Source organism: Bacteroidia bacterium, assembly GCA_023228875.1.
Taxonomy (GTDB): Bacteria; Bacteroidota; Bacteroidia; order NS11-12g; family UBA955; genus JALOAG01.
This window is the reverse complement of record JALOAG010000005.1, coordinates 1-115,343: the sequence shown is the minus strand read 5'-3', so window position 1 is coordinate 115,343 and position 115,343 is coordinate 1. Positions and strand designations below refer to the sequence as shown.

Genomic DNA, 115,343 nt, shown 5'->3' with positions numbered 1-115,343 from the left:
CCTTTTATAGCAAAATCCCAGAAAAATGAGAGCAGCAGGTATTACTACCCACATCCATCTGTATTTATTAAACATTTTAAGAAGTAATTTCATTGGCTGCAAGTATAAAATATGTGTTGAAATAATTGAAAGTCAAACGCTGTTTTTTCTCAAATCTTGTACCAAAGCACAAAATAATCTGTTACAAAGACTTAATGCTCGCTAACGAGTTTAAGCATTTCTTCAACAATACTGCGGTCATTCCACAAGCGTGGTACTTTGTGTTGTCCTCCAAGCTTATTCTTACTACTAAGCCATTTATGAAATGTATCTGCGGGAACCACATTGATTTTAGGCATCTTTAACGCTAAATCTTTGTGGCGTTTCGCTTCATAATCGGTGTTCAATTCCTTTAATTTATTATCCAACTCAATAGTAAACTGCGTTAAATCCCGTGGCTGATTTTCAAATTCAATTAACCATTGATGACCTGCATTATTAGGATCGTCCAAATAAATAGGTGCTGCAGTATAGTCTTTTATAGTAGCGTTACACAATTTACACGCATGTTCTATTGCCCTATCTGCATTGTCTATCATTAATTCCTCTCCAAAAGCATTGATAAACAAACGTGTTCTTCCTGTAACATGGAATTTAAATGGTGCTACTGATGTAAACTTAATGGTGTCGCCCAATTGATAGCGCCACAAACCAGAATTATTAGAAATGATAACGGCATAATTAACTCCGGCTTGCACTTCCCATAATGGCAAAATCCTTGCGTTTTCTTTTCCAAATTCTTCCATAGGAATAAATTCAAAGAAAATTCCATAATGAACCATCAATGCTATTTCATTGACAGATAAATCCGTTTGAATTCCAAAAAATCCTTCTGATGCGTTATAGGTTTCAAGGTAACTAACCTGCTCAGAAGGAAAATATTCTTTAAATTGTTTCCTGTAGGGTGTAAAGCCTACACCACCGTGAATGTATAACTCCATATTGGGCCATACTTCCAACATATTCAATTTTCCGGTTCTCTTAAGCAATTTTTCAAATAAGACCAATGTCCATGTGGGCACTCCCGAAATACTGGTTACATTTTCTTGAACAGTATATTCAGCCATCTTTTCAGCTTTTTTCTCCCAATCATCCATCAATGCAATGGACAGACTTGGAGTTTTGAATAAATGCACCCAAATAGGCAAATGTTTTATCATCACTGCAGACAAATCTCCATAATTAGAGTATTCGTTTAGCGGATTAACGTTCTGACTTCCTCCTATTAGCAAGCCTTTGCCAGTAAACAAATTACTCTCTGGTTTATGCTTTAGATAAATTGAAATTACATCTCTTCCTGCTTCTAAATGGCAAGTTTCTATAGTTTCTCCACTTACAGGTATAAACTTGCTACGATTATTTGTAGTACCGGATGATTTTGCAAACCATTTGATCTCTGTACTCCACAACACATTCTGCTCACCTTTCATCATCCGTTCAATATAAGGATGTAAATCCTCATAAGTCGCAATAGGCACTTGCGTTGCAAAATCTTTATAATCCCTGATGGTTTCAAATTGATATTTCTTACCAAACTCGGTGTACTTTGCTCTTTCAAGCAACTCAACTAACGTCCTTTTCTGGATTGCAATAGAATTTTGAATTGAATCCTCTAAAGACTGTAGTCTGTTTTTAAAATACCAATTGATGAGTGAATTAAAAATTGCCATTTTTCCCTTTGCTAATCTGGGGGCAAGTTAAATTAAATTTCAGTACCGTATTATTGATTCAACAGAGATTTTTTATCACAAAAAGTTGATAAATAATCATAGAGAGGCTCTCAAAGATTATTTAAACAAGTGCAAGACTCTTTCTGCTGTCTGATTAGAAGAATCCAAAGTAGGATTAAACTCCGTTATATCTAAAGACTTAAATTCAGGATTTACAAACACAAAATCAAAAACAAATCTTGCCTCTTCAAGTGTCAACCCATTGACAACCGGAGTACCTGTGCCTTTTACCAAACTTGAATCAATCGAGTCCACATCAAAAGAACACATCAAACTATTACAATGATTGAGATATTCTTTTGCCTGTTTCATTACAGCCTCAATACCAATTTCTTTAATAGTATCAGGTGCAAAATATTTCACATTGAGTTTGTTAAACAATGCTTCTTCTTGCGATTCAAAATCTCTCAATCCTATTATTACCAAATTTCTTGGCAACAATTTAGGGTGGCTACCTAGTTGTCCAATATTTTTAAACCTGTCCCACCATGCTTTCAACTCTACCTCAACAGCATTCTTGACATTCTCAATGTTATCTGTTGCCATTAGTGCAGCCAAAGGCATTCCGTGCATATTTCCCGATGGAGTAGTGTAAGGAGAATGCATATCAGCATGTGCATCTACCCAAATCAGTCCCGAATTTTCAACCCCGTATATATCTGCAAAGCATGAGAAAGTTGCAATTGCATTACTGTGATCCCCAAGTACGTTGACACAAAATCTTCCTTCACGCATCTCTGAGTTCACAGTATGATAAGTCGCTACTAAATTATGATATACTTGTTCGATGTGTTTGGCATTGAAAAACGTTTTCCCTTCATTTAATTTGTTCTGAATTGGAGTAAATACATATTTTGCAAAAGGGTATATCTTCTGTTCATTGAAAAGATTAATCAACTCAACAACCCCTTGTGCGTTACCCAGCTTACCTGCTGCAATTTCAGAAGGACAAGCGATGATGCTGATTTTTTCTTGTTGTATCATACTCATGTATTATGAACGTGCGCAAAGGTAGATAAAAACCCATTCTTGATGAAATGGCTAATTGTTTACAAGTTGTTAAGTCAATCCCATGCACTGAAAATAGTTTTGCATCTTTAAATCAATCAACATGAAATTCTTTTTAGACACTGCAAACCTTGAACAAATCAAAGAAGCAAATGCACTCGGAATCCTTGACGGGGTTACAACCAATCCTTCACTGATGGCTAAAGAAGGTATAAAAGGAAATGCAAATGTTAAAAAACATTATAAAACAATTTGTGAAATTGTGGACGGAGACATTAGTGCAGAAGTGATTGCTACTGATTTTGATGGAATGATAAAAGAGGGTTTGGAGTTGGCAAAAATCCACAAGAACATAGTTGTTAAAATTCCAATGATTAAAGATGGTGTTAAGGCTATTAGTTATTTAACAAAAAAAGGTATTCGCACAAATTGTACACTTGTTTTCAGCGCAGGTCAAGCTATTTTAGCTGCCAAAGCAGGAGCAACTTATGTTTCACCTTTTATAGGAAGATTAGATGATATTAGTTTTGACGGCATGGAGCTAATACAGCAAATTGCACATATCTATGCAGTCCAAAGATTTGAAACCCAAATATTGGCTGCATCTATTCGCAATCCATTACATATTATTAAATCTGCAGAAGCCGGAGCAAATGTTGTTACTTGTCCGTTAAGTTCAATATTAGGATTACTTAATCACCCTTTAACAGACAGTGGCTTAGCCAAATTTTTAGAAGACCATAAAAAGGTAAACAAGTAGTTTATGTTCTACAAGGCTACTCACGTACTTGGTATGTCTTGTTTGTTGGGCGTAATCTTTTCTTGTAACAACAATTGCAAATACATTGAGACTGTTGAGATTCAGCAAGAAATGAAAGAATGGGCAGAATTTCTGCCGGGCTCATATTGGATTTATCAGGATTCTATTTCCGGTCAATTTGATACTGTGTCAATTTATGCACATAAATATTACATTAAAGAAACAATACCGGAAAAAAGCAAGTGTCCTACACGCAAACAAAGAGAGCTGAGATTAAATTACCCCGAAGACTCAATTTCAAACCCTAAGAATTATGAATTCTATGGGATTTATGAAGACAAAAACCCTGACGCTCTAACAGGGGAAATGACTTTCAGAAAAAAAGCCGAACGTACTTTATCTTCAACCTATTTATTATTTCCTATTCAGGTTGGAAATTCAAAAAAATACGGTTCGCGTTCTCTTTTTACCATTGAGAGCATTATTCCCTCAATGTTAATGGCTGACACCACATTTGACAGTGTTGTTTGCACACATGACAATTTTTGTTTTCCAGCAAACGGTGAAGCAAGATTCTACCATGTCAAAAATATAGGTGTAATAAAAAAAGTGTTTTATATGCAAGGCTCCTCTATTCCTTCCGCAATTTGGAACCTCAAAGAATGGACTGTAATCCAAAAAGAGTAACCTTTGAATTTATAGTTGTCTTTTAAAAACAATTTGCCCGTCAATAAAAGTCATCCAAGATGAATTTTTATGAAATTCTTTGAAATTTGCCAAGGGGTAATTTAATATTACAAACGTAGCAGTTTTACCAACTTCCAATGTTCCTGATTCCTTCTCGGTAAAACAACCATAGGCAGCCCAAGCAGTCATTGCAAGCATAGTTTTTTCTAATGAGATTGATTCTTTAGGCATAAAACCCTCCGCAGGTTCGTTATCCGAATTTTTGCGTGCAGTAGCAGCAAATATTGTTAAAAATGGATCATAATTTTCTATCGGAAAATCTGTACCAAAAAGAATCATACCGCGTGTATCAAGTAAAGATTTGTATAAATACGCCTCAGATAACATTCGCTGTCTGCCAAGTCTAATTTCTGCCCATCGCTGATCAGACGTAGCATGGGTTGGCTGAACCGAAGGAATCAATCCTGAAGAACGAAAATACTTTACATCACCCGGATGAACAACTTGTGCATGCTCTATGCGCCATCTATGGTCTTGAACTCCGCGCATGAGCGAATCTACCAATTGAAGTACTACCCTATTTGCAGAATCTCCTATGCAATGCGTATTCATTTGATAATTTAATTGTTTGGCAATCTCAAAATTTGACAATAATTCTTCATAAGAACTTACCATCAAACCATGATTATGTATATCGTCTGAATACGGTTCTATCAAACAAGCGCCCCTTGAACCAAGTGCACCATCAGCAATCATTTTAAAACTTCTAATGGTTAGACGACCATTGACATAATGCCCATGTTGCTTCGCAAACTCAATATTACCCTGTGTGGGAAAAAGCATTGCATAAATGTTTATTTTGAGTTTCTTTTGATTTGCAAGTTCAATAAAAAAATCACGCGCTTCATCATCAAGTCCGGCATCGTGAATGGTAGTTATCCCATGTGCCAGTAATAACTCTTGGACTTCATAAAATTTTTTTGCCAGTAGTGCTTTGTTGGGCTTAGGTAACTTCTTATTAACTTCATCCACAGCATTATCCAACAATATCCCTGTCAACTTTCCCTTCTTTTTTAGATACACGCCTCCTTTGATTTTTGAGTGATGGGTTATCCCAAGATAATCCATCATTGCTTTGTTAATCAACATTGCATGTCCATCAATTCGAGTCAACGCCACCGGAGTAGTAGGATACGATTCATTGAGCCTGTCATTATCAGGAAACTCTGTCTCCCCCCACAGTGTATGATCCCATCCACGTCCAATAATAATATCTCTTTGAGCTTTGGTTTGGTATTTTTCCAGTCGGGCAATTAATTCATAATATGATAGAGTTCCTCGCAAATCAACTGTCATTTCTTGTCTTGCTAAACTTAATAAATGAGCGTGACAGTCATGCAACCCGGGATAAATTTCTCTTTGCTTAGCATCTATAACTTGAGATGACGTATACTTTTTGAGTATATTAATGTTAGATCCAATGGCAACGATGCGTCCATTTTTAATTGCGAGGGCATCTACTGTATCTAAACTTTGATTCATTACATGAATATTTCCATTGTGAATGATCATATCTACCGGTTCTTTCTTTGCACAAGAAAGAAGCATAAACATTGCAAATATGTACAGTAGAAACTTCATCCTATTCAAAGTTCATTACGGCAAATAAATATGATTATATTTAATATTTCAAGGCTTGTAATTTTTTCGTCTAAAAAAACATTTATTCAACCTGCTAAATGCGTTTAGAAGTTTAATCACTAAAACATAACTTTGCACCCCTAAAATATTTCACAATGAAGACCTCATTCTTTAAATGGACTCTCCCATTATCACTGGTACTCATTACTACCACTATTTCTGTTGAATCATGTAAAGATAAGAAAATCAATATATTTTCATTAGACGATGATATTGAGTTAGGTAAACAAGTCTCAGAAGAAATAGCTGCCAGTCCACAAGATTACCCGTTATTAGATCCTAATAAATATTCTGACGCTTATGCTCATTTACAGAGAATTACCGATAATATTCTGAACAGCGGCAAAGTTCAATATAAAGACAAATTTGTTTGGGAAACCCATATTATCAATGACGACAGTACTCTTAATGCATTCTGCACTCCTGGCGGATATATTTATGTTTATACCGGATTAATCAAATACCTTGAGTCAGAGGATGAATTAGCAGGTGTAATGGGACATGAAATTGCCCATGCAGACAGAAGACATTCGACCACTGCTATGACCCGACAATATGGACTTCAATTATTGTTGGATATTGTATTTGGTCAAGACAAAGGCGCATTAGCTCGTGTTGCCGTTGGACTTAAAGAACTTGCCTATGGCAGAGATGCAGAGAGAGAAGCTGACAAATATTCTGTTATCTACCTCTATCCTACCGACTATGACGCTCTTGGTGCAGCACGTTTTTTTGAAAAACTGTTAGCCAATGGCAATTCCAGCGGACCACAATTTTTGAGTACACATCCCAACCCTGAGAATCGAGTAGAGGCTATTACAAAAGAGTGGGAAAGCATGGGCAGCAAAGAGGGACAAAGGTTTGTTGAACGTTATCAACAGTTCAAAAACTCATTACCATAATTTTTTTATTTCATTACTTAGTTTAACCCTTGATTTCATTACAAGATATAGGCTTCCATTTTGGAGGCAGGTATTTATACAAAGATGTAAATTGGCAAATATTTGAAGGACAGCGCATAGGTTTAGTCGGATTGAATGGAGCCGGCAAATCTACACTGCTGCGAATCATTGCCGGAGACTATACCCCATCAGAGGGAATTTTAAATAAAAGCAATGATTGCACTATTGGTTTTCTAAACCAAGATTTGCTTTCTTTAGAATATTCTCTATCAATTTACGAAGTTGCATTAGAGGCTTTTTCAGATGTTATTAAATTAGAAGAAGAACTACATGCACTCTACACAAAATTAGAAACCGATTCCAGCGAAGAAATCCTTACAAGGTTAGGGGATGTTCAACATAGATTTGAAAGCCTTAACGGATACAACATTAAACATAAAACAGAAGAAGTTTTAGAAGGTTTGGGATTTGCCACTAAAGATTTACAAAGACCTTTTAGTGAGTTTTCAGGAGGATGGAGAATGAGAGTATTGCTTGCTAAAATTCTACTGCGCCAACCCAGACTTTTGTTACTGGATGAGCCTACAAACCACTTGGATTTGCCTTCCATCATGTGGTTAGAAGAATATTTACAGAACTATAAAGGTGCGGTAATTGTTGTATCACACGACCGTTATTTCCTTGACAGAATGGTTAATCACATTGCAGAAATCTCTTATGGTAAATTCTATTTATACCCGGGTAATTATTCTTTCTATCTTTCATCCAAAGAAGAACGTGAAGACTTGCAACAAAGGCAATTTGAGAACCAACAACAATTTATTAAACAGCAAGAACGATTTATAGAAAGGTTCAAAGCCAAAGCATCAAAAGCTACTCAGGCTCAAAGCAGAATGAAATTGCTTGACAAATTAGAACGCATTGAAGCAATTGAAAATCCTGAGTCTAAAATCAATCTCGACTTTAAGGTTAAACAACATTCAGGAAAAGTATTAAAAAGATTCCATAACCTTTCCAAGTCTTATGGAGACAACATAATCCTCCAGAATGCCGAAGGGGCTATTAACCGAGGTGATAAAATTGCTTTGATAGGAGCGAATGGGAAAGGTAAAACTACGCTCTTACGAATCTTAGCAGGCGAAGAATCATATTCAGGGCAAGTTGAAACCGGACATAATGTTATCAAATCATTTTATGCGCAGCATCAATTGGAAGCACTGAATGTAAACAATGCTATATTACAAGAATTAGACAGTATGGGAACTGCAAAAACTGAAATGGAACTCCGAACTGTTTTAGGTTGTTTCCTATTTACCGGTGATGATGTTTTCAAAAAAATCAAAATCCTTTCAGGTGGAGAAAAAGCACGTGTGGCTTTATCCAAGTGTCTGATACAAGAAGCAAATTTCCTTCTACTGGACGAGCCGACCAACCACTTAGATATGCAATCAACCGATATATTGGTGCAGGCTTTGAATAACTATACAGGAACCGCTATTTTTGTTTCTCACGACAGGCATTTTATTACTCGGGTTGCAAATAAAATTTGGTGGATTGAAGATCACCAACTCAAAGAGTACTTAGGGTCTTATGCTGAATACAAATACTGGGAAGAGAATATTCGTGAGAAATCAAATACTCAAAACACAACAAAGACCGAAAACATTTCAAAGCCAAAAGAAAACATCAATACGGACAATACGGCAAAAGATTTGCTCAATGAAAAGAAAAAGTTAGAAAAAAAACTGGCTGAATTCGAATCAGAATTAGAAAGATTGAAATCAGAAAAAGCAAATATTGAAAAATGGCTTAGCACACCCGAGAACCTTATTCATGAAGGTGAAATGCTTGAAAAGTCAAATTACTATAAGAAATTAGAAGTAGAAATAAGCCAAGCTGCTCAGGAATATGAGAAGGTTTTTGAGACGTTACTAACATTTGAGTAATTTTGAAACAATGAATAGGAAAAATCTATACCTATTATTAGTGCCGTTTTTAATATTAAAATTGGCAAACACTCAGGCTGCAAAAGTTCCGTTGGAATACAAGAACAAAGTGTATGAAGAAGCCATTCAAACCGTGATTCTTCAACAAACAAATTCAGAAGAACGCATCCCGATTGTTAAACTCTCCTCACCTATGGGTGCGCTTACTCTTAGATTTGACGATTTAAGAAGTGATAATGACTTTTATCAATACAAATTCATTCATTGCAGCGCTAACTGGGAGCCTTCTGACATCCATTATTTCGATTACATTAATGGAAATCAATTTGGCAATATAGAATCCTTTTCGTTTTCTCAAAACACTTATATCAACTATATTCACTATTCTCTAACATTTCCAACACAAGAAATGCTCCCTAAAGTATCCGGTAATTATCTGCTGGTAGTGTTTAGAAATTATGATGAAAATGACATTATTCTTACACAACGATTCTTGGTATTGGATGAAATTTTCACAATCGATGCCAAAGTAGAACGTTCAAGTGATGTAGAGAATCGTCTTAAAAAACAACAAATCAATTTTACTGTTTCTTTTGACAACTATGAAATACCCAATCCTATGATTGATGTCAATGCGGTGATTTTGCAAAACACAAATTGGACTACTGCAATTTATGGATTGAAACCCAGATTTGTTAATGCCGGCAAATTGGACTACAATTATACTTCTGAAAATAATTTCTGGGGTGGCAATGAATTTCGCTATTTTGATATTCGCAGTATGCGCACCATGAGCCCGAGTGTCAGTCGTAAGTTTTTTGATGAATACAATAGACCTGTCGCACAACTCTTTAAAGAGAAAACACGAATTGCGACACCATATCTGCAATATATAGATTACAATGGAAAAGTTGTTTTAGATAATAAAGATGCAGGGACACGCGACCCTAATATTAGTTCTGATTACGTAAAAGTTGAGTTTTACTACATTAATCCAAGTGGCAAGCTTGATGAACCTATTTATATCTTTGGAGAATTAACCAATTGGGAAATGAAAGATGATTTCAAGATGGTTTATGATGAAGTACGTAACTTGTATTATTGCGAAGCAATGCTCAAACAAGGTTATTATTCCTATTGGTTTGTAACCCCGTCCAAAGAAAATAATAAATCAATCAATTTATCACTCACCGAGAATAATTTCTATCAAACCGAGAATGACTATAACATTCTTATTTACCATAAGAATCAGTTTTTAAGATATGACGAATTGATTGGCTATACCCGTTTGTCATCTGCCGGTGACCAGAAATAATTTGTTAAACCTTTAGTAAATTATTTATTATTCATACGTAACTTGGGGCGGAAATGATACCTTCGCACCAAATATTACACTATGAGTCATTACCCAGGCAAAGAAGCAAAGCGTGTAACCACCCACACCTTGCAAGAAATGAAGATGGCAGGCGAACCCATTTCTATGCTGACTGCTTATGATTATTCACTTGCTCGCATTGTTGACGAAGCAGGAATTGATGTAATTCTTGTAGGTGACTCTGCCTCTAATGTTATGGCGGGACACGAAACCACACTGCCCATTACTTTAGATCAAATGATTTACCATGCATCATCCGTTATTCGTGCGGTTAAACGCGCATTAGTGGTTGTGGATTTGCCTTTTGGTTCATATCAAGGTAATTCAAAAGAAGCATTAAATAGTGCTATCAGAATTATGAAAGAGTCTGGTGGACATGCAGTGAAAATAGAAGGAGGTGAAGAAATTACAGAGTCAATTAAACGTATTCTTACCGCAGGGATTCCTGTTATGGGACACTTAGGGCTGACACCTCAATCTATATACAAATTCGGTACATACGCTGTACGTGCAAAAGAAGAGGCGGAAGCAGCAAAACTCATGAGTGATGCAAAAGCATTGCAGGATGCTGGTTGCTTTGCCATTGTGTTAGAAAAAATACCTAATAAATTAGCAATCAAAGTAGCAAAATCCATTGAGATTCCTGTAATCGGGATTGGAGCAGGTGGTGGAATTGATGGACAAGTATTGGTACTCCATGATATGTTAGGAATAAACAAAGAATTCAGCCCTCGATTTCTGAGACGATATCTCAATCTGTTCGATACCATTACCGAGGCTATTCAACACTATATAAAAGACGTAAAAACCAAAGATTTCCCTAATAACAAAGAACAGTATTAAACTATTCTTACTCTCCTATTATCATCTCTGCTATATCCATAATCTAACAGATTGTAAGTGTTATAAAATGTTTGAATGACCAAAGTTCACTCTGTTTGCACAAACATTTTCATAATTGTGATGATAGGACATGTCCGAATATGTTCATTTTCTATCTTTGTGTTTGCAAATAAGCGATCTTAACCAATATTATTCACTCCATTTAACGCAAAAAATTATGAAACACAATCTAAAATCAATGTTGAACTTCTACTCTTTAAAACTGAACTACTTATTTTTCGTTTGCGGCTTCATCGCTCTGTGTTTGACTTCGTGTAGCAAAGAAGACTCTGTAGATGTCAATCAAGACAAAATCTGGACGGAATACAATGTATATTACAACCAGAATGATGACAAAACCCATGTTATTGCACGTTTCAGATTTGGCAATCCTACAGGAACATTATTAGAACTGGTGGACAGTACGGGGGCAAACGTTACTTTCAACGGACAAAAAATGCCTTATTCTCTAATCTGGAATGCACATCACTTAGAATTTGCCGGAAACATTACCACCGGTACTTTTGTTTATACAAACACAGATGGAAAAGTATTCACAAATACTATACCTACCGGAATTGATTCTATTGAATTCCCAAATGATTTTGACACCATTGTAAAATCCAAAGCAGAAACGTTTTCATGGGTTGGTTCGGCACTTTCTGCAAACCAAAGTGTAGGTATGTATATAGGAACTTATGCATGGGATAAAAGTGCGTTGTTTTACACAAATGCCACCGGTACTAGCACACTTGTAATGGGTGTACAAGCAAAAACAAATTTGCCTATCGGACCCGGTAATGTATATTTACAAAGACAAGTTGAAAACAAAACAATTGCAGGAACGTCAAAAGGCGGTGTTATTAGTTACACCTATCGACCTTTTGATAAGACAATTGAAATCACTGAATAAGTAGTAATATTTGCATTACGACTTGTACTTGAGTCCAATTTCACTACAATAAAATATTTCAAAACCTAATTGCATTTATAATCTCTTCGGCTCTAACGGGAACACCTTGGAAATGTCCTCCGGCTTTCCCGTGATAATAAACTCCTCTCATAGCTGCATCTAATGGAGTATATCCTTGTGCAAGAAAAGAACCAATCATTCCGCTTAACAAATCGCCCGAGCCCGCTGTTGCCAATGAAACACTGCCTGTAGTATTAAAAAGAACACGCCCATCAGGTACTGCAATGGCAGTATATGTTCCTTTAAGTATTACAATACTTTCTGTGGTTGCTGCTAAATCACGAAGTTTTTCCAATCTTTCTGATTCTGAACCCCATTCTCCTACAAGCCTCTTAAACTCCCCTGGATGAGGAGTTATGATACTCCCTAAAGGAATATTTTTAACTCCTTTATGCAATGCCAATAAATTCAAGGCATCCGCATCAATCACAAATGGTGTCTTAGCTGTCCTTAATAATTCAACCAAAAACTCATAAGTACGCTTCTCCTGCCCAATGCCCATTCCAATTGTTATTGCATTGTATTTAGTTATTTCCGGAAGACTCCCTTCTAAATAATACATTCCGCAATCGAGCACCATTGCTTCCATCAAATGACTATGTACACTTTGTGCTCCTTGTTCAGGCACAAGACATGTTACAAGCCCAACCCCACATTTAAATGCTGCTTTTGCGCTAATAACCGGTGCGCCATACATCCCTTTGCTTCCACCTACAACCAATAAATGCCCAAATGAGTTTTTAAAGGCAAATCGGTTTCTTGGATATATTTTCACATCTTCTTCGCTTATAACAAATTGATTGGTTGACTGTTGAAGTATAAAGCTTTTGTGAAGACCTATTTCAACTAATTCAAAGTCAATTTGATTCATTGGGTTGAATAATGAAGGACGTGGAATCTCCAAGACAAGAGTTTTGTTTGCATGAACAAAAGCGTCATATGGAGTTTCATTCTCTGAAAGCAATCCGGAGGGTACATCAATGCTATAAATTTCTGCTTTACTTTGATTAATCATCTGAATAAGCGTTAGGTAGTCTCCGGTTAACACCTTCTTTAACCCATTGCCAAATATTGCATCAGCTAAAATTTCATCTGCTTCAAGTTTGAGTTTCATTGGTGAATGAATGACAGAAATATTCACCTCCGTTTTTTGTTGCAAACGAATCAGATTAATAGAGAAATCTTCAGAATGTTTATTTCCAAAATCAACAATAGTTACCCTACAATGAACCATGCTGTGCCACAATTTGCGAGCCAACACAAGCCCATCACCTCCATTGTTGCCTGTTCCACAAATGACATGAATCTTCTTATTTTCTAAATATAAAAAATGGGATAAAAGTCTATCAACCGCTCTCTCCATCAAATCAACCGAAGCAATAGGCTCGTGCTCAATAGTATAGATATCTATTGCTTTGATTTGTTCAGAATTTAGAATGGGAATCATCGCTTGTTGGTTATTTCCAACACAAATTTACTTTGAAAAAAGGACTCAGGAAAACTTTTATAAAGATCGTGCAATTTTACTTTTAACCCTGAAACACCTTCATATTCCTTAATCTCATCGGACAAATCACCTCCTTTGAGCAACAAATATGTACCGTCTTTTAGTAATAAATGATGTGTCAACTTATGGAAATCAATCAATCGCATTACAGCACGCCCTGTAACAATTTCAAATTTTTGTTGCAGCGTTTCAACTCTGGCATTAATGCAAGTAACATTCGGCAAATCCAGCTTCTTAACCATATCGGAAGTTGCCCTGATTTTTTTTTGGATACTATCAGCCAACACAAAATTTGTTTTAGGGTAAATAATTGCCAATGGAATACCGGGCAAGCCTCCTCCCGTACCAACATCCAGCACATCAAAACCGGGTTTAATTTTCTCCAACACATGAACTCCCAATGAATGAAGGATATGTCGTTCTATTATATGTTCTGTGTCTTTTCGCGAAATGAGGTTGATTTTTTGGTTCCACTCAAGTAATAATTCAGTAAAAGCATGTAAGCGATTCAATTGATCATTACTCAGTGCAATATATTTTTCAAGCAAGTTCATGTAGTTTACCATTTAGGTTTCTTACTGAATAAATATACCAAGCCTCCAAAGATTGTATAAAACAAAAAAGCAATGTCTAACAAGGGCATTAAGTAAGCCAGCATATTATGTCCCAATTTTTTGAACGAAAGAGCAACAATAGGAGCTTGTAAGATCCACCTTCCAAGTATTATGGCAATTGGAATCCAAAGTTGAGAAGAGAAAAAACAAAGTCCAAGTACAGCAATCCAAAAAAAGAAATGTGAACCTGAGAACGAAGTGAGTTTGCGCTTTATGTCAGAATGGTAAAACCTTCCCACAAAGAGATGACGTTTCTTTTGAATATACCATTGTTTAAATGTGAGCTTAGGTTCGCTCAACATCCTAGATTCAGGCGATAACACAACCGCAACATTTGTTGACGTTGCTGCATCTCTTACAAACAAATCATCATCACCGGATGGAATATGGTGATGGCTTGCAAAGCCTTTGTGTTTGAAAAACAATTCGCGTTTATAGCTCAGATTCCTACCAACACCCATATAAGGTATTCCCTTTAATGCAAAAGACAAATAAAGCATGGCTGTTAGCGAAGTCTCAGCCCTAATTAATAAATTCAAAAGTCCTGCTTTATAGCGATAAGGAGAATACCCTAATACAATTTCAATTTTGGGATCGTTATAAGGCGATACCATTTTAGCAATCCAATGCTTACTCGTAGGTCTGCAATCACCATCTGTTAATAAGAGTATTTCATTTTTAGCTGCTTTAATACCCATCGTCAAAGGAAATTTCTTTCCTGCAATACGCTTTATATCTTCCTTAATTTCTACAACTCTCAAATGAGAATATTGCTCAGTGAAAAAGGCTAAAATTTCTTCTGTCCCATCCCAAGATGCATCATTCACAACAATTACTTCAAAATTTGGGTAATCTTGTTCCAATATGGCAGGAAGATTTATCTTAAGATTCTCTTTTTCATTCTTTACACAAATAATCAAAGACACCGCCTGTGAATTATGCATATTTCTTTTTGAAGATTGAAATTGAGTAAACTTCAGAAAATAAAGATAGTGTAAGGCTATTTGCCAACATGCAAAAAACAGTGCAAGTGATAAAAATATCAACTCAATCAGGTTGATATGATGACCAAAAACAGCAATGGTAAATTGAGTCGAAGTTATCATCTAAATCCTATACCTGTTCTTTGTTTAGGTTTATTATCAAGCGAGAACTCCGCTAAATCTTCCATTACTAATTGATGCAAAGTTTTTTCTGTTCTTTTGTTTTTAGGCATTTCTGCAAGACGCAAATGTTGATTACGGATAGCTTCTTCAATAATTTTTCTGACCTCTCTACCATTTCCGAAATACTTATCTTTGGTTTTATATACAAATGCAATATAATCCTTCAAATGTTTAGCAGCAGCTTCATTCGGCACTATATTATGTTCGGCAAGTTGATTTTCAGCAATTTCATATAACTCATCCGGTTTGAAATCTTCAAACATAAATACTCTGTCAAACCTTGATTTCAATCCTGGATTGGCTTCAAGAAATCTTTCCATGTTTTGTGTATAGCCGGCAGCAATAACAATAAATTGACCACGTTGGTCTTCCATGCGTTTGAGCAAGGTCTCAATCGCTTCTTTACCGTAATCCGAGGCCCCTCCTTCTGTCAAGGAATATGCTTCATCAATGAACAGCACACCTCCCATGGATTTATCTATTACTTCAGTTGTTTTTATTGCAGTCTGTCCTATGTAACCTCCTACCAAACTCTGTCTATCACATTCAACTAAATGTCCCCTTTCAAGAATACCAAGCGCCTTGTATATCTGTGCTAATATTCGTGCCACCGTAGTTTTACCTGTACCAGGATTACCGAGAAATACTGAATGTAATGAGAATGTTTCTCGGATATTTTTTCCTGACTCTTTGTAGAAACGCACTAATTTAACAAGCTCCTCAATACTCTTTTTCACCTCTTCCAATCCCATCATTGATTTTAACTTCGTTAAACTTTCTTTCAATAAATCTTCATCTATGGGAATATCTGCCGAAATGCCCTTTTGCACCTGAAATGCTTTTTCCACATCTTCCAATTCAATCATTGACAAATTTTCCTTGGTTAACTTATCCGGCTTGTCGGTTTTCATTATCCTTAACCCAAGATTCATTTTAAACTCATCTACTAAATAGTTTACCAATCTTGCATTGCCAAAGAATTTATCTCTCTTTCTGTATTCTTCAACCAAATATTTGTAAAGATCTTCTTTTGCTTTGACACTTAGCTCAACCCCCCTATTTGCACAAGCATATTCTGCAATTTGAATCAACTCTTGAGGCACATAATCAGGGAAGTCATAAATCATATTAAACCTTGATTTTAACCCCGGATTCGAAGTCAAGAATATATCCATTTCTGCCGGATAGCCTGCAACAATAATAGCTATATCACTGCTATCACTTAACTCTTTAAGCAAAATCTCAATAGCTTCTTTACCGAAATCCTTACTATCGTCATCTTTGCGTGCTAAAGAATATGCTTCATCTATGAACAAAATTCCATCTTTAGCTTTTTTAATTGCCTCCTTAGTCTTAGGAGCAGTTTGTCCAATAAATTCAGCCACTAAATCACCTCTATCCACTTCATGCACATGTCCTTTTTTCAACAACCCTAACTCTTTGTAAATTTTGCCTAACATTCTGGCAACCGTGGTTTTTCCTGTACCCGGATTTCCTTTAAATACAGCATGAAGGTTGATTTTTTCTTCGTCTTTAAATCCCTTCTCATGTCTTAGAGAAATAAACCTTAAGTAATTACTGTATTCTCTGATTTTAGTCTTGATGCTATCCAACCCAATCAACCCATCCATTTCCTTCATAATCTCTTCGAGACTCTGAGGGGCACCGTTTACTTTTGGCGCACTTTCCTTTTTTTCTTCATTTTCTTCAATTATAAACCCTGTTTGCTGAAATGGTACAAAGTCGTCAGGTGACGCTTCTATATAATCATCTCCAACTTCAAAGGGAATTGAGGCTACTAATTCATCCATAAAGACAATTTCCGCATAGTACCTACCTCGTCCCCAAGTGCCCAACAAATCAGAGCCCCAGCCTACTGTTGCACTAATTACTTCATCATCCGGTTTTACAAATAAAATTTTGGTAACAGTACCCTTTGTATATCCCGTGTTTGTTCTAAAATTAAAGGTTAATTCACACGCCCAATCAGAAGATTTTCTAACTAAATTATCTGCATTAAACTCAACCCAGATATATCGTGTAGAAAGCGCATTAAACACTACATAATACTTTCGGTCAGTGTTCTTCATGTTGGCATCCGGTCCTTCATATAATTTAACAGATGTTACATTGAAGTAAGGATTCAATCCATCTTTAACCACTCCCTGTTTTTCAATAAAAAAAGATTTAGTACCAATTAACACCCCATCAGACCAAACTTCCCATCTATAATTTCCGGATTTCCAATATGTGCCCGGTGTTTTCACCCCCCAGCCTTCTCTAACATACACAACAGGGTCGCGTTTGTCAACTGTTCTATCACAATTCAAATCACAGACTTCATTATCATTAGCATCCAAACATTTCAACTGGAGTTTAATGCTCCAGTCATCTACATCAAACTTTTTATTGAAAAACGAAAACTCGCAGTATATATAAGATGCTTCTTGTTCATCAAAAACAGAACGGTATTTCTTGGTATTATTTGCCAACCATTCGGTTGAACCATAAGTTTTAATATCTCTAAACTTAAAATCTACTTGCTTATCCATAGCGTTATGAGAGTTCAATATTACTATGAAATCAGAAATTAAAGAAACTTTAAAAGACGATTTTTTTAAAAGAAAATAATTCTATATTTGCAGCCCTCAAAGAGAAACGGGGAGGCGTTTTTTGGAGTTTGGTGAGGTGGGTGAGTGGCTTAAACCAACAGTTTGCTAAACTGTCGAACGGGAAACCGTTCCGGGGGTTCGAATCCCCCCCTCACCGCGGTAGAGTTCTTTTCAATAAAACATTCGGGGTATAGCGTAGTCCGGTTATCGCGCCTGCTTTGGGAGCAGGAGGTCGCAGGTTCGAATCCTGCTACCCCGACTTTTTATCCTCTGTAAATCCTTATTCTTTATTCTTAATTTCTCGTTCGGACTTTTAGCGCGTCCCGTGGAAAACGGGAAGGTCGCAGGTTCGAATCCTGCTACCACGACTTTTTCTTTTCATAGATTCAATTATGAAATAAATAAATGATTATTGCTCATTGAAAATCTCCACCACCCCAAACTGCAATCAAAATAAATAGCGTGCTTCTACCCTACCAACATGTACAGTCGGTGCAGTTTCATTCTTACGTCCTTCATACTGAAGGGTTATTTGAATATTTTTACCAATTCTACCTCCTACTAAGCATTGCCAGCTAAAGTTTTTGCCGTTTTGCAACCCTTGCAACATATCATAAGCAACCGGACTGGAACTCAATCCGTTGTAGTGAATTTGAACAAAACTGAACTTCCCATCAATTGTAGTCAGGTTTTTAAGAAAGGTTCTAAACTCTGCACCATATTCATTCCATTGTGCTTTTTCTCCACCCAATGTTAAATCGTTTGTTGCAGTATAATATTTATAAAATCCTCCTATCCTAAAAGATTTACCCGGCTGCCAAAAGATTTCGGGTTTTGTTTCAACATAGTTAAATAGGTAATTTCTTCCAATCGAATAATCACTTGAATAACCTCGTTCTCCTATCTCCCCCGTTGTAATTAATGACCAATCAGCTGTAAAATTGATACGCATATTAAGATTGTGTTTTGCTATGTTTCTTGAATCAAATCCTTGCACAAGAAATTGTTTGACTTTATTCTTTTGATAATTATAATCCAAACCAAACTTGGGGTTCGCACGGTTAAAGAACAACGTTCCTCGCATTGAAGAACTCAAACTAATCAATGCAGTATCTGCAATACTCATATCAATTGGATTGAGGAGAGTGAGTAGTCTATTATCCATTAATTTTCTATCAGCCCTATATGTTCCAAGCGCACTAAATCTTGAAATTGTCTTTTTGAGTCGGTTCCCGCTTTGCCATTGTAGGGGTGGAGTAATACGTAGGGTTTGATTAAATTCATTGGTATTGGAACGAATATACTCGCCTGTAGGTACAAGGACTTTGATAAAATTTGCTTGATCTTGAAATATCGCTGTTTCAAATTCATTTATTTCTTGAATCCCATTCTTATTGTAGTCATTCCAGACGTATGTTCCAAGCCCTTGACGAACTTCAACATATACGAACTCTCTCTTTTGCTCTTGTCCTGTTCCGATTTGATAATATGTGTTTGAAACAATGCTTTTGTGAAAGAGTCCAAACTGATATTCAATTCGTGAAAGTAATGTCCTATCAGGCAGATTACCTGTATGCACTGTGTCCAAATGTTCAATTGCGCGATAGGATAAGGTAAAATTCAAATTGTCTTTCCATTTTTTGCCTTCTTTTTCAATGCTTACACTCACATTATTTGAAGCAACAGACGGTTCTAGATTTTCACTTTTGGGGAGAAAATCTTTTCTTCGGTTGAAATTTATTTTACCGTTGAAAACACTATTTACATTGTGTTGCAACGTAACACCTGACTGAAAATAACGAAAACTTGTCATCGCCAATGCTGAGCTTGTGTCATCTTTGAACCGACTTTCTTCTGTTTCATATTCTGCGCTCAGAATTGTGCTACGCCCTATTTCCTTAGACAACGAACCTCTGGAATCAAATGCAATATTAGAAACAGAAAAAGGATTGTTCACAAGGTTCAGTTTCTGCGTAACAGTCTGCACAAAGGAAGTGCTTTGATTTATTTTAAAACCTCTATGTTGCCCCATAAAGTTGTAGCCTAACTGCTTACCTTCAAATGTTCCCATACGTTGATACATAGACGTATGATAGGCTACTGCAATTTTATCTCCAACACCTGCTTTTCCATTAAAATTAAAAACTCGTTCTTCCTGAGGAGTCCTGATAGAACTTGGGTTGGCATATTGTCTGCTCCACGAACGCTCAAACTCAACATCACGATATCTTTCAATAAAATTAAAGTTTTTATCAGCCCATTCAACTCCTAACCTGTTTTGCCAATACAAGGTATGTTTTGCGTTTAATCTAATACTATCATTTCTTTCTATTCTAATATTTCCTGCATATCCTGCATTGCTCGAGTTACCTAAACTTGAAAATGTATTTTGATCATTGTTGCTTGCAGACATTTCAACCGAAATGACTGTGTTACTGTCCGGTTGATAATCCACTCCGGCTGAAAACATTTGCATTCGTTGAGGTGCCACAAGTTGCACAACAGGTTCATAGTTCCCTTGAGGAATCCCTCCAATAGGCGCAACCCACTCAAACACCCTGCCGTTGGCAAGACTTACTGTTTGCCTATAATTTCCTATGCCTGGTTCTGTACGTGAAAAAGTTACTTGATAAAATATTGAATCACTTGCAGGGTCATCTGTATAGCGGTATATACTTGTACCAAGCGTATCAATCAATCGATACATAATTTTATCCGGCTGAAAGGTTCGGTATTTTCTAACATTAGGAATGTTCATCAGCGAACTGTTATTACCTGCTTCAGTAAGCACATCTTCTGCGCTGCGATTACTTGAAGAATCAAACAAATCCAATGATTGTTGGTACGGTTGACGTTTATTATCTTGTTCTGAAAAATAATTAGCTCTAAATGTAACTTTGTTTTTTTGAAAAATGTCAGAACCATGCAAAATTGAGCGACCGTAATTTCTATCCGCGTACTGAAATTCTACAACTATCCTACTATATTGAGTTATCAAGGTGCGAGGCATGAATGTTAACTCCCCTGAGTTGTAATCAATGACATAGTCGTTCTGCTGCCCACGTTGCATTTGTTTACCATCAACATACACAGATTCAGTTCCTGAGATAATTATGATGAACAGTTCATTGTTTATGCCTGAAAGTCTGTACGGACCTTGATTTCCTTCTTGTCCTTGAATTTCATTTCTGGCATACCGTCCACGAGAAATAGCAAATTCTGCAACTGTATAATTGCGACCTCCAAACAATGTGTCTAAATAGACAAACTGCAATCCTCTTGACTTTTTATTGAACTTCATAAAATAATCCTGCCTATTTCCTGACATCAAAAAATCACCAACCCTTAGCTTAGAGCTATCTTTTGAAAAACTGATATATACTTGGTCAAAATCTTGTAATTGTTGCGTATTTCCTTCCGGTTGAATAGGGTTATTTTGATCTGATATTGCCGCCTCAATCGTAATGTCATTTCCAAGTTTTCCATTGATTTGCAAATTCATATCAGAATTGACGGCTAAGTCTTGGGTGTTGCCCACTCCTACTCCCCTTGAAATATTTCCTTGTATATTCAGTCCGCTCTGTTTAAAAATATCTTCAAATTCCGCATTTTCATTCGCGTGATAAACAAAAGGGTTTTGCATAAACACCGGCTCTATGATACGCGGGTCTTTATGAAAAGTCTCAAAGGCAATTTTTGCGGGGTCAAACACCCGACCACTCAACACAACCTTTTGCCCAATAAAAACAGAATCAAATACCAAGCAACCCAATTCTGTCATAATACGATAGTCAAATTGTTTTCTTAGAATTACATCTCCATTTTTGATAATAACAGTACTAGGCACAAAACGAATTGAACTATCAATCCACACTGTATCAGTGTTAATAGTTAAATCAACAGTACGGTTAGAATAAAAATTAGGAATTTGTTGTGCAGTTGCATAAAAAGCCGAAACATTCAATATGTATAGTAATATAGCATATTGTTGTAGCCATTTATTTATAAAGCACTTTAGTTTCAATTTTCTGCAAGTGGCAAAGTAATATAAAACGTAGTTCCCTCGCCAGGAGTACTTTCAAAACTGATATTACCTCCTGCAAGTTCAATTATTTTTTTTGAGATAGCCAATCCCAATCCCATTCCTGAGGTTTTTGTACTAAAATTTGGGTGAAAAATCTTTTCTTTTAACTCCTCTTCAATTCCAACTCCATTATCAGCGAAGGAAATCAGCACTTCTTTTCCAACAATACTCAATGCAATCTTAAGACGGCTGATAGAGTCTTCTTGCTTTGCCTGATACGCATTCTTTATCAGGTTTGTAAACACCCTTTTAATTTGATCCTTATCTGCATGCACAATAGCCTTAGCATGCGTTCCTTCTGTACTGATTTCAAAATCTTCAGACTTTTCAAATAGTTCAACAGTGTCAAGCAACATTAAACATACATCAAATTTTTCGGGAATTGCCATCGGCATTTTAGCAAAAGACGAAAACTCCTCTGCCATCTTTGACATCAAATCAATTTGATTAATAAGCAATTCAGATACTTTTTTGATTTTTTCTTGTACATCGGGCGCTGTTTGAGAAACAGATCTCAACAAATGTTGAACGCTTAAACGCATTGGAGTGAGAGGGTTTTTAATTTCATGCGCTACTTGTTTAGCCATTTCACGCCAAGCACCTTCACGTTCAGTAGATGCTAATTTTTCAACGCTTTCTTCAAGTTGATTTAATACTTTGTTGTAAGTTTTGACCAATTGCCCAATCTCATCATTACTTTGCCAACTAATCTCCTCATTTTTCCCTCCAACTCTTAGTTTGCGCAAGCTCAATGCAATACCGGCAAGCGGTCTTGTGATAACCTTAGACAAAAAGATTGAAATCACCCCTGTGATTATAAAAAAGATTACAAATATGTTCAACATATTCACCAACAACGAAGTAAGTTCACGGTTGGTTTCTTGTTGTCTGGCAAAGAACGGCAAATGTATGTAACCCGCTAAACTCTGGTTATGATCAAAGAATGCTTGATAATATGAGCCATATTTATATCCATACAGTCTTTCGTTTTGGTTAAACGAATACAATTTATCATGAGCTAACCGCAGATAAGCAGACGGATTCATAAATTCATTGATAACTGCATTTTTATATAAATCAGGACTTGAGGACAACCAAAGTGTACCGTTCAAGTTAAACAGACTAATGTCTATATTGTAACTTTCCGATAAATCGATGAGAAACTCACGTTTAGGACCTGTTTTAATACCAAAATCCATTATACCTGACTTTTCCAACTCACCTGAGATACCTCGAATTTTTTCCAAAATCTGCCTTTGTTGCGTATCTTCATAATTTACCGTAATAAAATTTGCTACCATTACCGTTCCTGCAACGAAACTCAAAATCAATTCAACCATTAATGCAGTTTGAATTTTGCTTTGCAATAGCATATTCTTAAAAGCTGGAAAATAAAATTTATTCCTATGTCCGCTCAACAGTCTTTTTACATTCAACACAATGAGACGAATACTTAACCGCAAGCTTAAAAACAAAAACCATATTGTAAAAAAGGACAACATCAGCCCGGCAAAAACAGTAAATCGGTTTGCTGTACTTCGCAAAGGTGTAGCCAGGACCAATACTCTTTCAGGTTCGGGTTGATAGATGAAGAAACTAAATCCTTGTTGTTCTATAAAAGATTCTTGTGCCTTTGTGCGAAATCTAACGTTGTAACGCTCAAACGGAAACTCAGGACTAACACGATTGAGTTTATCATTAATATACAATGCATGAAAGTAATTGTAAGGAGAAGTAGGAATACCTGCCGACTTTCCGGCAAACTCCGATAATGCGCGTTGAGAACTTCTCACTTTTTGGCGTAATAAGATAAACACTGACTGAAAATCAGATGAATTAAAATCTCCGGTAATATGAGCTGAAATATAACCCGAAAAACCACTGCTCTCCTGAACTTTAAGAAAACTGTGGCTTAATCCATCTTCGCTTGTCTCCAAATACAGTTTATGATAACTATCAAAACTTTGTCGCTGCCTTGCAGTCCAATTAGCACTGTTACCCGAAAAGGATTCAATAAAAATATCAAAATCGCTCATGAAATCAATCAGATAATCGTATTTTAATATCTCTTCAAACTCTTCTCGATTGAATGCAGAGTCCTCATAAATACAACTCTCAAATACATTATTCCCTTCTAACTTATCTTCTGCCTCCAACAAACGTCTTTCTAATTCCAAATCACGTTCATGCAGCATTTTGTAAGCATATATTTTTCTATATTCATGTTCTTTTTTTTCTAACAACCCATTGATTAAATGAGAGTTAAGAAGAACAAATGCCAACATCACAAAGATTTTAGACCAATCATCTTGTGTTTGTGAATAGTTCACAATAAAATATATTGCACTCAATGCCAACAATATCCATCCAATCCATATAAACCAAGTTTGAACAGTGTTTATAGCAAAAATTGCCGCAATTGCCACAAAGACTAATTGCATTATCAAAGAAATTAAATAAACATACCTTGTATTCTTGTATGTTGTATTAATAAGCTCGCGAATACATATACAGAAAATAAAGAACAATGATAGATACAAGCCTATCAGCACAATACCTAAAAGCGTATAAACATTGAGTTCATCTATAACAGTTGGGTCTAAATTGATTTTTGAATCAATGATTAAATGCTGCATTTCATTCAGTTGCCAATAAATAAAAAAACCTATCAATGCATTGATGATTAACATTGCCGGCAACAACCCAATCCTTCCCTTCAGTAGTTTAGTTTTTCTAAAAAACAACAGTAAAAACACAATGATGAGAATATTCAGAAAACTTTCTCCATACGAACTCGATAAATATGAATGTGCAAAGAGCTCCGGTGAAAACAAAGGACTCTGCGACAAGAATTGAAGAAAAATCCCTTTCGCAAATGTTATGCGCAGTAATAATAAAAAACCAAAAACAAACAATGCGCTTATGCGATAATCTTTTGTAGATATTGTCTTTGAAAAGATAAACAGTCGAGCAACTAAAGCAAGCAATAGCAATAAAGCGGGAATATAAAACCACAAACACCAGTCATTCCCAATTTCAGGTGTCAATATTTTTACATAAAAATCGGGGGATGAACCTTGAATATTTATCGGAAAAAATGAAGAGTCAGTGGGTGTCGATTTTAGTATCAACTCATCTCCAACCTCCACAAAACGAACTGCCTTATTTTGTGGCATCCCATGCACAGCATTAGGAAAATGATGGGCTAATTTCAAAAGTGAATAGTGAGTCAGTCCTTCTTTATCCTTTTGTGCAAATACTCTATAAAATCCATCATTAAAATTCCTGTAACTTGAATAAATCGAATCATCTACCTTAAATGGTTTAAATGCAACTTTATCAGAACTCCAATAAACAGCACTGTCCCCGCTAAAGATAAACAATTGCAATGGATATAAACTCTTTTTAGGTCCATCGGCAGTTAACAGTTGAATCTGTGCTTCTTCATAATTTTTTATATAATTGGTAAATTGATTGACAATTCCCTGCTGATGCTTGGTTTGGTTTAGTGGAATATTCTCAACCCATACCCCTATCAGTGTCAGGAATAAAATGAGAATATGTAATCCAAATTTTTTCAATGCAGTAAACACAGTAGAGTGCGAAAGTAATTCATTTTGAAATGAGAGGAATTGCCATTTTTCACTGCTCTATGATAACAAATAAAAATTATCATATACAAACAATCGCAACTATCTGTCCTGCAAAGAAAGTGCGCTTAGGGAACCCATTAGAGAAAGATAAATTTTCGATCTTAAAAAGTGTATATCATTTGTTCAAGTTCACCAACCTCAAACGTAGTGCATTCCCAATAACTACAACATCCGACATTGCCATAAATAGAGCAGCCCAAGTCGGATTTAAAAAACCCATAGAAGCCACAGGAATTGCCACAATATTATAGGCTAAAGCCCAAAATAAGTTTTGTTTAATCCCTCCGAGTGTTATCCTAGAAATCTTATGCGCATCTTGAATTTTTTGCAACCCCTTATCCATGAGTATGAAATCAGCTTGCTGCTTACTTAAATCACTGCCATGCCCCATAACAACAGCAATGTCAGAAGCTGCAAGAGCAGGAGCGTCATTAATACCATCACCTGTCATAGCAGTAATACCTATTTTACGCCATTGCTCTAATTTATCCATCTTCTGTGCAGGCAAAACCTCTGCATACGTTTCATCAAACGGCAATCCTTTACTTGTTGTCTCAACTTTAGCTTTTGAATCACCACTTACCAAAAAGAGTTTCACCCCCATTGATTTGAAATAATCCAATATTGATTTGAGATTTGAAACCGGCTCGTCTTTTATGGAAAAATATGCAACTAATTTGTCGTTCTCCCACAAATACAAATCTGCCATAGGTAAATTATTATCATTGCTAAAGCGAGCGGAACCTAGTTTATAAACAACGCTATTTACACCTTTAGCAATCATCCCATATCCTTTTTTCTCTTCAATCTCATCAAACTTAAAATCAGCACTTTCCCAATCGCTGTGATTTTTGACAATGGACTTGGCAATAGGATGAGAAGAACGATGTTCTATATGCCACACAATGTTTTTATAATGAGCATCATTTCCTGCAGGAGCAACAAAATCCTCCACAAGAAAATCACCGGTTGTGATTGTTCCTGTTTTGTCTAATGCCAGCACTTTAACCGAAGCAAAGCGTTCGAGAGCTTGCCCTCCCTTAACCAAGATACCTTTGCGTGCAGCTAGTCCTAAACCAACAGAAACCGCAGTTGGAGTGGCTAATCCCATTGCACATGGACAAGAAACCACTAGTACTGCAATAGCTCTCATAATTGATTGCTCTAAGCTTATATCAAAAGCAAAGTAGTTCAACACAAAGGCTAATACAGCAATACTCACTACAACTTGTACAAAAACCCCACTGACTTTATCACCAAGTTTTTGGATTTGAGGTTTAGATGATTGTGCAGACCTAATCCAATGCGACATCTGCCCTGCCAGCGTTTGTTTACCGATTTTTTCAACAAGAAGCGTAAAATTCCCACTCACCAAAACACTGCCTGCATATACTTCATCTTGTGCATTTTTAAACACCGGTGCACTTTCGCCAGTAATGGCTGCTTCGCTAACTTCAATATCTCCTTCTAACACTCTGCCATCTGCCGGTACTTTCTCACCTTCATTTACGAGCAAAATATCTCCAATCTTTACATCATCGGTTATGATATGACTCACCGAAGTTTTACCACTGTCCTTATCCTTGTCAACCCTATTGACCATGACAGGGAGCAATGCGGCAGCCGAGTGCATTTGGATGGAAGTTTTAGCAAGTGCTCTTTCTTCAATATTATTCCCAAGCAGCACTAAGGTGATGATGGTTGCAGCAGTTTCAAAATAAAAATGACCACCAACGGCTCCATTCAAATAAATTAAAGCAAGACTATAGAGCGTTGCTGCAATAGTTCCCAAACTTACCAACACATCCATATTAGGATTGCGGTCTTTTATAGAATGGAAAGCGCTTTTGCCAAAGTAGTTAAACCCGATCACAAGTGAAGGCATGGCTACCAAAAACTGCACCCATCCGTTGTGAAATAAAGGGATATGAACCAACATATTCACCCAAAAAGGCAGGGTGAACAACAGACTAATAAGAAACTTGGTTTGTAAAGGACTTAGTTTTTTTTTTCGTCTTTGGGCTTAATATCTTCAAGAACTTTGTAACCTCTATCCTCAATTGCAGCCTTCACTTCGTCTAAGGTAACATCGTGAGAAAGATTAAACACTACTTCTTTATCAGCCAGGTATACTGCAACATTCTTTCCACCCTTACTCGTTACAGCACCTTCAACAGAACGCGCACAATTACTGCAAGTCATTCCGTCAACTTTTATTATCATTTGATGATCGCTCATACTTTTCTAAATTGAACTGCAAAGGTATTCAAACTTCTACAATCTATCCTATTATAGTCGATTTGAGTGATTTGTATCTTGATTAAACTCCTTTTCATCTCTTTCCTTAAACACAATAAATTAACCCTTCTATTACACAACTGACTGTCAATTGGTTACATCACATGAAATCATGGCATATTTTTATCAATTTATAGAATAAAAACACACAAATACCTGGTAAAACCATAGCTTCGCACGCTTTTTTTACTAATCATAAATGATTGCACAACTAAATACTTTTATATAAACTTAAAAACCAAACTATGTCATTAAAGAACATTTTATCAATTCTATTCCTCAGTCTATTGATTCACCCTATTTACTCTCAAAACAGTACTAAAGTCTATTCTTCCAGTGGGGACTATGTAGAAATTACGGTATTGGGAGTAGATTTGATTGTTACCCCTACAGGTGGAGACTGTACTTTTAACAGAGCAGAAATTGACTACAAAATTTCTTTTCACAATAGTTCAGGTACTACAATTTCACCCATAACTCTCTATACTTTACAAGGGACTATTCAATGTGATAATTCAATTATGTCTTTCAGCTTACCAAAAGGCGGTGGTTCTGGACAAACAAACACTTCAACCTCAGGGGGACATTCTTTTATCAACGGAAACTGTTCAGGATATAACGCTTCTTTTTGTACTCAAGTGAAAATTGCTATTAGTGGCGTAGGAATTCCTTACCAGACCGTAAGTTTTAATTATTCGCCTCTACCGGTTGAACTGATTGACTTTAGTGCCGAAATTATCAACAACCATGCATCCCTCACATGGACAACCGCCCAAGAAACAAATAACAGTCATTTTGAAGTTTTTAAGAAGATAGGAGATGAAGCGTGGAAACAAATTGGAACTGTTCAGGGACATGGCACTTCTTATGCTAATCATACTTATAATTTTAAAGACTTTTTAACAAGTACACTGACTTATTATTCAATCTACCAAGTGGATATGGATGGAAGTAGAAATCATATTGGTTATAAGACAATTGTATTTCATCAAAAACAAAATTTAAATAAGCCGGTTTTATATCCCAATCCATTCACAAATGAGTTTACTGTTACACTTCCTGAAACTTACAACAAATCAACAATGATACAAGTACTTAATATAGAGGGAAAGCTTCAAATGTCATATACATCAAAAGCAACTGAGAATGGTAAATTAACAATTGAAGGCTCTGAACTTGCGCCTGGTGTGTATTACATCAAAATAATATCAGGAGACAATGTATTTATTGGCAATCTAATAAAATCATAAAGCAGATCAGCGGGCGCTGCGGAATCGTTATCCAAGAGCGACATCCAACACCATCATCACTATAAAACCAACAATAAAACCAAGTGTTGCAACATCTGTATTGTTATTTTGCTGAGTTTCCGGTATAACCTCCTCAACAACAACGTATATCATTGCACCTGCGGCAAAAGAAAGCGCATAGGGCAAAACAGGTGTAAAAAAGGTAATAGCCCAAGCACCTAAGAAACCTGCAATTGGTTCTACGATAGCAGATGCTTGTCCGTAGAAGAAACTTTTTCTCCTGCTCATACCTAATCTTCGCAAAGGAAGCGCGACAGCAATGCCTTCGGGGAAATTTTGAATCCCAATACCTATTGCTAATATAACAGCTGCGGGTATTGTAGCTTCCGGTATTCCTGCAGCTACACCTCCAAAGAGTACTCCCACCGCCAACCCTTCCGGTATATTATGCATGGTTATTGCTAAAATTAACAAAGTTGTCCTTTGCCAAGGAGTTTTGACCCCTTCAGTGATTTTTGTGCTTATGTGTAGATGAGGTAATAATTTATCTAAAGAAAAAAGAAAAATTGCTCCGATTGAAAGACCAATTGCAGCAGGCAATACCTTTATAAAACCTTCTCCGGATGACATTTCAATTGCCGGAATTAACAAACTCCAACAACTTGCAGCAATCATCACACCACCTGTAAAGCCTAACATCCCATCCATCACTACTTTGTTCATGGTTTTAAAAAGAAAAACCATTGCAGCACCCAATGCAGTTAGAAACCAAGTGAACAAAGTGGCTAACAGCGCAGCCATAATTGGATCTATTGTTTCTAAATACTTAACTATTTGTTCAAACATAGGTTAGAAGAAGGGTCAAAATAACTCTATATTTCAATATGTTAGCCTAATTATTTTTCACTCATGAAGAAAATGTTCTAAACAATGTTCTTATTTGTCATAGTATTGCAGCAAATCTTTCACAATCATGTTTTTTCAAATCCCAACAGATGCTCCCAAGCCAGATGCTTTCGGACCGGTTGATTTTAGTAAATGGTATAACATCCTCTTTTATATTGGCGTCCCTATCCTCATGTTTATCATCTTTAGAATTTGGTTGAAAAACAAGGATAAAAGAAGTTAAGTATTTACGTCCTTAAAGAGTATGTACTAAGACTAAATTATTAATAAACTCATACCGTAACTGAAGTTGCATTGTTACTGCATCCTTTTCTACAAATCCAACCAGTTGATTCGGGCTCTTAAAGTGTACACTCATATTTTTCCTGAAATCAAGTTCCTTTCTTCCATACACTTTGTATAAAGATTCTTTTGCAGCCCAGATTAAAGTAAATTTTTGATCAACAGTTAAAATTCCATCCGGGATTATGTCATTATCTGATACAAACTTTGGAGCAAGTTTTACCGGCAAGTTGCAAACAGTTTCTATGTCAATTCCCGGCAATAGTTTATCATTAGCAAGCATGACAGCTACATGATTTTTCTTGTGTGAAAATGAAACTGAATCAGCACTATCCTCTAAAAAAGGTTTACCAAATGTATCATACACCACAGTATGGTGAATACTTCTTTTTGCTAAAACATTCAACAAATAGCTTGTTCCCAATTTTTCAAACTTACGGCTCTCTAACTTTTCATCAGGAACCTGATTTTCGTTGAGTTGTTCAAGAAAAAAAGAAATGGGTTCTTGGATATGCCATACGCCAACAACCGCCTTGTTTTTTATTTCAGATTGATAAATGAGTGGCATTCAGAAAGCATCATTAAAATACCGGATTCCCTTTTGAGATTGATGCACCAACATATTTTACATTCTGCAAGACTGTATCACGCATATTTTGCTCAAATCCAATTGCATATCTTCCAATTTTTTTAAGACATAAATCTTGGCTAATTGGCAGATTATATGACTTAGTGCTCCCTGAACCACTTCCCAACCATTTACCTTCAACTGAAGCCAAATCCAGTTCAATCCTATTTACCACATCTTTGCTGTCCGGATCGCGCAAGTGTACAAGCATGTATATATTTCGGTATTTATATTCCTCTGTGATTTGCAGGTTCAATCCCACATTATAGCAAATTGACGTATCTTCAATTACAAAAGGGAAAGACGGTATATTATCATAAGACCAACCTGACTCAGGCAGGTAGGACTTTTCATTGATTAAAGTCTTTGAATCGCAAGACGTTACAGCAACTGACAATAGGAATAATGCAATTATAATTCTCATGGAAGCAAAATTAACCTATAATTCTCTGCAAAATTCGTATTTAGCAAAATGAAATATTGCATAGAATTAGATTTTTGACAACAAACGACTAAAATATTTGTACTTCTGAAATTCGGTTTTGGCTTCTTGATGCAACACCTCTCTTTTACTATTTCCTTTTAGTTGCGATCCCATCTTTTTTAACTCAGCGATACAATTTTGCATAAGGTCAGCTAATTTATTTTTGACTGCATTTATTGCTTCTGCATTATCCTCCATTTTCGCATCAGCCACTTCTTCATTCAAATCTATGACTTCCATTAAAAAACCAGGGGGGAGTTCGGCTTTGCTTTCTTTATCATATAAACCGTATAAACTCAGATAATAAGCAACTCTTTTTTCAAATGTTTCTAATGTTTTGAAAGCATCGTTATTATATGAAGATATTTCAAGTGCCTCTTGTTGTTTTTCAGGATTTAAGGCAAAAAAGTCAGGGTGAAAGTCTCGATTTATTTGAAGAAACTTTTCTCTTAACAACTTTTCGTCAATTTCAAACTCCGGTTCAAAACCATAAAAACGAAAATAATTGCTTGTATCCATTGCTCACACTATTTAAACAACCTAAAAATGTCATTTCCTATGACAAACACCATCAACGCCATCAAGATTATCATTCCGGCAACTTGCGCTGCATGCATAATTTTTTCATTTACGGGTCTGCCTATAATCATTTCAATCAATAGAAAAAATACGTGTCCGCCATCCAATGCCGGAATTGGCAACAAATTCATAAAAGCAAGAATAAGTGAGAGGATTGCTGTTAAATTCCAAAACCTTTGCCAGTCCCACACTTTTCCAAAGTATGTAGCAATAGCAACAGGTCCTTGAAGGGCATTTTGTGCTTTAATTTTACCAGTAATCACTTGACCCAATCCTTTTGCATTGGCTATTATCAGCCCAAAAGAACGGGTAGTCCCTAAAACAAAAGACTCTCCTAATCCATAATAAACCTTTTCAACTTTGTCAGCATAAACATTCTGAACAAGAAATCCCAACTTCAATGTAGAATCAACCATAATCGGCAGAGACAAATCATTGCTTCCTCTTTGAATCATTACCATTATTGGCTTATTTGCAAAGTCATTCAATGCTGGTGCCAACTCATCTTGGTATTGCACCTGGACTGTTTTGTCCTTATCAAGAATAAATCCTTTGATTTTGTCTCCTTTCTGCAAACCGGCTTTAGCGGCAGGTGACTCTGTCAACACTGAATCAACCCACAAAGGATAACGAGCAAAGAAAGGCAATTCGTTTTTGTTTGCTGAAATTGTATTCATGTAATCCTTGGGCATTGTCAACGTTTGAACTTGTCCGTTACGCTCAATTTCTATTTCAATTTTATCTGCCAACATGATATCAGATGCAAACAGACTTTCAATCTTCTTAATCTGAGTACCATTTGCACTAATTATTTTATCACCGGTCTCAAAGCCAAATTGTCTTCCCATTTCGGAAACCGCAATACCTCCATTTTCATTGATGGCTTTCATAGGTAAATACTCATCACCATATCCAAAAATCCCCATGGAGAAGAGAAAAATACCCAATATCAGATTCACAACAACTCCTGCAACCATCACAATCAATCGTTGCCATGCAGGTTTAGCTCTAAATTCCCATGCTTGCGGCTCGCTTTTCAGTTGCTTAGTATCGAGCGACTCATCAATCATACCGGCAATCTTTACATAGCCTCCCAAAGGCAGCCAACCAATACCATATTCAGTGTCGCCTTTCTTAAACTTAAAAAGCTTAATTCCCCATGCATCAAAAAAGAGATAAAATTTTTCGACTTTGATTCCGAATGCTCTAGCTGCTAAAAAGTGTCCTAATTCATGCAGTGTAACCAAGATTGCCAAAGCTGCAATCAACTGCCCTATCATTGTGATATTTCCCACGTGTGCTTTTATTTATAATTTGCTGCGCAAAATTACTCATTAATCATGTGTATCCTATTTTATTTCAACAGAATAAATTGGGATTTTGTATTAAAACGAATGAATTAAAAATGGCTTATCCCCTGTAAACAAACCTTTGACCAGGAACATTAAAATCAGGGACTGATGATGCTAATTTAGATAAAAACTCTTGCAAAGGTCTAATTTCAGGTGCATCGGGGAAAAGAACCATAAATCGGTTTGCATGGTGCATAAGGTTATAGTACTGTTCTTGGAGAATACCGGTAGTCGTCAACATCCGCTCATAACACATCACAACATTCAAGTGTGCTTGTGTAACAGAAATCTTTTGTCTTTCTGCGACTCTGATAAAACGTTCATACCAATCAATTGCAACACTATCTTTACGTTGATAGGTGGCACTTTTAGCCAAATTCCAAAATGTTGTTTGATAATTAGTATCCAATTCAATTGCAGACTCAAACACTTTATCCGCTTCCAAATATTTCTTTTGAGCCATTAAACAGATTCCCAAAGCGTTACTAATCAACACGTTCTTAGGTTCTCTTTCTAAAGCGATTTTATAGTAATATTCTGCCTGTTGGTAATTGCCTTCTCGCATTTCAATATTGCCTTGTGCATATACATCTCCTTGAGCAAACAAGCAGTCGGGTTGAAGCATGACAATAAATGCACAAAACAGATATAGATATAAGGATTTCATTTTTTTAAAATGACTTGTCTAAGCTGATCAACAGTCCTGTATTTGTCAATGATCCTTCTATCTTTATCAAGGAGAATAAAAGTCGGAGTACTGCTGATATTATACTCTCTTACGGGTCTGGAATCACCGGCACGAAAATCACAATAATGAATCCAGTCGGGATACTTTTTGATATATCTGCTATATTCCGTTTCATCCTTATCAGTTGAAACAGCTACAACCTGAATATGTGTATTGCGAATCATTTTATCAAGTTCAGGCAATGCTTTTACGCAATGCGAACACTGGCTCGAAAAAAACAAAACCAAAACTGTATCTGACTTAATCTCACGCAGTGTGAGAGGAGACCCATCCGTATTGAGCAAAGGGAGTTCGGGAGCGGGTTTACCGGGTCTCATTCTTTCATTTGCTTGCGCAACTTTATCAACAGAACTTTCTGTCCCTTCTGTATCACACTGTTCAGGTGCGGCATAGTGAATGGTTATATAGCTGATTAACTCTGTATTTTGTTGTGATTCAAAACCATTAATTAAGAAATTATAAGCAAAATTTCTATGTGCTTCTGTTTCAGAAAACGCATCCATCGCTTTCTTTACACCAACCATTAACATTGAATCTTGTTCATAAGGAGACAAATTTTCATCAAAATAAAAACTAATATATTCTTCTAAAAGGTCTCTGTAGAGAAATGTATGCAACAATCGAGTATCCGTTAGATTGATATTCTTCCAGTAATTTTCAATCAAATCTTTCTTATGCTCTTTTACTGATACTTTATAGTTGAAATCTTTGATGGGCGTATTATAGATATAAGCACTCAACACGTTCCTTTGATTTTTTTTGGTAAAATAGAAGTAGTCTGCTTCAAATGCCTTCTTGTTTTCTTCCATTTTTTTCAAAATATCTTTTTTGTCTTTTTTAGCCTCTGCTCGCCAATACGCACTCATTAATTCATCCAAATCAGATTCATATTTTTCTTTTTTATGAATAAATTCGTAGTAGTCTTGGTTAATATTTCCTTTTAGAATAACCGGGTGTTTTACATTCTTCTGATAATCAATTTTCACTATGGTTGTGTCGCCATCCGGTAAAAAAATATCAATGTATTTCCGTTCTTTATTATCATACAACAACCTAACCATCTCTGTCTGTCCTTGCACAACAGGAATATATAATATTGTTTCTTCGCCATGAGTATGGAAAGCCATATTTAACACAAATTTTTCGTCATTCATTCTAAACATAAAGATGTCGCTTAGATTGAAATAAATACCATTATTAGTGATAATTAATTTGACAACGGCATCATCTTGCGCACGAATACCGTTAATGGACATCGGAATTAAAAAGAGAAGTGCTAATAATTTTTTCATAATGTCGAATAGACTTAATCTACAATTGTGATTTTAATGGTGTTTGTACGTTCTTTTTTCAAGATTGGCATACTTGCAGTATGAATCACCTTGTCTCCTGCTTCAACGCCTCCTCTATTTTTTAATACCTGAATCACATCCGCAAATGTCTCATCAGTACTTGAAAACTTATCATAATAAAAACCTCTCACCCCCCATACCAAATTCATTCTATTTAGCAGTACAAGATTATCAGTAAAAATAAAAATATCGGCTTCAGGTCTATAAGAAGAAAGTTTATGACCGTTATAACCGGACCTTGTCATACCGGCAATTACCTTGGCATTGATATGATCGCTCATGCGTACGGCAGTAAAGCAAATTTCATCCGAAAGAAAAGTTGGAGAATCATTAGTCGGTTTCACCCCCTTGTAATACACCCTTTTGTCTTTTTCCAATTCTCTAATAATTTTATCCATAGTTTCTACAACCAAGACCGGATTTTCGCCTACAGAAGTTTCTCCGCTTAACATTACTGCATCTGCTCCATCTATGACAGCATTTGCCACATCGGTAACTTCAGCTCTTGTTGGAATAGAGCGTTCAATCATGCTTTCCATCATTTGGGTAGCTATAATAACCGGCTTTGCTTTTGCAAGACACTTCTCGACTATTTCTTTTTGTATCAAAGGCACACGTTCAATAGGCATTTCAACGCCTAAATCACCACGTGCAACCATTACGCCATCTGTAACGTCAATAATGGAGTCAATGTTTTTTACCGCATCCGGTTTTTCAATTTTTGCAATTACAACTGCATTGCTCTTTGCGGCTGCAATTCTTTGTTTTAAATCAAGTATATCATTGGCATGCCTAACAAACGAAAGCCCCACCCATTCAACTTCATTTTCTAAACCAAATGCCAAATCTTTGATATCTTTTTCAGTGAGTGCCGGGAATGAGACACTTGTTTCAGGAAGATTAAATCCTTTGTTTGATTTCAACACTCCTCCTTCTGTAACAACTGCCATGACCTGAGTATCATTAATAATTTCAGTAATCTTAATATGAATTTTACCATCATCAAGCAAGATTCTTTCACCGGGTTTCACATCTTTAGAAAGTGATTCAAAACGAATGGGTATAGTCGTTGCATTACCTTCAATTTCATCAGTGGTCAAAGCAATTGACTGTCCTTTTTCAAGCATTGCTCCCTTTTCTCCCATATTGCCAACTCTTAACTTGGGTCCTTGTAAATCCAGCAAAATACACACATTAGAGTTAAATTCTTTATTTATCGCTCGAACGTTATCTATTACTTGTTTGTGTTGCTCATAGGTTCCATGGGACATATTGACTCTGCATACATCTACTCCTGCAAGCATGATTTGCTTTAACATTTCATAAGAGGACGTTGCCGGTCCTATGGTTGCAACAATTTTTGTTCTGTTAAAAGTAGATTTATAAACGTTTTTTAGCATTTCTTTAGTTATAAATTAGTTCTTTAATTTTAATAAAATTCGACATCGGGACAGTTACAACCTGTCGCACTCCTTTCATTTTTTTAATTGTGTTAGCCAACAAGCCTATATAATCTCCGGGGTCTTCGCCTTTTGAAATCATAACAAAATCGGGCAAAGGCTTAGCATTGACAAGTAGTTGACCTTTTATTCCTTTATTCCGATATAGGAAAATCTCAACTTCCAACTCTTCAATATTGACATAATATCCAAAAAACAAATCGCGTATTGAGTTTGCAACTCCTCCTAATTCTATATCTCGTCTTTCAAAGCTGTATTCAGCGTCCTTTCCTAACTCCCATAACAACTTGTAATATTTATCAGGGTAATAAATTACATAGCCTTGAAAATGAGAGTTCATAGTGCAAAAGTAATTTAAAATAAAGAACTCTCACACGGATAATTCCAACAATAGCGGCATTTAATCCAAAATTGGAACAAAAGGCAAATACATCTGCATGCCCGTCCGTTCGGTAGCAGATTTTAAACTTGTATAGTAGATATAAAAGTCACCAAGTTCTTGTTTAGTACGACTCAATTGAATACGAGAACTAAAATCCATCAGAGAAGACATAAAATCATCATGTTTAGGCAAGTAAATAATTTTATAGTCTCCTGAATCCAAACCGGCTTTAAATGCAGCAATATCAATTGCAGTTTGAATGCCTCCAACCACATCTGCTAAATGATTATTAATTGCATCTTGGGCAATCCAAATTTTACCCTCAGCAATATTTTCAACTGCAACACTATCCAGTTTTCTTCCTTCTCTCACAACTTTTGTAAAATCTTGGTAAACGCGATTGACTCCATTCTGAATAATGGTGCGCTCTGTTTGGGTAAAATCTCTGCCCGGCATTGCAATATCCGCATATTCACCGGTTTTTACCGATTCAAAACTTAACCCAAGTTTGTCTTTCAAAAACACATTCACATTTGGATATAAGGCAAATACTCCTATAGAACCCGTCAATGTGTAATTTGACACGACAATAGTATCTGCGGGGGCTGACAAGTAGTATCCACCACTTGCTGCAACATCACCCATAGATACAATAACAGGCTTTACTTTTTGTATTAATGAAATTTCACGCCAGAGCTGATCAGAACCATAAGCACTGCCTCCGGGAGAGTTCACTCTAAGCACCAATGCTTTAACAGCTTTATCATACCTTACTTTTCTAAGTGTATGCAATAAAGACTTGCAACTGGGTTGACCTGCCACTTGATTGTTGTTGTATGTTATCTCTCCATCTATATATACGTATGCAATCTTATTACTTGCATTACTGTTGCGAAGGTTAGGGCCGCTCATTTTGCGATAGCTCGAAAGATTTGTAAAACAAATCTTATCATTTTTACTGCGTCCTGTACTTTCTTTAATCAAATCAGCCACTTGATCCTCATACCACACCCCATCAATCCATTTGTTATCCAGTGCTTGCTGCGGTGTTTGAATTTCAAATCCTGCAACTTTCTTCTTAAAATCTTCTTTGTCAATATTTCTTGCTAATGTAACGTCTTCACAGAATTTGTTAAACAACGCGTCAATATAACGCTTAATCTGTTCACGATTTGCATCACTCAAGCTTTGTTGTGTATAGACTTCTGCCGCTCCTTTGTGGGTACCCACTTTGAACAACTCCATTTTTACTCCAAGTTTATCTAATAACCCTTTATAAAAAATCACATTATATCCTAACCCATCTAAAGCAAGTGTTCCGGATGGATTCAGAAAAATACTGTCACAGGCGCTGGCAAGCAGGTAGTTTTTCTCTGTCAAGAGTTCACAATAGGCATACGCAAATTTCCCTGACTGTCTAAACTCTTTAATAGCATTCGCTACTTCTTCCAAGGTTCCATAGCCTGCCATCAACATACCGGGACGCACAAGGATGCCTGTTACATTATCATCTTTTGCAGCTCTTTTAATATTATAAAGAATTTCATCTAAGCCCAAAGGTTGTGGTGCATCTTTGTTTAATAACTCAAAAAAGGGATTTTCTTTTGTTTGTTCACCAATTTCATAGTTTAGATTCAATTCCAACACCATGTTGCTTTTTGGTTGTACGGTTTTGCTGCCAAATGCTGCAAGCATTCCTGAAATCAATATCAACCCGATGATAAAAATTATTAGAAAGGATACAAAGAAACCCAGAACTGATGCAAAAAAGAATTTGAAAAATTGCTTCATAAAAATCTGCCTTTTGTTAAGATATATGGCACGAAAGTAAAGTCATAGTCCCTTTTATAAAACCAATATCGATTAACAAGGCTAAAAGCAGACACATAAAATACATTTGCAAAATTGTCTAACATTTTGAGTATTTTATCTTTATATTTTTGATACTTTCCATGTACTGTATCATAAGAAATATCAATAAATCAACTCTCTGATTTTGAATAGTAATCCCTATTTTTGCCAACGTTAATGAGCATCGGCAATACTAACTTAGCAGTTTACAATACAGGTGGATTCGATCGAGGTCGTTCTGCTCTTATCGTTGCAATGTGGTACTGTATCAATGCCATCATTTTCAACTCTTATCTATTTCCTTTCTATGCTTGCAAACGATTTTTACTTAGGTTATTTGGTGCTAAAGTTGGCTGTGGTGTCTTAATCAAACCAAAAGTAAATATCAAATATCCATGGAAACTCAGCATTGGAGACCATGTTTGGATTGGTGAAAATGTTTGGATAGATAATTTAGAAAAAGTCAGTATTGGGAACAACAGCTGCATTTCTCAAGGTGCATTGTTGATTTGCGGTAATCATAATTACAAAAAAAGCACTTTTGACCTGATTACCTCCCCTATCATTATAGAAGATGGTGTTTGGATTGGTGCAAAATCAATTGTTACCGGAGGCACAATTTGCAAAAGCCACAGTGTCTTGGCTATACATTCAGTGGCTTCGTCTGACTTAGAATCTTTTTCAATATACCGAGGCAATCCTGCTATCAAAATTAAAGAGAGAATTATTGAATAATTTGAAAGTTTCAATCATAACAGTAGTATATAACGGGAGTCAAACTATTGCCCAATGTATTGATTCCGTTATTAATCAAACATATTCCAATATTGAATATATAGTAATAGATGGCAACTCCTCAGACGGCACTCAATCAATAGTATCTTCATACGCAAATAAAATTACAACCTTTATCAGCGAACCTGACAAAGGCTTGTATGATGCTATGAACAAGGGGATACAACGTGCCAGCGGAGACATTATTGGGATTGTCAATGCAGATGATTTTTTAGCAGACAACCAAGTTATCAGCAAAATAGTCGCCATCTTCAATTCAAGGCAAACAGATGCAGTGAGTAGCAGTATTGCCATTTACAAGAATGATAATTTTAAAAAAATTTGGCGGTTCTATAATGCCAAACGATTTAGACTATGGCAATTCCGCATAGGGATTCAACCTCCCCACCCCGGATTTTATGTAAAGAAAGAATGTTATGAAAATTTTGGGATATACGATCCTCAGTTTAGAATTTCAGGAGACTTTGATTTATTGCTTCGCATGCTTTACATACATAAGATTAAGTGTATTTATTCTGATCTTATCAGTGTAAAAATGAGAGATGGTGGTATCAGTAGTAAAGATTTCAAAAGTAAAATCAAGATGAACCGCGAAGACCTTGTTTCTTTGAGAAAAAACGGTATTAAGAGCAATATTTTGCTCATTTGGCTCAAGTACTTCATTAAATTTTTTCAATTAATCTAACTCAACTCTCACTCGGGAAAATCTTTCCGGGATTGAGGATTCCATTGGGGTCAAATGCTTTTTTTATTCCTTTCATCAAAGCTATATGAACCGGGCTATACACTATGGGCATATATTCTTTTTGTACCAAACCAATTCCGTGTTCACCTGAAATTGTTCCACCTAATTCTTTACAGGTAAGGAACAATTCCGTAATTGCTTTTGGAATCATTTCTTGCCACAGTGTATCACTGAGACTATTTTTCAAAATATTTACATGTAAATTCCCATCACCGGCATGACCATAGCAGACACTTTCAAAACCATATTTTAGTTCTAATTCCTTTACTCGAGCAAAGAGAGTTGGCAACGCATATCGGGGCACAACAGTATCTTCTTCTTTGTAAACAGAACTTTGTTTGACAGCTTCGCCCATAATACGTCTTAATTTCCAAAACTTGTCTTGTTGTTCTGCGGTATCTGCCAATTCTGTTTCACCTGCTCCAAATTGTTCCAACACTGAATATACCTGTTCACATTGGCTCATCAACACATCGGGATTATCGCCATCAAGTTCAATAAGAACAAATGCTTCAATCCCTTCCGTAGCAACAGCAATACCTGTAGCTTTTGATGCAATTTGCATTGCTTTGCTTTCCATAAATTCCATTGCAGAAGGCGTTATGCCTTGACGCATCATTTCCGGTATAAAGGTACAAGCGTTGGCAGCCTTTGCAAATCGAGTTAACATCAACATTCGATGCGAAGGCAACGGTATCAGTTTAAATACTATTTCAGTAACAATCCCCAATGTGCCTTCGCTTCCTACCATCAATTGAGTCAAATTATAACCCGTACTGAATTTTAAAGTATCAGCTCCTGTCCAAATCAACTCACCGGAGGGTAATGCAATTTGCAGGTTCAAAACATAATCTTTTGTTGTGCCATACTTAACCGCTCTTGGACCTCCTGACGCATGGGCAACATTGCCACCCAAAAAACAGGAACCTTTACTGGCGGGATCGGGTGGATAAAACAAACCCAGTTTTTCGACCTCTTCTCTCAATGTTTGATTGATAACACCGGGTTGCACTCGTGCTTGAAGATTATGTAAATCAATCTCCACAATCCTATTCATTTTTTCTAAGGAAAGTGAAATACCGCCAAAAATCGGCAAACTTCCTCCACTTAAACCGGTACCGGCTCCTCGTGGTGTAACCGGTAATAAATTCTTGTTACAATATGCCAAAATTTGTGCAACCTCTTCAGCTTTTGTCGGCAACACTACAAGTTCCGGTGGAAAATAAAAATCCTCTGTATAGTCGCTTCCGTATGGTTTGACTTTGTTTTCTTCAACAATTATTTGTTCAGTATTAATAAAAGCCTTGAGTTCACTGATATGTTGTTCTGTTACTTTGTGGTATTGCATTGCAAAAAAATAAATACTTTTGAATTCAGAATAAGACAACAAAAATGAGAAAAACATTCAGTAATTTCATCCTGCTTTCTGGAATAACACTCCTGACTTTCCCACAGACTCTTCTTGCACAACAACTTAACCTAAAGGATATTTGGGCTTCTGCTAAATATAGTCCTAATGGAATTCAAAACTTTATAGCCCTAAATGACGGAAAGAGTTTTGTAAAATTAGAGAACAATGAAATCAGCGTATTTGATTTCAAAACAGGTAATAAACTTTCAACTTTAGTCAAAAAAACAGATTTAAAGTATGAAGGAAAGGAAATTCGTATGCACTCATTCACCTTTAGCTCTGATGAAAGCAAGGTATTAATTGAGAGTGATATTCAACCCATTTATAGACATTCTTACGAAACCAAAGTTTTTGTTTTAGATCTCAAAACCAAAACTATCACAAATATTTTTGGTGGATATTGCAGATATGCAACTTTTTCTCCTGATGGGAATAAAGTTGCTGGTGTGGTGAACAACAACATCATAGTCCAAAACATTAAGGATTCCAGCGTTGTGATTATTGGGGGTGACGGTAAAGCAAATGAAATTATATATGGAGCAGTGGATTGGGTTTATGAAGAAGAATTCACAATGAGTCGCGGTTATGAATGGAGTCCTGATGGAAAAAATATCGCGTATTTCAGATTTGATGAAAGAAAAGTGCCCGAGTTCACAATTGAGCTATATCAAGGTAAGAGTTACCCTACTCTCGAAAAATACAAATATCCTAAAGCAGGCGAACCAAATTCTTTAGTCAGTGTCAATGTATTTGAATTAGCATCGCTTAAGAACACACAGATAGCAAGCACAGAATCGGACAACTCATATCTACCCAGAATACAATGGGCAACTGCCAATCTCTTGTATTATCAACATTTGAACAGACATCAAAACAACCTTAAGGTTCATCAGTTTAATATTCAAACCGGAGCAAACACAACCATTTACGAAGAAACAAACAAATATTATATTGATATCAATAATCAATATTATTTTGACAAAACAGGAATGTCTTTCTTGTTTTTGAGTGAACGAAATGGTTTTAATCAAATATATCAACTCAACACACAAACAAAAAATTTAAAAGCAATTACACCTGCATCTTATGATGTAGATGCCATTAAATATTATGATACAGATAAAGGAATTATTTATTTCACATCTGCTGAAGAAACACCAACAGAAAGACAATTGTACAAAATAACTATATCAAACAACAAGAAGACTAAAATTACAACAAAATCAGGTTGGCATAATGTTACCTTTACCAAGGGTGGTCATTATTTTTTGGAAAGCTACTCTACGTTTGCTACCCCACCCGTTTACACTTTAAAAGATAATAATGGCAAAGTAATTCGTGAATTAGAAAATAACGAAAATCTCGTCAAATTGCTGGAAAAAGAAAACCTTGGCAAATTCAAATTTGGAAAGTTAACAACTGCACAAGGAACATCGCTCAATTACTGGCAAATATTACCCCCTAACTTTGATGAAAGCATGAAATATCCTGTGTTGTTTTACGTATATGGAGGGCCCGGTTCTCAAACCGTTAAAAATCAATGGGGTGGAGCAAATTTCATGTGGTTTCAATTTCTTGCACAACAAGGTTACATCATTATGAGCGTTGACAACAGAGGCACCGGATTTAGAGGAGAAGAATTCAAAAAATGTACCTACCTAAATTTAGGCAAACTAGAAATTGAAGACCAAATTGCCTCCGCACAATGGATGGCAACTAAATCTTATGTTGATTCTTCACGTATTGGTATTTGGGGTTGGAGTTACGGTGGATTTATGAGTTCTCTGGGCATTACATTAGGCTGTGATATTTTCAAGGCTGCAATCGCTGTTGCACCGGTAACAAACTGGAAATTCTATGATAATATTTACACTGAACGATATATGCGTACACCACAGGAAAATCAGGGAGGTTACGAATTCAATGCTCCACTCTCACATGTTGATAAAATAAAGGGCAAGTTTTTGCTCATCCATGGAACGGCTGATGACAACGTGCACGTACAACAAACTATGGAAATGGTACGTATAATGGTAGAAAAAAATATTGCTTTTGAATCAGAATTTTATCCAAATAAAAACCATGGAATTTATGGCGGAATGACAAGAATGCATTTATTCAATCGCATCACTCATTTTATTAACGAAAACTTATAATTAAATTTTTACATTCGCAGACACATTTAAACAAAAACAAATATGCATCCTTACTCTATTATGTCATTAGCCTGGGGAGCCGTTGCTATCTGGGTATTATTCGTAATTTTATTAAATCGTAAAATTCATCCGAGAGCCTTGTTCGCATTGTTCATGGTAGAATTATGGGAACGTTTCAGCTATTATGGCATGCGGGCAATCTTGATTCTCTACATGACTTCGGAACTAGTAAAAGGAGGATTTGCGTTTGATGACACTAAAGCATACGGAATCTATGCTGCTTATGGAGCCTTAGTCTATCTGACACCTCTGATTGGAGGAGTGTTGGCAGACAAAGTCATGGGGTTCAGAAAAGCAATTATCTGGGGAGCGCTCATTATGGCTTTAGGACAATTTACATTATTCTTAGACAACCAAACAACCTTCTATTTTGGTCTGGCTTTATTGGTCATAGGAAATGGTTTTTTCAAACCCAATATTTCCAGTTTAATTGGCAGATTCTACAAAGAAGGAGACCCCAAAAGAGATGGAGCATTCACCATTTTTTACATGGGTATTAACATTGGAGCATTTCTAACTCCATTAACCTGCGGAGCAATTGGAGAAATAGAAGGTTGGAAATACGGGTTCCTAACTGCCGGTCTTGGGATGTTAGTAGGATACCTAATCTTTATCTTTGCGCAAAAGAAAGGTTGGTTGGAAGAACACGGATATGAACCTGAAGACGCAAGCACTCCTCTTATTAAAAATGTTAGTAACAAAATACTACCTTTAATTACTGTCATTATTTTAATTCCTATTGCTTGGATCTTAATTCTTCACAATAGCGTAGTAGATATAGGCTTAGCTGTACTTGCAGTAACAGTTATTGGCTACTTGCTACTTCAGGCAAATAAATATGAAAAGGCGCAAAAACAAAGAATTTGGGTTATTGTGATATTATTACTTTTTACAACAGTATTCTGGACATTCTTTGAATTAGCAGGTTCTGCATTAAACTTATTTACAGAAAGAAATGTTAATAAACACATCGGTGGATTTAATGCCCCTACTACATTCTTTCAATCTATCAACCCCTTATTTATTATCATTTTTGCTCCAATTTTTTCTTGGATTTGGATTAAACTTGGAAATGCCGGAAAAGAACCCGCTGCTCCTTACAAGTTTGCTACAGGATTAACCTTACTCGGATTAGGTTTTGTAGTTTTAACGATGGGAAATAATTATGCAGTTGAAGGTTTGGTTCCCGCTTTCTTCCTTATTATACTGTACTTATTACATACATTAGGTGAATTAACTCTTTCACCTGTGGGATTATCATTGGTTACTAAACTATCTCCTGCCAAAATTGTAGGACTTATGATGGGAATTTGGTTTCTCTCTTCATCCATTGCGCATCAAGGAGGCAAACATATAGCCGCCTTTACTACAGTAAATGAAGCTACAGTCATAAAAGAGGAATCCTTTAAAAACAGGATTGAAGATAAAAATGTTGTTTCCGTTTTAGAAAGCGAAACGTTTATTCATTCATTGGGTGAATATTCTGTCGAAAAAGCTTTGATAGACAATCAAACTCTGTCTGCTCTCAACGGGACTGACGAGACACCTAAGTACGCAGTTGCAACACTCCAAATAAAAGAATTGTATGACAAAGCTACAGATGCACAAGACGATGCAGAGAAAAATAAAATCATTGAGAACAGCACCAGACATTTCTTAGTGAATGCCAGTGACAAACTTAATCATGGTATAGTAACTGAAGCCGAAGCCGAGCAGATTATCAACACCAGCATTAGTGGTAAAGTAATCGCGTCTTTAAGAACAGATGCACTTGCGTTAGGCATGGGAGTATTCAAATACCTTGGATATTTTGCTATCGGTTGCGCATTGTTATTATTTGCTTTAGGTCCAATCATTACTCGTTGGATGCACGGAATAAAATAATTTTACTCATATAGACACATTTAAAAGAAGCGGACTTTGTCCGCTTTTTTATTTCTATATTAAGAATATTTTCAAATTCATTTTAGTTACTTTTGCATTTTAAAACAGAACTAACTTACTCAGATAAATGAAAAATAAGTACATTGACTTAATTGAACAGACTTTTGACTGGCCTCAAGAAGAATTTGAAGTAGAAAATGGCGAACTGCTTTTTCATGACATAAACCTCATGGAAGTAGTAGAACAGTATGGCACACCGCTCAAATTCACTTACCTCCCAAAAATTTCCGAAAACATCAAAAAGGCAAAAATGTGGTTTAATGTGGCAATGGCAAAAGCTGACTATCAAGGTGAATACAACTATTGTTATTGTACCAAAAGCTCTCACTTTATACATGTAATTGAAGAAGCGCTGAAGAATGACATTCACCTTGAGACATCTTCTGCTTTCGATATCAACTTAATCCAATCTCTTTATGAAAAAGGATTAATCAAAAAAGACAAATTCATTATATGCAACGGCTTTAAACTTACACAATACATTGAAAACATTGCAGAGCTAATCGAAAGTGGATATACAAATGTAATTCCTGTTATAGACAACTTCAAAGAAGCCGATGCCATATTAGAGAGGTTGCAAGGACCACTCAATGTTGGAATACGCATTGCAGCAGAAGAAGAACCTAAGTTCCCATTTTACACTTCAAGATTAGGTATAGGATACAAGGACATAGTACCATTTTTCAAACAAAAGATTCGCCCGCGCAAGAATGTCAAATTAAAAATGTTACACTTCTTCATTAATACCGGAATTGAAGATGATGCATACTATTGGAATGAATTACATAAATGTATAAAAGTATATTGTGAATTGAAAAGATTCGAACCTGAATTAACCTATCTTAATATAGGAGGAGGTTTTCCAATTAAGAATTCACTTAAATTCGACTTTGACTACGAGTACATGGCAACAGAGATTATCGCTCAGATTAAGACGGTTTGCGAATCTCAAGGAATTCCGGAACCTGATATTTTTACAGAATTTGGATCATTTACTGTAGGTGAAAGCGGTGGAATTATTTATAAGATTGAAGAACAAAAAATCCAAAACGACAGAGAAAAATGGAACATGATTGACAGCTCATTTATGACCACCCTACCCGACTCTTGGGCTATCAATAAGAAATTCATTATGCTTCCACTGAATCATTGGGAAGAAACATACGAGCGTGTATTGTTAGGTGGCATTACATGTGACTCTGATGATTATTACAACTCTGACCAACATTCTAATGCAATATACTTACCATCATACAATCAAGAAGACCCACTATATATTGGATTCTTTCACACTGGAGCTTATCAAGACAGCATAGGCGGATATGGCGGAATTCAACATTGTCTTACTCCAGGACCAAAACAAATTTTAATTACTCGAAATGAAGATGGCAATTGGATAACAAAACTTTTCAGTAAAGAACAAAGTTATAAGAGTATGTTAAAAATATTGGGGTATTAATGAAAACGTATAAGCACTACTACATTGTTAAGGCAACACCTGAGGAATTATTCAAAGCACTCACATTGCCTTATACAATTCAATTGTGGTCAGGTGCTTCGGCAATAATGAGCACAGATATCAATTCCGAATTTTCATTATGGGACGGTGCAATTTGTGGTAGGAACCTTGAATTTGATGAAGGGAGAAAGATTGTGCAAGAATGGTATTTTGGAGAAGACTCTGACCAATCTATTGTTACAATTAAATTACATGCACACCCAAAAGGAACCTCTGTTGAGTTAGTCCATACAAACATTCCGGATGAAGCGTTTGATGACATCTCACAAGGTTGGGATGAAATGTATTTTGGTGCTCTTATAGATTTTTATGAAGATGAATAAGTCTATATGGGAGGTTAGACTTGAAATATGCTATGTTATTAATATGCTACCAAATCATCCTAACGAAATAGAAAATCTTAATTTGGAAGTGACTAATTAGCCTCTAATTACCTTTATGTACATGACTACATAGCAAGCAACTATGAATCAAAATCTTTGCTTCTGGGCGTAACTTGATGACAAAAAAAAGTCGCTCTTATTGATAAGAGCGACTTTTGTCTAAATAGAGACCTTGTATTAGAAATAGAAGTACAAGTTTATTCCTCCGTTAAAATTGTCAAGCCCTAAACCGAAAGAAGATGGATTCCAATTATTATTCTTAAACTCAACTTTCTCAGCTGTAAGGTTGTCAAAGTCAAATGTCTCATGAGATGAATAAGATTTTCCTCTTCTAGCAACTGCCGCGGAATAACCTAATTCACCACCAAGTGATATTTTAGGAGTAATAAAATATTCAGCTCCAACATATCCTCTAGCTCCCACAAGAAATGTATTTCCCATATTAGTATATGTAGTTCTGTAGTATCTACCTCCTTGAACGAAAACGTTACTTGCAAAATTAGTTGAAGCGGGAGCAGTGAAATCAGTAGTCATTTCATTACCGTATGTGAACCTATCTTGTCTGGAAACATATCCAATAAAAAGTTCTGCCCCATAAATTCCTTGTAAGCGTTTGCTACCCTTACGTTTTTCAATACCGGCACCCAATAACACGTTAGACATTCTGATATTGTGTTTATCTTCTACAAACTCCGGAAGTAGAACATTATTAATCAATACATCTTTTGCAACAAATCCTGAAACTGTTTGGTTATAAAGATTACCTGCAAATCTAACTCTATAGGCAGTATTAGAACTTTTCATATACTTGCCCATAAAAGCTATGTTATTCAGACTAAAATTACCGTTCAAAATACTTGGACCATTCGCATTTACAAAAACAGGCGAAGTATTTCCGTTTGTTCCATTCAGCAAATTTCCGGCATAGTTCAAAAATGGATTGGCGGCAATACCAAACGCCCAGTCGCTTTGCTGTGGAAGGACTTCTTGTCCCTTTTTATTCTTAAAGCTCAGCTCTTCCTGTGCACTGATGGTTGGCATAGTCACACCAAGAACCAAAGCCGTTAAAATTATCTTTCTCATATTTCTGATTATTATATTTTTAGTGGATAAATAACAGAATATTATTCGAAGATAATATCCTCAATATTGGTTTCATTCTTGTTCACAGTAGATGAAGTAGTTACTGTTGTGTAACCATAATCAACTTCTGTTTTACAATCTCCACCATCATCATATTTTTGATCAGCAAAGAATTTCAATCCACGTACTTTTATAGTTTTGCTAGCAGACTTGGATTCAACTGAAAACTCATAAGTACCGTCAGATTTTACATTAATTACTACTTCTCTTGATTCTGAATCATCATCGGTCCAAGTAATAACAAGTTTAGTTCCAGAAGGAACCTTAGAAACTTGATCGTCAGGATCTGCTTCGCACAAATCGTTTCTATATTCAACTTTTCCTTTTATAGTTACAAGACCAATAGGAAGTGATTTTTCAGAAGTATATTCTTCATTTTCTGTCTTAGTTTGACCTTTATATAAAGTAACAGTACGAGAAGCAGAACCGTTAATCATAAATTCTACAACTTCTTTTGAACCATCTTCTTTAGTTTGTTCCAAATTAATTTTGTTTGGTAACTCGAGCATTGCGTTTACAACTTTGCTTCCGGCATCTACTTTAAGAGTATAATATCCATCTGCATTTGTTGTAGCTTCATACACTTTCACACCGGAAGGTGCTGATGAAGTGCTTAAATCTGAAAAGTTAATTCTAGCAATTACTTTTACACCTGAAAGACCATCTTTTTTGCCGCTAGTCAAATCAATATCACCAGTAATTCTACCGGTAATTGTTGCCTGACCTAGTGTTGAAGTCGCTGTGTTTCCTTCTTTTTTACAAGACTGGAAAGAGAGTAGGCAAGGCACTGCCATTGCCATAACGATGTTTAAAAATTGTTTCTTCATATAATTGTTTAGTTTAGGGTTGCAATATTAGGCAAAAAATTGATATACAGACTTTAAGCTATAAAATTTTATCCATACATGCCAACTTAACTAAATACACACAATTTACTTCAGAATATTATATATGAATGAGGAAATTCTATAAGAATACAAAAGGGTCATCAGTGAGTTATAAAAAAATTGACAACGCAAGCACCCACAAAAACAAGCCATATAATTCACACAACTCTATTTGCAACAAAGCAAATAATGGACAAGCACCTTGCCTCAAGCAACTTTAATAATAGTATATATTTGATTTTAATTATGAAACACATGCTCTCTACCCTCTTAAAAATAAAAAACAAAGGTCGGCATTATTCACTACCGACCTTTGTTCATTTAAGTAGATTGCTTACTTTCCTGAGTTCACTTTCTCAATCTCATTCTGATAGTACTCCATATTTGTCCTATCCTTTTTAAATTTATAAAAATCACGAAGTATAGTCAGCAGGTTGATTTTTTCTTCTTTTTCTTTTATTTCACCTGACTCATATGCTTCTTTCAAGTAAGGTAAAGCCTTCTCATATAAAGCATACTTTTTTGCTTCTAAATCATCGTACAAAGCAAAATTAGAAGCATTTGCATTCATCTTTTCAATAATTGGAACCGTTTGATCAATAAACATTGCACCAAGGTTATACTTAGCATCCATATTATTTTCATTTAGTTCAATTGCTTTTCTATAATCTCTCTCGGCAGATGCATAATCTTTCTTTTGATGAAACAAAGAGCCTCTGTAAAAATAATAATTAGAATTTTCGGGATCGGACTCTATGGCTTGATTGAATCTGTCCAACAACTCATCTGTCTTACCTTTTGCAAGATAATATCCAATTTCCTCTAATAACAAATCCTTGTTTTCAGGATATATATTCCGTCCTTTTTCCAAAACCTGAATTCCTGTTGCTGAATCACCTTCTTGGAAATAAGATTGAGCAAGGAAAATATATAATTGAGGTTCATCATACTTATTATCAATCAACATATTCAAGAATTTTCTTGAATTCACTCTATCACCACCTTCATTTGCATAATAATACATGCTGAGCAAAGCCTTGTTGGTGGTAATACCATTTTGTTTAAGATTTTGTTTCTCATCATGCAAGGTCAAATGATATGCAGCCTCTGCATATTTCACAGCGAGTTGATATTGACCTTTGTCAGCAAAAGCACCTGCATCTACTAAACAGAAATTGGCTGAATAAAGCATGTTTGCATAAACATCTTCTAACTCACCTTTTTTCTTTTTCTCTGTTGAAATCAAGTATTGATAAAAAGATTCAGCTGATTTCAGAGATGCTTGAGAATCCAACTCTTTAAATTTTACATCATCTTGGGCATTGGCTGCAATTTGCATATACACCAATCCTCGATAATAATACATTTTAGCCGTACCTTTTGTGGTTTCATGTTCATAGGCTTCATCTATGGATTGTTTTGCACGTACAAGGTCATTATTTTTCATGGCAAACCATGCATCTGTCAATTTATGTGATTGAGCAAACACATTTCCACTGAAGGCAAGCAGTGCGAACATTAATACTGTTATTGATATCTTCTTCATACTATTACAAATTTACTTTATACATCATGTTATTCAATTATTATGCCGTTCCGTTTTACCAACGGAACGGTTTCATTATTGATGTTACTCTTCTGGGGTTTCATCGGCATTTTCAGGGTTAACATTATCTCCGTTATCAGCACCTTCCACATCGGGAATAATAACATTTGGATCTGTAACTTGTTCAAAATCTTCTTCAATATCAGCATCAGGATCATATTTTACTCTGGCTACAGATGCAATCATATCATTGTCTTTGATATTAATCAATCTAACACCCTGAGTTGCACGACCCATAACTCTTAAGTCCGCAACCCTGATTCTGATTGTTAGACCGGAGCGATTAATAATCATTAATCCGTCTTTCTCCTCAACAGATTTTATTGCAATCAAATCACCCGTCTTATCAGTGATGTTAAGCGTTTTTACTCCTTTACCGCCCCTACCTGTTATCCTGTAGTCGTCCAAATCGGTTCGCTTTCCATATCCATTTTCTGAAACAACTAAGATTGTAGTTTCTATTTCAGATTTCGTATCCACACAAACCATTCCTACCACTTCATCTTTTGCAGATTCTAATGTGATACCCTTTACACCCGAAGCTGTTCTTCCCATAGGACGGACAAGTGTTTCATTAAAGCGTATTGCCCTACCGGATTTTTTTGCTAACACTACTTCACATGTACCATTAGTTAATTTTCCTTCTAACAATTCATCTCCTTCTCTTACGGTAATTGCATTAATACCATTGGCTCTCGGGCGAGAATATGCTTCTAATGAAGTCTTTTTGATAATACCTTTTTTAGTACACAAAATCACAAAGTTATTTTCAGTGTATTCCTTATCTTCTAAGTTCCTAACATTAATAAATGCTTTCACCTTATCATCTTGAGGGATTTGAATTAGGTTTTGAATTGGTCTTCCTTTTGTTGCTTTACTACCTTCAGGAATTTCATAGACTTTGAGCCAGAAACAACGTCCTTGTTCTGTAAAGAAAAGTATATAGTTATGCGTAGAAGCAATCATTAAGTGTTCTACAAAATCCTCATCCCTATGAATTACTCCTCTATTACCCCTGCCTCCTCTGTTCTGCTCTCTATATTCATCTAAAGTAGTTCTTTTTACATATCCCATATGCGATATAGTTACCACTACTTTTTCATCTGGAATCAAGTCTTCAATACTGATGTCATCAGCAGAGAGAACAATTTCAGATCTACGGTTATCATTAAACTTCTCTTTCACCTCTAACAACTCATCCTTGATAATTTTCATCCTTAACTCAAATGAAGCCAACACTTCATTATAGTATTTACTCAGTTCCATGATTTCCCTATACTCTTCTCTGATTTTATCTCTTTCCAGTCCTGTTAATCGTTGCAACCTCATGTCCAAAATTGCTTTTGCTTGGATTTCGCTCAAATTAAAAGTCGTCATCAAGCCGTCTTTTGCATCATTCGGATTGGTTGATTCTCGAATTAATTTGATAACTGCATCAAGATTATCAAGAGCAATCAACAACCCTTCTAAGATATGGGCTCTTTTTTGGGCTTCATCAAGCAAGAACTGAGTTCTGCGGGTTACAACATCGTGTCTATGATCTACGAAATGTCTAATTAAACTCTTCAAATCAAGCACTTCAGGACGACCATTAACCAATGCGATATTGTTGATACTGAATGAACTTTGCAGGGCTGTATATTTATACAACTGATTTAACACAACATTTGGAATGGCATCTCTCTTCAAATCAAACACAATTCTCATTCCTTGTCTTCCTGATTCATCACGAATACCACTAATACCATCAATCACTTTTTCGTTGACTAAATCAACAGCTTTGACAATAATCTGGGAAGGACTCACCATATAAGGCACTTCAGTTACAACAATCATTTCCTTTCCGGTATGTGAAGTTTCAAACTCTACCCTACCTCTCATCACAACCCTTCCTCTACCGGTTTCGTAAGCACTTCTTACTCCCTCCATTCCATAGATAATTCCACCTGTTGGAAAATCAGGAGCTTTGATATGTGTCATCAATGTTGCAATATCAATATCATTATTATCAATATATGCTACCGTACCGTCAATAACCTCACCGAGTTGATGAGGTGCCATATTGGTAGCCATACCTACGGCAATTCCTGAAGCTCCATTTACAAGTAAACTTGGAACCTTAGCAGGTAGTACTGTCGGCTCTTTTAACGACTCATCAAAATTGGGTCTAAAATCAACAGTATTTTTATCGATGTCAGCCATCATCTCTTCGGCAATTTTTTTCATTCTTGCCTCAGTATAACGCATTGCTGCTGGCGGGTCGCCATCTATTGAACCATAGTTTCCTTGTCCGTCAACCATCATATAACGCAAGCTCCAATCCTGCGCCATTCTTACCATTGTATCATAAACTGAGGAGTCTCCATGAGGGTGATATTTACCCAACACCTCTCCCACTATTCTGGCTGACTTCTTATACGGACGGTTATGTGCCAATCCCAAGTCTGTCATTCCATAAAGCACACGTCTATGCACCGGCTTGAGTCCATCACGTACATCGGGTAAAGCACGAGATACAATTACCGACATTGAATAGTCGATGTAGGCGGTTTTCATTTCATCTTCGATATTTATCGAAATGATTCTTTCTTCACTTTCTTCTGGGTTCTGATTATCCATTTTTTCTTTTTTAAAAGGTGCTGCAATTTACACAGAAATCACTTACTGACTTTACTACTTGCTCACATAATTTAAACATTCACAACAAAAAAAACGACTCGGCAAATTCCATTGAATTCCGTCTTAATTTTTACTAATCTATTTCATGGTTAACCTTAGATACAAAAGAGCAGTAGGCATGAATATTTCTACCCTTATATTGATACATTTGCAAACTAAATTTTAGAACGTGAAAAAAGGAGGACAAGAGAACGTACACCACTTATTCCAATGCCTTTACTCATTAGGGGTAAGACATATTTTCATCTGCCCCGGATCTCGTAATGCCCCTTTAATCAATGGTGCTGTATCGCACAATGGTTTTGAGCTACATTCAGTCGTTGATGAACGCGCTGCCGGATATATGGCTTTGGGTGCGGCACAGATAACTCAAGTACCGGTCGTTATTATTTGTACTTCCGGAACCGCATTACTCAATCTGTTTCCGGCTGTTGCAGAAGCGCATCAGCTACATGTACCTTTAATTGTGCTCAGTGCCGACCGCCCTTTGCTTTTATTAGATTGCTGGGAGAATCAATCAATTCATCAAAAAAGGGTTTTTGGGAAATACGCAAATAAGTATATTGAATGGAAAGGATTGTTAGAATCAAAACGCGCATTGGGAAAAGTAGATCGGATAGCTTCCAAAATTCTTACATATTCCCAATTCCCGGATAAGGGTGTCGTTCATGTAAACTTTCACTTTTCAGAACCATTGTACTTCCATGAACCTATTAGCATTTACAATCCTTTTAGTTTAGTAAAGACAAACAAACAATTCACAGCTCCGATTTTCCATAATCACTCTGTTAAAACAGGCAGAAGTCTAATGGTGCTGTGCGGTACAGGCAGCTACCAAGACTCTATTGCACATGAATTAACATTGCTATCGCAACAAGATGCGCTAATCTTATGCGACATCAGTTCTCCTTATCGTCAGTTGCAAAGCCATCAACATTGGGAGTTATTGCTTAACTCAATTACAGAGGAATTCTGGCTTAAACGTAAACCAGAAACACTTATTACAACAGGGAGTTTCTTACTAAATAAAAATTTAAAGAATCTTATTAGAAAACATCCCCCCAAGAACCATTACCATCTTGCTGATACAAACATTGTTCGAGATACATTCTTTACAAAACCTATTATCCTAAAAACACTTGGGGCATCATTAGAAAGTGATATGCAGAGCAATGCGAGTTTTAAACAAACTTGGACTCAAGCGATGGATAGTAAAAGTGTTCAGTTTACAAAACTGCTGCAACAACAGACAGAATTAACAGATTTATGGACAGTATCACAATTAATGGAACTGCTCCCACACGATGCAATCATCCATGCAGCAAATTCCATGTCTGTGCGCTATGTATCAGTATGCGCGCCAAATCAAAGTAACAGAGTGTATTCAAACAGAGGTACCAGCGGCATAGACGGCTGTCTATCAACTGCTATTGGAGCCGCCTTGGCAGATTCAAAACATGAACATTTTTTAATTAGTGGTGATTTAGCCTTTTTTTATGACATCAATGGGCTTTGGATTGAAAAACTGCCGAAGAATCTGAAGATTATTTTACTTAACAACCATTGTGGGAACATCTTTGACATGATTCCCGGTCCTTCAACAAGTAAAGCCGGGCATTTATTTACGACCCCTCATACACGTACCGCACACAATATTGCACAAGATTTTAATATAGAATATTTTACGGCAAATAAGCAGCAAGATTTCACCCAACAGGTCTCGGCTTTTCTTAGTTGCACATCTTTGGCAATCTTTGAAACAACCAGCGATCCACAAGCAAACCAACGAATCTGGAAACAATTAAAATAAAAAAAGAGCAATCCCTTTCGGTATAGCTCTTTCTAAAATTCTATTATCTGTTTAGTGAGCAGCCCACGTTTGCGCTTTCAGATCAATTCCTTCTTTAAACATCTCCCAAAGAGGACTCATCTCTCTCAGTTTTGTTACAGCTTCTTTCACATGTTCAATGGTGTAATCAATCTCTTCTTCAGTAGTAAATCTACCAAGTCCAAAACGTAATGAAGAATGTGCTAATTCATCATCCAACCCTAATGCTTTTAACACATAAGAAGGCTCTAAAGATGCCGATGTACATGCAGATCCGGAAGAAACAGCAATGTTTTTAATTCCCATTATCAACCCTTCACCTTCAACATATTTGAAAGACATATTTAATACATGGGGTAGTTTGTGAGCTTTATTTCCATTGATATATGACTCTTCTAATACGCTTAAACCATCTTGAAGCTTGTCTCTAAGTTTGCTTAAGCGCTTGCCTTCAGTTTCCATTTCATTTATACATATTTCACATGCTTTTCCAAATCCTACTATGCCGGGTACATTCAAGGTACCGGAACGCATACCTCTTTCATGTCCTCCTCCATCCATTTGGGCAATTACCTTTATACGAGGATTTTTTCTTCTTACATACAAAGCACCTACTCCTTTGGGTCCGTATAATTTGTGTGCACTAAAAGACATCAAATCTATTTGATCATCCAACACATTTACCGGAACTTTACCTACTGCTTGCGTTGCATCTGTATGAAACAATATTCCTTTTTTCTTTGCCAATGCCCCTATTTCCCTAATCGGCTGAATTACACCAATTTCGTTATTTCCGAACATTACACTAATCAAAATTGTCTGAGGAGTAATAGCTTGTTCAATTTGCTTTACGCTTATCATCCCTTCTGTATCAGGTTCTAAATACGTAACTACTGCTCCTAATTTTTCCACTGCTTTACATGTATCTAATATTGCCTTATGTTCTGTAGTAACAGTGATAATGTGATTGCCCTTTTGTTTATACATTTCATAAACTCCTTTGATAGCCAAATTGTCCGATTCGGTTGCGCCTGAAGTAAAAAGGATTTCTTTTGCATCTGCACCAACTAACTTGGCTACTTGTTCACGTGCATAATCAACCGCTTCTTCAGCAATCCAACCGAAGGAGTGATTTCTGCTCGCTGCATTTCCAAATTTCTCAGTAAAATAAGGCAACATTTCTTCCAATACTCGGGGGTCAACCTGTGTAGTAGCATTATTATCAAGGTATATAGGTAATTTTAACATCGTTTTATTATTTAGATTGATTCTAAGCTGCGAAACTAAGCAATTATTTAAAATAAAAATATTTTATTGCGTGTTTAAATACGCATCTAGCAATGAAAAGGATAGAACATATCGGAATTGCGGTGAAAGACATTAAATCCGCCATCACCTTATACGAACAATTACTCAACACCCCATGTTATAAAAAAGAAGAAGTACCTACTCAAGGAGTGATAACTGCCTTTTTTAAAACCGGAGAAAACAAAATAGAACTCCTTGCACCTACCAATTCTGACAGTCCAATTGCTAAGTTTATTGAAAAACGTGGTGAAGGTATCCATCACTATGCATTTTTGGTGGAAAATATTGAAAGCGAAATCGAACGATTAAAAGATGAGGGTTTTACACTGATTAATGAAACACCTGTTGATGGTGCAGACAACATGAAAATTGCATTTCTTCATCCAAAATCTACTTTGGGGAACCTTATTGAGCTGTGTCAACCCAAGTAACACAATAAAAAGAAAGGTTTCAGAAATATTTATGCAGTGAACTACATCAAATCATTGTATAGCACTATCATCATCTTCCGCATATATTTTTAGAAAAGCTTTTTTACTGGCTAACTCTTCTGCTTTCTTTTTTGAGCTAAAAACCTCTCTCGAAAACTCAACATTATCAATACATACACATATTTCAAAATATGTTTCGCCATTGTATTTAAACTCTTTTACTACTTCATATTTCACTTCTCTTTTTACTTTTTGCGCATACTGAAGAAGTTTCCCTTTATAGCTAAGTTCTGACTTTTCTAACTCAATTAAATCTAAATGCGCATCTACAATTCGTTCGTGTATAAACTTCACTGTTTTTTTATACCCCTTATCAAGATAAACCGCACCTATCAATGCTTCTAGCGCATTTCCTCCAACTGCATGCATTGCACTTTGACGACCCAACATTGATTTATCAAACTTCACAATTTCTTGCAAGCCCATTTTATAAGCAATGTTTCCTAACTGTTCTCTACTAACCATTTTTGAACGCATCTCGGTCAAGAAACCTTCATTTTTATACGGGAAATGCTTAAATAACAATTCAGCACACACTAAATCCAAGACTGCATCACCAAGAAACTCAAGCCTTTCATTGTCTTCACGCAATTCTTTATTGTGAATTTTATTGGCTGTGGTTTTGTGTGTAAACGCTAACTTATAAATCTTAAGATTTTTGGGTTTATAACCTGTAATTTTCTTAATTCGCTTTGCAAATTTTTTATCTTTTCTAAAACTGAAAATAGAAAAAATACTCAACTGCAAAAATTAAGGATTAAACTTTTTAAAGATAACGGAAACATTATGTCCGCCAAAGCCAAAGGTATTGCTTAGAACAGCATTAACCTCTCTTTGTTGAGCTTTGTTAAAAGTAAAATTAAGTTTTGGGTCAAACACTTCATCATCGGTAAAGTGATTGATAGTGGGCGGAATGATACCTTTAGTCAATGCAAAGATTGCAGCCACAGCTTCTACTGCACCGGCAGCTCCCAATAAGTGTCCAACCATAGATTTGGTGGAGCTGATATTTAATTTATATGCATGTTCTCCAAACACTCTTTGAACTGCTTTCACCTCACTAATATCACCAAGAGGTGTAGAAGTTCCATGCACATTCACATAATCAATTTCTTCAGGGTGCATTTCTGCATCCTCTAAAGCGTGCATCATTACCATTTGAGCCCCTAATCCTTCAGGGTGAGGAGCGGTAATATGATGCGCATCTGCAGTTAAACCACCACCTGCCATTTCACAATAAATTTTGGCTCCACGTGCAAGTGCGTGGTCTAAATCTTCTAATATAATTGCAGCAGATCCTTCGCCTAACACAAAACCATCACGATCTTTATCAAAAGGTCTTGACGCTGTTTTAGGATCATCATTTCTCTCTGAAAGTGCTTTCATAGAGTTAAACCCTCCCATAGCGGGTTCATTAACACATGCCTCAGAACCACCAGAAAGAATGATATCTGCTTTACCTAAACGAATTAAATTAAAAGCATCAATTAACGCATTATTAGATGATGCACAAGCCGATACTGTTGTATAATTTGGCCCCCTAAACCCATATCTGATACTAATATAACCTGAAGCAATATCTGCAATCATCATAGGAATAAAGAAAGGTGAAAATCTGGGTGCGCCATCACCTTTGGCAAATTCAACCACTTCTTTGAAAAAGCTTGTCAACCCGCCAATGCCTGAGCCCCAAATCACACCTGCCCTATCCTTGTTTACCTTTTCAAGATCAAGTCCTGAATCATTAATTGCTTCTTGAGTGGAAACTAAAGCATATTGGGTAAACAAATCCATTCTTCTTGCATCTTTCTTGTCAAGAAAATTGGATGCATCAAAATTTTTAATTTCGCATGCAAACTTGGTTTTAAACAGAGAAGCGTCAAAGCGTGTTATAGGTCCGGCACCACTAACACCATTTTGCAAGGCGGTCCAATATGATTGAACATCGTTACCAATGGGGGTTAATGCTCCCAGACCTGTAACAACTACTCTTTTCAGCTTTTTCTCCATTAAAAAAGGGGAATTACTTAGAATGTTCTTCGATGTATTTTACTGCTTCGCCTACAGTTTGAATCTTTTCAGCTTGCTCATCAGGAATAGCAATATTGAATTCTTTTTCGAACTCCATAATAAGCTCTACAGTGTCTAAAGAATCTGCTCCTAAATCTTGTGTGAAGCTTGCTTCAGTAGTAACTTCGCTTTCTTCTACTCCTAGTTTGTCAACGATAATTGACTTTACTTTTGTTGAAATATCTGACATAATCTTTTAAATTTTTCTTGGGTGCAAAGAACTATCTTTTTACGAAAAAAGGCAAATTCTTTTTTTTCATTATTTATTTTGAATCAATGCACTGATATACTTGCCCAATATATCAAATTCGATATTGACATAATCACCGATACGTATGTGTTTAAAGTTTGTATGTTCAAAGGTGTAGGGAATGATTGAAACTTGTATTTCGCTTTTTTTTGATTCTACAACCGTCAGACTTACACCATTTAAGCAAATTGAACCTTTGTTGACAGTAAAGAACTCAGGGCTTGATGCTTCATATTTTACAACTACCACCCAGCTTCCATTTTCATCCCTGATTTCTTTACAAATGCCTACCGTGTCAACATGACCTTGCACAAAATGTCCGTCAATTCTCTGAGAAGCGGTTAATGAACGTTCTAAATTTACCCGCTCTCCAATTGACCAATACCTTAAATTTGTTTTTGTTAAGGTTTCTTTAATTGCTGTAACTTTATACAAGTCCCCTTTTACTTCTTCCACAGTTAAACACACTCCATTATGGGCGACACTTTGATCTATTTTTAATTCTTTACTTATTTCACTTTTTAATGTGAATGTAAGGTTAGATTGGTTTTCTGCAATATGCACAACTTCTCCAATTGCTTCAATAATTCCCGTGAACATGCGGCAAAAGTAATTATTACTGATTAGTTAATTTTCTGATATAAAAATTCTTCGAACCCTCTGACTGATAGAAGTTAAGATTTCGTAAGGAATGGTATCTAATTTCTCTGCCCAACTATGCACTGACAGATCTTCGCCAAAAAGCAAAACACTATCCCCCTCTTCACATGATATTTCAGTTACATCAACCATTGTCATATCCATACATACATTTCCTATAACCTGTGCTTGATGACCATGAATCAGCACATAGTGATTGCGTTGACTAAACTTTCTATTAAATCCATCTGCATAACCTACTGCAATGACTGCTATCTTTCGGGCTTGATTCTCTTGGTTATGAAATCCATAACCTACCCCTTCACCCGCTTTGATTGTCTTAATTTGAGTGATGTGGGTTTTAAAAGTAAAGACATTTTTAAGATTTTTATTCAATACGCCCGAAGGGTCAATACCATATAAGGCAATGCCCAGTCTCACCATATCTCCACCTGCTTCTTTGAACCTGATTGTACCTGCAGAATTGCTGATGTGCAATATTGGATGACAATCTAATTGTTGTATTAGAAACCGACTATACTCCTCAAAATCCGAAATTTGTTTTTGCGTTTTGCTATCTTCAATACTCTCATCCGCAGCGGCAAGGTGAGTAAAAATTCCTTGTACTGTCAAACCTTTGATTTCCTTGAGTTTATTTATAAGCAATTCTCTTTCAAAGGATTGAAACCCTAAACGGTGCATACCTGTGTCCAACTCAACATGAACCTTGATTTGTTGTCCGGCACTTGCAAAGGCTTCTAATTGCGAGAAGGAACCTACAGCAGGCTCCAAAGCATATTCAACATATTTATCAATGTCCCCCAACTCAGGGTTTAGCACTAATATAGGGACTTTAATACCCGAATTACGAAGCGAAACTCCTTCATCTACAAAGGCTACTGCTAAATAATCAACTCGATGATGCTCAAGAAGTTTTGCAACTTCATAATCTCCACTACCATAAGCAAATGCTTTGACCATCGCCATAATCTTTGTTTCCGGTCTTAAGATGTTCTTTAAAAAGTGAAAGTTATGAGCTAAGTTATCGAGGTTGATTTCTAATGTAGTCTCATGTGTTTTGAGTTGGAGTCGTGAAGCCAGTAACTCCAATTGGTACTTACGACTGCCTTTGATTAAAATCGCCATGTCAACAAAAGGCAAATGCTGCATATTGCTCAAGAGTTCGGCTGTATCAGAAAAGACAAATTTAGTTTTTGCATGAATTAAATTTTGCATTTCCTGCCATACATTTCCAACACCCACAAACATGTCCAAGCCTTTATTATTTATCACTTCGGCTGCTTTTTTATATGCATCGTTTCCTGTTCCATCAGGGAAATCAGATAGCACCAAAGTTGTCTTTGATTGTTTTTTTTGTTGAATTAGAAAATCAATAGCTGCATTCAGCGCATCCGTGTCATTCGTCCATGTATCATTGATTATAGTGCAATTATGATAGCCTTCTAATAATTCTAATCGCATGGCAGGTGTTTGCAATTTATCAGGCTTACCTAATATTTTTTTTGAATCAACACCTAACTCAAGTGCAACAGCCAAAGCCATACTCATATTGGTTTTAGTGATTGCATCCTTATGGTGGTAATCAAAATTCCAAGATTTAGTTAATGTTTTGACTGTAAATGAATTTTCATAAAATGCAAAGAGGTAATCAGATGAAAAATCGGTTCCTACCAAAAGTATTTCTGCACGATAAGGAAACGCTTTCTTAAATTGTATTTCATCTTGCAAAAACACTTTTTGGGTGTGTTCAAACAACATACATTTTTCGAAAAATTTGTCCTTATCCGAGCTAAAACCCTCACTGTGAGCCGAGCCAAGGTGTGTAAAAACCCCAATTTCAGGTTGAATCATCTTGGCAAGTTTTTGCATCTCTCCCTTTTGAGAAACACCTGCTTCAATCAAATAAAATTCACAGTCAATATCTGCATTCAGTAGTGCAAGTGCTACGCCAATCTGACTGTTAAAACTCTTAGGACTTTTATAGGTTTTGAATTGTAAAGACAGCAATTCGTACAACCATTCCTTCACAATAGTTTTCCCATTGCTTCCTGTAATCCCTATCACCTTGCCTCTAAATGCACTACGATGTACGGCAGCCAACTCCTGTAATGCAATTAACGTATCTTTGACCAACAATTGACAGCACCCTTTGGGCAAATCTAAAACCTTAGATACTACAAAGACTTTTTGCCCCTTGAATGCTAACTCTTTACAAAATTTATGTCCATCAAACCTGTCACCTTTTATGGCAAAAAAAGCTCCTCCAGGTTGCTGAACATAATTACGACTATCCGTTATCACAAAATGCAATTCTTCTTGAGGGAGGGTTTGCCCTATCCATTCACCCTGTAACGCTGCTGCGAATTGAGTCGAATTATAAGAAAATGACATTTTACTTGGTATTGGCTTCTGACTAAGGTTTGTTGCGCTCGTTAATTATCAACTTTTCACTCATTCAACTCCTTCATTAGTCAGTGCAAATCTATCAATTTGTTTGAGGATACATGATACAAAAACTGCATTCTTTTTGTGTCGAAAAGCATTTCAATTGCTCCATAACTCTGACTCCTTCAGTGAGCTCAACAAACCTTCTCATCCATTCCGACTATTCAAATTACAGAGAAGGCACCTTGACACAAACTTTTTTATTCAATTTGGAACTCCCGATTATTTACTTTTCTCCTTGATATTCCTGCAATTCTTTCGAAAACGGATATAGTTCCAAGGCTTCTTCTGAGATTATTTTCAATTCCTTCAAGTTGCCTGATTTTTGTAATGCTTGGCACAAAGTATTATACATCATAAAAGATGTGTTACCCAATTGCTTGCTGCGCTTTAAAAATTGAACTGCTTCATCAAAGTTATTTTCTTTTAAGAATTGAACTCCTGCCAACAGTTGCAATTCTGCATTGAGCGGGTTGGATTGGGCTGAAATCTTCAACGTACTTGCAGTCAAAACACCGTCAAAAGTATGACGATTGACTTCGTTTACAAAGTGCGCAAGAAGTTGATTGTTTTGTCCCGTGCTCAGTGCTAATGACGCATATACAACTGCGTATTTGGACATAGCCGCATCAATGGATAAATAATAAGCTCCGGAGTAAAACTCGTCTTTATGAATGACAACAGCATTTGGGCGTGTGTAGGATTCAAACAAATTAATTAAGACTGCGTTATTACCTGCGGCATATAAGGTTTTGGCATATAACAAAACATACACTCCATCCGTACTATCTGTTTGGAACAATGATTTTGAGAGTGCCAATGCTTCATTTCTTTTATTTTGTTTTAAATACAAGTCAATCAAATGTCTGTCTGCATGTGGAGCATCTTGCGGAAAAACATGCTGATACTGCTTCCAAACTTGTTCTGCTCGATTCCATTCACTTACATTTCTCCATGCACTATCTGCAAGAGGATAAATGAATTGATATGCAGGGTTTACATCCAACAACTTTTGAAGCTGTGTTGCGGCATTGAGCAATTCTCCTTTTGCTGTCAATAATTCTACAAATTGCAACCGATACCAAAGATTATTTTCACGGTCGTTCTTTATGGCATTTTTAATGTAATCTAATGCTTTGTCTAAATTGCCGAGTTTAAATTCTGTTTGAGCAAGTCTATATAATGCTTCGGGTTGTTGTGGTTTTATTAACAAACAATTCTGAAACTGCTTTTGTGCAGTTAAATAATCATTGGAAATAAGTGCAAAATGTCCTGCAATAAGAGAAGACATAAAACGATTATCCAAGGCATATTGCGGAATCTTGGGAATAGGTTGATGTGGAATTTCCGCCACTTTCTTTTTCCCAGCACACGCAAGTAATAAGAATGCAAATATTACAACGAAAGGTAAACTTTTAAATCTTGCCATGCAGATTCTCAAACGTGTAATTATTATGATTGATTCCAAAATTGTGTTAATGCATGCTCCAATTCCTTAGGCTTGTTTGACCCTATCAGAATTTTCTTTCCTGACTTCAATTCTAATTGCAATCCCATATTCCCTGAGACATTAAAAGCAATCCCATTCTTGAATCCATATCGCAATCCCCATCCACCATATTCCTTTACAGGTTGATACTTTCGCACATAAGCCTCGGCAAGGCTTTCTTTTTGATACACCTTAAATTTTGCGTGAAATGGGAACATTTTAACATAAATCCCGTCCTTACAAATCTTGGTTCTTAGGGTAATATTTAATACAAAAACAGCAGTGAGTAACAAGAAACAAAACAACAATACAAGCCCTCTATTGCTCATGGGATTGTTGCCAAAGGGTTTTCCTAAAACCATTTGAGAAAACAGCCCATACAGAGGCATTGAACATACAACAATCAATAGTGCCCAAATCCAAAATTGTTTTGGCTTTTGTTTCTCTTCAAATAAGATGTTTTCCATAGACAATGCAAAGTTACAAAAAGAAATGCAAGCCTATTATATCTTACAAATATTCCTCAAACCTAATAACAGCATACAACGGATGGATTGAGACACAATCTTTTTGATAAAAAAGCAAAGAGGCTGCACGAATGTCCGTACAGCCTCTTTGCAAAAGAATCTAATTTTTATTTATTCTCGGGTGCAGGTCTTGGAATAAGTACCTTATGAGAAAGCTTGAACTTGCCTGTTTTCTTATCAATATCCAAAAGTTTCACGTCCACTTCATCACCCACCTGATACACTCCTTCCATTGATGGCAAACGTTTCCAATCAATTTCTGAAATATGCAACAATCCTTCCTTACCCGGCATAAATTCCACAAATGCACCGAACTCTACAATTGTTTTTACTTTACCGTGATACACCTCCCCAACCTCCGGTTCTGTGATAATACCTTTAATCCAAACCAATGCTTTTGCAATGCTTTCACCATCGGGAGAAGAAATTTCAACAATGCCCTTACCATCAACTTCGTCAATAGTAATCACTGTATTCGTTTGTGCTTGAATTTCCTGAATCACCTTGCCACCGGAACCAATAATAGCACCAATATATTCTTTAGGCACATCTAATTTCTCGATTCTTGGAGCATGTGGTTTCAATTCCGGTCTCGGTGCGGCAAGCGTTTTATTCATCTCGCCTAAAATGTGCAAGCGACCTTGTTTTGATTGGTTTAATGCTTCTGCCAACACTTCATAAGACAAACCATTTATCTTAATGTCCATTTGACAAGCAGTAATTCCTTTTTCAGTTCCTACTACTTTAAAATCCATGTCTCCAAGATGGTCTTCATCTCCTAAAATATCAGAAAGGATAACGTGTCTGCCTGTTTTTTCATCAGAAATCATCCCCATAGCAATACCGGAAACCGGTCTAGAAATCTGAATACCTGCATCCATCAATGCAAGGGCACCGGAACAAACTGTGGCCATCGAAGAAGACCCATTGCTTTCCAGCACATCGCTCACAACACGAATTGTATAAGGAACATCAGATGGAATAACTTTTTTCAATCCTCTCAATGCTAAGTTTCCATGACCTACTTCTCTCCTGCCTGGACCTCTGTTTGGTCTTACTTCTCCTGTTGAAAATGCAGGAAAATTATAGTGTAACATAAACTTACTGTAGCCATGATTCATTGGGCTGTCAAGAAGTTGTTCGTCCAATTTACTTCCCAATGTAACGGATGCCAATGCCTGTGTTTCACCTCTTGTAAAAACAGCACTTCCGTGTGCAGCCGGCAAATAGTCCACTTCTGACCAAATAGGTCGTATTTGCGTTGGGGTTCTTCCGTCTAATCTCACTTTGGTATCTAACAGCACATTTCTTACGGTTTCCCACTCAATTTGACCGAAATATGTTTTTACTTTAAACATATCTACTTCTTCATTATCAGCAAAAAGAGCAAGTGTATCTTCTTTAATTTGTGCAAATTGTTCTGACCTTGCGTTTTTGTCAGAAGCAGATTTTGCAACTTCTGCAATTTTTGGTTCTGCAAAATTCTTTATTGTTGCATACATTGTTGCATCTTCTTCAAAACGGGCATACTCTCTAATCGCAGTTTTTCCTACCTCTTGTTTCAATTCGATTTGAGCTTGGCATTGTTTTTTGATAATGGCATGTCCAAATTTAAGTGCTTCCAACAAATCCATTTCTTGCACTTCTGACATCTCACCTTCAACCATGTTGATATCATTAATAGTCCCCGCAATAATGATATCAATATCGCTGTTTTCGAGTTCAGTTTTGGTCGGATTTACTACAAATTGTCCATTTACTCTTCCTACTCTCACTTCAGAAATAGGACCGTTAAAAGGAATATCTGAAACAGCAATAGCTGCAGAAGCAGCCAAACCGGCTAAAGCATCAGGCAAAATATTTTCATCTGATGATATCAATGAAATTGCAACTTGTGTTTCGCAATGGTAATCATCGGGAAACAAAGGGCGCAACGCTCTATCTACTAACCTACTGATAAGAATTTCATAATCAGAAAGCCTTCCTTCTCTCTTCAAAAAACTGCCCGGTATTCTACCAACTGCAGCAAATTTTTCTTGATAATCAACAGACAGAGGTAAGAAGTCAACATCTGCTTTTGCTTCGTAATTCGAGACAATGGTAGCCAACAGCATGGTCTTGCCCTGTTTCACAACAACAGATCCATGCGCTTGCTTTGCCAATAGTCCTGTCTCAATTTCAATAACCTTACCTTCTCCAAGGTTAATAATCTTACTAATTTTATTTGGTTTCATTATTCTTGATTTTTAATTTTTTACAAAAAAAGCCCCTAATGTCGGGGCTTTTTTTATTCGATAAAATTGCGAAGAAAGGGTGTACGCCTTTCTTAAAATATTATTTTCTAATACCAAGCTCCTGGATCAAAGCTCTATACTTTGCAAGGTCGGTTTTTGCTAAATAATTCAAAAGAGATCTTCTTTTTCCTACCATCTTAATAAGGCTTAATTCAGCAGAAAAATCCTTTTTGGATTTACGCAAATGCTCGGTAATGTGATTAATGCGCTCAGTAAACAATGCAATTTGAGCCTCAGTTGAACCGGTGTCTTTTGCACTCTTACCATATTGAGCAAAAATTTCTTTCTTTCTTTCAGAAGTAACTAACATCTTTCTTTTCTGTTTTCTTTTTAGGGCTGCAAATGTATTTCTTTTATTTTGATTAAAAAAAATCTTTACGCATTTATTTTGCTCATAGTTCATATTGAGCAAAACCCTATAACAAAGTATCCACCTACCCATATTTCCTTATACAAAAAATATGGCAGATATCTATGTGCTGGCAAGGCTTCTCACGCCTGCGGCATTTTTACAACAAATCATCTGTCTCGATATGCAATAAAATATCTAAGAATCCTTTTTCTTTGCTGCTCTTCCTTTTAAGCCCTTACCCTTTTTGTTGTATCGCAAACTCAAATACTTGCTATGGTATCTTTTTAAAGCACCACAACGCACACTGAATCGCAATTCGATTGTGCAAGATTTTCGGGGGATATTGATTTACTATTTCCGTTCTTTTAGGAAAAAATCACCTTATAAAATCAGTATTTGCATTGGTATATACAACCGAACTGATCAACTACTCAATCACTTTCTTCCTGCGCTCAACGCGCTGCTTGACAAGCATGAAGTAGAATTATCGATTTACGACACCGGCTCAGATGATGTAAAAGACCTTGCCTTTGCCATAAGGAAAAAGTGGAAGGGAGCAATTGTATATAAAAGTTCGAATGAAAATTTCTCTCGTTCCAGCGCTCTCAATAAAGCGGTTGAGCAATGTACAGGCAATGTGATTTTTCTGTGCGATGCAGACATTTCATTTCCTTCGGTAATTACAACAATAATTAAACAAATTATCCAAAACGGGATTGTATGGTTCCCGATTTGTTTTGCTACCGCACCACCCAATAGTCTCAAACCTGGAAAATGGCTATGGTACAGCGCAAAAGGATTGGTAATTTGTATGAAAGACGATTTTATCAATATCGGAAAACTAAATGAACAATACACAACATGGGGAGGCGAAGACGGGGATTTATGGGAAAGGTTTCACCAAGCAAATTTTATAGTCATTCGACAAAAGCTACCCGGACTGATTCACCATTATCATACACCGGCAAAAGGCGCAATGGATTATTTCAATATTACATAGATATAAAAAATACTGCATTATTGCATCTTTAACAGGCTGCAAAATTCGCAACTCAATTCATAGCTTTTAATCACAATATACAATCCAATAGTCGATTGCAGTTTTTTAAAAAAAATGTAAATAATAATTTATTACATACTTTTGTGCATAAACCAATAAATTAGACCGCATGAAAAACTTTAAAATACTTAATATTTACTTAGTAATCTTTATATTTGCTTTTACTTCAAAAGCAACCGGACAAGTTTGTGTATGGGAACACTACTCTGAGATCGATTGCGACTACAACCTGACTGTAGGATTTACTTGTAATTGTGGTTATACTTCCCATCATTACCCCTTTGCATCTTCATTTTACTGCCCTACCGATTGTGGTTGCTGGGGATTTCAAGGATTTTCAATGCGTTCAGCAGGCTGTGGGGTTTGTGGGTGGAAAGATGATTCTCTATGTGCATTAAATGGTAATTCCGTCCAAAAAGCTCACAAATTTCTTCAAACCGGTTCCAAAGTCAAACATGTAAGTCCTATACCAGGAACTATTGCTTATGACTGGCGGGATGCATATGACCCAGATTCAGAATGCGGCATACTACCCACAACGATTTGTTGCGATTTAGCCATTCCTGACAATTGTTTCACATGCGCTTGTGGTGTAGCTGAAATTGATTGGGAAAACTCACAAACATATATTCGTGCTGCACATGATCCGTACTATCCACCCTGTCCAAAACCTTAAAATATCAATAAGTGAATTAAAACACCATTATGAAAAAAACACTACTCATTTCTCTCTTTTTTGTGTTGCTGTTTGGAAGTACAACTCAAGCTCAAGACCCTTTGAAGCTCCAGTATTACAAACGAATGGCGATTCTGAATGGCTATAACGAACTCCACTTTAGGGAAACCTTTATCAATGAAAATGGTTGGCTATTTATTAAATTATCCTCCTACTTTGATTCACTAGAAATTGATGATTACAACCTCTATCAATTAGGTAAGGACGACAGTACCAGAACCATTATGATGGCATTTGACAATAGCGGAAAATTAAGATGGACTTTTGAATATAACAAACGTAATACCACATTGGGAGGCATGGTACTACTCGCCTCAGGTCCTAACAATAGTCTATACGCAATATGTGGTGCAAGAGATTCCTTGGTGCTGAATAATGGCATCAGGCTTGATTTTGACGAACCCGGTGAATATAATGCAATCATGGTGCGTTTTGATTCCACCGGCCAGGTTGTTGATTTTATCAACGCATCTAAAGAGCATTCTATAACCAGTTATTTCTCATTTGAGAGATTTTATAATTATGGAATGTTGATCGCTAGTTCATTATTAAAATCATATGTTATAGATTCAACACTAAAGGAGGTGATTGCCTACCCTCTCATTTCAGCACGCGCCACAACTATTGACAAAGATTTGAATGCCTATTACTCTTTTCTGGTTACACAAAAGTCAACTAGAAATTTAATGGATACTACCATCTATACGGATAGTGGAGAATTTAAAGTCGTCCTTATGAAAGTGAGTAAAGAAGGGAATGAATTTAAAAGAAAATGGACTCACGTGATTATAACCAATACGTTTGATGAGTTGCAAGACAACAAACTAATCAAGGTGGATAGGCACGGCAACGTTTTTTGGGCAATTCAACACAAAATACCCATAGAAATTCAGGGTACTGTAATTCCCTACTATGAAAATGTACCTTATTATACAAATACCAAAGCCTGCATTCTTCGTTTTGATACAGACGGGCAGTTTTTAGATGCTTATTATGACTCCACATCCACCGCACCATCTCTTAGTTCACGACAGACAATTTGGCTAGAATATGATAAGGATATGAATGTATATGCGTATTTATATTCATCCAGCAGAGTGTATAATTTTGATAAAGTGAACTTCCCAGAAACCTATAGCCATCTACATAAAATATTGATATTTGACAACAATACAAAATCATTTAACAAAGCTTATACCCACATTGGGGGACGATTTGGCAAATCTATGCTCCCTCATCGATTTGTATTTTGGCATCCCATAAAAACGTCTAACTATACATTCTTAGAGGATATTTTTGTTTATGCTAAATGGAACAGCGATCATGTCTTTGCGGTAATGGATACCATGACACCAAAGTATCCTATTACTGTCAACCAAATTAATACTGAAGTCAATGACATCACCATTTATCCCAATCCTTCATCTAACAGCTTTATTATTAATAACAGCAACCAACAACCTGTAACTTGCTCTGTTTATTCTATGGATATGCGATTGATAGATAAAATTACTTTAGAGGGTGATGCTACAATTGAGCTTTCTTCAGTCATCAGTCCGGGAGTATATTTCGTGCAATGTCAAAATAGCGAAGGCTTTAGTCAAACAATTAAGATTATTAAACAGTAGGGCTACAAACCCATTTTTGCACGAATCTCAATCGGTTCAACCGGTCTGTTATTTTTGATACAAGCCACAGTAACCCTGGATTTTGTCATCAGTGTGCGCTCAGGCAAACGCATAATTTCCTGAAAAAAAACAATCTTCAACCTACCTTCTGTTTCAACTCTTGATGTGCATACAAACTTGTCGCCACTCCTTAAAGGAGCCTTGTATTCTGTTTCCATTTTGATAACAACTGCATCCAAACCTTCGCTGTGTAAAGCTGAAAAACTTAAGCCACAGGATTTTAGAAATTCGTGTCTTGTATGTTCAAAATAGTGATTATAAATTGCATTGTTTACAATACCTTGAATATCAAGCTCATAATCCCTGACTTCAAATTCAATTTCAAATATTTTCATTTTATTAGCAAATTGTCAAACGCAAAGTTGAAGCTTTTATCATTACCCACCAAACGTGTATATTACCACACGAGTATCAAAGAATAAAATTTTATTGCATGAAATTTCATTATCTTTGCGCCCCTTATTATTATCCCCTAAACATATTTTGAAAAATTTCTCAAAACTTGGGTTGTCTGACTTGACACTCAACGCACTTAAACAAATAGACATTCACACACCTACCGAAATTCAAGAAAAAGCAATCCCAATGTTATTAGAGGAAGATTGCAATTTTCTTGGGCTTGCTCAAACCGGTACAGGGAAAACAGCTGCTTATGGTCTTCCTTTGATAGAAAAAATTGACACACATAAACATGAGATCCAATCTTTGATTATAACTCCAACACGTGAACTTGGACAACAAGTTGCAGAACAACTCGTAAAATTCTCAAAGTTTCATAAAGGGATTAAAGTAGAAGTTGTATATGGAGGCAAACCCATCGATAAGCAAATATATTTTTTAAGAAAAAAGCCTGCTATATTGGTTGCAACACCCGGAAGGTTATTAGATTTAATCAGACGCAATGCATTAAACTTAAAACACATACTTCATGTGGTGTTAGACGAGGCAGATGAAATGTTAAATATGGGGTTTCAAGAAGACATCAATACTATCCTGTCTTTGACTCCACAATACAAAAAAATCTGGTTATTTTCGGCAACAATGCCCCCTGAAATTCAGGAGATAGCAGAAAATTACATGTCTGAATACAAAGAAGTAAGAATAAACAGTGAAGAAAAAGTCAATGCACAAATTACTCATGAATACATACGTGTGAAAGCTCCCAAGAAGTTTGAAGCACTCTTAAAAATCATTGAGCAGGATGAAAAAATGCGTGCTGTAATTTTCTGCAGGACTCGTAGAGACACACAAGACTTAGCAGACAGGCTTTTTGATGCTGGATATCAAGCAGATGCTATTCATGGCGACTTAAATCAGAATCAACGCGACAGGGTGATGAACAGATTTAAAACCCATAAGCTGCAATTTTTGATTGCAACTGATGTAGCAGCAAGAGGTATTGACGTAAAGGATTTAAGTCATGTAATCCACTATGCACTACCTGAGATGCCCGAATACTATACTCACAGAAGCGGAAGAACCGCACGAGCAGGCAAAGAAGGGACTTCAATTGCTATTCTGACAGCCGTTGAGTATAACAGGATGAAACTATTCAGTCGAAAATTACAAATAGTCTTTGAAGAATCACCTTTACAATCAGAATTTGAATTTGATGCACACAAAGAAAGCGATGAAAAAAGGGGAAGAGGGCGCAACAATGGTAGAGATTTTGGAAGCGATAGAAATAGTCGCAAAAAAAATTCTTCTAGATTCAAATCCAGAAATGATAATCAAGGCGATAGTTATCCGCGTAAACGCCAATCAGAGCGCAGCTCCAAAGCGAGCAACAATGATTCTCAAAGTAACGCTACCGGATACCACAGAGTAAAAGATAAAAAGAAAGATAAAACACAACGCACATCTTCTTCAACAGAATTCAAGTCAAAAGAGAAAAATAGAAAAAGAAAGAACACAAGTCTCCCTGCTTTTGCCGGTTCTTCTTATGATAAACAACCCAGAGAGAAGAGAAATGACGATCAAAAATCAGGGGGACAAGACAAATACAGAAGAAAAGTATTCTTCTAAAATAATCTAAACTTTCCTAAAAGATATGCTTCAAATTGGGCTAAAACAAAGTCTTTTGACCGCCTTGCTCCTTAATACTCTCTGATTGTTCTTTTGAATCCATTGCTATCATGGACAAAAAATCATTCTCATTGATAATAGGGATTTGAAGACTTTGTGCTTTTTCAAACTTAGCAGGACCTATCCCTTCGCCCGCAAGTAGAAATGAAGTCTTTGCTGATATACTCCCTGAATTTTTACCCCCATTGGCTTCAATCATATCCTTTAATTCATCTCTGCTGTGTTGTTGAAACACACCTGAAATTACAAATGTCAGACCTGCTAATTTGTTTGAAGACTTCTCAAGTATATCTTCTTCAGCAACTGCTAATTGCAACCCTGCATCTTTGAGTTCTGCAATCATATTAAGATTGGCAGGTTGAGCAAAATAATCAACAACTGATTGCGCTATCACTTCCCCAATCTCATCAACAGTACTCAATTCTTCCCTTGTAGCAACAGCAATCGCATTGATACCTCTATACTCTTTAGCAAGTTTTTTTGCAACAGTTTCACCCACAAAGCGAATTCCCAAGCCAAATAACACTCTCGCAAAGGGAACTTTTTTGGATTCTTGAATACTTTGAATAAGATTTTGTGCTGACTTATCTGCCATTCTATCAAGTGAAACAAGTTGTGAATAAGACAATTTATATAAATCCGAGACTGTATGAATAAAACCTTTGGAGACAAGGGTATAAACCGTTTCCTCTCCAAGTCCTTGAATATCCATAGCTTTTTTGCTAATAAAATGTTCGACCCTTGCGCGAATTTGTGGAGGGCAATTCAATTCATTAGGGCAGTAATGATTGGCTTCTCCTTCTCTTCTTATGAGCGTAGTCCCACAACTTGGACAATGTCCCGGCATTTGGACTCTAATAGCACCTTCTTTTCTTTTACTTACTTCCACCTTAGTTATCTTGGGAATGATCTCTCCGCCCTTTTCAATATAAACCCAATCATTAAGGTATAAATCGAGTCTTTCTATCTCATTTGCATTGTGTAAAGTTGCCCTTTTAACAGTAGTTCCGGACAACAAAACAGGATCAAGGTTTGCAACAGGTGTAACTGCGCCTGTTCTGCCTATCTGAAAATCAACACTCAGAAGCTGTGTGAGGGCTGTCTCCGCTTTGTACTTATAAGCTATTGCCCAACGTGGAATTTTTGCAGTAAATCCCAATTCAGATTGTTGTGTAAAGCTGTTGACTTTGATTACAATCCCATCAATATCAAAACTTAATTCTTTTCTCTTTTGTTCCCATTTGGAGATATAAGCCAAAACATCCTGTATGGTGTTGCACTTTTCAGTATATGGAGAAGTCTTTAAACCCCAAGATTTAATTTGTTGTAAGGATTCAAAATGAGAATGCAAATCCTTAGACTCGCATATCACATGATAAAGGAAAATATCTAAAGGACGTTTTGCCACCTCCTGCGAATCAAGCAATTTTAAGGATCCGGCAGTAGTATTGCGAGGATTTGCAAAAAGAGGTTCTCCGGCTTTTGTTCTTTCTTCATTTAATCTTAAGAACGCCTTATGATGCATAAAAATCTCGCCTCGCACTTCCATCTCTTCAGGAAAATCACCCTGTAGCTCCGTTGCCAATGTCCTGATTGTTCTCACGTTATCCAACACATTATCGCCTTGTACGCCATCTCCACGTGTTACAGCTTGAACCAATACCCCATGTTTATAAACCAGACTAATAGCCACCCCGTCAATCTTTAATTCACAAACATATTGGTAATCATCTGACCCCAGTAATTTTTTCACTCTGTTATCAAAATCCAATAATTCTCCCTCACTATATGTATTACCCAAAGACAACATAGGTCTGCTGTGTTTGATAGTACCAAATTCTTGATTAATTCCTCCTCCAACTTTTTTTGTAGGTGAGTCCGCGAGTGAATATTGCGGGTACTCTTTTTCCAATGCGTCTAATTCCTTGAGTTTGACATCAAATTCAAAATCAGAAATCGAAGGCTCAGCCAAAATATAGTAACGATAGTTATGTTCCTTTAATTCTTGTGTTAAAGACCTGATTTTTGATTCAATGGAGGGGTTAGACATGTTGCAAAAATACGAAAGAGCGTTAGAATCCGGCTTCCTCTAAGTAGAAGTTTGCAATGAAGATATGAACCGTTCCCCTTAACAATATTTAAGAATTAATTTGTTGACAATAAATATTCAACACCCAAAAACACATTAATTTGTTGCTATGAAAATAATGACATATAATGTCAACGGTATAAGAGCAGCAATGAACAAAGGCTTAACAAACTTTATTTCAGAAAAGTCTCCAGACATATTATGCTTGCAAGAAATAAAGGCTACCGAAGACCAAATAGTATTAGAAGAATTCCACAAACTTGGTTATCAAGGATTTTGGTTCCCTGCACAAAAAAAGGGTTATAGCGGTACCGCTATATTAAGTAAAATCAAACCCACTCAACTCACTTATGGCTGCAATCACACACTCTTTGACAGCGAAGGCAGGGTACTAAGAGCTGATTTTGATTCTGTGTCTGTAATCAGCGTGTATTTCCCTTCCGGCTCAAGCGGAGATAGCAGACAAGAAATAAAAATGGAGTTTTTAGAATACTTTTTTAATTACATACAGCAACTCAAGAAAACTCATCCCAAATTGATGATATGTGGAGATTATAACATTTGTCACAAACCCATTGATATTCATGACCCTATAGGGAATAAGAACAGAAGTGGCTTCCTCCCTGAAGAACGAGAATGGATGGACAAATTCTTTGAATCAGGATTCATTGACACTTTTCGAAGATTTAATAGTCAACCAAAGCACTACTCATGGTGGAGTTATAGAGCCGCAGCAAGACTCAGAAACAAAGGATGGCGCATTGATTACATTGCAGCCTCTGAAAATCTTTATGAAAATTTAGCACAGTCATCCATGTTTCCGGAACACAATCATAGCGATCATTGTGCTGTTGAGACTGAAATCCTTTTTTAAAATAATCATGCAAACGCTGTTAATTGACAATAATGACTCTTTTACCTACAACATAGTAAACCTTTTGAGATCATTGTCCAATTGCCAATTTGATGTCATCAAATCTGCAGAAGTAACAAATACCCAATTACTTCAATACAAAAAGGTAATTTTATCCCCCGGACCCGGTACTTCATCAGAATTCCCAACGATTGCACAAACGATTAAACATTGTATTAATACCAATACTGACTTATTAGGTGTTTGCTTAGGACATCAGGCAATTTGCGAATATTTTGGAGCAAAATTGTATAGAATGGAAAAAGTAATTCATGGTCAAAGAAGGCTCATCAAAGTGGACAACACTTCTATGCTCTATTCAAACATTCCTTCACAGATTGAAGTGGGCTTGTATCACTCTTGGGCAATTCACCCTGATTCTTTACCGGATTGTTTGATTCAAACAGCAATCAGCTCAGATAACATTCTTATGTCAGTACAACATAAACATTTCAATATATATGGCGTACAATTTCATCCCGAATCATTTATGACTGATTATGGAAAACAAATAGTAAACAACTTCTTATCATTATAATCGACATGCAGTTAGACGAATTTCAACATCAGTTTTCAAATTATTTAACAGCTAAAATTCCTTGTTTATTTATCATTGATTTTGAATGTAATAAATGTATTGTTGTCGCTTTAGATGAAGCAAAAGCACATGGGATATACTTTGATATACAAGGGAAGACTAACTATCATAACCATATAATCACGAAAACAATCAATTTAGAAGATGAGCCAATATCCAAAGATATTTTCACAAAGAGTTTTAACAAAGTCAAGGAATACTTAGACAATGGATACACATATCTCCTTAACCTAACATTTCCTTCACAGATTCAAACTTCATTAAGTTTAAAGGAAATATTTCAGTTGTCTTTTGCGCCCTACAAGCTACTTTACAAAGATCAATTCGTTGTCTTTTCACCTGAATGCTTTATTAAAATCCATTCAAATGAAATTTTCACCTTTCCAATGAAAGGTACAATAGATGCAAGCATTTCAAATGCGGAAGCACTCTTGCTCAACAACAAAAAAGAAGAATGGGAACACAATACAATTGTAGATTTACTGAGAAATGATTTAGCACTCATTGCAAACAACATCGAACTAACCAAGTATCGCTATATTGATAGAATCAAAACAATCAAGAACGAAATACTGCAAACCAGTTCTGAGATTAAAGGAACTTTGCCTACCACTTGGCAAACAACATTTGCAAAGGATATTTTCAAATTATTGCCTGCCGGTTCTATCAGTGGAGCCCCAAAACAAAAAACAATACATATAATTCAAGAATGTGAAATTTCAGAAAGAGGCTTTTATACCGGGATATTTGGGATTTTTGATGGCAAAGACATTGACAGTGCTGTAGCTATTCGATTTATTGAACAAAAGGGAGATAAACAATACTTTAGGAGCGGTGGGGGAATCACCTCCAACAGCAATATTGATGAAGAATATGAAGAATTAATTCAGAAAATATATATTCCTAAGCAATCATCAACATAACAAATTAGTGCATAAAAAAAGGGTTACAATTTTGTAACCCTTTTTGTTTGATAAATTTCTAATTTAAACACCAACATTATGGTGAGCAGATTCTTCCAGATAAGGATGATTAATTGGGACTAAAGCACGTTTAGTCAACGCTATCAATACCAAGTAGATAAACAATCCTGAGAAAAGCAATAACATACCTATCTCAAGCAAACCAAATTTAGCCAATGAACCAATAGACCCTGGCATTACCATCAGGTAAACATCAATCCAGTGTCCGAACAATAGTAAAAGTGCTACAAAACCTAACAACTTCGGATTTCTTTTAGCATCTCTTGTCATCAAGAAAAAGAATGGTACTACAAAGTTTATTACTGTATTAATATAAAAATACGGTTTCCATTGATCCATTAACCTCACTTGATAATAATACACTTCTTCAGGAATATGTGCGTACCAAATCAAAAGAAATTGAGCAATCCAAATGTATCCCCAGAAAATAGAAAAAGCAAAAATAAATTTTCCTAAGTCATGAATATGCTCATCTGTTACCAATTCAAGGTGACCAATAGATTTTAAATAAAGAACAAGTAATGTAATAGCACAAAGTGCAGCAACAAAACCTGTTGCAAAATTATATACAGAGAAAATTGTAGAATACCAGTGTGCATCAATACTCATCACAACTAACCAGCTTAATACACTTACTGAAAATGCAAAGAAAACACTGAAAGCAGCAGACCAACGAATTGACTTTTTGAATGCAAACAAACCTCCTTCAGCATCTTCTTTTAACGATAGTGAGCTTAATTTTCTATTAATTAAAATCCATACTAATGGAATCAAAACAATACCACCAATAAAAAAACTAGAATTCAAAAACCAAGATTTTCCGGACAATACCTTGTCATATCCCACATCACCCGGTTTTAATCCTTCGTGTTCATAATGAGCCCAATGATACAAATCCGTTTTACCAACCAGTAATATTACAATCATAATGATTGCAGCAATCGGCAGGAAGGTTGTTACAGCTTCTATTACTCTCTTAAATACGGTAGTCCACCCTGCATTTGCAATATATTGTAGAGCAAGAAAAAACAATGCTAATCCACTTACCAAGACAAAGAAATAAGAGTTAGTAAGGATATTAGCATAGATTCTTGAATACCAAGGTTTATGAGCACCTGCATCTTCGGGTGTAGGCGGTGGCAATGGATGATTCACCTGATGATCACCATAATAGTTCAGATGAGGTGTTGTTGCCGTTGCATCATGGTGGTCATGATGTGTTTCTGTTGCAGTTCCTTCATGAGATGCACCGTTTTTAGGCAGTGTAACTACACCCGCAATTGTTAGCAATAGACCTACAACAATTAAAATGATACTGAACTTTGTTGCCTTTTTATTTCCTGAGAAAAACTCTTGTTTTAATTCTATTTTGTGTCCGTGCGCCATTTGAATAAAATATTTTTAATTTTTTCAATTATTATTAGATACATTATCAGAAAGGGGTTGATCTGCGACAACTGTCTTATGATAACCAACTCCACTCAACTCTTGAATATGAGCAATAACCTGCCATCTTTCTTCAGGAGTTAGAACTGAAGCATGGCTTCCCATATTGTTTTTACCATAAGTAATTACGTGATACATTTTACCTACAGGTAATGTTTTGATATAATTATCATCATAACCTGGCCATGGTGGTTTAATGCCTGGAACTTTCTTAAAAACATTTCCGTCATTATGTCCTTCTATTCCATGACAAGGAGAACAATAGATGTTATATAATCTTTCTCCACGTGCTTTATCAAAAACAAAATTCTCAGGATAATTTACTTTGGTTGCAGACTCTTCATATCCTTGTCCGTTATTTTCTAATGGATATGCATAATCTAATTTTCCAACAGCGATAGTCCCTTTAACAGGTTCTCTTAAATTAGAACCAAATTTATTTAATGTGTTAGAATCCTTTTCTTTGAAAGGTTCATAACCCTTGTCGTAATACATATCTGGGGCATATTCAACACCTGGATTGTTGCCTCGGCTCTTTGAACAAGAACTTAAAAGTGCAGCAAACCCAACCAAAGAAAATGTTATATAAAAATACTTATTCATGTTTCTATTAATCGTTGTTTCGTTATTTAATCACTTTATCCTCAAACTCATTATTCTCTAAATTGATTCTCTCTTTAATCTCAACAGCACCAAGGTCAGACAATAGTTTCACAAGTTCATCCTTGTTGACACCTTCATCATCCAGCGACATGGCTAAGACTATTCTATCACTGGTTTGTCTGGGGTCAATTAATTCATTAGAAATTTTGCCATGAATCATAGAACTTCTGATAAAGAATAAAACAACAATCCCAAACGCAGTACATAAAATTGATAACTCGAACATTACCGGAATCCATGAAGGCAACCCGGCAAAAGGCTTACCTCCAATAATCATGGGCCAATCAAAATACATGATACCGGATTGTAATATTACCGCAAGGGACAAACCTGTCATGGCAAAAATAAAAGCACCTATTGGTAGTCTGGAACGCTTCAGTCCCATTGCTTTTTCCATTCCATGTATGGGATAGGGTGAATAACAATCAATAATATTTACACCTCTATCATACACAGTTTGTGTTACCTCTAATGCTGCATCTGCATCTTCAAAAATACCGAAGAGTAGATTTTTGCTATTTCTTAAACTTAATTTCTTATCAATCATTTCGTTTTCTAATCAATTTTAGTTTTTGGATTATTCGCTGTCTTTCAAAATAGTTTTCACTTCTGCCATATTGATAACCGGTAAAAATTTGGTAAACAAAAAGAAGAATGTAAAGAACATTCCGAATGTTCCAAGATAAATACCAATTTCAACCCAACTTGGTGAATATAAAGCCCAACCTGAAGGAAGATATTCTCTGTGAAGTGAAGTTACAATGATTACAAACCTTTCGAACCACATACCAACATTCACAACGATTGAGAGGAAAAATATAAACCACGGAGTAGTACGTGCCCATCTAAACCAAAAGAACTGAGGGGCAACAAGGTTACAAGTCATCATACTCCAATATGCCCACCAGTAAGGACCTGTAGCCCTATTTATAAATGCATATTGTTCGTATTCAACTCCAGAATAAGCTGCAACAAAGAATTCTGTAATATAAGCTAAACCTACAAGAGTTCCTGTTAGCATAAGTACCTTTGCCATTGCTTCAAGATGTCCGATAGTAATATAATCTTCATAATTCAACACCTTCCGTGCAATAATCAACAGCGTACATACCATTCCAAAACCGGAGAAAATGGCACCTGCAACAAAATAAGGAGGGAAAATGGTTGTATGCCAACCGGGAACTACAGAAGTAGCAAAGTCAAAAGACACAATGGTGTGCACTGATAATACCAGAGGCGTAGAAATACCTGCTAAGATTAATGAAACAACCTCATACCTATTCCAAGTTCTGGTAGAACCAGTCCAACCCATTGAGAAGAAGTTATACCAAAATTTACGACCTTTGGTTGTGGCACGGTCTCTTATTGTAGCAATATCTGGAATAAGACCAAGATACCAGAATATAAGAGAAACAGAGAAGTATGTACTTACTGCAAATACGTCCCATAATAATGGTGAGTTGAAATTTACCCACAAAGAACCAAAAGCATTTGGTAAAGGAAATACCCAATAAGCACCTACCCACACACGACCCATGTGAAACAATGGGAACAATGCTGCACATAATACAGCAAAAATTGTCATTGCCTCTGCCGAACGGTTAATTGACATCCTCCATTTTTGTCTGAACAAAAGCAAAATAGCTGATATCAATGTACCTGCGTGTCCAATACCAATCCACCAAACGAAGTTTGTAATATCCCAACCCCACTGAACTGTTTTATTTAATCCCCACGTACCAACACCTACAAGAGTAGTAAGTGCAAGAGTGAATGCCAAAAGTCCGAAGAAAATAATAGCAAGGGTAAACCCTACTTTCCATGTAGTTGATGGCTTATTTTCGATTGGACGGCAAATCTCATTACTTACATCAGCAAGTGTCTTATCTCTTGCTACTAATCGGGGGCGTATCGTTGTTAAATTATGACTCATTGCTTATTAAATGAATTTTTCTTAATTAAATATTTCTGATTTTGGTTAGGTATTTAACACCTTGTTGAAGGTTTAATTCTTCAAGCAAGTGATAGGAACGTTCATTCCTATATAGTTTGGAAACTTCACTCTTCTCATCATTTAAGTCTCCAAATACAATAGCATTTGCAGGGCAAGATCTTTGGCAAGCTGTTTCAATCTCTCCATCTATCATTTCTCTTCTTTCACGTTTTGCTTTCAACTTACCGTCTTGGATTCGCTGAACACACATTGAGCATTTTTCCATTACTCCTCTGGTTCTAACAGTAACATCTGGATTGATTACCATTTTACCTAAGTCGTTATTAAAGAAGAAATCAAACTTATCATTGTCATTATATCTGAACCAATTGAATCTTCTTACTTTGAATGGACAGTTATTTGCGCAATATTTAGTACCGATACAACGGTTATATGTCATTTGGTTTAATCCCTCAGAGCTATGAGTTGTAGCCAATACAGGACAAACAGTTTCACAAGGAGCATTATCACAATGCTGACACATGATAGGTTGGTGCATTACCTTTACACTCTCATAATATGCGTAATCTGCATTGCTTTTCTTAGCTTCCGCTCTGTCCAATGCTTCAATTCCTTTTTCCTTTGTTACGTATTCAGGTTCATAATCTCTGCTAAGGAATAGGTCTTTTGAGTAGTCAGTATGATTCACATTTTCAAATGCAAAATATCTGTCAATTCTAATCCAGTGCATTTCCCTTCTTCTTCTTACTTCATCTCTACCTACTATCGGAACATTGTTTTCAATACTACAAGCCACAACACAGGCACCACAACCGGTACAAGCATTTAAGTCAATAGCCATTGCCCAATAGTGACCCGGATTATCATCGCGCTTATATTCATGTCTAGACCATAGTTCATATAAATGTGGTCTTGGCATATCATTACCGGCAGCAGGATTCTTAACAAAATCTGCTTGGGTTGCTTCTCTCAATAAATCACGTCCTTCAATTGTGTTATGGGTTTGAGTTTGAGCTAATACATAATTTCCTGAAACCTTCTCTATTTGGACTCCGGATGTTACCCATTGTCTTGCACCATTTACAAATTGTGCAAAAGGATAGGCATTCTTTCCAATTATTTCATAAGCACCTTTCTCGGCAGCTTTTCCTTTTCTTCCATATCCCAATGCAATAGCAATTGTATTATTTGCTTGACCGGGTTGGATATTAACAGGAAACTTATCAATCACTATACCATTGTGTGTAATTTTAACCAAATCACCTTGTTGAATTTTTTTCTTCTCTGCCAATGCTTTAGGAATAGCCACATAGTTATCCCAAGTAACTTTAGAAATAGGGTCCGGTAGTTCTTGAACCCAAGGGTTGCCACAGAATTTACCATCTCTTATTCCAACTTTTTGATACAATACTAAATCAATTGCATTGTTGTCTTCGGGTACAAGTTTCGTAATAATTGGACCATATGCACTAAATTCAACATTGTAACTCAAAGCAATTGCTTCATCGTTACTATTTGGCATATTGTAATACCCATCATGCAATACTTTGTTAAAGTCAGCCTCAGTAGTAACACCAGCAATATTTTCAATCCAATAATTCTTTACATAAGTGTAATAAATAGATGTATCAAACTTCTGCGCCATAATCTCTTTTGAAGCAAAAGGATCTTTCTCAGGTTTTTGACCTAATCCTATCCATGTCAGAAGGGATACTTCAGCTTGGCGTGTATTAAATACCGGAGAAATCGTTGGTTGTGTAATTTGTAGTTTTCCTTTCTTAGGTTCAGAATCACCCCAAGATTCAAGGTAATGATTGTCAGGGCACACATATTCAACCTCTTCTGCTGTTTCATCTAAGAAACTCGCTAAGGATATTTTAGTTTTGATTTTAGATAATGCACCTTTTAATTTTTCTGCGTTGTAAAAACTATACATCGGGTTTGCATCCCAGAAAATAACTGCATCATAAGTACCATTAGAAGCATCAGAAATAAACTTGTCAAAATTTACATCTAATCCTTTGTATTGATTTGAACATTTATTCAAATCAATAGTGTTCCCATAATTACCTAATAAGAAATTCAACCCGTTGACCATCTGTTGAATATAAGGATCATTAGAGCCTGACACCACAATGGAAGCACCTAAATTATCCAATAAATCTTTTGCAACGTTATCTAACACATTGCCTGCAAGGTTTAGATTTCTTGTTACAGGAATTTTAGCTGCACCTTTTTTCTCAGCTATCTTATTATACAATGTAGCAATATAAAGTGCTTCATTGGATTGTTTCATTGGGAATCTAACATCAGCATTTGAGCCGCTAAGCGATAAATTTGATTCAAACTGATAATGTCTGGACATCTTACCGGGTTGTCTTCCTTGTGTGTAAAGTCCGGTATATTCGACAGGAGAAATCCATGTTCCAAGGAAATCTGCTGCAAAACTTACTATCACCTTAGATTTTGAGAAATCATAAGATGGGATAACTGCTTTGCCAAATCCTTCTTCATTAGCTTTTAAGATTCCGCTATAAGAAATTGCATCATATGTAATATGGTCAGTACTATACTTCTCAGCGAATTTTTTAATTACTGAAAGAGCAGAAGGACTGTGTATGGTATTTGAAATTATTGCAACTCTTTTACTTGATGCTAATGCCTTTTCAATATCTGCATCAACAGTTTTCCAATCAGTTTCTTTTCCTCCTTTTAATGGATTCTGAAGTCTTGCAGTATCATACAGCGATAAGATACTTGCTTGTCCTAAAGCAGAAAGTCCTTTACCTGAAAAAGAATTAGGGTTGCCATCCACTTTTATAGGACGTCCTTCACGAACCTTCACTTGAATTCCATAACCTTCCGAAGTTGCACCCAGAGTAGAATTGTAATAATTTGCAACTCCCGGTGTTACATCTTCAGGTTTTACCAAGTAAGGAATTGCTTTTCTGATAGGTGCTTTGTTACAAGCAGCTAAAGCAACAGCCGTAATACTAAATCCAAAGAATTTTAAGAAATCTCTTCTGTTTGAAGACAATTCAAAATTATTCTCAGAGAGAACTTCATCTAGAGGTAGGTCTTCGCTAAATTCTTTTTTCAAATCAGCTTGAAACTCAGCTGTGTTGAGTAGCTCATCCTCTCCTTTCCAATATTGTGTTTTATTAGACATTTAGATACTTTGAAATTGATTATTTAATTGAATTAAATTGATTAATAGTGACACTTTGAACAATCTAAGCCACCAATGTTTGCGATTGTGATATTGACTTTACCATCTTTCAGGTACTTGCTTTTGTCGCCATTCTTCTCAATATCCTTTTTAGCAAAAGCATGTAATTTTTCGTAATAGTCGTTATTTTCAACATCCACTCCTGTATTTCTGTGACAATCAATACACCATCCCATCTGAAGTGTTGCATATTGCTGAATCACTTCCATTTCTTGCACAGGTCCATGACATTTCTGACATTCTAAACCGGCAACGTTTGCATGTTGTGAGTGATTGAAATATGATAAATCAGGTAGGTTATGTACCCTCACCCATTTAATATTTTTGGGGTTGTTTCCAAAACGTTCCCCCGGTTTTGCATCGGGATTATAATCCAATGCAGTATAAATTTTTTGTATTTCAGGGGATACTTCTCCATCATATTTATCTCTCAATTGAACACCTACGTGACAATTCATACATGTATTCAACGAAGGGATACTTGCTGCCTTGCTATAATCAGCAGTACTGTGGCAATAGCGACAATCAATATTTAATTCTCCTGCGTGTAAAGCGTGTGAATATGCAATTGGCTGAGTAGGTGCATACCCTCTTTGAACCCCTACTTCAGTAACACCAAAATAGAATCCATAAATTCCTAATACAAGTCCCACACTTACAATAATTAATATAGTATTGATTGTTCTGCGAGATGTGTTGTATTTATTTTTCAGATACTCTGTAACTGTTTTTTCTTTGTGATCACCAGCTTCAAACTCTTTTAATACATTAGATAGTTTTCTTCTGATCCTATAAAGAACAACTGCAATAATGAGCAGTATTGCAGCAATTACAATTATCACATACAATGTGGTCGTGTTGTAGAAAGTACCTTTCTCACTTTGTGCATCTCCGCCCTTAACTCCGGTTGATTCTTTTGCAACTTTAGGAACACTCTCATATTCAATATAAGCTAAAATGGCATCAATATCTTCGGTAGTAAGATTCTCATACACATTCATTGCAGCACTATTATACTCTTTGTAAAGAGCAATAGCATCTGCATCGCCTGATTCGCGCAATTTCACATTATTATGAATCCAGCTATGCAACCAATCTTTACTTCTACGCTTGGTAACATCCTTAAGAGCAGGACCAATCACTACTCTATCAATAGCATGACAAGCCATACATGCTTGCTGTTCAAATAATTCTTTCCCTTTAAGTACTTGTGCATCAGGTTCGCCAGTTCCTGTAGAAGCAGTAGCCTTTGGAGCACTTTCTTCTTCTATCCACATTAGAATAGACTTGATTTCATTATCAGTCAGGTGCTCATAAGTGTTCATGGCTGCTTGATTGTATTCTTTATAAATCGCAATAGCATCCTTATCACCGGACTCACGTAATTGCACGTTGTTTCTTATCCATTTGATTAACCATTCTTCACTCTTTTGTTTTGTAATATCCTTAAGAGCAGGACCAATCACTACTCTGTCAATCGCATGACAAGCCATACAAGCTTGTTGTTCAAATAACTCTTTTCCTTTGGCTGCGGATGGAGCATCTTGTGCATGTGCCGAAAACGACCCGATTGTAATTAAAAAAGTAGCAAGGCTAAACACCTTAACTGAATTCTTGATTATGTCTGATAGCTTTATCATTAGTACTTGTAATAATTATAATATGAACATAGAACAACCTCTTTCGCTCTAAAATTCGGGGCAAATATAGAGCAGTTTCTATAAGTCATTAATGTTTTTGCCAACAATTGATTAATTTAAAACCTATCTAAATAATGGATTTTTTTCGTTGATTTTCAATGCATTATCTTTAATAGCAGAGTGCAAAAATTGAACAATACAAAAACTACCAACACCGCAATTACGAAGTGTCTAATGAAAACGCTTGGCAACCTGAACAGCAAAATAAAAAGAGGAAAACTGGAAAAAGACTACTGCCTAATGTTGAGCAAAATGAATCTATATTCCAGTAAGGTTTTTGCTCCATTAATATTCACGGAGCTTTCCATTCTATACTCTTTAAGATTATTCATTTTGATATCGTAAGTATGTATTTCATCTCGTTCTAAAATAATACGAGGGGGAGGAATGGATATTTCTATATCAGAACCTTGTCTAAGGTAATTAAAATAATCCTCTGCTAAAGTCTGAAAATCTTCTTTGTCTGATTTTGCAGAAAATGTGCGAACAATTTCATTCGTATTGTCTCCATAGCTAAAAAAGGCTTCGTCACCTGATTTTGTCAGCCATTCTCTTTCCTTAAAAGGATTTTTAATTTCTGCAACCATCGGATTTAGTACACCTAAATTGACACTTCTGCCAAAGATGGAAAACATTTGTATATAATAATTCACCACAACATTTTCAACCTCTTCGGGTTGTTCATAGAGTTGTCTGTATTCACTGTAAGTCTTCAACGCAATCTTTTTCTTTTCAAACTCGATACGTAAATTCTTCTGAAGAGTATCTCGCCATTGCTCCCAATTTTGAAGACCTATATAGTTAAATGAACTGTCAAATTCAAGCAATATGGGTGCATTCTTTAATGTTTCTACTGTTGCCAAATATGCAGTTTTACTAGGAACATCATATTTCATAAAATGCCTGATACTTACTATCCACGTATTTGAGTCTGAGTAGGAAAAATTCATAACAGAATACAAAGAGTCAATTGTCATATAAATAGGCATGTCTCTTTCATTGGTGTTCATATTGGTTACTTTGTGAAACCAAACCATCTCCATACCATCCTTCCAATTTGGCTTGAACTTATACAAAGTTGTATGTTCACCTTGAGACAAAACAGAAAATGGCAGAGTCATAATACCCATTAAGAGTATGAGTACAAACAATATTAATTTATTTTGTTTTTGTGTTCTCATAAAAGTATGAAATAACGTTGCAAAGATGCACAATTTCATGCCAAAGTTGCTCAATGTGAACATTATTCTACCTTTGCCTCCATTACTAAACATATAAATGGAATTTAACAGAAAAAGTCTGACTGATCAAGAACTCATGTCAATCTATCATGCTTTGGTTTATCCGAGAATTATAGAAGAAAAAATGTTGATACTGCTCAGGCAAGGAAAAATAGGCAAATGGTTCTCAGGAATAGGACAAGAAGCCATTGCTGTTGGGGGTACACTTGCACTGCATGACCAAGACTACATATTGCCTTTACATAGAAACTTAGGCGTTTTTACGACCAGAAGAATTCCTTTTGCAAAGCTATTTGCACAATGGCAAGGGAAAGCATCCGGATTTACTAAAGGCAGAGACCGTTCTTTTCACTTTGGAACCAATGAATATCATATTGTAGGCATGATTTCACATTTAGGAGCAATGGCGGGTGTCGGCAATGGCATTGCATTGGCTGAAAAAATAGATAAGACAAATAATATTTCGCTTGTATTTTCGGGTGATGGAGGCACAAGCGAGGGCGATTTTCATGAAGCATTAAACGTGGCCGCAGTATGGAGTTTACCCACTATTTTTCTCATAGAAAATAATGGCTACGGGCTTTCAACCCCTAGCAATGAACAATTTAAGTGTAAACAGTTTATTGATAAAGGAATCGGCTATGGAATAGAAGCCATACAAATTGACGGCAATAACATATTGGAAGTGTATCATACTGTAAAAGAAATTGCTGACTCTATCAGACAGAATCCCAGACCAATATTGATAGAGTGTATTACCTTTAGAATGAGAGGGCACGAAGAAGCCTCTGGCACCAAATACGTCCCTCAATCTTTGTTTGATGAATGGATAAAAAAAGACCCCATCAGCAATTTTGAGCAATATTTACAAAAACTCGGGATACTTAATGAAGTAGAAAAAACCCAAATACACAACAAGGTTAAATCAGAGATTGACAGCGCTGTTCACATGGTTGAATCTGAACCTGATATTGTTGCTGAAACTTCAAAGGAATTAGAAGATGTTTATGCAATAGTACAAAACAGTCAAATTGCACCTGATTTGGACAACCAAAGTGAAAAAAGACTGGTTGATGCTATTTCTGACGGATTAAAACAAAGTCTTGAAAAATTTCCAAAATCAATTATCATGGGTCAAGACATTGCAGAATATGGCGGAGTATTTAAGGTTACAGAAGATTTTTATAAGGTTTTTGGAAAAAAAAGGATTCGCAACACGCCTATTACTGAAAGTTCTATAATAGGCGCAGGTTATGGCCTGTCCATCAAAGGATGGAAGGCAATAGTTGAAATGCAGTTTGGTGATTTTGTTACTTGTGGATTCAATCAAATTGTAAACAATCTTGCGAAATCTCATTATCGTTGGGCGCAAAACGCAGATGTAGTAGTCCGTATGCCTACGGGAGCTGGTGTGGGTGCAGGTCCATTTCACTCACAAAGCACTGAGGCATGGTTCGCTCACGTACCCGGATTAAAAATTGTTTATCCTTCAAATCCATTTGACGCAAAGGGATTATTATGTGCAAGCATTCAAGAGCCGAACCCTATTTTGTTTTTTGAACACAAAGCATTGTACAGAAGTATTCACGGGTTAGTTCCAAATAATTATTACACATTACCAATTGGGGTAGGGCAATTACAAGCTACGGGAGATGAGTTAAGCATCATAACCTATGGCTGGGGTGTGCACTGGGCATTAGATGCATGCAAAGCTCTCAACATACATGCTGATATTATTGATTTGAGGACATTGATTCCTTGGGATAAAGAGTTGGTAGCAGATTCCATCAAAAAGACAGGCAAAGTGCTTGTGCTGCATGAAGATACAATGACCGGTGGTATTGGGGGCGAAATAGCAGCATGGATTGCAGAAAATTGTTTTGAACACCTTGATGCACCAATCAAGAGATTAGGCAGTTTGGATACCCCGGTACCTTTAGCAAAGGACTTGGAAAAAAACTTTTTGGCACAAAACCGACTTCATGATGTTTTGAAAGAACTGAGAAACTATTAACAAGCTGTCTGAGAGTAACATTTTGCGCATTTTTCGTAACATCAAAACAAGCTGAACAACATTTCTAAATGCGTATCTGGATGCAATTTCTCAAATCGGTTATCAATTTTCAATTTGCAGATGTATTTTATACAATATCTTCGCAGGCTCATACATGGCAATTCGAGTAGAAAATCTCACAAAAATTTATGGTCAACAAAATGCGGTTGACAACATTAATTTTGAACTGCAAAAAGGACAAATAGTTGGATTCTTAGGTCCCAATGGAGCAGGCAAAAGCACAACCATGAAGATGCTCACCGGATTTATTCAACCTACACGAGGCAAAGCGTTTATTGATGGAATTGATGTAGAAGAAAAGCCTTTACTCACCCGTTCAAAAATAGGATACTTACCGGAACACAATCCTTTGTATTTGGATATGTACATCCGTGAATATTTACGTTTTATGGCGGAAATTAACAAGGTGGCACATCCAATTAAGCGAACAGAAGAACTCATTGAATTAACCGGATTAACATTAGAAAGAAAAAAGAAAATCGGACAATTGTCCAAGGGTTACAGACAAAGAGTCGGATTGGCGCAAGCACTCATCCACAACCCGGAGGTACTGATTCTGGATGAACCTACTTCCGGTCTTGACCCTAATCAAATTGGAGAAATTCGAAAATTGATTCTTGATATAGGTTCAGAAAAAACCATCTTATTATCGACCCATATCATGCAAGAAGTAGAAGCACTCTGTCAAAGAACTATCATCATTAATAGAGGTAAAATAGTTGCCGATGCTCCTACTGCTGAATTAGGTAAAAAGATTGAAAGTGATACAGTTATTTATGTTGAGTTTTCAAAAGAAGTTCCCCAATCAGTATTGAGCTCAATTTCAGTAATTACGAATATTACAGCCGGAACGAAGCCAAACTCATGGCATATCACAACAACCGAAGCACAAGATTGTAAAATAGCCCTGAACAAAATAATAGCCAATGCAGAAGGTTATATTTTAGAACAGAAGGAAGAAAAACAAACTTTAGAGGATATCTTTCAAAAACTAACGCATCATGTGGACAATCTATAAAAAAGAAATAAGAAGTTTTCTCAGCTCTCTCATTGCCTACGTAGTCATTATTGTGTTTCTCACTGTAACCGGTATGTTTACATGGTTGTTTAAAGACACCAGTGTACCGGACAATGGTTATGCAACACTCGACCCTCTTTTTTCCATTGCCCCTATCATTTTTATTTTTCTTGTATCTGCAATCACCATGCGTAGTTTTTCAGAAGAAAGAAAAAGCGGAACTATAGAGACCCTTACTACACGTCCCGTTTCAGACCTTGCAATCATCATGGGTAAATATCTGGCAGGGCTTACATTAGTCTTATTTTCTATACTGCCTACTCTACTCTATTATTACTCTGTAAATAAATTATCTATTAATCCTGAACAAACCGGTATTGATTCCGGGGCAACACTCGGTTCATACATTGGTTTATTGATGTTAGGGGCTATTTATGTTGCAATAGGTACGTTTGCCTCTGCCCTTAGCGACAATCAGATTATTGCATTTCTTCTTTCTATGTTTCTATGCTTCTTCTTTTTTATTGCATTTGACTTCCTTTCTGACTTATCATTTTTGAAAGACTCCGAATTTACTACAGCATGGTTAGGAATTAACTACCATTATCAATCTATCAGCAAGGGCGTGATTGACACAAGAGATATGATTTATTTTATCTCGATGACAATCGTATTTCTGGGTTTAACAAAATATTTCTTTAAGAATCGCTAATAGACAATAAACCATGAGTAAAAAGCAAACGAATAGGGTGAAGGGTTTAATTGACTTAGCAGTTGTGATTGCAATTGTGCTAGTAGCAAACTTGCTTGGTTCGCAATATTATACCAAGTTTGATTTGACCAAAGAGAAAAGGTTCACACTCAGTGAGACATCTAAGAAATTAGCAGCCAGTGTAGATGACTATATCTACATTAAAGTTTACCTTAATGGAGAATTAAGTTCTAAATTCAAACAACTTAAGAATGCAACCTTAGACATGCTCTCTAATTATAGAGAAGCATCCGGCAACAAAATTGAATACGAATTCTCTGATCCTTTTGCCGGCAAAGACAATAAAGAAAAACAACAACTGTTTCAAGAGTTCGAACAAAAAGGGCTACCTCCTTATGACGATGTAGATGATGCAGACATTGAATCTCAAAAACGTAATCTTATCATTCCCGGTGCAGAGGTATTTTATGGCACCGGTAAAAGTTTTGTAATAAACCTGCTTAAAACCGAATATGGTCAAGCCAGTGAAGTTACTATTAACCAGTCAATCGAAAATCTTGAGTATGAGATTGCTCATGCCATACGCAAATGCAAAGCAGACCAAAAGAAACGTATAGGATTCTTAATAGGACACGGAGAATTAGGAGAATTGCCGCTCTATGATTTGAAAAAAGAATTAGGCAGTTTTTACAGATTAGATAATCTAAATATTGATTTGAGAGACTCCGCTGCCATTGCTTTATATGCAGATAAATTTACAGACAATGACGAAGAGAACGCAAAGATTATCCTAAGTGGTTTACAAAATCGAATCAATCAATATGATGCAGTTGTGATTGCAAAACCGCGTAGAGACCTTACAAAAGAAGAAGCATTTCTGATTGATCAATATATGATGCAAGGCGGTAACACTTTATGGTTTATAGATGCTTTACAAGCAGAAATGGATTCGATGAGCAATGGTGGACGAATGGTGGCTGTGGACTACCCTCTTGACAATCTTAGGGAGTTACTTTTCCACTATGGTATACGTGTAAATGTTGATTTATTACAAGATTTCAGATGCAATGACATTGCTCTTCGCGACCCATACTCTGCAAACAGTTATCGCAATTTCCCTTGGGTTTATTTCCCAGTTTTTACCGCACATCCTACACTGTCTCGACATCCTATTAATCGTAACATAGAAGGTGTTTGGTCAAGATTTGGAGGTACACTTAAAATTTTAAACAAGGAAGACATCAAAGCAACGCCCCTACTCATTAGCTCAGACAAAACCAGAATTTCAAATGCACCTGCATTAGTAGAATTTAGCATTATTGACAAAATACGCTCTAACGACCAAAGTTTCTTAGGTACATTTAATGGAGGACCTCAAGTAGCCGGAGTCTTGTTAGAAGGCACTTTTAAAAGTGCATTCGCACGTAGGAATGTGCGCTCTGACCTGCCATTCAAAGAAAGTGGCAAAGGAAATATCATTGTAATTGCAGATGGCGATATTGCCCGAAATCATGTGAGCAGCCAAGGGGGGTATCTGGAATTGGGTAAGGATCATATTACCGGAAGGATTTTTGGAAACAAGAAATTTCTACTCAATTGTTTTGACTACTTACTTGACGACTCCGGACTTATTGAAATTCGCTCTAAGGAAATCATTTTGCGCTTATTGGATAAAGAAAAAGTGAAAGAAGAACGCACCTATTGGCAGTTCTTTAATCTTGGACTACCTGTGCTTCTTCTGGTTCTTTTTGGGGTGATTAACGCTTTCATTCGCAAGAAAAAGTACGCTTCTAAATAATTAAATATCAAAAGGGCAAGTACTTTTAAGCCCTCCATTTACCCATACATTTTTGAACTTTTTTACCGTTTCATTGCGCACAGTATATTTTTGCACAAACAATCAAAGGCATTTTTCAAAGTGAACGAAAAAGTTTTCAGATATATAGTCAGGATAAATCATTGGAGAAAGGGACATATCTCTCAAGAAAACTTCTTGATGATTGCCGCAGTGATTGTTGGGCTGTTGGGTGGTTTAGCTGCCTCTCTATTAAAAGTGCTTACACACTCCGTTGCTAGTTTCCTTCAAAATGATTTCCATTGGGAATACAAATACTACTTGTATTTCTTTTTCCCGTTAATTGGTATCATCCTCACCACCTTATATATTAAACTCTTTATCCGCAAGCGTAGCTTCCAATCAGGCATCACACCTTTGATAAAAAGTGTAGTCCACAAGCAAAGCCGATTGGACTTTCACAACATATACAGCCAAGTGATTACAAGTGCACTTACTGTTGGGATGGGAGGTTCGGCAGGATTAGAAGCACCATCGGTTTCCAGCGGAGCATCTATCGGCTCAAATATTGGGAGAATCTTCGGATTGAATTACAGAGAAACCACACTGCTATTAGCTTGTGGAGGTGCAGCGGGTATTTCGGGTGCTTTCAACAGTCCTTTTGCAGGGATGATTTTTGCCGCAGAAGTCCTATTGCCAACGTTCTCCATTCCGGCAATTATTCCAATTCTAATTTCTGCTGCATTTGCTTCTGTTGTTACCAAACTTACACACAGTGAGCCACTGTTTATATTGGTACCCAATGAATGGTCTTTAAACTCATTTTGGATGTATGTTATTTTCGGAGTGATAGCCGGATTTTATACAGTATATTTCAGCTGGCAGAATGAAAAAATACATCACTACTTTGACACCAGAAAAAATCTTATTACCAAAATCCTGACCGGGGGTATTTTACTCGGTATTTTAGTTGCATTCTTCCCTGCAATCTATGGCGAAGGTTATATCGCTATACAGCCTTTGCTAGACAAAAATTACAATTCTCTTCTTGACAATAGTTTATTTGCTTCTTACAACCAATCGGTTGTAGCATTGTTACTTTTTGCATTGTTAACATTATTAGCTAAAACTGCTGCCTGCTCTATCACAATGGGCAGTGGGGGCAATGGAGGAATGTTCGGACCAAGTGTTGGTGTGGGCGGTTTATTAGGATTTGTGTTTGCTTATTCTCTAAACCAAACTCACTGGGTTGAATTGAATGTTACAAACTTTATGATTTTTGGTATGGCTGCTTCTGTAAGCGGAATGATGCATGCTCCATTGACAGGAATCTTTTTAGCAGCGGAAATCACCGGAGGTTATTCATTGATAGTTCCTTTAATGGTAGTTTCTGCTTTTACATTTTTTATAAATAAAAAAATTAGAAAATACTCTATCTATACCAAAGAGTTGGTTGAGCAAGGAAGTTTAATTGAAGATGCAAACAAAGATGAAAGCATATTAAACAACATGCAAATCGCTCAATTAGTTGAAAATGATTTTGTGGTTCTTAAAACAACTGATACCATAGCCGAAACACGCAATGCCATTATGGGTTCTGACCGACAAATGTATGCAGTTGTTGACGAGCAAAATGTGTTCAAAGGAATGTTTACTATTGAAGATTTGATTCCTTTCCTTTTGAATGAAGACGGAAATAGACAAACAAAAAAAATTGGCGAAATTGTTCAACCAACTAAAGATGTCATCCTGATTGACCTTCCAATGAAAAAAGCTATCCAGCTTATGGATCAAAGAAATACAAGGATTCTACCGGTAGTAAATCAACAAAAACAATATGTTGGATTCATCACAAAGAACAAAATCTTTAGAAAATATAGAGAGTTACTCATTAGGCATTATGATATCAGATAAAGTACCGGCTTATTATCATTATTTCATTTATGTAATCATATATCTTTGCCTCTGTTAAAGTTTATCCATGTCAGAAACCATTGATGGCAAGCAAGTCTTTTCGCTTTATGAAGTATCCAAAAGCATACAAAAAACCATTATGGAAAGATATAGCAGTACCTATTGGATAAAAGCAGAAATAATCAAACTAAATTTATATAAACACAGCGGACATTGCTATCCTGATTTGGTAGAGAAAATAGACGGAAAAGTAGTTGCACAAATTCGCTCTACCATCTGGAGGCTTGATTTCATCAGAATTAACAATGCATTTATAAGAACATTACAAGAGCCTTTAAAAGAAGGCATTAAAGTGTTGATAGCAGCAAAGATTTCCTATTCACCGGAGCATGGTATTACCCTTAACATTCAAGACATTGACCCAAATTACACCTTAGGAGATTTAGAAAAAGAAAAACAATCTACCATCCAAAGACTAAAAAATGAAGGTCTTTTTTTTCAAAACAAGGCATTGAAGCTCCCTTTATTGCCACAACGTATTGCAATCATTTCAGTTGAAACTAGTAAAGGATATGCAGACTTTACCCAAGTGCTTCATGCTGCTTCAACCCAATGGGGTTATTGTTTTTTCCTCATGCTATTTCCATCATTGCTTCAAGGAGAAGGGGCAGTCAAAGGCATCATACAACAACTCAATAATATCAGCAAAGTGAAAGAGCATTTTGACTTGGTTGTTATTGTACGCGGAGGCGGTGCAGACCTGGGACTATCTTGTTACAACAATTATGACTTAGCACGCGAAATAGCAACATTCCCTTTACCTATCATAACCGGCATTGGACATTCAACCAATGAAACTGTTGCTGAAATGGTTGCATTTCAAGATGCAATTACTCCTACCAAACTCGCTGAACTGCTCATTCAAAGTTATCACAATGTTGCAGTAACAATACAACAAGCAACAGAGATTATTAAAAACAAGATACAAAATTTGCTCGCATCCCTGCAACAAGAGTTATACAACACAATGAAGCTCTTTCGGTCTATCACTCAAGGCAGAGTCATACAAAGCATGAATATTCTCTCTACCATAAGCCGCAGTATTGTGCATAAAACACTTGGGTTTCTCATTCACGAAAAAAAGTACATGACACAACTAAGAAGAGAATTACAGAAAGACTTATCCTATAAAATTCAAAGAGAAACCGACACCGCAAATCAACTTATTTCAAATATTAACATTTACTCAAACAACTTTCTCAAACAACAACAACAATACCTCATCAATATTGAAAAAAACGTTCACAACATGAGCCCCGACACAGTTTTAAAACGAGGGTACAGCATCACACGACTCAACAACAAAGCCATTACAAACACAGATGAAATTGCTGAGGGTGACAGCGTTGAAACATTGTTGTTTAAAGGTTCATTTACAAGTATTATCAAAAACAAATCACAAACAACTCAACATGACTGAACAAATTACATACACCCAAGCATTTGAAGAGTTACAAAACATTGTAGCAGAAATCGAAAAAGGCTCAATCTCAGTGGATGAGCTATCAAACAAAGTAAAACGCGCTACTCATCTTATCAAAATATGCAAAACGAAACTGAGCTCTACAGAAGAGGATGTAAACAAAATTCTCAAAGAATTAGATGCTGATTAGCCTATTATTTAAGGCTACCAATAGGAATAATATTCATTGACATCAGAAGCCAATGCACGTTCTCTGCCTCTAACCTTAAATTCTTCTAACAATTCCTCTAAATACTTATCCTTTTTCTCAGGATTTTCAATTGTAACTCGTTGTGTAAAAACATCACCTGTGGGGGTCAATTTGCCGTTCTTCACCTCCACAGCAATCAGCGCGTAATGCTTGTAGTCAGAGGGATTAAAATAATTTTTCTTGGCATTACCGCTACTGATATATCTATTAATTTCATAGAGAAATACTTTATACTCCTTTCCTTTCACTGATTCTGCAGTGTAAGACAGCATCTTAAAAGTATCTTTTTCTAGATTGAAAAAAGTGCTCACTCCTACATTGAAGGATAGTTTTGAGAGCAGTTCATCAGTGAGATATTTTGCAGGAATGTATGAAAGTCCGTTTACCTCGTCTAAGTTTTTGTATAAAGTTAAAAAATAGTTGGGTTGCGCAGCAATTTTGCTAATCAATGCAGTATCCACCGGCAATTTGTTTACTAATTTATACCTTATCATTTGAATCTGGTTGGGTTCTGAAGTAATGCTGGTATCATAACTCTTAACAAGCTCAGCCACCTCAGTATTTGCAATATTTGGGAGAAGCAGTTTATACTTCTGTATCAAAGATTGGTTGGCATTGTAGCCTGCTGATGTGGTAGTGCTTTCATCCAATGCTTCTTTTTTGTCTTTTGCTAAAATTGCCTTTTGTTCATTGGCAAGGTATTTCTTTAATACAAATTGTGATTCTTCTATCAATTTTGGTAAAAATGTGCGATAAAAACTTCCGTCAATAATCCCACTATCCAACATATTTGACAAGTCTAACAGTATCAAATTTTTATACTCTTGTATATGCTCGTATTCAAACATTTGAGGATACATATTTGACCAAAGTCTAATACTATCAAGGCGGAGTGGAGACAATACATACCTGTCATTATCCATCACAAAAGGCAAATCCTTGTCCATAATCACCTTTAACGCCTCTATTGCTTGCATACTGCTTTGAGAACACAAAACCGAAAGGGCACTGACTTGTATCGGGTAATTATTCGGATGGTTTAAATACAGTTTTTTTGCAAAGTCAATCAGTCTGCTGTCTTTAATTTTAGCCAACTTGTCAATCAGCACCTGTTGCAAATATTCGCGCTTTTTTTCTTTAAAAGGATAGGTTTGAATTATTTCAACCACCCTGTCAATGTTCTCTCTGCTAAAATTAATAATATCTAACGATGTAATGGCTTTCTTAAATCTGGTACTATCCTCCGAAAACAAATCATCCAAAAACAAATCTCCTTTATTTACAAAAACAGAAGCCCCTAGTACCGAATCAATGGGTGTGAAATTCTCAATAAATGCATCTATAAATGGCGAAGTGCGCTTAAACGAATCTACCAATGTTCGAAGAAGATACTGCGCATCTCCTTCTTTTTTAATAATTTTTACAAACCTTATGAGTTTCGCACTGCCGGTATCAGCTAAATAAACATCCAAAATATGTTGTCCGTTCTTTTGATAACGTTTTTGAGAAAACACCCTGAGAGAATTATCATTTGAAATATCAGATACAGTTTCATTAAAAAGTGAATCTGCATCAGGGTAATACTCATATTGATGAAATTTATTGAAGTACACCCTTATTCTCTCACCCGTCTCAGATTTGTAAAAGTATATATCTGAATAACTCTCATAATCCTGCAAACCGTCAACTTTATTTGGAATTCTTACTTCACTTTCATTGATATCCTTTGAAGTCAGAGTAGAAAAAAACAAAAGTGTATCTGTGAGTTTTTCGAAAGGTTTTTGGTTTTTGAAAGGCTCCAATTGGAATGATTCAAAAAAGCGATTTGCCAACTTTTTATTTTTATGAGTATTTGCTACCATCAAATAATAAAAACCACCGGACAAAATCATTTTACAATACACAGGGCTTCCCTTTTCTCCTTTTTGCGGAAGTAATGTAAAATCTACAGAAGGCAAGCCGTTAAAACGTCCTAATTTCTTATCTGCCAACTCTTTTTTGTGTTTCTTAGCTAATTTTTCTGCTGTACGCTCTAATTCAAAATTATCCTCTTCAATATAATACATATCCATCAATTCCTCGCGTGTTACCAAAAAGAGGCTGTTGCTTTTACTATCAAATCCCTGAAACGTTGGAACATTGTATGCAGCAGAAATAGGAGAATTGTTATCAAAAACATGAACCGGTGGCAACTTTACAGAAAAACCTCCATAGATATAATACTGCCTTTGCCATGACTCCTTGGAATGAGTAAAATCAGTAAATTCTAATGTCGAGAAAACTGAATCTGACCAGTTGGCAATAAAATCCCCTCTGCCACCCATCTTAAATATCATGATTTCAAATGGAGTAACATATATCTGATAATGCTGCAAGTCTCCGGTCTTGGTTCGGTTTTTAATTTCAATGCCTTTGTACTTTCCATTTTTAATCTCTTTTTTGGAGAGAATTTTTCCGGGGATGTTTTCAAATAGCAAGCTGTCAATTTTATCGAAATACAATTCTTGACTTAAGCCGGAGATTACATTGTAAGTATTGATTTTATTCACTGAAAAGAATGAACCGTTTGTCATCTCCGAACACAAAAAATGCATTCCGTTATATGGTAATTCATACAATGGTGCCGGAAGTGAAATCGAAAATTGATTATCAGGAGACATTTGTTTTGTAAGAGTTAACCCGGTTTTGAGAGAATCATAATGTTTCTTATTATCGGCAGCAAAATCTGATTTTAGAAACTTCACAGGTCTAACAGTGCAGCCCTTTTGTCTGAGGTATTCAATGACACCAAACTCACCTCCCAAATGTGCCGCTCCAATGCCTGTAAAAACTGAATAATCTTTTATTAGTTGATACAAACTGTCTGCCATCAAGCGATTTCGCTCATTCAAAAACCATTGAATATAGTGTTCTGATGAAAATAAGTTTTGGAGTTCCAACATCATATCCAAATCCTGCTGGCGATAGGCATCCTCAAAAATTTCATTAATACTTTGCTCCTTCATTCTTTCTTCCAACCAAAGGGGCATTGGCTTGTCGTTCTTACGACTTTTTCTCTCTGTAAGAGCAATTCTATTCAAATCATTTGTATGGTTAATATTCTCAAGACCCACTACCTTTCTGCCCGTTTTTGCTCCTGCCATATAAATAAACATATCCAAATAGGTATCTTCCTCAAAATCTGCCATATAAGGATCGTTACGGTATTGGAGAGAATTAATCATGATATCCCTGCTGGAAATGGATGAACCTATTTCGCTGTTTTGTGGCGGAACAATCTGAAATATTCTCTGATAAAAGCCTCGGTCTGTGTATGCGTAACTAGGATAGTTGCCAAAATATTCAGTGGCATATTTTAAATTCATCACCTCGGGCAACCACATCGTTGGCTCTGACTCTAACGCAATGATATCGGCATTATTCAATGCTATAAAAAAGGTATCACTTAAATTAAATGCAAGTTTGCTGCTGACATGCATGGTTCCATAAAGATATGATTTTTTCGTTGGATTTTGGGGAGAAGTAATTTCCCATAGCAAGGAGTTATATTTTTTAGTATTTGTTGTTTGAGCCTGAATGGCGTGCGTGTGTAACACCAACAAGATCAATACCCACTTTAACTTATCTAAACCTTTCTTCATTGTTATTTTTTTAATTGCAAATAAAACACATGATTGAATAGAATACAACCGTATTGCGAATGTTTTGTACACTAAGAAGTATATTTGGTAAATAACGTGTGTCGTGCCCCTCTCTACTCTTTCACTATCTTCTCTACCCTATCTTGGATTTTGATTAAATACAATCCATTGGCTAAGTGGCGCATGTCGATATTTGTATTGCCGGAATGCAATATGCCTTGCATGAGCAACCTACCTTGAAGGTCGGTGATACAATAAGGGGTTACAACGGTGCCGGCTACGGTAATAACGCCTGTGTTTGGATTCGGCTGTACGCTGAATGTCTGTGTTTGGCTGTCTGTGAATGTTACAAAGCGGATTGCACTCAGGCTGCTTGTTCCGTCCTTATCCACCTGACGCAAGCGGTAATAGCTGGTGAGTGACGGATGAATGTCTTCCGTTTGGTAGCTTGTCAAGGAATAGCTGTTCCCTGCTCCGCCTACTACTCCGATGTCTTCCCACACCGACCCTTCCTCACTGCGCATCACAACAAAATGGCTGTTGTTCATCTCTTGGGCTGTTTGCCATGTCAAATGTACACTGCGTGTGCTATAATCTGGATTGGCTTCAAAGTTGAGCAACTCTACAGGCAAGGGTATGGGACCTCCGCCTATGGCAAATGGCGAAAAACCACCTGTATAACCTGTATGGGTCAAGGTATTGCCCAAAGACGAGCTACTGCCTATTGCTATACCCCTAGCCGAGCCATCATAGTGGTTGAGGGTAGGTGTGGGCAAACTACCACTCACTTCGCCTACATTCCAATAAAACTTAAAGTTTATTCCACTGCCTCCATTCGCACTTGACTTGCCTATATCCCATGTACGTTTCACGTGAGAAGGTATCAAAACACCCCCGGTAAGACCTCCTTCATAAGCCTCATCCAATACTCTGACAGTAAAATCATCTCCACTGCCCGTATTGTTCGTTATCTCTAAGGGATTATAACTCGATTTTCCTACTGCAAACATTACCGTGGAACTATTAGCAACCGTCATCTTAAGCACGCCCGCTCCCGTGGTTTGAACATAGTTATCGCTGTTTGCATTTGCAAATGAAGTAGCGGTTAAATTAAATCCGCCTAACACCACCTTCTTTTTGGAGGTATTGCTAAAAGTCAGTTTACCAATCGTACGATTTTGATCTAACACCAGGTCTCTTTGTGCTGTATCTGAGATCTTTAGATAATTGCCTGATGATGGTAGTGTGCTTAAGTACCAATTAGATGAAGTTGCCCAATCAGAGTTTGTTTTACCTATCCACTCACATGGGCAATTGGCATCATCTACTCCGCCATCAGTGATTGTCCAACTTTTTGTACCCATTAAGGTGCTTCTACCCGGAACAGCGGCTGAGCTGTATTTGAGACCGGACGCTCCCAAACTTATACTGCTTGGAGTGTTTGCTCCGGCTGCCCATCCTGCCAGCGTTTGTCCGTAGTGGTAGCAATCCATACCGCAGGAAGTTAGCATACCGGAAGGCTTGTTACACTCTTCAAATCCCAACTCCCTATATCCTGATTAAATGAACTTGCTTCATTGAACATATTATTCATGTTCGTAACTTTGGAAACATCCCAATTCCCTATATCCTGGTTAAATGCGCGAGCTCTGTGAAACATATTTATCATATTGGATACGCTGCTAACATTCCAACTCCCAATATTCTGATTAAAAGCATTTGCATATTGAAACATATAACTCATATTGGTTACACTGCCAACATTCCAACTCCCTATATTCTGATTGAATGCATTTGCATTATTAAACATGTCTTGCATATTAGTTACTTTGGATACATTCCAACTTCCAATATTCTGATTAAAAGTATTTGCGCCAAGAAACATTGCATTCATATCTGTTACCTTAGAAACATTCCAACTGCCTATATTTTGATTAAAAGAACTTGCTCCAGAAAACATAGAACGCATATTGGTTACACCAGCAACATTCCAACCTCCTATATTCTGATTAAATGAACTGGCATTTGCAAATGTTTAGCTCATATTGGCTACTGAAGATACATGCCAATTCCAATTTGCTCCGGAACCAGTGAAAGAGGTACATGACCTAAACATTGAAAACAAACTGGTTACCGAACTCAAAATTGGTGTATCAGATGCCGTAACATCTAAATTAGAACATCCATAAAAAGCACCGCTAAAACTACTCCATGCTATATCGCCCCACTGGGTGATTCTCTTGATTTTAGCTGTGTCACCAGTATTGTTGAAATATATTCTTGGAAAAGTCCCTTTGATTTCTATTCTGTAGTCTTTGTTCGAAGTGAGTCCACCAATTGTCGTACTGCCCGATTGCCCTGTTACAGTTCCATTATTACTCGGGTTTCCTATTTCTTCCCAATACACATCATAAGAATATCCACTGCCTGTAGTTGGTATGGTGATAGAGGTTGTTGTACCTGTGTTCCATTCGGTGATAAATGGTCTTTGTGCTAACGCAATTGTGAAGTTTAATGACAGTAACAGCAAAACTCCAAATCTCATACGTATTGTTTGAAAAAATTGAAGTTTTTCTAATTCATTTCTCATTCTAGTTTGTTTTGTGGGCACAAAAGTAATAAAACAACATATTTAACCTTTCTAAATTTTACAAACGATCTCAATATATTTACTAAATAATATGCAAACACACACTTACGAGTCCACTTTTCTTTTACTATAAAGACATTCACCTCTCTCTACTCTTTCACAATCTTCTCTACTCACTTTATTACGCATAATAAAAAACATATTTTACGCAGCTCTTCCTTGCAAACGAATAACACATTCCTATCTGATAGTTTTTGTGAATGAAATCTTGATAAACCCAATGATAGTATCCTTAAAATTAGGTTAATTTTGCCTTTCTTTTTCTCCATGAGACTCTTCACGACCATATTGCATTTTATTTTCTTTTTTCTCCTCATTTGTTTTACCTACAACTCGATGGGACAATGCGTTGCAGACTTTAGTTCCGCTTCAACGATTTGCAATAAAGACACCTCATATTTTACTTTTACCGGCAATGGCAAGCATTTTCAATGGAATTTTAACAATCCTGCATCCGGTGCTAAAAACATTGACACGCTAAGCAATCCAAAACATTTTTTCACCTCACCCGGTATTTACAAAGTGCAATTGATTGTTTCAGACTCTGCCTGTGCAGATACAATCATCAAGCAAGTGATAGTGCTGCAAAATCCTCAAATTTCATTTTCTTTTATAAACAACTGTAAAAATCTCCTTTCAACTTTTACTTCCACGTTTGATTTAGATTCCTTAGATACAATAAAGCAAATTTATTGGTACGCTGACAACGCGCTGATTGACTCCGGCACAACCCTTTCCTATTCATTTAACGACACAGGCACAACCATTATCAATGCTACAGTAACAACAATCAACGGATGCAGAGACAGTGCAATCAAGAGTATCTCCATTTTTCCTTTGCCTGAAATCACGTCTGACAAGGCAACAACCTGTATAGAACAAGACATACAATACAGCCTGCAATCGGGAAGCGTGCCCGGCATTGTGTTTAAATGGAATTTTGGAGATGGCTCTTCCAGCAGTCAATCCGCACCGACTTATCAATACGCAACACAAGGTTTGTATCCGGTTTCACTTTTGATTACATACCCTGATAGTAGTACTTGTTACACAACAATGGACAGTATTAAAATTTCAGGTAAACCCAATACCAATTTTAGGTTACTAAGCGACAGTGTACAATGTTTTACCAACAATCAATTCTGTTTTGAATTTGACGGACGTGAAAAGAATTTAAGTTACCGTACGTTCATTTTTGGAGATGGTACTCAAAACAACACCTTTTCTCTGTCAGACACAAGCATTTGCTATACATACAGCGACACAGCAGGGGGAATTTACACCGTATCTTATCAGGCAATTGATTCGAACGGATGCGAAAATTCAAGCACCTTAGACAGTTTGATTACAATACATCCGATTGTTCGCGCTAATTTTATTGCAGACAGGTTCGAAGGCTGCTTTGCAACCCCGGTCAATTTCACTAATAAAAGTAACTATACGCCACCATCAATCACAAAATTCAAATGGGATTTTGGAGATGGAAATTTAGATTCAACACAATGGAATGTAGCGCACACATACACGTTCAACGGAACATTTTCAGTTACACTTGGAATCGAAAGCGACTTAGGGTGTCATGCGGATACAACATTTGTGAACTTAGTCAACAATATCAACTTTGACATTGATGCGAAGTTGGACAGCCTCTCTAGTTATTGCCGAAGCGACAACCGCTTATACTACTCACAAACTCCAATACTTGGAGGTGACATACGATGGTATTGGACTGATGGAGACACATCTTATACATGGAACACAAGTAAACATTACTATAATCCGGGAACATATTACCCAAGGGTGAGAGTAAATGTAGGAGGCTGCATTAAGGACACTGTTTATGACACCGTAACCATTGTGGGTCCAAGAGCCATAGGTAACAATATCATTAACCGTTATCAATGTCAAATAAAAGACACCGTATATTTCACCAATGCCAGCCTATATGATTTCAACCAAAGCAGAATGACATTTTGGGATTTTGGAGATATCTACGCACCTGCCTGCACAACGAACTTAGCATTGGGTATTAATGTAGGGATGAATTGCAGATACAGTACAGACAGTATTTTGACCCAACATTTCTACTCTCCGGGCAAAGAACAATGCTACTTTGCAAAACTCGTAGTACAAGACACTGTGTTAGGTTGTGCAGACTCGACCTATATTTCTCTGCCATTAATGCCACCTAAAGCAGATATTGACTTAACTGCACTACCTCCAAGAGCAGGTATGACATTGAATAAAGTACGCACTTGCTTAAGTTATGGGGATGACAAATCGAATGCCGTAGTACTGAATCTTTCTCAAACCCAACCAAGCTGCGGCAGACAACGCTGGTGGGTGATGTGGGACTCACTGAATGCAGCCCAATCCGGCAGTTTTAATTCTTTTTGGGAGTCTTATGCAGATTCGCATTTTTACACTTTTGCAAATAGACCCGCAGACTCAAACGGATTTATTACAATAGGATTAATAATTGAAAACGGAAGGGATTCAAGCAACAATGTATGTAGAGACACTGCTTGGTATCATCATTTTATTCAGTTTGAAATGTTCGATCCTGAGTTTGTTTCAGACTACGACTCTACATTGCAATATTGTGCCGGTTCAACTTTCACTTTCCGTTTCAAAGACACCTTGCAACAAGCTATAGACAAAGTGGAGTGGTATTGGGGAGATGGGCAACACGACACCCTTGTTGGAAATAACACAACCTTGCCTATTCAACATCAATTTAAAACATCCGGCATTTATGATATTACAGCAGTCGTACACACCGATTCCGGTTGCTCTACTTCGTTCTCAAAGAGAATTAAAGTGGGTTTTTATACCTTTTTTGAAATTGGCGATGTCATAACAGGGAACAAAGTTTGTACGAACCTTCCCACACCACTGCTCCCTCAGGTATCGTATTTTAATAATCCAACAATGTATTGGAACGATTCAAACCGTATAAAAGCAGGTAAGGAGAAAATATTTTGGGATATGGGAGATGGAGCAGGATTCAGAGATTTAGGCTTACCTCCTTTTTCTTTTCAATACACAAAAGGAGGTGTTTACAATGTTGCGATTGCCGTTGAAGACAGCGTTGGTTGTAAAGACACATTTTCAATGAATAATGCTGTCAGGGTAAAATATATTCAAGCAGCTATTGAAACTGACTTTGACTCATTTGTATGCGCTCAATCTATTCAATTTAAGTCATTGGTTTCACGCTTTGACAGCACCAGCTCCTTTCCTCAAGACACATCAGGTAACATTACTTACAAATGGGATTTTGGCAATACTTTGCCAACAAACTTACTCCCCAACCCACTCATGCTCATGAAAGAAGGCAGCTATCCGGTTACATTGGTTGCAACAAATGACTTGGGTTGCGCAGATACTGCCTTTAAGAGCATTACAGTACTGGGACCAAAAGCGCATTACAATTTCACTTTTGACTCAATAGGGTGCCAACCATTATATGTGGAATTTACAAACAACAGCACGGGTGCAACGAATTATATTTGGCGATACAAGGACAGTAGCGGCAATGTGTTTAACACAAGCTCAGCAGCGAATGTTAGTTTTACATATAATCAATTTGGGCAATATTTCCCTACGCTCACCGCACAAGGGACTTATGTGAGAAATGGTGTAACCATTACATGCTCTAACACTTTTCCGGATTCAATTCCGGCTCCTTTCAGACAAATTACAGTACTTGAAACACCTAAGGTTAATTTCAAACACGTTACAAATTGTTTTACCAGTAACACTCAATTCACAAACACAACTTACATAGGCACATCTACCATATCTTCTGTATTGTGGGATTTTGGTGATGGATACACTTCCGGGGACAACGATCCGCTCCATCATTACAATGACACAGGGCGATATGTAGTTACACTGACTATCCATACCTTAAATGGTTGTTCGGACAGCATCAAACGTATGATTGTAATTTCACCGACTCCGGTACCTGATTTTACATTTACAAATGAATGTGCCGGAGTTCCTATTGTTTTTAAAGATTCTTCAAAAGCATTTAATGATGTGATTGTAAAATGGGACTGGAATTTTGGCGATAGCACTTATGGCAATTTTGATATAGAAAATAAAAAATTCAACAAAGGCGGTTCGTATAATGTGAAATTAATTATCACAAACTTAGCCGGCTGTTCAGACTCGGTTTCTAAAACTGTTATTGTTCATCACAAACCCTCTGTACAGTACAATGTAGGACATCGGTGCTCACGCCAAGATTTGCTTATTTCTAATCTAAGTTCTGTCCCCGACACCGGTTTAAGCTATGCATGGAACCTTGCAGGAGTAGCCACTTCCACTGACTTTGAACCGTTGCATAGTTTTGCGTTGCAGGGCACATTCAATATAAAATTAAAAGCCACCAGCGATTTTGGCTGTACTGACTCAATAACAAAAGGCATAGTAATTAACCCTACGCCTGTCCCAAATTTTACTCCAAACAACGCCACTCAATGTTTTAACGAACAACTCTTTGCATTTACAAATACCACCTCAATCCAATCCGGCACTTTTGCTTCACAATGGAAATTTGGTGATGGAAATTCCAGCGCGTTAACCTCACCTACCCATACTTATGCAGATACCGGCACCTATCCAATTACACTCATCACAACCTCTGCGTTTGGGTGTGCTGACACAACCACACAGAGCATCAAGGTACAATCTAATCCATTCGCACTGTTTTCCATTGATGATAATCAACAATGTTATCTTGGAAATAAATTTACATTCATTGACAACACCTTTGGTACACAAGCCAGAACATGGTTGATAAAAGGAAATAACTTTACCGACAGTGTACTTCAATACAGCTTTGCTGATACAGGGGTGCATACCGTTCGCATGATTGCTCAATCTTCCAACTCATGCACAGACACCATTTATAAAACAGTTGAGGTGTTACCCATGCCTATTGCAAAGATTGGGGTAAACATTCCTGCTCAATGTGTAAACAATCAAAACTTTGCTTTTACTGATTTAACAACATTAGCAAAATATCCAACTTGGACAAGCGATTGGGAGTTCGGAAACGGCAAAACCAGCAGCTCAAAAACACCAACTACTACTTTTGATTCAGCCGGTTTTTACACCACAACACTCCGTGTAATGTCAAGTCTAGGCTGTGCAGATACCGTTACATATACAATCGAAGTATATCCAAAACCCGTTCCTGCATTTACAGTCAATGATGATGAACAATGTCAAATAAACAACTTATTTATTTTTTCGAACCACTCCTCTGTCGGCAAAGGTATTCTTACATACAAATGGAACTTTGGTGATGGACAAAACAGTATTGTGGCAAACCCCAATAACACATATACAATCTCGGGTAAACCAAAGGTGCAATTAATTGCTACTTCCTCCTTAGGTTGTGTTGATTCTATATCGAAAGTTGTTACAGTAAGAGCCAAACCAACTGCCTCTATTGCAGTAAACAATGACAAACAGTGTATCAATCCGAATCTGTTCAAATTTACCTGCAATGGGACAAGCAATGAAGGCACTTTTGTTTCATTCGAATGGAATATACCCACACAAGCTGTGAACAGTTTGCAATCAATTGATTCATTTGACTATTCATTTGCGACACATGGCACATTCCCTATTTTTCTCTACGCAACAACAAATTACGGCTGTGCTGATTCTGTTCAACGTCCGGTTGTAGTTCATCCAAAGCCAAAAGCAAGTTTTGCAATTAACGATTCAGTACAATGTATAAACAACCAATTGTTTTCATTTACAAACCTAAGCACCATCCCTTATGGAACACTGAATTACCAGTGGACATTCGGTGATGGTAAAGGTACAGTTGTTACTCATCCTACTCACACATATACCATTGCCGACACATTCCAAATCAGGTTGTTGGCAATTTCTGAGCACGCATGCAAAGACACTATCGAAGTGCCTGTCATAGTACACCCAAAACCCTTTGTAGATTTTAATATCAATGACTCCGGGCAGTGCTTAACTGGCAATCTTTATGAATTACAAAATATCAGCACCATTCCTTATGGCTATCTTACTCATTATTGGGACTTAGGCAATGGCGAGTATGCAATAAGCAAAGACACACAAATCAGTTATGCGGCTTATGGAACGTATAAGATTTTACTAAGGTCAACCTCAAACTTTGGTTGTATTGATACTGCTTCGCACACAGTCAAAGTATATCCTAAACCCGCCCCTGATTTTTCAATCAACACAGAGAAACAATGTCTCAACGAAAACCAATATAAGTTTACAACCCTATCAAACATTGCTTACGGAACTCTTACATATTCCTGGGATTTTGGGGATGGAGCAACCGACAACAACGATTCCGCATACCATCGATATACTGCAATTGGAAGTTATGATGTAAAAATGATAACTACTTCTAACTTCGGATGTGTGGATTCGAGCATTAAACCTATTCGCATCTGGGCAAATCCAACCAGCGTTTTTGCAGCAAACAACCCTGCTCAATGTATCAATACACAGAATTTTAGATTTATAAACCAATCTATAATCAGTGAAGGTAACATCATTGCACAACAGTGGAATTTTGGCAATGGAAATTTTGACACAAGCAAAAACACTGCTCAACATTATGGAAGCAGTGGTAAATACCGCATAAGTCTATTATCATACTCTGACAGCGGTTGCTTGGATTCAACCATCAACTTCGTGGACATCTATCCCAAACCTAAAGCCAACTTTGACATTAATGACACATCACAATGCTTATACACAAACCTATTTGTTTTTACAGACCAATCAACCGACACGTTGAACCTGATTAGCTATCGTTGGCTCATTGGTAATGACAGTACAGCAACCTCAAAAAACACAGCCTACAAATTCAATACAATCGGTTACCACACCATAGAACATCAAATCATATCAGAATTGGGATGTGGGGACACTGCGATTAGAACAATTTATGTCAAACCAATGCCTGATCCCGGTTTTGAAAAACTTGCTTTATATTATTGTAATAACAAAGACTCCGTCAGTTTCATTCCCACAACACCCGGAGGAACTTTCTATGGCAAAAACATCATCAACAACTTATACATGCCTCAAATACTCTGGCGCGACACAGTGGAATACAAAGTCGTGGTGGACGGGTGTTTAGACTCGAGTTCACAAATCACACAGGTTTACCCTGCCCCATCAGTATTCTTGGGTTCTGATACTATGCTTTGCAAATATGAAATGTTAGAGTTTGATGTAAGTTTTTGGAACAGCACTTATGAGTGGCAGGATAAAAAAAAGGAGGCGAAGTACCTTGTAAAACGTCCCGGTATATACAAGGTTACAGTAACAAACTTCTGTGGTTCCGCAACCGATTCAGTATATATTGAATATAGCGAGAACAATTGCCGGCTCTATTTGCCAACCGCATTCAGTCCCAATAAGGATGGGCTTAATGATTATTACAAGCCTATTACCTATGATGTTGAAAACTATCACATCCAAATCTTTAACCGATGGGGGCAGATTGTATATGACGGCACACAAAATGACCCCGGATGGGACGGAACCTATATGGGAATGCCTTGTGAATTGGGAATTTATCTGGTGCAGGTTTCCTACTCCTATAAGTTCAAAGACAAACACCGCAACCTGACAGAAAGTGCTCCGCTGTATTTGCTGAAATAACAGGAAGTTTTTGCTTATATTTTGGGGACAATATTACTATATTTGGTGTTTTTATGTGTTATTCTTTCGAATATATACAATAGAAAGCCAATTTATATTTTATTGTGCACTCACAAACAACTACTATAATCATGAAAAACAAAATGTATTTAATGCTCGGGATTATCTCCTTCAGCATTGCTCTCCACTCCTGTAAAAAAGTTGAGGACAAAATTGACAATTTTAAAGAACCTTCCGAGAAAGAATGGACCATCAAGGACAACACATTTACACAGGACACCTGTTTTGTTTACGACTCGAATGGCGACACAACTGTTACATTGATTAAAGCAGAAAATCAAGACAAAAAATCCACAATCCTTATCAATTTAGGGAAAACAAGACCAACGACCGACCGTACGTATAAGGTAATTCTGAACGAAGCTAAGTTTGGTCAGGTAGGATACAAAGATACCCTCAAAGGAGACGAAGCTAAAATTTTATTTTTTGATGGAGATTATGTAGCATTGGCAAAAGGAGGGGCAACACTTTCTGTCAAAGTCGTGAACGGCAAATTATCTTTAACACTCAATAAATCAAAGGCATTTTACGGATTGTTATCTGACATTGACAAAGACCCAGATTTGAGCAAGTATCAGTTGGTTAATATTGCATTCAAGTTAGAGGAAAACTGATAGGGACTCTCCCTACAGATTCTTTATACTTTATGATAAAGTGTAGTCTCTTGCGTATTTGGTAAAAAAACTTATTTTATCGGATTTTATTTTATCTTTGTCTTACTCAAAACTTAAAACAAATATGAAAAACCATGTCAAAACCTTACTCTTATTAAGCATCGTATCCTTGCTATGCTTTAGTTCTTGCAAGAAAGAGAAAAAAGGGACGACAAATATATTTAAACAAAAACGCCCCACCGAACTTCCACCCATTACTACCGAAGGCAAAAACACCTTTGGGTGCTATGTGGACGGAGAACTGCTTGTACCCTTCCCACGAAAAGCTATTAAAGATAATTTTTTCGCATTTTACTATGGAGTAAAGTGGGAGGATTTGAATGGAACACTTGAAATAGGAGGCACTATGAAGGGAGAAAATAGTTCTGAATTAAAGCATGTTAGACTATATCTATATAAACGTATTTTTGATGAAGGAGAACATGTTTTGTATATAGATTCTTCTGATGGATACCCTAGTAGTGATTTTTTTAGCAGTAATAATTTAAGAACTTTTATTAAAGACCAATCAGGCAATACAACTTTTGACTCTTGGGGTGTCCCTAATCCAGACTGTGGTCGTATGAATATTTTGAGACTCGACACAGTAGCCAGAATAGTTTCCGGCACGTTTTATTTTGATGCTATAAACAAAGAAGGCGACACCGTCAAAGTAACAGACGGAAGATTTGATTTTACTTATTAATTAACCTATAAATTTCATTACAATGAAAACAATTAAAACCCTATTCTTATTAAGCATCGCATCCTTGCTATGCTTTAGCTCTTGCAAGAAAGAGAAAAAATGGACGACAAATATATTTAAACAAAAACGCCCCACCGAACTTCCACCCATTACTACCGAAGGTAAAAACACCTTTGGGTGCTATGTGGACGGAGAACTGCTTGTACCCTTCCCAAGAAAAGCCATTAAGGATAATTTCGGAGCGTTTTATTATGGAGTAAAATGGGAGGATACAAATGGAACTCTTCAAGTAGGAGGTACTATGGAAGATGAGATTGGTAGCGGGTTTAAATCTGTTGGCTTATATGTTTATAAACGCGTTTTTGATGTAGGAGAATATATATTATACACTGACCCTTATTTACTTGGCAATTTCTTCGATATGAATCGAGTCGGCTTATCGATTATAAATCAATCAGGTGAAACAGTTTGTGATTCATGGAGAGTCCCTAATCCAGACTGTGGTCGTATGAATATTTTGAGGCTTGATACAGTAGCCAGAATAGTTTCCGGCACATTTTATTTTGATGCTATAAACAAAGAAGGAGACACCGTCAAAGTAACAGATGGAAGATTTGATTTTACTTATTAATTAACCTATAAATTTCATTACAATGAAAACGATTAAAACCCTACTCTTATTAAGCATTGTAGCGATATTTACGATACATTCCTGCAAGAAAGATTCATTTGAGGGAGAATACAAACTTACCTTTAACGTAACCGATATAATAAGCAAAAAGCCTATTAAAGGAGCGAGTGTGGGAGTAATGGAAATAAGTAAAAACGACTTCTATGGATGGGGAGCCAGAACCGTTGGAGTTGGATATACAGATAGCAAGGGAGAGTATTCCATTTCATTTCATGTAAGCGAAGAATACAGATACGAATTTTTAGTCAATGCTCCACGTTATTTTGAATCGATGCCCGAAGACTTGGATATATCAGTCAAAGGCAAGAGCACGGTAGATGCCATGCTTACTCCTTATGGCTATCTCAATCTCCATATCGTTGGGAATAAAGGCGGATTGTCAATGGGGGGGGGTATCATATACAGGAGGGGGGGGTAATCTTGGCGACTTTCGTACAGGATGCGACACCATCAAAATATTTACTATTAGACCAACACATGCCTGCGAAATCCATTACAGCGTACTTCAATATTATGATGCCAATGGAGAGCCCGTAAAAACTAGATATTCTGACACCCTGCCCCCCCCACAGCCTTTTGATACCATATACCACAAAATAGAATTTTAAACACCCCAGCCTTCTCGCAAAGACGTGGTAGGAGACATGATGTGAGAGCTTATAAAATATACTGATATGAATATAATCAACAAAACATTAATTTTATGAAAAGCCTCAAACTCATTACAACAACTGTAGTACTCGCTTTTGCGGTCAACGCAAATGCTCAGGAACTTGACAGTAATGCCAATCTCAAAAACGTTTTAGATTGGTTCTATGCTCCATTGGACACATCTTCTTACATAACCTCCGGATTGTTTATGGACAAAGTGGGTATGGATTACTTTCTCCTTAAAAAACTTGTTTTATCCGATTTTACTTTATCTTTGTCTTACATAAAACACAGGTTACAATGAAACACACAATTTCTATTTATCTCATTTTTAGCATCTTAATGATCCTTTTAACGGAGTGTAAGAAAATAGGACCTTACGATGGCGAATATGAAATTAGCGGTAAGGTGTTGGATGAACTCACGGGCAAGCCTATACCACACGCCTTGGTTGGCGTATTAGAAACAAGTAGAGAAGATTTCTCCGGCTGGGGAGCAAAGACAATAATAAGTGGCTATACTGATGAAAACGGTTCGTTTAGCTACCGCTTTAAGGCTGATGAAAATAAGAACTACTATGAACTTGTAGCCAAGGAAAACCAGAAGTATTTTGAAAAATCCAGCTTCCCGCGTATTACCTTTAACAGCAAAGGCAAAAGCACGATGAATGTTACTCTTATGCCTTATGGATATTTGACTTTACATATTAAAGGGAATAAGG

At 36.5% G+C, this 115,343-nt stretch carries 88 protein-coding genes and 2 tRNA genes (1 of these 90 running past the window's edge); 40 read left to right on the top strand and 50 right to left on the bottom strand.

All coding sequences use genetic code 11. The features are described 5' to 3' along the window. The 3 genes from M0R38_07110 to M0R38_07100 all read right to left on the bottom strand — a co-directional run. A protein-coding gene (locus tag M0R38_07110; GenBank protein MCK9481511.1) for a carboxy terminal-processing peptidase crosses the window boundary here: on the bottom strand, positions 1-93 show its 5' end (the start). It extends 2,019 nt beyond the left edge of the window; only the first 93 of its 2,112 coding nucleotides appear in the window; it begins with the start codon at positions 91-93; its stop codon lies beyond the left edge, outside the window. A gap of 98 nt (positions 94-191) precedes the next feature. Beyond that, entirely contained in the window at positions 192-1,709 is a 1,518-nt protein-coding gene (locus M0R38_07105; GenBank protein MCK9481510.1) for a GH3 auxin-responsive promoter family protein, read from the bottom strand. 117 nt (positions 1,710-1,826) lie between these two features. After that, on the bottom strand, positions 1,827-2,753 hold the full coding sequence (locus M0R38_07100; protein ID MCK9481509.1) for an arginase: 927 nt from the start codon (positions 2,751-2,753) through the stop codon (positions 1,827-1,829). 127 nt (positions 2,754-2,880) lie between these two features. Here M0R38_07100 and fsa point away from each other — a divergent pair, with 127 nt between their 5' ends. Then, positions 2,881-3,537, top strand: a complete 657-nt coding sequence (fsa, locus tag M0R38_07095; GenBank protein ID MCK9481508.1) for a fructose-6-phosphate aldolase — start codon at positions 2,881-2,883, stop codon at positions 3,535-3,537. A 3-nt stretch (positions 3,538-3,540) separates the two neighbouring features. Further along, complete coding sequence (locus M0R38_07090; GenBank protein ID MCK9481507.1) at positions 3,541-4,224, top strand: hypothetical protein; 684 nt, start codon at positions 3,541-3,543, stop codon at positions 4,222-4,224. Between the two features lie 9 nt (positions 4,225-4,233). Here M0R38_07090 and M0R38_07085 read toward each other — a convergent pair whose 3' ends face one another. Then, entirely contained in the window at positions 4,234-5,865 is a 1,632-nt protein-coding gene (locus M0R38_07085; GenBank protein ID MCK9481506.1) for an amidohydrolase, read from the bottom strand. Between the two features lie 155 nt (positions 5,866-6,020). Between M0R38_07085 and M0R38_07080 the strand changes: the two genes are divergently transcribed. The 5 genes from M0R38_07080 (at position 6,021) to M0R38_07060 (ending at position 11,943) form a co-directional block, all read left to right on the top strand. Further along, a complete protein-coding gene (locus tag M0R38_07080; GenBank protein MCK9481505.1) occupies positions 6,021-6,827 on the top strand; it encodes a M48 family metalloprotease in 807 nt (268 codons plus the stop codon). A gap of 29 nt (positions 6,828-6,856) precedes the next feature. Beyond that, entirely contained in the window at positions 6,857-8,773 is a 1,917-nt protein-coding gene (locus tag M0R38_07075; protein ID MCK9481504.1) for an ATP-binding cassette domain-containing protein, read from the top strand. Positions 8,774-8,783: 10 nt separating this feature from the next. After that, positions 8,784-10,088, top strand: a complete 1,305-nt coding sequence (locus M0R38_07070; protein MCK9481503.1) for a DUF5103 domain-containing protein — start codon at positions 8,784-8,786, stop codon at positions 10,086-10,088. Positions 10,089-10,169: 81 nt separating this feature from the next. Beyond that, positions 10,170-10,991, top strand: coding sequence for a 3-methyl-2-oxobutanoate hydroxymethyltransferase (gene panB / locus M0R38_07065; GenBank protein MCK9481502.1), 822 nt, complete (start codon positions 10,170-10,172; stop codon positions 10,989-10,991). Between the two features lie 217 nt (positions 10,992-11,208). After that, positions 11,209-11,943, top strand: a complete 735-nt coding sequence (locus M0R38_07060; GenBank protein MCK9481501.1) for a hypothetical protein — start codon at positions 11,209-11,211, stop codon at positions 11,941-11,943. 58 nt (positions 11,944-12,001) lie between these two features. Here the strand turns inward: M0R38_07060 and M0R38_07055 are convergent, their stop codons facing one another. The 4 genes from M0R38_07055 to M0R38_07040 are packed head-to-tail and all read right to left on the bottom strand — an operon-like array spanning position 12,002 to position 17,842. Continuing rightward, positions 12,002-13,450: an NAD(P)H-hydrate dehydratase gene (locus M0R38_07055; protein ID MCK9481500.1), complete on the bottom strand. Its 1,449-nt coding sequence runs from the start codon at positions 13,448-13,450 to the stop codon at positions 12,002-12,004. Next, positions 13,447-14,064: a 16S rRNA (guanine(527)-N(7))-methyltransferase RsmG gene (gene rsmG / locus M0R38_07050; GenBank protein MCK9481499.1), complete on the bottom strand. Its 618-nt coding sequence runs from the start codon at positions 14,062-14,064 to the stop codon at positions 13,447-13,449. Before rsmG ends, M0R38_07055 begins: the two co-directional genes overlap by 4 nt. Positions 14,065-14,069: 5 nt before the next feature. Further along, complete coding sequence (locus tag M0R38_07045; protein MCK9481498.1) at positions 14,070-15,230, bottom strand: glycosyltransferase; 1,161 nt, start codon at positions 15,228-15,230, stop codon at positions 14,070-14,072. Beyond that, positions 15,227-17,842, bottom strand: a complete 2,616-nt coding sequence (locus tag M0R38_07040) for an AAA family ATPase (GenBank protein MCK9481497.1) — start codon at positions 17,840-17,842, stop codon at positions 15,227-15,229. Before M0R38_07040 ends, M0R38_07045 begins: the two co-directional genes overlap by 4 nt. Positions 17,843-17,972: 130 nt before the next feature. Between M0R38_07040 and M0R38_07035 the strand changes: the two genes are divergently transcribed. Further along, positions 17,973-18,059: transfer RNA gene (locus tag M0R38_07035), tRNA-Ser, on the top strand. Between the two features lie 27 nt (positions 18,060-18,086). After that, a tRNA-Pro gene (locus tag M0R38_07030) sits at positions 18,087-18,161 on the top strand. Positions 18,162-18,350: 189 nt separating this feature from the next. Here M0R38_07030 and M0R38_07025 read toward each other — a convergent pair. From M0R38_07025 to M0R38_07010, 4 genes are all read right to left on the bottom strand, one after another. After that, positions 18,351-21,926, bottom strand: coding sequence for a hypothetical protein (locus M0R38_07025; GenBank protein ID MCK9481496.1), 3,576 nt, complete (start codon positions 21,924-21,926; stop codon positions 18,351-18,353). Beyond that, positions 21,923-25,567: a HAMP domain-containing histidine kinase gene (locus M0R38_07020; protein ID MCK9481495.1), complete on the bottom strand. Its 3,645-nt coding sequence runs from the start codon at positions 25,565-25,567 to the stop codon at positions 21,923-21,925. Before M0R38_07020 ends, M0R38_07025 begins: the two co-directional genes overlap by 4 nt. Positions 25,568-25,754: 187 nt before the next feature. Further along, complete coding sequence (cadA, locus tag M0R38_07015) at positions 25,755-27,578, bottom strand: cadmium-translocating P-type ATPase (GenBank protein MCK9481494.1); 1,824 nt, start codon at positions 27,576-27,578, stop codon at positions 25,755-25,757. A gap of 59 nt (positions 27,579-27,637) precedes the next feature. Then, positions 27,638-27,877, bottom strand: coding sequence for a cation transporter (locus tag M0R38_07010; protein ID MCK9481493.1), 240 nt, complete (start codon positions 27,875-27,877; stop codon positions 27,638-27,640). 305 nt (positions 27,878-28,182) lie between these two features. Between M0R38_07010 and M0R38_07005 the strand changes: the two genes are divergently transcribed. After that, positions 28,183-29,187, top strand: a complete 1,005-nt coding sequence (locus M0R38_07005) for a T9SS type A sorting domain-containing protein (protein ID MCK9481492.1) — start codon at positions 28,183-28,185, stop codon at positions 29,185-29,187. Between the two features lie 27 nt (positions 29,188-29,214). Here the strand turns inward: M0R38_07005 and M0R38_07000 are convergent, their stop codons facing one another. After that, complete coding sequence (locus M0R38_07000; GenBank protein MCK9481491.1) at positions 29,215-30,033, bottom strand: ZIP family metal transporter; 819 nt, start codon at positions 30,031-30,033, stop codon at positions 29,215-29,217. A 127-nt stretch (positions 30,034-30,160) separates the two neighbouring features. On the opposite strand from M0R38_07000, the gene M0R38_06995 reads away from it, so the two are divergent. Further along, a complete protein-coding gene (locus tag M0R38_06995; GenBank protein ID MCK9481490.1) occupies positions 30,161-30,316 on the top strand; it encodes an adenylosuccinate synthetase in 156 nt (51 codons plus the stop codon). Positions 30,317-30,328: 12 nt separating this feature from the next. Here the strand turns inward: M0R38_06995 and M0R38_06990 are convergent, their stop codons facing one another. The 9 genes from M0R38_06990 to sppA all read right to left on the bottom strand — a co-directional run bounded on the left by M0R38_06990 (position 30,329) and on the right by sppA (position 39,151). Continuing rightward, on the bottom strand, positions 30,329-30,943 hold the full coding sequence (locus M0R38_06990) for a 4'-phosphopantetheinyl transferase superfamily protein (protein ID MCK9481489.1): 615 nt from the start codon (positions 30,941-30,943) through the stop codon (positions 30,329-30,331). Between the two features lie 13 nt (positions 30,944-30,956). Beyond that, the gene (locus M0R38_06985; protein MCK9481488.1) at positions 30,957-31,427 is read right to left on the bottom strand and encodes a gliding motility lipoprotein GldH; all 471 of its coding nucleotides are present in this window, start codon (positions 31,425-31,427) and stop codon (positions 30,957-30,959) included. A 66-nt stretch (positions 31,428-31,493) separates the two neighbouring features. Continuing rightward, positions 31,494-32,006, bottom strand: coding sequence for a Fe-S protein assembly co-chaperone HscB (hscB, locus tag M0R38_06980; protein MCK9481487.1), 513 nt, complete (start codon positions 32,004-32,006; stop codon positions 31,494-31,496). Between the two features lie 8 nt (positions 32,007-32,014). Then, positions 32,015-33,361, bottom strand: a complete 1,347-nt coding sequence (gene rseP / locus M0R38_06975; GenBank protein MCK9481486.1) for an RIP metalloprotease RseP — start codon at positions 33,359-33,361, stop codon at positions 32,015-32,017. Positions 33,362-33,476: 115 nt separating this feature from the next. Beyond that, positions 33,477-34,085, bottom strand: coding sequence for a tetratricopeptide repeat protein (locus M0R38_06970; GenBank protein MCK9481485.1), 609 nt, complete (start codon positions 34,083-34,085; stop codon positions 33,477-33,479). Continuing rightward, a complete protein-coding gene (locus M0R38_06965) occupies positions 34,082-35,458 on the bottom strand; it encodes a TlpA family protein disulfide reductase (protein MCK9481484.1) in 1,377 nt (458 codons plus the stop codon). The genes M0R38_06970 and M0R38_06965 overlap by 4 nt, the downstream gene beginning before the upstream one ends. A gap of 14 nt (positions 35,459-35,472) precedes the next feature. Continuing rightward, complete coding sequence (gene pyk / locus M0R38_06960; protein ID MCK9481483.1) at positions 35,473-36,918, bottom strand: pyruvate kinase; 1,446 nt, start codon at positions 36,916-36,918, stop codon at positions 35,473-35,475. Between the two features lie 4 nt (positions 36,919-36,922). Further along, complete coding sequence (locus M0R38_06955) at positions 36,923-37,318, bottom strand: hypothetical protein (GenBank protein MCK9481482.1); 396 nt, start codon at positions 37,316-37,318, stop codon at positions 36,923-36,925. 60 nt (positions 37,319-37,378) lie between these two features. Further along, complete coding sequence (gene sppA / locus M0R38_06950; GenBank protein MCK9481481.1) at positions 37,379-39,151, bottom strand: signal peptide peptidase SppA; 1,773 nt, start codon at positions 39,149-39,151, stop codon at positions 37,379-37,381. Between the two features lie 237 nt (positions 39,152-39,388). Here sppA and M0R38_06945 point away from each other — a divergent pair, with 237 nt between their 5' ends. Then, positions 39,389-39,946, top strand: coding sequence for a WcaF family extracellular polysaccharide biosynthesis acetyltransferase (locus M0R38_06945; protein ID MCK9481480.1), 558 nt, complete (start codon positions 39,389-39,391; stop codon positions 39,944-39,946). Further along, positions 39,939-40,691, top strand: coding sequence for a glycosyltransferase (locus M0R38_06940; protein ID MCK9481479.1), 753 nt, complete (start codon positions 39,939-39,941; stop codon positions 40,689-40,691). Before M0R38_06945 ends, M0R38_06940 begins: the two co-directional genes overlap by 8 nt. Before the next feature lies 1 nt (position 40,692). On the opposite strand, the gene M0R38_06935 is transcribed toward M0R38_06940, so the two are convergent. Then, complete coding sequence (locus tag M0R38_06935; GenBank protein ID MCK9481478.1) at positions 40,693-42,099, bottom strand: FAD-binding protein; 1,407 nt, start codon at positions 42,097-42,099, stop codon at positions 40,693-40,695. A gap of 44 nt (positions 42,100-42,143) precedes the next feature. On the opposite strand from M0R38_06935, the gene M0R38_06930 reads away from it, so the two are divergent. The 4 genes from M0R38_06930 to M0R38_06915 all read left to right on the top strand — a co-directional run bounded on the left by M0R38_06930 (position 42,144) and on the right by M0R38_06915 (position 48,164). After that, positions 42,144-44,318: a S9 family peptidase gene (locus M0R38_06930; GenBank protein ID MCK9481477.1), complete on the top strand. Its 2,175-nt coding sequence runs from the start codon at positions 42,144-42,146 to the stop codon at positions 44,316-44,318. Between the two features lie 60 nt (positions 44,319-44,378). Beyond that, complete coding sequence (locus M0R38_06925; protein MCK9481476.1) at positions 44,379-46,262, top strand: peptide MFS transporter; 1,884 nt, start codon at positions 44,379-44,381, stop codon at positions 46,260-46,262. A 127-nt stretch (positions 46,263-46,389) separates the two neighbouring features. Further along, complete coding sequence (locus M0R38_06920; GenBank protein MCK9481475.1) at positions 46,390-47,781, top strand: arginine decarboxylase; 1,392 nt, start codon at positions 46,390-46,392, stop codon at positions 47,779-47,781. After that, the gene (locus M0R38_06915; protein MCK9481474.1) at positions 47,781-48,164 is read left to right on the top strand and encodes an SRPBCC domain-containing protein; all 384 of its coding nucleotides are present in this window, start codon (positions 47,781-47,783) and stop codon (positions 48,162-48,164) included. Before M0R38_06920 ends, M0R38_06915 begins: the two co-directional genes overlap by 1 nt. A gap of 237 nt (positions 48,165-48,401) precedes the next feature. Here the strand turns inward: M0R38_06915 and M0R38_06910 are convergent, their stop codons facing one another. From M0R38_06910 to gyrA, 4 genes are all read right to left on the bottom strand, one after another. Further along, positions 48,402-49,307: a hypothetical protein gene (locus M0R38_06910; GenBank protein MCK9481473.1), complete on the bottom strand. Its 906-nt coding sequence runs from the start codon at positions 49,305-49,307 to the stop codon at positions 48,402-48,404. A gap of 41 nt (positions 49,308-49,348) precedes the next feature. Beyond that, a complete protein-coding gene (locus M0R38_06905) occupies positions 49,349-50,194 on the bottom strand; it encodes a hypothetical protein (protein ID MCK9481472.1) in 846 nt (281 codons plus the stop codon). A 394-nt stretch (positions 50,195-50,588) separates the two neighbouring features. Beyond that, the gene (locus tag M0R38_06900) at positions 50,589-51,800 is read right to left on the bottom strand and encodes a tetratricopeptide repeat protein (GenBank protein ID MCK9481471.1); all 1,212 of its coding nucleotides are present in this window, start codon (positions 51,798-51,800) and stop codon (positions 50,589-50,591) included. An 84-nt stretch (positions 51,801-51,884) separates the two neighbouring features. After that, positions 51,885-54,479, bottom strand: coding sequence for a DNA gyrase subunit A (gene gyrA / locus M0R38_06895; protein ID MCK9481470.1), 2,595 nt, complete (start codon positions 54,477-54,479; stop codon positions 51,885-51,887). A 229-nt stretch (positions 54,480-54,708) separates the two neighbouring features. On the opposite strand from gyrA, the gene menD reads away from it, so the two are divergent. After that, positions 54,709-56,349, top strand: a complete 1,641-nt coding sequence (gene menD / locus M0R38_06890) for a 2-succinyl-5-enolpyruvyl-6-hydroxy-3-cyclohexene-1-carboxylic-acid synthase (GenBank protein MCK9481469.1) — start codon at positions 54,709-54,711, stop codon at positions 56,347-56,349. Positions 56,350-56,400: 51 nt separating this feature from the next. Here menD and M0R38_06885 read toward each other — a convergent pair whose 3' ends face one another. Next, positions 56,401-57,615 (bottom strand): IscS subfamily cysteine desulfurase, encoded by a 1,215-nt coding sequence (locus M0R38_06885; GenBank protein ID MCK9481468.1) that lies wholly within the window; start codon positions 57,613-57,615, stop codon positions 56,401-56,403. Between the two features lie 92 nt (positions 57,616-57,707). Between M0R38_06885 and mce the strand changes: the two genes are divergently transcribed. After that, the gene (gene mce / locus M0R38_06880) at positions 57,708-58,106 is read left to right on the top strand and encodes a methylmalonyl-CoA epimerase (protein ID MCK9481467.1); all 399 of its coding nucleotides are present in this window, start codon (positions 57,708-57,710) and stop codon (positions 58,104-58,106) included. Between the two features lie 51 nt (positions 58,107-58,157). Here the strand turns inward: mce and rnc are convergent, their stop codons facing one another. The 9 genes from rnc to rpsO form a co-directional block, all read right to left on the bottom strand. Beyond that, positions 58,158-58,907, bottom strand: coding sequence for a ribonuclease III (gene rnc, locus M0R38_06875; protein ID MCK9481466.1), 750 nt, complete (start codon positions 58,905-58,907; stop codon positions 58,158-58,160). Between the two features lie 9 nt (positions 58,908-58,916). After that, a complete protein-coding gene (gene fabF, locus M0R38_06870) occupies positions 58,917-60,176 on the bottom strand; it encodes a beta-ketoacyl-ACP synthase II (protein MCK9481465.1) in 1,260 nt (419 codons plus the stop codon). 13 nt (positions 60,177-60,189) lie between these two features. Next, positions 60,190-60,426 carry an acyl carrier protein gene (locus M0R38_06865; GenBank protein MCK9481464.1) on the bottom strand — a complete coding sequence of 79 codons (237 nt, stop codon included), beginning with the start codon at positions 60,424-60,426 and terminating at the stop codon, positions 60,190-60,192. Positions 60,427-60,495: 69 nt separating this feature from the next. Next, positions 60,496-61,086 (bottom strand): riboflavin synthase, encoded by a 591-nt coding sequence (locus tag M0R38_06860; GenBank protein ID MCK9481463.1) that lies wholly within the window; start codon positions 61,084-61,086, stop codon positions 60,496-60,498. 27 nt (positions 61,087-61,113) lie between these two features. Next, on the bottom strand, positions 61,114-63,537 hold the full coding sequence (locus tag M0R38_06855) for a bifunctional UDP-N-acetylmuramoyl-tripeptide:D-alanyl-D-alanine ligase/alanine racemase (GenBank protein MCK9481462.1): 2,424 nt from the start codon (positions 63,535-63,537) through the stop codon (positions 61,114-61,116). A 280-nt stretch (positions 63,538-63,817) separates the two neighbouring features. Beyond that, on the bottom strand, positions 63,818-65,020 hold the full coding sequence (locus tag M0R38_06850; protein MCK9481461.1) for a tetratricopeptide repeat protein: 1,203 nt from the start codon (positions 65,018-65,020) through the stop codon (positions 63,818-63,820). 23 nt (positions 65,021-65,043) lie between these two features. After that, complete coding sequence (locus M0R38_06845) at positions 65,044-65,547, bottom strand: DUF6141 family protein (protein ID MCK9481460.1); 504 nt, start codon at positions 65,545-65,547, stop codon at positions 65,044-65,046. 167 nt (positions 65,548-65,714) lie between these two features. Beyond that, entirely contained in the window at positions 65,715-67,841 is a 2,127-nt protein-coding gene (locus M0R38_06840; protein ID MCK9481459.1) for a polyribonucleotide nucleotidyltransferase, read from the bottom strand. A 100-nt stretch (positions 67,842-67,941) separates the two neighbouring features. Beyond that, positions 67,942-68,211, bottom strand: a complete 270-nt coding sequence (gene rpsO / locus M0R38_06835; protein ID MCK9481458.1) for a 30S ribosomal protein S15 — start codon at positions 68,209-68,211, stop codon at positions 67,942-67,944. Between the two features lie 364 nt (positions 68,212-68,575). Between rpsO and M0R38_06830 the strand changes: the two genes are divergently transcribed. The 3 genes from M0R38_06830 to M0R38_06820 all read left to right on the top strand — a co-directional run bounded on the left by M0R38_06830 (position 68,576) and on the right by M0R38_06820 (position 71,677). Then, positions 68,576-69,253, top strand: coding sequence for a glycosyltransferase (locus M0R38_06830; GenBank protein ID MCK9481457.1), 678 nt, complete (start codon positions 68,576-68,578; stop codon positions 69,251-69,253). A gap of 169 nt (positions 69,254-69,422) precedes the next feature. Further along, positions 69,423-69,989 (top strand): hypothetical protein, encoded by a 567-nt coding sequence (locus M0R38_06825; GenBank protein MCK9481456.1) that lies wholly within the window; start codon positions 69,423-69,425, stop codon positions 69,987-69,989. Between the two features lie 29 nt (positions 69,990-70,018). After that, complete coding sequence (locus M0R38_06820; protein ID MCK9481455.1) at positions 70,019-71,677, top strand: T9SS type A sorting domain-containing protein; 1,659 nt, start codon at positions 70,019-70,021, stop codon at positions 71,675-71,677. A 2-nt stretch (positions 71,678-71,679) separates the two neighbouring features. Here the strand turns inward: M0R38_06820 and M0R38_06815 are convergent, their stop codons facing one another. Beyond that, entirely contained in the window at positions 71,680-72,072 is a 393-nt protein-coding gene (locus M0R38_06815) for an acyl-CoA thioesterase (GenBank protein MCK9481454.1), read from the bottom strand. A 148-nt stretch (positions 72,073-72,220) separates the two neighbouring features. Here M0R38_06815 and M0R38_06810 point away from each other — a divergent pair, with 148 nt between their 5' ends. Continuing rightward, positions 72,221-73,762 carry a DEAD/DEAH box helicase gene (locus M0R38_06810; protein MCK9481453.1) on the top strand — a complete coding sequence of 514 codons (1,542 nt, stop codon included), beginning with the start codon at positions 72,221-72,223 and terminating at the stop codon, positions 73,760-73,762. A 40-nt stretch (positions 73,763-73,802) separates the two neighbouring features. On the opposite strand, the gene ligA is transcribed toward M0R38_06810, so the two are convergent. Next, positions 73,803-75,872: an NAD-dependent DNA ligase LigA gene (gene ligA, locus M0R38_06805; GenBank protein ID MCK9481452.1), complete on the bottom strand. Its 2,070-nt coding sequence runs from the start codon at positions 75,870-75,872 to the stop codon at positions 73,803-73,805. A 148-nt stretch (positions 75,873-76,020) separates the two neighbouring features. On the opposite strand from ligA, the gene M0R38_06800 reads away from it, so the two are divergent. The 3 genes from M0R38_06800 to M0R38_06790 are packed head-to-tail and all read left to right on the top strand — an operon-like array spanning position 76,021 to position 78,345. Beyond that, positions 76,021-76,785, top strand: a complete 765-nt coding sequence (locus tag M0R38_06800; GenBank protein MCK9481451.1) for an exodeoxyribonuclease III — start codon at positions 76,021-76,023, stop codon at positions 76,783-76,785. A 7-nt stretch (positions 76,786-76,792) separates the two neighbouring features. Continuing rightward, on the top strand, positions 76,793-77,362 hold the full coding sequence (locus tag M0R38_06795) for an aminodeoxychorismate/anthranilate synthase component II (protein ID MCK9481450.1): 570 nt from the start codon (positions 76,793-76,795) through the stop codon (positions 77,360-77,362). 5 nt (positions 77,363-77,367) lie between these two features. Continuing rightward, entirely contained in the window at positions 77,368-78,345 is a 978-nt protein-coding gene (locus M0R38_06790; GenBank protein MCK9481449.1) for an aminodeoxychorismate synthase component I, read from the top strand. Positions 78,346-78,408: 63 nt separating this feature from the next. Here the strand turns inward: M0R38_06790 and M0R38_06785 are convergent, their stop codons facing one another. The 7 genes from M0R38_06785 to M0R38_06755 form a co-directional block, all read right to left on the bottom strand. Further along, on the bottom strand, positions 78,409-79,791 hold the full coding sequence (locus tag M0R38_06785) for a quinol:cytochrome C oxidoreductase (GenBank protein MCK9481448.1): 1,383 nt from the start codon (positions 79,789-79,791) through the stop codon (positions 78,409-78,411). Positions 79,792-79,815: 24 nt separating this feature from the next. Beyond that, positions 79,816-80,454, bottom strand: coding sequence for a cytochrome c (locus tag M0R38_06780; GenBank protein ID MCK9481447.1), 639 nt, complete (start codon positions 80,452-80,454; stop codon positions 79,816-79,818). Positions 80,455-80,476: 22 nt separating this feature from the next. Beyond that, entirely contained in the window at positions 80,477-81,061 is a 585-nt protein-coding gene (locus M0R38_06775) for a DUF3341 domain-containing protein (protein MCK9481446.1), read from the bottom strand. Positions 81,062-81,091: 30 nt separating this feature from the next. Then, complete coding sequence (nrfD, locus tag M0R38_06770; GenBank protein MCK9481445.1) at positions 81,092-82,447, bottom strand: polysulfide reductase NrfD; 1,356 nt, start codon at positions 82,445-82,447, stop codon at positions 81,092-81,094. 25 nt (positions 82,448-82,472) lie between these two features. Then, on the bottom strand, positions 82,473-85,637 hold the full coding sequence (locus M0R38_06765) for a TAT-variant-translocated molybdopterin oxidoreductase (protein ID MCK9481444.1): 3,165 nt from the start codon (positions 85,635-85,637) through the stop codon (positions 82,473-82,475). A 41-nt stretch (positions 85,638-85,678) separates the two neighbouring features. Further along, positions 85,679-87,337: a c-type cytochrome gene (locus M0R38_06760; GenBank protein ID MCK9481443.1), complete on the bottom strand. Its 1,659-nt coding sequence runs from the start codon at positions 87,335-87,337 to the stop codon at positions 85,679-85,681. Between the two features lie 290 nt (positions 87,338-87,627). Then, positions 87,628-88,578 (bottom strand): hypothetical protein, encoded by a 951-nt coding sequence (locus M0R38_06755; GenBank protein MCK9481442.1) that lies wholly within the window; start codon positions 88,576-88,578, stop codon positions 87,628-87,630. A 97-nt stretch (positions 88,579-88,675) separates the two neighbouring features. Here M0R38_06755 and M0R38_06750 point away from each other — a divergent pair, with 97 nt between their 5' ends. The 7 genes from M0R38_06750 (at position 88,676) to xseB (ending at position 97,824) form a co-directional block, all read left to right on the top strand. Further along, positions 88,676-90,652 (top strand): dehydrogenase E1 component subunit alpha/beta, encoded by a 1,977-nt coding sequence (locus M0R38_06750; GenBank protein MCK9481441.1) that lies wholly within the window; start codon positions 88,676-88,678, stop codon positions 90,650-90,652. Between the two features lie 154 nt (positions 90,653-90,806). After that, a complete protein-coding gene (locus M0R38_06745) occupies positions 90,807-91,730 on the top strand; it encodes an ATP-binding cassette domain-containing protein (protein ID MCK9481440.1) in 924 nt (307 codons plus the stop codon). Further along, entirely contained in the window at positions 91,714-92,442 is a 729-nt protein-coding gene (gldF, locus tag M0R38_06740; GenBank protein MCK9481439.1) for a gliding motility-associated ABC transporter permease subunit GldF, read from the top strand. Before M0R38_06745 ends, gldF begins: the two co-directional genes overlap by 17 nt. Positions 92,443-92,455: 13 nt before the next feature. After that, a complete protein-coding gene (gene gldG, locus M0R38_06735) occupies positions 92,456-94,240 on the top strand; it encodes a gliding motility-associated ABC transporter substrate-binding protein GldG (GenBank protein MCK9481438.1) in 1,785 nt (594 codons plus the stop codon). A gap of 120 nt (positions 94,241-94,360) precedes the next feature. After that, a complete protein-coding gene (locus tag M0R38_06730; GenBank protein MCK9481437.1) occupies positions 94,361-96,151 on the top strand; it encodes a chloride channel protein in 1,791 nt (596 codons plus the stop codon). Between the two features lie 67 nt (positions 96,152-96,218). Then, positions 96,219-97,631, top strand: coding sequence for an exodeoxyribonuclease VII large subunit (gene xseA, locus M0R38_06725; GenBank protein MCK9481436.1), 1,413 nt, complete (start codon positions 96,219-96,221; stop codon positions 97,629-97,631). Next, entirely contained in the window at positions 97,624-97,824 is a 201-nt protein-coding gene (xseB, locus tag M0R38_06720) for an exodeoxyribonuclease VII small subunit (GenBank protein MCK9481435.1), read from the top strand. Before xseA ends, xseB begins: the two co-directional genes overlap by 8 nt. 14 nt (positions 97,825-97,838) lie before the next feature. Here the strand turns inward: xseB and M0R38_06715 are convergent, their stop codons facing one another. The 4 genes from M0R38_06715 to M0R38_06700 form a co-directional block, all read right to left on the bottom strand. Then, positions 97,839-101,525 carry a TraB/GumN family protein gene (locus tag M0R38_06715; protein ID MCK9481434.1) on the bottom strand — a complete coding sequence of 1,229 codons (3,687 nt, stop codon included), beginning with the start codon at positions 101,523-101,525 and terminating at the stop codon, positions 97,839-97,841. A 113-nt stretch (positions 101,526-101,638) separates the two neighbouring features. Then, positions 101,639-103,069, bottom strand: coding sequence for a T9SS type A sorting domain-containing protein (locus tag M0R38_06710; protein MCK9481433.1), 1,431 nt, complete (start codon positions 103,067-103,069; stop codon positions 101,639-101,641). Further along, positions 103,030-103,527 carry a BspA family leucine-rich repeat surface protein gene (locus M0R38_06705; GenBank protein ID MCK9481432.1) on the bottom strand — a complete coding sequence of 166 codons (498 nt, stop codon included), beginning with the start codon at positions 103,525-103,527 and terminating at the stop codon, positions 103,030-103,032. Before M0R38_06705 ends, M0R38_06710 begins: the two co-directional genes overlap by 40 nt. Positions 103,528-103,560: 33 nt before the next feature. Continuing rightward, complete coding sequence (locus M0R38_06700) at positions 103,561-104,115, bottom strand: BspA family leucine-rich repeat surface protein (protein ID MCK9481431.1); 555 nt, start codon at positions 104,113-104,115, stop codon at positions 103,561-103,563. A gap of 327 nt (positions 104,116-104,442) precedes the next feature. Between M0R38_06700 and M0R38_06695 the strand changes: the two genes are divergently transcribed. The 7 genes from M0R38_06695 to M0R38_06665 all read left to right on the top strand — a co-directional run. Beyond that, positions 104,443-111,861 (top strand): PKD domain-containing protein, encoded by a 7,419-nt coding sequence (locus M0R38_06695; GenBank protein ID MCK9481430.1) that lies wholly within the window; start codon positions 104,443-104,445, stop codon positions 111,859-111,861. A gap of 131 nt (positions 111,862-111,992) precedes the next feature. Beyond that, positions 111,993-112,535 (top strand): hypothetical protein, encoded by a 543-nt coding sequence (locus tag M0R38_06690; protein MCK9481429.1) that lies wholly within the window; start codon positions 111,993-111,995, stop codon positions 112,533-112,535. A 124-nt stretch (positions 112,536-112,659) separates the two neighbouring features. Further along, positions 112,660-113,280 carry a hypothetical protein gene (locus M0R38_06685; protein MCK9481428.1) on the top strand — a complete coding sequence of 207 codons (621 nt, stop codon included), beginning with the start codon at positions 112,660-112,662 and terminating at the stop codon, positions 113,278-113,280. Between the two features lie 22 nt (positions 113,281-113,302). Next, positions 113,303-113,911: a hypothetical protein gene (locus tag M0R38_06680; protein MCK9481427.1), complete on the top strand. Its 609-nt coding sequence runs from the start codon at positions 113,303-113,305 to the stop codon at positions 113,909-113,911. 22 nt (positions 113,912-113,933) lie between these two features. Further along, complete coding sequence (locus M0R38_06675; protein MCK9481426.1) at positions 113,934-114,389, top strand: hypothetical protein; 456 nt, start codon at positions 113,934-113,936, stop codon at positions 114,387-114,389. Positions 114,390-114,674: 285 nt separating this feature from the next. Further along, complete coding sequence (locus M0R38_06670) at positions 114,675-114,926, top strand: hypothetical protein (protein MCK9481425.1); 252 nt, start codon at positions 114,675-114,677, stop codon at positions 114,924-114,926. Beyond that, the coding region (locus M0R38_06665; protein ID MCK9481424.1) for a hypothetical protein at positions 114,923-115,343 on the top strand (421 nt) is incomplete at its 3' end. The genes M0R38_06670 and M0R38_06665, both read left to right, overlap by 4 nt.

What these genes read in the sequence shown, in the direction of transcription:
- M0R38_07105 (MCK9481510.1), bottom strand. Translation starts at nt 1,709, where the DNA reads ATGGCAATTTTTAATTCACTCATCAATTGGTATTTTAAAAACAGACTA.
- M0R38_07100 (MCK9481509.1), bottom strand. Translation starts at nt 2,753, where the DNA reads ATGATACAACAAGAAAAAATCAGCATCATCGCTTGTCCTTCTGAAATT.
- fsa (MCK9481508.1), top strand. Translation starts at nt 2,881, where the DNA reads ATGAAATTCTTTTTAGACACTGCAAACCTTGAACAAATCAAAGAAGCA.
- M0R38_07090 (MCK9481507.1), top strand. Translation starts at nt 3,541, where the DNA reads ATGTTCTACAAGGCTACTCACGTACTTGGTATGTCTTGTTTGTTGGGC.
- M0R38_07085 (MCK9481506.1), bottom strand. Translation starts at nt 5,865, where the DNA reads ATGAAGTTTCTACTGTACATATTTGCAATGTTTATGCTTCTTTCTTGT.
- M0R38_07080 (MCK9481505.1), top strand. Translation starts at nt 6,021, where the DNA reads ATGAAGACCTCATTCTTTAAATGGACTCTCCCATTATCACTGGTACTC.
- M0R38_07070 (MCK9481503.1), top strand. Translation starts at nt 8,784, where the DNA reads ATGAATAGGAAAAATCTATACCTATTATTAGTGCCGTTTTTAATATTA.
- panB (MCK9481502.1), top strand. Translation starts at nt 10,170, where the DNA reads ATGAGTCATTACCCAGGCAAAGAAGCAAAGCGTGTAACCACCCACACC.
- M0R38_07060 (MCK9481501.1), top strand. Translation starts at nt 11,209, where the DNA reads ATGAAACACAATCTAAAATCAATGTTGAACTTCTACTCTTTAAAACTG.
- M0R38_07055 (MCK9481500.1), bottom strand. Translation starts at nt 13,450, where the DNA reads ATGATTCCCATTCTAAATTCTGAACAAATCAAAGCAATAGATATCTAT.
- rsmG (MCK9481499.1), bottom strand. Translation starts at nt 14,064, where the DNA reads ATGAACTTGCTTGAAAAATATATTGCACTGAGTAATGATCAATTGAAT.
- M0R38_07045 (MCK9481498.1), bottom strand. Translation starts at nt 15,230, where the DNA reads ATGATAACTTCGACTCAATTTACCATTGCTGTTTTTGGTCATCATATC.
- M0R38_07040 (MCK9481497.1), bottom strand. Translation starts at nt 17,842, where the DNA reads ATGGATAAGCAAGTAGATTTTAAGTTTAGAGATATTAAAACTTATGGT.
- cadA (MCK9481494.1), bottom strand. Translation starts at nt 27,578, where the DNA reads ATGTTGGTTCATATCCCTTTATTTCACAACGGATGGGTGCAGTTTTTG.
- M0R38_07010 (MCK9481493.1), bottom strand. Translation starts at nt 27,877, where the DNA reads ATGAGCGATCATCAAATGATAATAAAAGTTGACGGAATGACTTGCAGT.
- M0R38_07005 (MCK9481492.1), top strand. Translation starts at nt 28,183, where the DNA reads ATGTCATTAAAGAACATTTTATCAATTCTATTCCTCAGTCTATTGATT.
- M0R38_07000 (MCK9481491.1), bottom strand. Translation starts at nt 30,033, where the DNA reads ATGTTTGAACAAATAGTTAAGTATTTAGAAACAATAGATCCAATTATG.
- M0R38_06995 (MCK9481490.1), top strand. Translation starts at nt 30,161, where the DNA reads ATGTTTTTTCAAATCCCAACAGATGCTCCCAAGCCAGATGCTTTCGGA.
- M0R38_06990 (MCK9481489.1), bottom strand. Translation starts at nt 30,943, where the DNA reads ATGCCACTCATTTATCAATCTGAAATAAAAAACAAGGCGGTTGTTGGC.
- M0R38_06985 (MCK9481488.1), bottom strand. Translation starts at nt 31,427, where the DNA reads ATGAGAATTATAATTGCATTATTCCTATTGTCAGTTGCTGTAACGTCT.
- hscB (MCK9481487.1), bottom strand. Translation starts at nt 32,006, where the DNA reads ATGGATACAAGCAATTATTTTCGTTTTTATGGTTTTGAACCGGAGTTT.
- M0R38_06970 (MCK9481485.1), bottom strand. Translation starts at nt 34,085, where the DNA reads ATGAAATCCTTATATCTATATCTGTTTTGTGCATTTATTGTCATGCTT.
- M0R38_06965 (MCK9481484.1), bottom strand. Translation starts at nt 35,458, where the DNA reads ATGAAAAAATTATTAGCACTTCTCTTTTTAATTCCGATGTCCATTAAC.
- pyk (MCK9481483.1), bottom strand. Translation starts at nt 36,918, where the DNA reads ATGCTAAAAAACGTTTATAAATCTACTTTTAACAGAACAAAAATTGTT.
- M0R38_06955 (MCK9481482.1), bottom strand. Translation starts at nt 37,318, where the DNA reads ATGAACTCTCATTTTCAAGGCTATGTAATTTATTACCCTGATAAATAT.
- sppA (MCK9481481.1), bottom strand. Translation starts at nt 39,151, where the DNA reads ATGAAGCAATTTTTCAAATTCTTTTTTGCATCAGTTCTGGGTTTCTTT.
- M0R38_06945 (MCK9481480.1), top strand. Translation starts at nt 39,389, where the DNA reads ATGAGCATCGGCAATACTAACTTAGCAGTTTACAATACAGGTGGATTC.
- M0R38_06935 (MCK9481478.1), bottom strand. Translation starts at nt 42,099, where the DNA reads ATGCAATACCACAAAGTAACAGAACAACATATCAGTGAACTCAAGGCT.
- M0R38_06930 (MCK9481477.1), top strand. Translation starts at nt 42,144, where the DNA reads ATGAGAAAAACATTCAGTAATTTCATCCTGCTTTCTGGAATAACACTC.
- M0R38_06925 (MCK9481476.1), top strand. Translation starts at nt 44,379, where the DNA reads ATGTCATTAGCCTGGGGAGCCGTTGCTATCTGGGTATTATTCGTAATT.
- M0R38_06920 (MCK9481475.1), top strand. Translation starts at nt 46,390, where the DNA reads ATGAAAAATAAGTACATTGACTTAATTGAACAGACTTTTGACTGGCCT.
- M0R38_06915 (MCK9481474.1), top strand. Translation starts at nt 47,781, where the DNA reads ATGAAAACGTATAAGCACTACTACATTGTTAAGGCAACACCTGAGGAA.
- M0R38_06910 (MCK9481473.1), bottom strand. Translation starts at nt 49,307, where the DNA reads ATGAGAAAGATAATTTTAACGGCTTTGGTTCTTGGTGTGACTATGCCA.
- M0R38_06905 (MCK9481472.1), bottom strand. Translation starts at nt 50,194, where the DNA reads ATGAAGAAACAATTTTTAAACATCGTTATGGCAATGGCAGTGCCTTGC.
- M0R38_06900 (MCK9481471.1), bottom strand. Translation starts at nt 51,800, where the DNA reads ATGAAGAAGATATCAATAACAGTATTAATGTTCGCACTGCTTGCCTTC.
- gyrA (MCK9481470.1), bottom strand. Translation starts at nt 54,479, where the DNA reads ATGGATAATCAGAACCCAGAAGAAAGTGAAGAAAGAATCATTTCGATA.
- M0R38_06885 (MCK9481468.1), bottom strand. Translation starts at nt 57,615, where the DNA reads ATGTTAAAATTACCTATATACCTTGATAATAATGCTACTACACAGGTT.
- mce (MCK9481467.1), top strand. Translation starts at nt 57,708, where the DNA reads ATGAAAAGGATAGAACATATCGGAATTGCGGTGAAAGACATTAAATCC.
- fabF (MCK9481465.1), bottom strand. Translation starts at nt 60,176, where the DNA reads ATGGAGAAAAAGCTGAAAAGAGTAGTTGTTACAGGTCTGGGAGCATTA.
- M0R38_06865 (MCK9481464.1), bottom strand. Translation starts at nt 60,426, where the DNA reads ATGTCAGATATTTCAACAAAAGTAAAGTCAATTATCGTTGACAAACTA.
- M0R38_06860 (MCK9481463.1), bottom strand. Translation starts at nt 61,086, where the DNA reads ATGTTCACGGGAATTATTGAAGCAATTGGAGAAGTTGTGCATATTGCA.
- M0R38_06855 (MCK9481462.1), bottom strand. Translation starts at nt 63,537, where the DNA reads ATGTCATTTTCTTATAATTCGACTCAATTCGCAGCAGCGTTACAGGGT.
- M0R38_06850 (MCK9481461.1), bottom strand. Translation starts at nt 65,020, where the DNA reads ATGGCAAGATTTAAAAGTTTACCTTTCGTTGTAATATTTGCATTCTTA.
- M0R38_06845 (MCK9481460.1), bottom strand. Translation starts at nt 65,547, where the DNA reads ATGGAAAACATCTTATTTGAAGAGAAACAAAAGCCAAAACAATTTTGG.
- M0R38_06840 (MCK9481459.1), bottom strand. Translation starts at nt 67,841, where the DNA reads ATGAAACCAAATAAAATTAGTAAGATTATTAACCTTGGAGAAGGTAAG.
- rpsO (MCK9481458.1), bottom strand. Translation starts at nt 68,211, where the DNA reads ATGTTAGTTACTTCTGAAAGAAAGAAAGAAATTTTTGCTCAATATGGT.
- M0R38_06825 (MCK9481456.1), top strand. Translation starts at nt 69,423, where the DNA reads ATGAAAAACTTTAAAATACTTAATATTTACTTAGTAATCTTTATATTT.
- M0R38_06820 (MCK9481455.1), top strand. Translation starts at nt 70,019, where the DNA reads ATGAAAAAAACACTACTCATTTCTCTCTTTTTTGTGTTGCTGTTTGGA.
- M0R38_06815 (MCK9481454.1), bottom strand. Translation starts at nt 72,072, where the DNA reads ATGAAAATATTTGAAATTGAATTTGAAGTCAGGGATTATGAGCTTGAT.
- ligA (MCK9481452.1), bottom strand. Translation starts at nt 75,872, where the DNA reads ATGTCTAACCCCTCCATTGAATCAAAAATCAGGTCTTTAACACAAGAA.
- M0R38_06800 (MCK9481451.1), top strand. Translation starts at nt 76,021, where the DNA reads ATGAAAATAATGACATATAATGTCAACGGTATAAGAGCAGCAATGAAC.
- M0R38_06795 (MCK9481450.1), top strand. Translation starts at nt 76,793, where the DNA reads ATGCAAACGCTGTTAATTGACAATAATGACTCTTTTACCTACAACATA.
- M0R38_06790 (MCK9481449.1), top strand. Translation starts at nt 77,368, where the DNA reads ATGCAGTTAGACGAATTTCAACATCAGTTTTCAAATTATTTAACAGCT.
- M0R38_06785 (MCK9481448.1), bottom strand. Translation starts at nt 79,791, where the DNA reads ATGGCGCACGGACACAAAATAGAATTAAAACAAGAGTTTTTCTCAGGA.
- M0R38_06780 (MCK9481447.1), bottom strand. Translation starts at nt 80,454, where the DNA reads ATGAATAAGTATTTTTATATAACATTTTCTTTGGTTGGGTTTGCTGCA.
- M0R38_06775 (MCK9481446.1), bottom strand. Translation starts at nt 81,061, where the DNA reads ATGATTGATAAGAAATTAAGTTTAAGAAATAGCAAAAATCTACTCTTC.
- nrfD (MCK9481445.1), bottom strand. Translation starts at nt 82,447, where the DNA reads ATGAGTCATAATTTAACAACGATACGCCCCCGATTAGTAGCAAGAGAT.
- M0R38_06765 (MCK9481444.1), bottom strand. Translation starts at nt 85,637, where the DNA reads ATGTCTAATAAAACACAATATTGGAAAGGAGAGGATGAGCTACTCAAC.
- M0R38_06760 (MCK9481443.1), bottom strand. Translation starts at nt 87,337, where the DNA reads ATGATAAAGCTATCAGACATAATCAAGAATTCAGTTAAGGTGTTTAGC.
- M0R38_06755 (MCK9481442.1), bottom strand. Translation starts at nt 88,578, where the DNA reads ATGAGAACACAAAAACAAAATAAATTAATATTGTTTGTACTCATACTC.
- M0R38_06750 (MCK9481441.1), top strand. Translation starts at nt 88,676, where the DNA reads ATGGAATTTAACAGAAAAAGTCTGACTGATCAAGAACTCATGTCAATC.
- M0R38_06745 (MCK9481440.1), top strand. Translation starts at nt 90,807, where the DNA reads ATGGCAATTCGAGTAGAAAATCTCACAAAAATTTATGGTCAACAAAAT.
- gldF (MCK9481439.1), top strand. Translation starts at nt 91,714, where the DNA reads ATGTGGACAATCTATAAAAAAGAAATAAGAAGTTTTCTCAGCTCTCTC.
- gldG (MCK9481438.1), top strand. Translation starts at nt 92,456, where the DNA reads ATGAGTAAAAAGCAAACGAATAGGGTGAAGGGTTTAATTGACTTAGCA.
- xseA (MCK9481436.1), top strand. Translation starts at nt 96,219, where the DNA reads ATGTCAGAAACCATTGATGGCAAGCAAGTCTTTTCGCTTTATGAAGTA.
- xseB (MCK9481435.1), top strand. Translation starts at nt 97,624, where the DNA reads ATGACTGAACAAATTACATACACCCAAGCATTTGAAGAGTTACAAAAC.
- M0R38_06715 (MCK9481434.1), bottom strand. Translation starts at nt 101,525, where the DNA reads ATGAAGAAAGGTTTAGATAAGTTAAAGTGGGTATTGATCTTGTTGGTG.
- M0R38_06700 (MCK9481431.1), bottom strand. Translation starts at nt 104,115, where the DNA reads ATGAGAAATGAATTAGAAAAACTTCAATTTTTTCAAACAATACGTATG.
- M0R38_06695 (MCK9481430.1), top strand. Translation starts at nt 104,443, where the DNA reads ATGAGACTCTTCACGACCATATTGCATTTTATTTTCTTTTTTCTCCTC.
- M0R38_06690 (MCK9481429.1), top strand. Translation starts at nt 111,993, where the DNA reads ATGAAAAACAAAATGTATTTAATGCTCGGGATTATCTCCTTCAGCATT.
- M0R38_06685 (MCK9481428.1), top strand. Translation starts at nt 112,660, where the DNA reads ATGAAAAACCATGTCAAAACCTTACTCTTATTAAGCATCGTATCCTTG.
- M0R38_06680 (MCK9481427.1), top strand. Translation starts at nt 113,303, where the DNA reads ATGAAAACAATTAAAACCCTATTCTTATTAAGCATCGCATCCTTGCTA.
- M0R38_06675 (MCK9481426.1), top strand. Translation starts at nt 113,934, where the DNA reads ATGAAAACGATTAAAACCCTACTCTTATTAAGCATTGTAGCGATATTT.
- M0R38_06670 (MCK9481425.1), top strand. Translation starts at nt 114,675, where the DNA reads ATGAAAAGCCTCAAACTCATTACAACAACTGTAGTACTCGCTTTTGCG.